This is a genomic window from Rathayibacter iranicus NCPPB 2253 = VKM Ac-1602 (assembly GCF_003149025.1).
GTDB classification, from domain to species: domain Bacteria; phylum Actinomycetota; class Actinomycetes; order Actinomycetales; family Microbacteriaceae; genus Rathayibacter; species Rathayibacter iranicus.
Window position 1 is genome coordinate 55,092 of sequence record NZ_QGDV01000002.1, and the last position, 113,159, is coordinate 168,250.

Here is a 113,159-nt window from a genome sequence, read left to right on the forward strand (position 1 = left end):
CGCCCAGGCGCGCACCGACGCGGACGGCCGGGTGAGCGCTTTCGGACCGGAGCGGCTGAGCGCCGGCGTCTACCGCGTCGTCTTCGACACGGCTGCCTGGTTCGCGGCGGCGGGAACGGAGTCGTTCTACCCCGAGGTCGTGGTGGTCTTCCGCGTCGACGGGGTGGCGGCGCACCTCCACGTCCCGCTCCTGCTCAGCCCGTTCGCCTACTCCACCTACCGCGGGAGCTGATCTGCAGATCGCACTCCACCTACTCCGGAGCCGTGATCGCCTGCCCCCGCACGTGCACCGCCGCAATCGCCGGCTCGCGCAGAGTCATCAGCAGCGCGAAGAGCACCTGCGCCGTCGCCTCCGTCTCGTCGTCCGCCCGAATGCCGTGCGCCAGGACATCGGCAAGCGGCTCCCACCGGTCCGGTTCAATGCGGAGGAAATCGGCGTCCTTTCCGACGTCGAAGTTGCCGAAGCGCTCCTCCTGATCGAGCGCTCGCGCCCCCGCGAGGGTCGCGGTGAAGAGCAGCTCGGCCGGGTGCAGCGCCGCCGCCGCCTCGCCCGGCTCCGACAGATGCACCTTGAACGCGTCGTTCGCCACACGCGAGAGCAGCCACTCGTCGCCCGCGCCGATGTCGCTGCCGAGCGCGATCGTCACACCGGACGCGGCAGTCCGTCGCCAGGGCATCGTGCCCGAGCCGAGGAATTGCTGCGAAGTGGGGCAGTGCGCGATCGACGTGCCGGTCTCGGCCATCCGGTGCAGCTCCGCGTCCTGGCAGTGCACGGCGTGGGCGAGGATCGTGCGTGGCCCGAGCAGCGATGACCCACCGGGCGCGGAGCCCGGGAGGAACAGGCCGTCGTAGGTGTCCAGGTAGCTGCGGGTGCCGTAGGAGCGGAGTACCGCCGCGATCTCGCCGTCGCCGGGGCGGTCGTTCTCGTTGAGGTGGCTGTGCACATAGACGCCGCTGGCGCGGACATCGTCGTAGAGGTCGCCGAGAGCGGCGAGGGTCGTCGGAGTCACGGACAGCGAGAACCGCGGGATGATCGCGACCTGGAGAAGCGGATCCCTGCCGTGCCAGCGCGCGATCTCGTCGGCGGTGAGCGTGAGTGCCTCCTGCTCCGACGTGATCAGCGGGGCTGCGGAGCCGGGTCCGACGGTTTGGATGCCGCGGCCCGAGACGATCCGCAGGCCTGCCTCGCGGGTGCGCTCGAAGAGAGCGTCCTGAGCGGCCGGGAACGCCGATCCGAACACCAGCGCGGCCGTCGTACCGGCCCGGACGCGCCGCCGGGTGAAAGCGCGCGCGACCATCTCGGCGAATTCCGGGTCGGCGAGGCGCGCCTCCGCGGGGAACACCGTCCGGTCGAGCCACTCGAGCAGCTGACCGCCACCGAAGCCGTCGGTCGAGAACGTCTGCGGGAAGTGCATGTGCGTGTCGACGAAACCGGGCAGGAGGAACGTGGAGGCGTCACCGGTCACCGGCCAGGCCGCGTAGTTGCGCGGCAGCTCGCGGTACGGGCCGACCCAGGCGACGGTGCCGGAGTCATCGACGACGAGCGCGCCGTCTGGGACCGAGACAAGCGAGGCTTCCGCCGTTGCCAGCACGGCCCGCCCCGCGATGTGCAGGACGTGACCGCGGTGGACGCCCCGCCTCACACCAGACCCGTGTAGGCGGACCAGGCCGAGCCGGCGGGCGGCGCGTCATCCCGGGTGATGCTCGCCTGGATCAGCCCGTAGGGACGGTCATCGGCGTGGAAGACCTCGTTGTCGTTCTCGACGCCGAACGGCGAGAGGTCGTAGAGGAAGTGGTGCTTGTTGGGAGCCGAGAGGCGGATCTCGACGATCTGCGGGAACTCCTCCAACACCGCCTTGCCCATCTCGAAGAGCGTCTGCTGCAACGCGAGCGAATGCACGGTCGCAAAGCGGCTCACCATCAGCGCCTTCACGCCCACGTAGACCACCTCCCAGTCCATTGCGTCGATCTCCTCCTCCGTCAGCGCGAAACGCCACTTCGCGACCAGGGAGGTGGCCATCACGCGATCATTCGTGGGCTGGAGGATCGTGTACGGGTCGGTGAGAAAACCGTGGAACTCGGAGCCGGTGGACTTGAGGATCGTGAGGTCCTTGAAGCCGCCGGTGATCCACACGTGCCGCTCGTCACCGCGCCCCTCGACGGTGACCGAAGCGATCCGCGTCTCCTGACCCGTGCGCACCCAGGTGTGGTCGTGCTCCTGCCCGCCGACCAGCACGCGCTCCCAGGCGAACTGCTCGATCTCGATCCGCGCGCCGTGGATAGGCTCGTAGCCGTCCACGAAGTGCCGAGCGAGATCCAGGCCGTACGGCTCGATCGAGCGCAGGTTTTTCTCCTTGGCGAAGGAGTACGCGGTCTGCTTCTGCGTGTCGGTCGGCAGCACCGCGGACTGATCGCCCTCGCGGTGCGCCGCCTCGAAGTCGCCGCGGAGCGCGGTCGACACGGTCACGTCGTGGATCTCGTGCCGCGGCGAGTCGCGGTAGATCCGCACGATGCGGTTCTCCGCTTTCCCGTACTGGTGGTCTCCGAGGATGATCGCCATGTCCGCTCCTATCGTGTGGTGGTCGCTGCCGATCTCCCGCCGTCTTTCCGGTTATGGGCGGGGGAGGAGGCGGGCTGGGGGTGAGGTCGGAGTGATGAGGGTGCCGCCGACCCAGGTGGCGGCGATGGCGCCGCGGAGGACGCGGCCCTCCCAGGCCGAGACGGGGGTTTTATGGGAGAGGGAGTCGGCGTCGACACGCCACTGCGCCTCCGGATCGAACGCCACGAGATCGGCGTCGGAGCCCGCGTGCAGCAAGCCCTTCTGCCCGAGCCCGGCGAACGCGGCGGTGGCCGTCGACATCCACGCCACCACCTGCTCAAGGGGGATGCCCCGCTCGCGCGCACCCGTCCACACCGCGCGCACGCTGACCTCGAGTCCCGAGATGCCGCCCCACGCCTCGCCGAAGTCGCCGGTCAGCTTGAGGTCGGCGGTCGCGGGGGAGTGGTCCGAGGCGATGATGTCGATCGTGCCGTCGAGCAAGCCCTTCCAGAGCAGCTCGCGGTTGCGCTCATCCCGGATCGGCGGGCAGCACTTGTACTGAGTCTCGCCATCGGGGATCGAACCCGCATCGAACGTCAGATAGTGCGGGCACGTCTCCGCAGTGATCGGTAGTCCCTCCGCCTTCGCCTCGCGCAGCAACGGCAGGGCCTCGGCGGAGGAGAGGTGCAGGATGTGCGCGCGGCAGCCGGTCTCGCGGACCGACTCGATCACGTGCAGGATCGCGAGGTTTTCGGAGGCAGGCGGCCGCGACTCCACGAAGGCACCGTAGGAGGCGCCCGGCTCGTTCGCACTGGCTTCCAGCTCGGCCGGGTCCTCCGCATGCACGATCAGCAGGCCGTCGAAGGCGGCGATCTCGCGCATCGCCTCGACCAGCTGCTCCCGGGTCAGGGGTGGGAACTCGTCCACTCCGCTCGGCGAGAGGAAGCACTTGAAGCCGAAGACGCCCGCGTCGTGCAGCTCGCGAAGGGTGCCGAGGTTGTCCGGGATCGCTCCGCCCCAAAAGCCCACGTTGACCCGTGCCTGCGGGGCTGCGGCCGCGCGCTTGGCATCAAGGCCCGCCACCGTCGTGGTCGGGGGGATCGAATTCAGCGGCATGTCGATGATCGTGGTGACGCCTCCGGCAGCAGCGGCCCGCGTGGCGGAGGCGAAGCCCTCCCACTGGGTACGGCCCGGCTCGTTGACGTGCACGTGCGTGTCGACGATGCCCGGTATCAGCACCTGACCCTCGGGAAGCACGATCTCCTCGGACGTGCGCCACGGAGCGTCGACCTCGCCGACCGCGACGATCAGGCCCTCGGCGATCGCCACGCTCGCCGGGCGCCGACCGTTCTCGGTGAGCACGTCGGAAGAGCGGATCACGAGGTCGAGGAAGGGAGCGTCGTCGGACATGGCTTGACCATATACTCGGGATGTTTCCTGCGTGTGTGCGCGTCGGCTGCGGGGCGCCGCCGGTTCTGAGGCCTGAAGCCTCCCCCGATTCGAGGAGGCCGTCGTGCTCGAACTCGCCGCCGCCCTGCTCGAGCGTGTCGAGGCGGGCGAGCGTGTTGCCGTGGTCACCGTGACCCACGTGCTCGGCTCGGCGCCGCGCGCACTCGGCTCCTCAATGGCGGTCGACTCGGAGGGTCGGGCGATCGGCTCGATCTCGGGCGGCTGCGTCGAGGCGGAGGCATACGCGCTGGCGCAGGCGGTCCTCGGCGGCTCGGGCAGCGCAGCCGAGCACTTCGGCTTCGACGACGAGGCCGCCTTCGCCGCCGGTCTCTCCTGCGGCGGACAGCTGCGCGTGTTCGGCCAGCTCGTCGACTCCGGGTCGACGGCCGTGCTGGCCGAGTTGCGTGCGGCGCGGGCCGGACGCGGCGCCGCTCTCGCACTGATCGTCGGCGGCCCCGAGGCGCTGGTGGGCCTCGTGCTGACGGGCGCGACCCGGGCGCAGGACGTCGGAGGACCGCAGCTCGACGACGACACGGTGCGGCGGATCCAGGCCGAGCGGGAGGCGAGGCTCGTCTCGGGCCGCTCGGCGACCGTTGGCATCGCCTGCCAGGGAGTGGAACTGGAGGTCGCCTTCGTCGTGCACGCCGAGAAGCCGAGGCTCCTGATCTTCGGCGCGGTCGACTTCTCCGCAGCGCTCTGCTCGGCCGGAGCGCTGCTTGGTTACCGGGTTACGGTCTGCGATGCGCGTCCGGTCTTTGCGACGGCCGAGCGCTTCCCTGGGGCAGACGAGGTCGTGGTGGAGTGGCCTGCCGACTACCTCGCCCAGACTCCGGTTGACACTCGGACAGTTATCGCGGTGCTCACCCACGACGAGAAGTTCGACGTGCCCCTGCTCGTGGCGGCGCTGTCCCTCCCGGTCGCCTATGTCGGCGCGATGGGCTCGCGGCGCACGCACGACCGGCGGTTGGGGCTGCTGCGTGAGGCGGGGGTGCCGGCGGAGGCACGCGCTCGCCTGCACTCGCCGATCGGCCTGGACATCGGGGCGTCAACGCCGGAGGAGACGGCGGTGTCAATCCTCGCGGAGGTGCTGGCGGCGCGGACGGGGGCGTCGGGCGAGCCGCTCGCGGGGCGCTCGGGTCCGATCCACGCGGCGCGCTGACCGCGTGCGATCTGCAGGCCCGCGTGCGATGTGCAGGATGCCTCGGTGCGATGTGCAGGACATCCCGCTCCTCCGCCGCAGGAATCAAGGGAAGACGGCCACCGCTGCATAAATCCCCTGCACATCGAACGCGGAGTCGATAGCACCTCCTGCACATCGAACGCCCCCCTGCTGGTAACAAGCGCGGACCTCGGGTCGCGGCTCTGAGGTGCACGGAACCGAGGTCGACAGCGGGTGTCGGGTCCGGGACGGGGCGATTCGGAGCATCTAACCTCGGTTGCGAACGCGGCGGCCTCGTCACAGAGCGACACCGCGGCCACGGCAGTGCATCCGCTTCTCACCTTGCAGGACTACGCGGTCAGCCCGGGGGAGCCTCGGCGGTGACCGTCGTGACCGGGGCGGCGCGGGGGTGCAGGAGCCGCCAGAGGCGATCGCGGGAGAGTGGCAGCTCGTACGGGCGTACACCGAGTGCGTCGCGCACCGCGTTGGCCAATGCCGGTGCCACGGGGTTGTAGGGGGCCTCGCTCATCGACTTCGCACCGAACGGGCCGAGGTCGTCCGAGGTGTCCGCGAAGTACACCTCGGTCTCGGGCACGTCCGCCATCTGCGGAATGTGGTAGTTCCGCAGGATCGCCGTGGTGACTGTCCCCTCGCCGTCGAGGATCACCTCCTCGTAGAGCGCCGTGCCGATCGCTTGTGCGACCCCGCCCTCGACCTGCCCGCGACACTGCGCCGGGTTGATCACGAACCCCGCATCGGCTGCCTGCACCGATTGCAGGATCCGCACCTCGCCAGTCGGTTCGTGGACCGCCACGCGGAACCCCTGCACGTTAAAGGCGAGCGAGCGCTGCGCACCGTCCTCGGTGCCGGTCGCCGTCACCGGTCCGCCCGCCGCCGTCACGAGATCGGCGAACGCGACCCGGGTGCCGTCCGCGGCGATCAGGCCGTCGTCATCCGGTTCGAAGTCGTCGTGTCCGGTGAGTCGCTTGGCGAGCGAGCGCAGATCGGCCAGCAGCCTGGTCGCCGCGGCGTAGACGGCCTTTCCCGCCACGACCGTGCCCGCACTGCCGAAGGCGCCGGTGTCGTAGCGAGCGGCGTCAGTGTCGGATTGGCGCAGGCGCACCCGGTCGGCGGAGGCTGCGAAGGCGCTTGCCACGAGCTGGGTGTGAACGGTCGTCGTACCGTTGCCGAACTCGGCCGTACCGACCCCGACGGTGAGGAGACCCTCTGCGTCGATGGTGACTGTCGCCTCCGAAAAGTGGCCTCGCGGCGGGATCGTCGCGATCATCGCCAGCGCCATGCCCTGCCCCGTCCGCCAACCCGGTCCGGTGGGGGAGGGAGAGCCGGAGCCGCTGTCGAGGGCCGCCTCGGTGAGGTCGAGGCACTGGTCGAGTCCGTAGGAGGCGAAGCCGATATCGTCGCCCTCGACGTGCGTCACGACGAGCGGCTCGCCGGGCCGCACCGCATTGATCCGCCGCAGCTCGAACGGATCGATGTCCAGCGTGCGCGCGAGGTCATCCATCGCCGACTCGATGCCGAAGATCACCTGGCCCAGCCCGTATCCGCGAAACGCACCCGAGGGCAGGTTGTTCGTGTACACCGCTTGCGCGTCGACGCGCTTGTTCGGCGCGGAGTAGACGGCCACCGACTCCGAAGTGCCGTGGAACAGGACGCCGGGCCCGTGATTGCCGTAGGCGCCCGTGTCCGAGAGCACGTCCACCGCCAGCGCGGTCAACCGTCCGTCGCTTCGAGCGCCAAGGGTGACGTCGACCTGCATCGGATGACGGCACGGCGCCATCGTGAACTCGTCGCTCCGGGTGAACTCGAACTGCACCGGCCGGCCGGTGGCGAGGACCGCGAGCGCGACCACGTCCTCGGTGAGGATCTCCTGCTTGCCGCCGAAGCCTCCGCCGACCCTCGCCGTGAAGACGCGGACGCTCGCGGGCTCGCGGTCGAAGATCCGCGCGATCTCGTCGCGCACCAGGAACGGCACCTGCGTCGAGGTCCGCAGTACCAGCTCGTCGCCCTCGAGCCAGCCAATCGTACCGTGCGTCTCGAGCGCGGCGTGGGCGACGCGGGATGTGCGGTAGCGGCCCTCGATGACCACATCGGCCTCGGCGAGCCCCGCGGCCACGTCGCCGTACTCGCCGTGCAACTCTGCCACCACGTTTGCGTCGGGCCTGGCGATCCGTGAGGCGATCGGGTCTTTCTCGGCGTGGAGGAGCGGAGCGCCGGGCGAGCGCGCCTCCTCGGGATCGAAAACCGCGGGCAGTACCTCGTAGTCCACCTCGATCAGGCGGCAGGCTGCCTCGGCCTGACCCACCGAGTCTGCGACCACGACGGCGACCCGCTGGCCGCGGAACCGCACCACGGTATCGAGCATGCGGGTGTCGTCGGGGTCGTCGAGTCGCGATTCGTGCCGCGCGGAGGAGTAGAGGACGTCGGGCACATCGGCGGCGGTGAGCACCGCGGTCACGCCGGGAAGCGAGCGGGCCGCGTCGGTGTCGATCGAGCGGATGCGCGCGTGCGCATGAGGACTCTGCAGCACCTTCAGGTGCAGCAGTCCGGGCACCGCGACATCGAGAGTGAACGGCTCGCGGCCCTGCACGATTCGGCGTCCGGCCGGTGCGCCGAGCGAGCGGCCCACCTGTGACTCCTCGGCGGAAGGGCGCCCGGTGCGCCGGACGGCGGTGAGCCGCGCCGCCGGAACTGTGCCGGAATCGCCGGACGCGCACGCCCCGGTCACCGCCTCCTGAATCGTTCGGTACCCCGTGCACCGGCACAGGTTGCCCTTCATCAGTCGCGGCACGTCCTCGACCGAGACGCCCTCGAGCGCGGTGGCGGTGACGACCATCCCGGCGGTGCAGAAGCCGCACTGGAACGCACCGGCGTCGACGAACGCCTCCTGCACCGCGGTCGGCTCCCCTCCCGTGCCCAGACCGGTGGCGGTGGTGACGTCGCGACCCTCGGCCCGGTACGCGGGGTAGAGGCACGAGTGGAACGGCGTGCCGTCGACCAGGACGGAGCAGGCACCGCAATCGCCGGCGTCGCAGCCCTTTTTGACCTCGAAGTGTTCGTGGTCGCGCAGCAGCGTGCGCAGGACCTGACCCGGCCGGGGCGAGGCGTTGACCTGCTCGCCGTTCACCGTGAACCTCATACGAGAGTTCCCGCCAGTTCGGTGCGAATCTCCTCGGCGAGCACCCGCACGACCGCGTGGCGCCAGTCGGCTGCGCCGTGTGGATCGGTGAACCAGGTCTCGATGCCGTCGACCGCGTCGCCGAGGTCGGCGGCGGTGGGGGCTTCACCGAAGCGGAGCACCTCCGGCCGTACCGTCGCCGCGGTCACCGTCAGGACGAACCCGCCGTCCGGGTCGAGGCGCCCAATCACCACGGCACCCGAGCGGCCCAGCGGCGAGAGCGCCGTCTTGCGAAACGCGGTGCGGGCCGCGAGGCAGGCCCGCGGGAATTCGATCGAGCGAATCACGTCACCGTGGTGGAGCGTGGTGCGCATGTTCCCGGTGACCAGGTCGGCGACCGGCACCAGCACGTCCGAACCGTCGGCGCGCCAGAGGAGAGCGGAAGCCTCGAGCGCGGCGGCAAGGCTGATCATCGGACCCGCGGGCAGGGCGTTGGCGATGTTGCCGCCGACCGTCGCGACGTTCCAGATCTTGAACGACCCGAGGAGGGCCGTGCAGCACTGAAAGAAGAGCGGATGCGCGGCGTGGCCCGCATCGGGCATCGCCGCCAGCTCGCTGAGTGTGCAGGTCGCCGCGATCGAAAGCCCCTGGCTCGTCTGACGGATCGGCTCCCAGCCCAAGCCGTGCAGGTCGAACAATTCATCGAGGTGGTCGTGGGGGAGCGAGAATACCCACGAGCCCCCGCCGATCACCGCGGAGCGTGGCCCCATCGCCGCCAGCTCGCCGCGCTCGCGCACTACCCGGACGCGCTGGATCGTCGTCAGATCCATGCCGCACCTCCCGTCCACCCTCGTCGTCGGCCTTCCTCCAGTGAACCCCACGCATGTGACACGAGTGTTTCCCCCGCGCTCACCCCAGCGAGGCGACCCACTCCGACGTGCCGTCGTGGAACGCCTGTTCCTTCCAGATCGGCACCGTCGCCTTAATGTCGTCCACCAGCGCTGCGCAGGCTTCGAACGCCTCCGCCCGGTGCGCCGACGCGACCGCGCACGCCAGCGCCAGTTCGCCAACGACCAGCGTGCCAACCCGGTGCATGGCGGCGATCCGCGCCTCGGGCCAACGCTGTGCGATGCGCCCGGCGGAGGCGAGCAGCGCGTCGCCGGCATCGGGATGCGCCTCGTAGGCAAGCCTCAGGACCCCGCGCCCCTCGTCGTGGTCGCGCACCACCCCCGCAAAGGTGACGACGGCGCCGTGTGCGGGGGAGTGGACCGCCTGCTCGCACTCGTCAAGCGTGATCGGCTCGGCCGAGAGCCGCGTGAGGGCGACGGGCTCAGCGGACATGATCGCCGCCGCCGAGCTGGTCGAGCAGATGCCCGATCACCGGGTCGAGCACGTCGATCCCGTCGCGCACCCCGCCTGGCGAGCCGGGCAGATTCACCACGACGGTGCGGCCGCTGACACCCGCCAGCCCGCGGCTCAGCACCGCGGTCGGCACCTGGCCCGATCCGCGCGCCCTGACCGCCTCGGCGAGTCCCGGCAGCGCCCGCTCCACAAGGGGCGCGGTCTGCTCGGGAGTGACGTCGCTCGGGGCGACGCCGGTCCCGCCTGTGGTCACCACCACGTCGATCCCGCTGCCGATCGCGTCGGCGATCGCCTCGCCAACTGCGTCACCATCCGCGACCACCACCACACGGGACTCCCAGCCCCGCCCCTCGAACCACGCTCGCAGCGCCGGCCCCGTTCGGTCCTCGTACACGCCGGACGCGGCCCGGGTGGAGGCGACGATCGCCACCGCCCGCCGCGTCTGTTCCCTGCTCACTTGCTCCTTGCTCACTCGCTCGTCCACGAGCCGCTCCTCCCGCCCGCCTTCGCGAGCACCCGGATGCCGGTAATGACCGCAGCGCGGTCGACGGCCTTGATCATGTCGTACACGGTCAGCGCGGCGACACTGACCGCGGTCAGCGCCTCCATCTCGACTCCCGTGCGTCCGCTGGTGCGCACCCGCGCCTCGATGCGGACCCGGCCGTCCTGCGGCTCCAGGTCGATGTCGACGCCGTCGAGCGCAAGCGGGTGGCAGAGCGGAATCAGCGTCGAGGTCGCCTTCGCGCCGAGAATTCCGGCGATCCGAGCCACACCGAGCGCCTCACCCTTGGGCAACTCGCCTTGCGCGAGCAGCCGCACCACCTCCGGCGTCGTCTCGACGTACCCCTCGGCGACCGCGGTGCGCGCGGTCACCTCCTTGGCGCTCACGTCGACCATGTGCACTGCTCCGTCGCCGCGAACATGCGTGAGCTCGTGGCCCTCAGTCATCGATCCTCCAGATCTCGACCGTGTCGCCGGTCGCCGCGTGGTCGATCCCGACCGGGATATGGATGAGCGCCGTCGAGCGCGCGTACGAGGCCAGCAGGTGCGAACTCGGCCCGCCGACGGGATGGACGAGGCCCTCGTCATCGAGGACCCCGCGACGGATCTGGTGCAGATGTGCGGGCGATTCCAGAGCAGCGCCGAGCCTGGCCCGGAGCCGAGGCCGCTCGGCCGGCACGCGACCCGCGAGCGAGCGCAGCACCGGACGCAGGAACACCTCGAACGACACCAGCGCGCTCACCGGATTGCCCGGGAGCGAGACGACCGGCAGGTGCACGCCCTCGGCCACCCGCACCAGGCCGAGCCCCTGCGGACCACCGGGCTGCATCTCGACGTGTCCGAATTCCGACCCTGCCGGGCCGAGCGCGTCGCGTACGACTTCGTAGGCGCCGGCGCTGACTCCGCCGACCGTGATCACGAGGTCGACCTCCGCCGCGTGAGCCTCAAGGAGCGCGAGCAGTTCGTCGGTCCGGTCGCTCGTGCACGCCGCGACGATCGGCCTCCCACCCGCCTCGCGCACCGCCTCGGCGAGCAAAGCGCCGTTCGCGTCGTAGATCTGCGCGTCCTCCAGTACCGCTCCGGCGGGTCGGATCTCGTTCCCGGTTGGCACGATCAGCACCCGCAGCCGCGGAAGTACCTCCACCTCGGTCAACCCGAGCGAGGCGAGCAGGCCGTAGTGCGCCGCGCGGAGGATCGTCCCGGCGGGCAGGGCCAGTTCGCCTGCGCGAGCGTCGCTGCCCCGGGCGCGCACGAAGGTCGCGGGGACCACCGGATGCGCGAAGGCGACGCTCCCCTCGGCCGGGAATCGCGGCGGATCGACGCGCTCGACCGGCACGACCGCGTCGGCCCCGGCGGGCAGCGGCGAGCCAGTCATGATCGGCGTCGCGGAGCCGTGCGCGTGCCGTGGCGCCCGGTCGCCGGCGGGGATCGGCGCTGCGACCGGCAACGACACGGGCTGCTCGGGTGTCGCGGCGGCAACGTCCATCGCGCGCACCGCGAAACCATCCATCTGCGAGTTGTCGAAGCTCGGCAGGTCAAGCGGAGAGGTGACCGAGCGGGCGAGCACCCGGCGGTCGTAGGCGCCCGGGTCGGCAGAGACGGCGGCCGGATCGAGCACAAGCGTCTCGTGGGCTCCCCGCGTCGCCAACGGAGCGAGCAGAGCCCGCACTCGGGCGCCATGCACGTCGATTGAGCTCATCGTGTCCTCTCGAGCGGGACGCCCGACCGGCGGACGGGCCGAGTCCATCTTGCCGGGTCGCGGCCACTTTCTGCGGCGTAGTGTGAACGGATGAGTACAGCACTGGGGATCCCCGGGATCCGGCCCCGACAGCGCGACGCCGTCCTCCCGGCCGAGCGTCCCGCGACGGGGCTCCTCCTGGACACCTATGGACGCGTCGCCGACGACCTGCGGATCTCGCTCACCGATAAGTGCAATTTGCGCTGCACATACTGCATGCCCGCCGAGGGACTCCCGTTCCTCCCGCCCGCGTCGCTGCTCACCCGCGACGAGATCGTGCGTCTGGCGCGGATCGCCGTCGAGCAGTTCGGTGTCCGCCAAATCCGCTTCACCGGCGGGGAGCCGCTGCTGCGAAAAGATCTGGTCGACATCATCCGCGACGTCGCTGCCCTCGACCCCCGCCCCGAGATCTCGCTCACGACGAACGCCATCGGACTTGCCGGACGGGCGGAGGCACTCGCCGGGGCGGGCCTGGACCGCGTCAATGTCTCGCTCGACTCCATCTGCGCCGAGACGTTCGCGAAGGTCACTCGGCGCCCGTTCCTTGATCGCGTTCTCGCTGGTATCGACGCGCTCGCTCCGGCGGGTCTGAAGCAGACCAAGATCAACGCGGTCCTCCTGCCCGGAATCAATGACCACGAGGCGCCGGAGTTGCTGGCCTGGGCTCTGGCCGGCGGCCACCAGCTGCGCTTCATCGAACAGATGGCGCTCGACGCCGACCACGGCTGGGACCGCTCGACCATGATCACGGCCGCCGGCATCCGCGCCCTCCTGTCCGAGCGCTTCGCGCTGAGCCCGCACTCCGCCCCGCGCGACGGGGCACCCGCCGAACTCTTCGACGTGCGGGAGGCGGGCGGCACCGAGGTTCTGGGTCACGTCGGGATCATCGCCTCGGTCACCGAGAACTTCTGCGCCGACTGCCGCCGCACCCGCCTCACTGCGGAGGGAGGAGTCCGCAGCTGCCTCTTCTCGAACGAGGAGACCGATCTCCTCGGCCCGATGCGCGCCGGCGTCGATGACCACGAGGTCGCGCAGCTCTGGCGCGGCGCGATGTGGGCCAAGCCCGCGGGCCACGAGATGAACCGGGCGGGTTTCGTCCAGCCCGAGCGCACGATGAGCGCGATCGGCGGATGAGCGTGCGGGTCCGCTACTTCGCCGCGGCGAAGGCCGCTCTCGGCCGTGCCGACGACGACTTCGACTCCCTCACGGACCTCGCTGCCCTGGAGGCGCACCTGGTCGCCTCCTCGCCTGCCGCGGCACCGATTCTTGCCCGCTGCACATTCCTGGTGAGCGGAGTCTCGACGACCGACCGTGCGACGCCACTGCCGGCGGGCGCCTCGGTCGACGTGTTGCCGCCATTCGCGGGCGGCTGACGCGGTCCTCAGGCGTCCCAGCCGGCGATGCCCTCCGCGAGCGAATCGGCCGCGATTCCCGCCTCCGCCGCACGCTCCGCGGCCAGTCGTGAGCGCACGCCCGACGCGCAATGCAGCACCAGCGGGCCGGTAGGCAGCGCCCGCGGGTCGAAGCGAGACATCGGCATCCGCACCGCGCCTGGGACCGTCACCGAGCGGTCCTCGTCGTCCTCCCGCAGGTCGACCACCGTCGGAGGCTGGGGTCCCGCCAGCCGCACCCGCAGTTGCGCCGCCGTGATCGAGCCAGCGGTCGCACGCACCGCAGCGACCGGAGGAACGCTCCGCGCCAACGCCAGCTCGCTCCACGACCCATCCAGCGCGTCGTGCAAAAGTATCCGGCCGAACAGGGGCGTCCCGACACCGGTCACCAGCTTCACCACCTCGGCCGCCATCGCCGAGCCGATCGTCGCGCACAGCGCCCCGAGCACCCCGACCGTCGCGCAGCTGTCCGCCGCGTCGTGGGCTTGGGGATGGAGGGCGCGCAGCGTGACTCCGCCGCCCGGCGCCTGCGCCCAGAACGTCGAGAGCTGCCCGTCGAAGCCGAGCGCCGATCCCCAGACGTGCGGCACTCCGGCCCGAGTGGTTGCATCGGAGGCGAGGTAGCGGGCGCCGAACGTGTCGAAACCGTCGACCACGACGTCCCAGCCGGCGACCAGCTCGTCCGCGCTGGCCGAGGTGAGCGCGACGGGGAATGCCCGCGCATCAATGCCGGGGGAGAGCCGCCGCGCGGTCGCCGCGGCCGACTCCGCTTTCGCCAGACCGATCGCGGAGTCGTCATGCGCCGTCTGCCGTGCCAAATTCGAGAGTTCGACCACGTCTGCATCGACGATGCCCAGCCGCCCTATGCCCGCCGCGGCGAGCGCCGTGATCACGGGCGAGCCGATCCCGCCCGCGCCCAGCACGAGCACGCGCGCGTTGCGCAGCCGCCGCTGTCCGAGCTCGCCGATCGGCGCGAGGCGGATCTGCCGCGCGAACCGCTCGCGCTCGGCGTCGGTCAGCGGGGGCCCGGGATCGACCGGCAGAGTCACGCCCAGCCGCTCGGGGAGACGTGGTTGCGGGTCTGAAGCCTGGCTCACCTCCCTAGTCTGCACGCCAGCCGTTCAGGTCAGACGCCGGGTTCGTCGCCCCCGGATCGAGGTCTGGGCCCGGCGTCGAGCGCTGCCCTGTTCGCAACCGAGGTGGAAAGTGCCAAAAGTGCCCGTTCGCGCCGTTATTCGCGTTCTCGACCTCGGTTGCGAACACATCGGCCCGGCGCCACCCCATCGACTACCGTAGGAGCGTTGTGGATGGGAGCGAGGCGACCGGGTGTACCTGAAGAGCCTGACCCTCAAGGGGTTCAAGTCCTTCGCTCAGCCGACCACGTTCGCTTTCGAGCCCGGTGTCACCTGTGTCGTGGGCCCCAACGGCTCGGGCAAGAGCAACGTGGTCGACGCGCTCGCGTGGGTGATGGGGGAGCAGGGCGCGAAAACCCTCCGCGGCGGCAAGATGGAAGACGTCATCTTCGCGGGCACCTCCACCCGCGGTCCTCTGGGTCGCGCCGAAGTGTCGCTGACGATCGACAACTCCGACGGCGCTTTGCCGATCGAGTACACCGAGGTAACGATTACCCGCACGCTCTTCCGCAACGGTGGGAGTGAGTACGCGATCAATGGGCGCGGCTGCCGACTGCTCGATGTGCAGGAGCTGTTGAGCGATTCGGGTCTCGGCCGCGAAATGCACGTGATCGTCGGGCAGGGGCAGCTCGATGCGGTACTCCACGCGACCCCGGAGGAGCGGCGCGGCTTCATCGAGGAGGCCGCTGGCATCCTCAAGCACCGCCGCCGCAAGGAGAAGACCCTCCGCAAGCTCGACGCCATGCAGGCGAACCTGACCCGCCTCTCCGACCTCGCCGGCGAGATCCGGCGCCAGTTGAAGCCGCTCGGACGCCAGGCGGAGGTGGCCCGGCACGCGCAGACCATCGCGGCCGTTGTCCGCGATGCCCGGGCGCGGCTTCTCGCCGACGACGTGGTCGGACTACGCGCGGCGCTCGACGGCTTCGCGCGTTCCGAGAGCGAGCGGCACAGCGAGCGCGTCGTCCTGCAGGAGAAGCTGGAGCAGGCGACGCTGCGAATGGCGCGGATCGAGGCGGAGATGATCGGCGACGCTGTAGACGACGCGCGGCGCACAACCTTCGAGCTGGAGTCGGTGCAGGAGCGGCTGCGCAATCTGTCGGCGCTCGCCGGGCAGCGGCTCGCACTGCTCGAACTCGAGTCCGAGCAGCCGCAGACCGCACCGCGGGTCACCGTGCAGCAGCTCGAGGAGGTCAGGGTTGAGGTGGAGCGCCTGCGACAGGGCGTGCTCGACGCCAACGCGGCCTGGATCGCGGCCCAGCGTGGCACGGTTGCCGCCCGGTCCGCTCTCGACGCGGTTGACGAAGAGATCGCCGTGCAGTCCGCCCTCGTCTCCCGCTACGACCTCGAACTCTCCACGCTGACCGGTCAGGCCGACATTGCCGCCTCCCGTCTGGCGTCGGTGCGGGGGGAAGTCCTGCGCGCTCAGAACACACTCGACTCCGCGGCGCAGCGAAGGGGCGCTGCCCGGCGCACCCTGGAGGCACTCGAGGACGAGATCGGCGAGACCGGCCGCGGCCCGGACGGCGCCCTCGACGAGGGCTACGAGCGCGCCCAGGTGGCCGTGTCCGAGGCGGAGCGCGAGATCGAGCGGCTCCGTGACGAGCTGCACGCGCTGGAGCGCGAGCGCGAGGCCCTCGCCGGCCGCACGAGTGCCCTCTCCCTTGCCCTCGACGTCTCCGACGGGTCGGCCGAGCTGATCGCCGCCCGGCTTGACGGCGTCAGCGGCAGGGTGGCCGAGCGAATCCAGGTGCGTCGCGGCTACGAGGCTGCCATCGCCGCCGCGCTCGGCGCGATCGCCGACGCCGTGCTCGTTGATTCGACCGTGCAGGCCGACGCCGCGCTCGACGCCGCCCTCGACCGCGAACTCGGCCGCGTCGAGCTGCTGGTCGCCGACTCCGCCCGCCCAACGTTCGACCTTGACGTCCCCGACGGCGCGATCCGTGCCGGCGAACTCGTTACCGCTCCACCCGGGGTCCTGTCCCTCCTGGAGCGCGTGCTCGTGGTGGACGATATCGCCACTGCGCGCCGCCTCCGCGCAGTCCTCGGCGGATCCGATCTCCTCCTCGTCACCCGCGAGGGTGCGGTGGTCTCGGATGTCGTGCTCAGCGCCGGGTCCGGCGGAGAGGGCAGTCGCATCGAACTCGTCTCGGAGCGCGACTTCGCCGCGAGCCGACTGGAGGAGGTGGAGACAAGCATCGGCCGCCTCCGCTTCGAGCTGGGCGAGCAGACCGGCGTGCTGCGGTCCGCGAAGGAGCAGTCGACGCTCGCCCTCGCCGCTCTCCGCGAGCACGACGCCGCGCGGGCGGCCCACACGGAGCGCCTCGGGCGGGTACGCGCTCAACTGGAGGCGGCGACTGCCGAGCACGGCCGCGGCGAGAAGGCGTTGGCCACCGCCTTGGAGCGGGTCGGCGACTCCGAAACCGCCGCGCAGAACGCGAGGAGCGCGCTCGACACCGCCCGCGCGTGCCCGAGGCCGGTCCTCGACGCCAGCGCCCGCGACGGCCTCCAGCGCGAGGTGGACGCCGCGCGCGAGCGCGAGATCGAGGCGCGCCTCGCCGTCGAGACGGCACAGGAGCGCGTGCGCGCGGAGCAGTCCCGCGGCGAGGCTCTGGCCGGGCAACTCGCCGCCGATCGCGCCGCCGCCGACGAGGCCGCCCGCCGCGCCGTGATCCGCCGCCGCCAGCAAGACGCCGCCGCCGAGGTGACTGCCGCGCTCCCGGCCGTCCTCGCCGCCGTCGACCGCTCCGTGCAGGAGGCGCGCGCCCAGCTCGTCGCCGCCGAAGCAGCCCGCTCGCAGCACAACGCCGAGCTGCACACGCTCCGTCGCGAGGAAGCCGCCCTGCGCGACCGGCTCCAGTCCGTCACTGAGAGCGTGCACGGGCTCGAGCTGCAGATCTACGAGAAGCGGCTCCAGCTCACCGGACTCCTGGAACGCGCCGGCTCCGAGCTAGGACTGGGCGAGGACGTGCTCGTGGCCGAGTACGGGCCGGACGTCGGCGTCCCGGACGAGACGGGCGAGCACGAGGAGCCGCGGGCCTACGTCCGCGAGGAGCAGCGGCGGCGCCTCGAAAAGGCCCAGAAACAGCTCGGCCAACTGGGACGCGTGAATCCGCTTGCCCTCGAAGAATTCGCGGCGCTGGAGCAGCGGCACGTGTTTCTCACGGAACAGCTCGCCGATCTCACCAGCACTCGCCGCGACCTGCTCACCATCATCGGCGAACTCGACGAGACCATGCAGACGGTCTTCGCCTCCGCCTTCGACGACACGCAGGCTGCGTTCGCCGAGGTGTTCCCCGTCCTCTTCCCCGGGGGCACGGGCAGCATCCGCCTGACCGACCCGGAGAACCTGCTCACGACAGGGATCGAGGTCGCGGTCCGCCCCGCAGGCAAGAAGATCGAACGGTTGTCGCTGCTCTCGGGAGGGGAGCGCTCGCTCGCGGCGGTGGCGTTCATGGTGGCGATCTTCACGTCGCGGCCGAGCCCCTTCTACATCATGGACGAGGTGGAGGCGGCGCTGGACGACGCAAACCTCGGCCGATTGCTGAGCATCTTCCAGACCCTGCGGATCTCGAGCCAGCTCATCGTCATCACCCACCAGAAGCGGACGATGGAGATCGCGGACGCGCTCTACGGCGTATCAATGCGCCAAGACGGCGTGTCGGCGGTGGTCGGCCAGCGCGTGGCGGCGCCGCATTCGTGAGTGCGCCGCCCGTCACGCCACCGGTCGGCCGCAGCGACCCATTCGACTACCGTGACGTCGTGCCGCCCCTGGATCACGTCATCCTGACCCGCTTTAGTGTCGTCTTCGTGCCCGAGCAGCCGCCGGCCTCCGACGACTGGCTGCGCTACCGGTGGGCGTTCTTCGAGGAGGCGACGATCGCCTCCCTCGAGTCGCAATCCGTCCAGTCGTTCCGCTGGCTCGTCTTCCTCGATGACCGCGCTCCCACCTGGCTGCGCGAGCGGATGTCCGCAGCCGCCGGCCCGTTCGAGCCGGTCTACCTCTCCGGCCCCTTCACCGTGGACGCCGTCCGGCGTGCCATCGGGAGCGATTCCGCCTCGCCCCTCCTCACCACCCGGCTCGACAGCGACGACGCGCTGGGGATCCGCTTCGTCGAGACCGTTCAGCGCGAGGCGACGACGGCAATCGCCGCCGGTCTCGACGCCGATGGTCTCTACCTCAACGCCACCCGCGGCCTCCAGCTCGAGCGCTCCGGTCGCATCTATCGGTACGACTACGCGTCGAACCCTTTTCTCAGCTTCGTCGAGACCCGCACCCCCTCGGCCTGGCCTCGCACGGTGTTTCAGGACGGCCGGCACGGCGGTGCGCGCGAGCACGCTCCCGTCCGCTCCATCCGCGCCGAACCTTTGTGGTTGCAGGTCGTCCACGGCAGCAACCTCATGAATGACATCCGCGGCGTGCGGGTGCACCCGAGGGCGGCGGAGCGATCCTTCGACGTGGCGCTCGGCTTCCGGCGAGATGTGCCTCCGCTTCGCCTTGTCACAGAGCGCCTCGTGTCGATGGCCGCTTTGGTGCTCCTGTGGCTCCGCCACCCGGGTCTGGGCCGCCAGGCGGTCGTGGGACGGGTCGAGTACCTTCTCGGCACGCGGACTCGGCCGCGGCGACGCCGGTAGCCTGGACGCATGGCAGAACGCACTTCCTGGTCACTCGGTCGCGCACTGCGCGGACTGTTCGAGAAGCGCACGATCGACGACCAGACCTGGGACGACCTCGAGACGGCCCTCATTACGGCGGACTTCGGTCCCGACATCACCGAGGAAATGGTGGACGACCTCCGGTCGAAGGTCGCCCGCTACTCCACGACCGATCCCCGCGACCTCCAGCGAATGCTCCGCGAGTCCCTCGAGGAGCGCCTGTCCAAGTACGACACGACGCTGAAGCTCAGCGAGCGCCCCGCCGTGATCCTCGTGGTCGGAGTGAACGGCGTCGGCAAGACGACCACCATCGGCAAGTTCGCCAAGTTCCTCCGCAACTACGGCCGCAGCGTCGTCGTCGGAGCCGCCGATACCTTCCGCGCGGCCGCCGTCGATCAGCTCGCCACCTGGGCGCAGCGCGCCGACGCGCAGATCGTCCGCCCGCAGCAGGAGCGTCAAGATCCGGCCTCCGTCGCCTTCCAAACCGTGCAGTTCGCGAAGGACAACGGCATCGAGATGGTGATCATCGACACAGCCGGGCGCCTGCACACCAAGGGCGGCCTCATGGACGAACTCACCAAGATCAAGCGCGTCATCGAGAAGCAGGCCCCGATCTCCGAGATCCTGCTGGTGCTCGACGCGACCACCGGTCAGAACGGCCTCAGTCAGGCGGAGGCGTTCATCGAGCACGCGGGCGTCACCGGCCTGGTCATCACCAAGCTCGACGGCTCCGCGAAGGGCGGCTTCGTCCTCGCCGTGCAGGAGCGCACCGGCATCCCCATCAAGCTCGTCGGTCAGGGCGAGGGCATCGGCGACCTCACCGGCTTCACCCCCCACGTGTTCGCCCAGCAGCTCGTCGCCTGACCCGCTCGCCCTCCTGCCGCGAGATGCCACTTCGGTACGCGACACGCCGAGCGGAGCGTACTCACGAGGCATCCCGCGGAGGCCTTAGACCGCCTGCGAGAAGCCGAGCGCCGCGTCGGCCAGATGGCGCAAATGCTCCGGTACCGGCAGGCCCTTTGACTCCATCGAGCGCGCCCAGAGGCGCCCCGCCCGGTAGGAGGAGCGCACCAGCGGCCCCGCGAGCACGCCGAGAAAGCCGATGTCCTCCGCCTCTTCCTTGATCGCGACGAACTCCTCCGGGTGCACCCAGCGATCCACCGGCAGGTGCCGCGGAGTCGGGCGGAGGTACTGCGTGATCGTCACGATGTCCGTTCCGGCGTCGTAGAGGTCCTGCAACGCCTGCGAAATTTCCTCGCGCTCCTCGCCCATTCCGAGAATGAGGTTCGACTTCGTGATCAACCCCGCCTCCCGGCCCTGGGTCAGCACGTCGAGCGAGCGCTCGTAACGGAACGCCGGACGAATGCGCTTAAAGATCCGCGGCACCGTCTCGACGTTGTGCGCGAACACTTCCGGCTTCGCCTCGAAGACCCGCTGGAGGTGCTCGGCGCGCCCCGTGAAATCGGGCACGAGGATCTCGACGCCCGTCCCCGGCGCCTGGGAATGGATCTGCCGAATCGTCTCCGCGTAGAGCCAGGAGCCCTCGTCGGGCAGGTCGTCACGCGCGACTCCGGTGACGGTCGCGTAGCGGAGGTTCATCCGCGCCACCGACTCGCCGACCCGTCGCGGTTCGTCGGCGTCGTAATCTGCCGGCCTGCCGGTGTCGATCTGGCAGAAGTCGCAGCGCCGCGTGCACTGCGCACCGCCGATCAGGAATGTCGCCTCCCGGTCCTCCCAGCACTCGAAAATGTTGGGACAGCCGGCCTCCTGGCACACCGTGTGCAGCTCCTCGCTCTTCACGAGCGACTGCAACTGCCGGTACTCCGGTCCCATCGTGGCCTTCGTGCGGATCCACTCTGGCTTGCGCTCGATGGGCGTCTCGGCATTGCGGACCTCGAGTCGCAGCAGCTTGCGGCCGCCCACCTCGGCGCTCACGCGGCGACTCCGGAGGCGTTCCGGCGCACCTCGGCAGTGTTTTCCGCCGACGCCGCAAAGGCCGGCGCCGCCTGGGCGAATCTCGCCAGCACCCGCGCCCGCACCACGTCCATCGCCGGCGCTTCGCCGCGCTCCCGCGCCACCGTGGTCACGCCCGCGTCTGCGATGCCGCAGGCGACGATCCGGGAGTAGGGCTCGAGGCTGTTCGAGACGTTGAGTGCGAAGCCGTGCATTGTGACGCCGCCAGCTACGCGGATCCCGATCGCAGCGATCTTGTTGGCGCCGTCCGGCCGCACGACCCAGACGCCCGAGCGCCCATCGACGCGGCTGCCGTGCACGCCCAGGTCCTCGAGTACGTCGATCAGCATCCCCTCCAGCGAGCGGACGTAAGCGAGTACGTCGACCGGTTCGCGCAGCCGCACAATCGGATAGCCGACAAGTTGGCCAGGGCCATGCCACGTGATCCTGCCACCGCGGTCAACGTCGACCACGGGGGAGCCGTCATCCGGGCGTTCGTGCGGCTCTGTGCGCTTGCCTGCCGTGTAGACGGAGGCATGCTCGCAGAGAACGAGAGTGTCGGGTCGCTCTCCGGCGGCGATCTCGGCATGGAGGCGGCGCTGCAGATCCCAGCCGTCGCGGTAGTCCAGGGGGTCAGCGGAGTCGCCCGCAACGAGAGTCTCGATCATCGGGCCACCATAACGCGCTTGCTGGACGGAATCCAGATAACGCCTCTCGCTCCTGCGGCAAGCTCCGGCATGGCTCCGGTAGAATTCCCGGCATCATGGCTACTTTCGGCACCCTCTCCGATCGACTCGTCGAGACCTTCAAGAACCTCCGCACCAAGGGCAAGCTCTCGGCCTCAGACGTCGACGGCACCGTCCGCGAGATCCGACGCGCCCTGCTCGACGCCGACGTCGCGCTCGAGGTCGTGAAGGAGTTCACCGGCAAAGTCCGCGAACGTGCGCTCGGCGACGAGGTCAGTAAGGCGCTCAACCCGGCGCAGCAGGTCGTCCAGATCGTCAACGAAGAGCTGGTGGGCATCCTCGGTGGTCAGTCGCGCCGCCTGGAGTTCGCCAAGCGGCCGCCGACCGTCATCATGCTCGCCGGTCTCCAGGGCGCGGGAAAGACGACGCTCGCCGGCAAGCTTGGCAAGTACCTCGGTAAGGACGGGCATACGCCGCTTCTCGTCGCGGCCGACCTCCAGCGCCCCAATGCGGTGCAGCAGCTTCAGGTCGTCGGCGAGCAGGCCGGAGTCGCGGTGTATGCGCCCGAGCTGGGCAACGGAGTCGGCAACCCGGTCACGGTTGCGAAGAACGCGATCCGCTTCGCCACCGAGAAGCAGTACGACACCGTGATCATCGACACCGCGGGGCGGCTCGGAGTCGACGCCGACATGATGAAGCAGGCCGCGGATATCCGCCGGGTCACGAACCCCGACGAGGTGCTCTTCGTCATCGACGCGATGATCGGCCAGGACGCGGTCGCGACCGCCAGGGCCTTCCAGGAGGGCGTCGACTTCACCGGCGTCGTGCTCTCCAAGCTCGACGGCGACGCTCGCGGAGGCGCGGCGCTCTCGGTCGCGTCGCTGACCGGCCGTCCGATCCTGTTCGCCTCCACCGGCGAGGCGCTCGATGACTTCGAGCAGTTTCACCCGGATCGGATGGCGAGTCGCATCCTCGACCTCGGCGACGTACTGACACTTATCGAGCAGGCGCAGGCCGCGTTCGATGAGGACGAGGCGCGCAAGGTCGCCGAGAAGATCATGAGCGACTCGTTCACGCTCGACGACTTCCTCGGCCAGATGCAGCAGCTGCGCAACATGGGCTCGATCAAGAAGATGATCGGCATGCTGCCCGGGGCGAAGGGTATGCGTGAGCAGCTCGACCAGTTCGACGAGCGCGAGATCGTGCGCACCGAGGCGATCATCCAATCGATGACCACGGCGGAGCGGCAAAATCCGAAGCTCCTCAACGGCTCGCGGCGGCTGCGGATCGCCCGCGGCTCGGGAATGACCGTGACCGACGTCAATCAGCTCGTGCAGCGCTTCGAGCAGGCCGCCAAAATGATGAAGACCGTGGCCAAGGGCGGAATGCCCAACGTGCCCGGCATGGGCTCCGTGCCCGGCGCTGGCTACCAGGGTCGCCCGAAGCCGCAGAAAAAGAAGGGCAGCAAGTCGGGCAACCCGGCCAAGCGTGCGGCCGAGAACGCGGCCCTCACGTCCGCACCGCGTTCCGGCGACGCAGGCGGCTCCGGCTTCGGCCTGGGCGGCGGTGCACAGGGCGCGCAGCCCACGCCCGAGGAGCTGGAGCAGTTGCAGAAGCTCCTCGGCCGATGAGATCGCGCACGGCCGGGGCAGCCGGGGTCTTCGCCGTGGTCGCGCTCGCGCTCACGGGGTGCGCGGGCGAATCGGGCACAGAAGCGAGATCGGTGCCCGCGCCCGCGGATCTCGCAGGGCGCTGGGTGACCGGAGTTGCCTACAGCGCGCCCGACGTCCCGTTCCTCCTCCTCGCAGAGGACGGCACCTGGACGGGCTCGGACGGCTGCAACGGCGCCAAGGGCGAGTGGTCGATCGACGGTGAGGGCAACCTGTCGGTGACCGCGGGCCCGAGCACGTTCATCGGCTGCGACGGAGCCGCGCTGCCGCGCATCTTCTCGGAGTCGGCGACGGCGTCGCTCGACGGAGGACGCCTGCGCCTGTTCGATGACGAGGGAGCGACCATCCTCAAGCTGGCTCGCTCGACCAGCGAGGAGGCGCCGACCGCATCCGCGGACCCTGCGGGGGAGTAGGCGGGCCGACAGGCGTCGGGGTCCCCGCGGGCGCTCTCGCTCGCTAGCGTGAAGACATGACAACAGCACCCGCGCGTCCCGTCCGTATTGGCGTCCAGATCGCTCCGCAGCACGTCCCCTACGAGGTCATCCGCGACACCCTCGCCGAACTCGAGGACCTCGGCGTCGATATCGCGTTCAACTGGGACCACTTCTTCCCTCTCTCCGGCGAGCCTGACGGGCTCCATTTCGAGGGCTGGAGCATGCTTGCCGCCTGGGCCGAGCAGACCAACCGAATCGAGTTCGGCCCGCTCGTGACCTGCAACAGCTATCGCAACCCCGATCTGCTCGCCGATATGGCACGCACTGTCGACCACATCAGCGCCAAGGGTGCTGAAGGGCGTCTGATCTTCGGCATCGGGTCTGGCTGGTTCGAGCGCGACTACGAGGAGTACGGCTACGAGTTCGGGACCGCCGGCTCGCGCCTCAACGAACTTTCCGAGTCGATGCCGCGCATCCGCAGCCGCTGGTCGATGCTGAACCCGGCCCCGACCCGCGACATCCCCGTGATGATCGGAGGTGGTGGCGAGAAGAAGACCCTGCGGATCGTCGCCGAGCACGCCGACATCTGGCACAGCTTCTCCGACGTCCCCACCCTCGAGCGCAAGCTCGGCGTCCTCGCCGAGTGGTGCGGCCGTGTCGAGCGCGATCCCGCGGCGATCGAGATCTCCACCGGCGCGAGCGTTCGTGGCGGTGTCGGCGACGCCTCCTTCGATGTCCTCGATCAGCAGTTCGATCTCGGTGCGCGCCTCTTCACGCTTGGCATCTCCGGCCCCGACATCGACCTCGCGCCCGTGCGCGACCTGCTCGCCTGGCGCGACGCCAAGACGACACGCTAAGCCAGACGCTAAGCCAGACCAGACGCCACGACGCCGCTTCCTCGTCGACGTGGGGGTTAGGGATCGGGAGCGTCCGTCGCGCGCTGGTCCCTCGGCACCGCGTGCGCCAGTCCTGCCTTCTCTGCCGCGCGCACGAAGGTGTCCGCCAGCACCTTCTGGCCCTCCACGGTCGGATGGACGTTGTCCTCAGCGAGCAGACCGACCTCGCGTAGCGGGTCCGGGTACTCCAGCACCTCGCCACCGGCGGCCGTGACCGACTCGACGAGTGCAGCGTCGTACTCGTCGAGATCGGTCGGCCGCGGATCGGGCCCCCACACGGAGTCGACCGCGATCAAGCGTGCATGAGGAGAGGCGGCGGTAATAGCGTCCACGGCGATCGGAATCGACGACGCGACCTCTTCCGGGACCCAACCCAGGTCGTTGCTGCTCGCAATCAGGATGATGACGTCGGGTTCCGTCTCCGCAATTTCCTCAGCTCGATCGCCGATCGCCGCGCCACAATCGCCGGGCTCGATGAATCCGCCGCCATCGCAGCCGAGATCTGTCACGCTCCAGCCCAGGTCGTCGCCGATCAGCGCCGGCCACGCTTGCTCGGGCTCCACGCCAAGCCCGCGGACGATGCTGTCGCCCACGACCGTGACGCGGGAGCCCGCGGGGATCGCACCGCCGAGAGCCAGAGGCTCCGGATTCGCCGTCTTCTCGGGCGGTGTGCTCTCCTCAGGTGAGTCCGTCTCCGGCGGGTCTGTCTCCGCGGACGGGTCGTTCTCCGTGGGCGTCTGCGTCCCCGTGAGCGGGTCCCCGGGCGAGGCGCTGCTCGCGATCGTGATGCCGGAGGGGGGCGAGCAGGCGGCGAGGCCGAGCGCGAGCACGACAAGCATCGACGCCGCGGCTGGGAGGCGGCGCCTCATGATCGCGGGTCCCGGAGTCCGTCGCGCAGCTCGCCGGCGAGCGCCCGCACCACCGCCGGCAAGTTGCCGTCGTTCGCGGCGGCCGTACGCCGCTGGCGCTGGTAACTTGCGCCAGCGACGAGGATGAGTTCGACATCGCCCAGTTCCTGCACGCAGCCAAGACGCTCGGCCACTGGTGCGAGGGTGACGAGCAGATCGCGGATGTCGTCGGTGACGAGCCGCTCCGCTCCCGCCGCGTTGAGGATGATGTCGGCGTCCAGGCCATAGCGGGCCGCGCGCCACTTGTTCTCGCGGACGTACCAGGGTTGCATTGTCGGCAAGCCCTCACCGGCGTCCAGGCGTGAAGAGAGGTGCTCGACGAGGCACTGGATGAGCGCGGCGACCGCTGCGATCTCCTGGGCGGAGGAGAGACCGTCGCAGGCGCGCATCTCGATGGTGCCCCACTGCGGCGAGGGGCGGATGTCCCAGCGCACCTCGGTGTGGTCGTCGATGACGCCGGTGCGCATCATGTCATCGACGTACTCCTCGTAGTTCGCCCAGGCGCCAAGCTGTGGCGGTAGTCCTGCCGTGGGCAGCTGCTGAAACATCAGCGCGCGGTTGGAGGCGTACCCCGTATCGACTCCGCCCCAGAAGGGGCTGGAAGCCGAAAGCGCCTGCAGGTGCGGGTAGTAGCCGAGCAGCGAGTTCAGGATGGGCAGCACCTTGTCGCGGCGCTCGATCCCGACGTGCACGTGAATGCCCCAGATCATCATGTTCCGGCCCCACCACTGCGTGCGGTCGATGAGCCGGTGGTACCGCTCCTTGTCGGTGATGCTCTGGTCGAACCACTGGGCAAACGGATGCGTCCCCGCGCAGACGAGGTCCAGCCCCATCGGATCGGTGATCTCGCGCACCTGTCGCAACTGATCCTGAAGATCGGCGACGGCGTCGCTGACCGTCGTATGCACGCCGGAGACGAGTTCGACGGTGTTGCGCAGAAGTTCGCCGGTGATGTGCGGGTGCGGGGCGCCATCGTCGTCGCGCAGCGCCTCCAGCACCACGTCGGCCACGTTGGCAAGGTCGCCCGTCTGCCGGTCGACGATCGCGACCTCCCACTCGATTCCGAGCGTGGAGCGGTCGGACGCGGCGAAGCTAATCTCCATAGCGTGGTCCTCATCGGATCCGGGCGCCCACCGATTTGGGACGCGCCCAGACATCCTCGCATCTAAGAACAGGGCGAACGCCGAAGGTCGACGCCGACGCACTTGGCGTCGGCCCCGGGCCACGAGAGGACCCGCGTGCGGGAGCAGTGTTCGGCGGCGGCGTGCCGGGCCCGCGCTGCCGTGCTTTTTCTGGCAGAATGATCCGTCGGGTCCGAGGCGGTCGACCCTCTACTCACCGCCAACGAAACCCCCTCGAGCTTCCGCCGGGTGTGCCCCCACGCTCACGGCTCAGTTCATCCATCATCGACCGGACACCGGTCAACGACCACACAGGAGAATTGTGGCTGTCAAGATTCGTCTGAAGCGCCTCGGCAAGATCCGGGCGCCCTACTACCGCATCGTCGTCGCCGACTCGCGCACCAAGCGCGACGGTCGCGTGATCGAGGAGATCGGCAAGTACCACCCCACCGAGCAGCCCTCGTTCATCCAGGTCGACTCGGAGCGCGCGCAGTACTGGCTCGGAGTCGGCGCGCAGCCGACCGAGCAGGTCGCCGCCATCCTCAAGCTGACCGGTGACTGGGGCCGCTTCCAGGGCGACGCCGACGCCGTGAGCACCGTCCAGGTGAAGGAGCCCAAGGCTCCGTTCGTCATCGACGCGAAGAAGAAGCCCGTTCTCAAGCCGAAGTCCGAGGCGCCCGCCAAGGTCGCCGCCCCGGAGGCTGCCGCCGACGAGACCTCCACCGAGGCGTAGTCCATGCTCGCTCCTGCCGTCGAACACCTCGTCAAGGGGATCGTTGAGAATCCCGCCGAGGTCCGCGTCGTGGCGACGAGCTCCCCTCGCGGAGAGGTCCTCGAGGTGCGTGTGCACCCTGAGGACCTCGGCCGCGTGATCGGACGTTCCGGTCGCACCGCCAAGGCTGTCCGCACCCTCGTCGCTGCCCTGGCCGACGGCCGTCGTGTGCGCGTCGACGTCGTCGACACCGACAAGTAGAGGTGACGGTCCCCGAACCGGGCACGACGCAGCTCCGCGTCGCCCGACTCACCAAGGCCCACGGGCTCAAGGGCGCCATCAAGCTCGAGCTCTACACCGACGAACCCGACAAGCGATTCACCCCCGGAGCCACCTTCACGTTGCAGGTGCCCCGCACCTCCGAATGGCACGGGAAGACGCTCGAACTTGTCGAGCTGCGCTGGTACAACACCCACGCGGTCGCATTTTTTCACGGCATTGAGGATCGCAATGCCGCCGAGTCCCTCCTCAAGGCGATCCTCTGGATCGACGAAGAGGTGCGGACGCAGCCGGGCGAGGACGACTCCTGGTACGACTATCAGCTGGTCGGGATGAAGGTCCTCCGCGAGGGCGTCGAGGTGGGCACCGTGCGCCGGGTCGACCACTTCCCGGCGCAGGACTTGCTCATCGTCGGCACTCCCGCGGGCGAAGTGATGGTGCCGTTCGTGAACGCGATCGTGCCCTCCGTCGATCCCGTCGCGGGCGTCGTCACGGTGACCCCTCCGATCGGCCTCTTCGAGGAGGCGCCGGAGGAGGAGCCCGCAGCTGTCGACCTCAGCGGGATCGACCTGGCGGATCCGACGCTCAGCGCTGCGGCGCCCCTCGATGACCCCGCATCCTTCGAGGAGGAGCCCCGGTCGTGAGGATCGACATCGTCACGATCTTTCCGGAGTTCTTCGGCGTACTCGACATCAGCCTTCTCGGCCGCGCACGTCAGAGTGGGCTCATCGAACTCGGCATTCACGACCTGCGTGACTTCACCCACGACCGGCACCGCACCGTCGATGACACGCCCTACGGCGGAGGCGCCGGAATGGTGATGCGGCCAGAGCCGTGGGGCGAGGCCTTCGATGCGATCCTGGCGCCCGCCGTGGATCCGCTCGTGATTTTCCCCTCGCCTGCCGGAGAGGTCTTCACTCAGGCCACCGCACGCGAGCTAGCCGAGGAATCATCGCTCGTTTTCGGCTGCGGCCGCTACGAGGGCATCGACCAGCGCGTGATCGAGCACACCGCCGAGCGCGCCCGTGTCCGGATGATCAGCCTCGGCGACTACGTGCTCAACGGGGGAGAGGTCGCCGTCATGGCGATGATCGAGGCAGTCGGCCGCCTCGTCCCCGGCGTGGTCGGCAACCCGGCGAGCCTCGTTGAGGAGAGCCACTCCGACGGGCTGCTCGAATACCCGAGCTACACCAAGCCCGCGTCGTGGCGCGGACTCGACGTCCCTCCGGTGCTGCTCAGCGGCAACCATGGAGCGATCGCCGCCTGGCGCCACGAGCAGAGCGTCGAGCGCACCCGCCGCATCCGCCCCGAACTCCTGTCCTGATCCCCTCCGCCCCTCTGCGAGATGCCTCTCCAGGTTCACCGGTGTGCCGCGTACCGAAGTGGCCTCTCGCGGGGAGCCCATTGTCGACGCGAGGCTGCGGCCTTAGTCGCGGGCTGAGAGGACGATATTCCCGGTCTCGGTGATCGCGATGGTGTGCTCCATGTGCGCGCCGCGCGAGCCGTCGCGGCTGCGCAGTGTCCAACCGTCCTTGTCGGTAAAGATCTCGTCGGTGCTCTGGAGGAACCACGGCTCGATCGCGACCACGAGGCCCGGGCGGAGGGGATAGCCGCGTCCCGCGCGCCCATCGTTCGCGATGTGGGGATCGCCGTGCATTGTCCGGCCGACGCCGTGGCCGCCGAAGTCGGTGTTGATGCTGAGGCCGTCGGCGCGCGCGACCGCGGCGATTGCCGCCGAGATATCCCCGATCCGCTTGCCGGGCTGCGCCGCCGCAATGCCCGCCTCCAGCGCGCGCGTGGTGGTGTCGATCAGAGCCAGGTCTTCCTTGCGCGGCGTCCCGACGACCACGCTGATCGCGGAGTCGGCGACCCAGCCGTTCACGGAGGCGGCGAAGTCGAGGGTGAGCAGGTCGCCGTCGCGCAGGCGGTAGTCAAAGGGAAGGCCGTGCAGCACGGCGTCGTTCACCGACGTGCAGATGACCTTGCCGAACGGGCTGGCGCCGAACGAGGGATGGTAATCGATGTAGCAGGATTCGGCTCCGGCTTCGCGGATCATGTCATGCGCCAGCCGGTCGAGTTCCAGGAGGTTGACGCCCACAGCAGCCGCGGTAGCAGTGGCCTTCAGGACCTCGCCGACAAAGCGGCCAGCAGGACGCATCTCCTCGATTTCGGCGGGCGTTCGTAGCTCGATCATCCTGATCCTCTCGGGGTCCGCTGAGCCGATGCTCAGCGGTGGTGGGTACGGTCGGTGCATGCGCACGCGACGGGCCTTCGGTTCTTGGCAGTTTCCGGCTGCGATCGTGCTGCCACTCTGGATACTCGTCGGATACGGGCTCTTCGGAGGATCGAGCGGCTGGACCGTTCTCGGTCTCGTGATCGCCCTCCCCATTCTGTCGGTCGCCCTGGCCGTCGTAGCGAGTATTGTCGCTTTCCGGGTGACGGTGCGGCCGACCCGCATCCCCGCGTGGGGCGATGTCGCGGCCGTCGGCGCCTGGCACCTGTCTCTGGTTGCCCTCGGCTTCTTCCCTCCGGGTGCCTGGGCTCTCGGAGTGCTCTCGGTGGCACTCGGAGTCGCGGCTTTCTGGCATTCAACGTGGCGCTTTGTCAGCGACGCCCGGGCCACCCTGCTCGCGTTCGCCGCAGCATCGACCGAACACTCGGAGGCCGCCACCCTTCGGGTCGACGGTTTCGACCCGGAGCGCCCGCAGGACGGCCAGACGATCGTCCTCTGACGACAACCGTTCCTCAGTAGGGAGTGGCGTTAGGTTTTGACGCCAGTCGGTGCCGGGTGGCATAATGAGCGATTGTGCCCGCGCAGGTTCTGCCACAGGGGAACCGCGACGACGCAGGCACGTACCCAACTTCCATCACTACAACGGTGTTCGACCTGTGGCGGGCACGGAGAGCGATACAGAATGCACATCCTCGATTCCGTCGATGCGGCGTCACTCCGCACCGACGTCCCACAGTTCCGCGCTGGCGATACCGTCAAGGTCCACGTCAACATCGTCGAGGGTACCCGCTCGCGCATCCAGGTCTTCCAGGGCGTCGTCATCAGCCGCTCCGGCGAGGGTGTTCGCGAGACCTTCACGGTTCGCAAGGTGAGCTTCCAGGTCGGCGTCGAGCGCACATTCCCCGTGCACTCCCCGGTCATTGACCACATCGAACTCGTCACCCGCGGTGACGTGCGTCGCGCGAAGCTCTACTACCTCCGCAATCTGCGCGGCAAGAAGGCCAAGATCAAGGAGAAGCGCGACGCCTGAGCGGCCTCCGCACAACTTCTCGGAACCCCGGTCCACCTATGATGGACCGGGGTTCCCCTGTTTCCACCGGGGTCCCGTCCGGGGAGTCCACCCGGCGATACACAGTAGGGGCAACGGCGAGCAATGACAGAGAGTACGGCCCCGGTCCGCCTCCCCGGAGACGAGGAGCACGCGCGACATGCGGAGGCGCACTCCGGTCGTCGTCCGCGTCGACGCCGCAGCGTCCTGCTGTTCTTGCGCGACGTGCTCATCATCGTGGTCGTTGCCGTCCTGGTCTCCTTCCTGGTGAAGACCTTTCTCATCCGCTCGTTCTACATCCCCTCTTCTTCGATGGAGCAGACACTCGTCGAGAACGACCGCATTCTCGTGAATGAGTTGGTGCCCGGAGTCGTGCCGATCTCGCGCGGGGACGTCGTCGTCTTCCGAGACCCGGGCGGATGGCTTTCTCCGAGCATCGAGCCCTCAGTTCCCCCCCTCCAGGCCGCGATCGACTCGGCCCTCTCGCTCATTGGCCTCACCGCACCCGATAGCAACGACCATTTGATCAAGCGTGTGATCGGCCTGCCGGGCGACCACGTCACGTGCTGTACTCCGCTCGGCCAGGCCGAGATCAATGGGAATCCGATCGACGAACCCTATGTGAAGCTGCCCGAGGGCGTGCAGGCCGTCTCGGCCACGCCGTTTGACGTCGTCGTCCCTCAGGGCTCGCTCTGGGTCATGGGCGACAACCGCTACAACTCGGCCGACTCCCGCTACAACACCGACAAGCCCGGTGGGGGTTTCGTGCCGATTGGCAACGTCGTCGGCCGTGCGGTGCTGGTCACCTGGCCCGTGCAGCAGTGGGCGTGGCTCGACGACTACCCGTCGGTGTTCCGCGGAGTTGAGACTGCATCCGCCCAGGAGAGACCGGACGACACGCACAGCGGGCAGGGCTAGGTGGCCGTCGCGGAGCCGACCCTCACCCAGGAGCGGCGGTTGTTCCGTCAGGGCTACGAGACGGTCATCGGCTGCGACGAGGTCGGCCGCGGCGCGATCGCCGGGCCTGTGTCGGTGGGAGTCGTCTCGATCCGACCCCGCTGTCGGGCGTTCCCGATGGGGCTCCGCGACTCCAAGATGCTGGCGCCCGCGCGGCGCGAAGCCCTCTTTCCGAGCGTGGTGAAGTGGGTCTCCGACTGGGCGATCGGTGAGTCCTCGTCCGACGAGATCGACGAGACGGGAATCATCGCTGGCCTCGGTCGCGCCGCCTCCCGGGGCATCGAGCGCCTGACCGACCAGGGCGTCGACCTCGGCACCGCGGTCGTCCTGCTCGATGGGGCCCACGACTGGCTGTCGCCGGCCCTCGGCGCCTGGGCAGCGGAGTTGACCATCGTCACCCGCGTGAAGGCCGACCGTGACTGCGCGGCCGTGTCCGCCGCCTCCGTGCTCGCGAAGGTCAGCCGCGACACTCAGATGGTGCGCCACCACGACGACTTCGCCGACTACGCGTGGGACAGCAACAAGGGCTATGGCAGCGCCGCGCACTGGGCGGGGATCGAGCGGGTCGGCCCGTCGCCACTGCACCGGGTGACCTGGCTGTCGAAGTCGCGCAAGGCGGTCCGGCCTGTCGCGAGCGGCGAGCGGGGTCTCAGCACCGGCGTAGGATTGTCCAACGATGGATGAGGACGAATTCGAGGACTACGACCGCGAGGTCGAGCTGGCACTGTACCGGGAGTATCGCGACGTCGTCTCGCAGTTCTCGTACGTCGTAGAGACCGAGCGGCGCTTCTACCTCGCGAACGAGGTCGAGCTGGTCCGCCGCGACACCGAACACGACTTCTACTTCGAGTTGACCATGCGCGACGTGTGGGTCTGGGACGTCTACCGGTCCGACCGCTTCGTGAAGTCGGTGCGCGTGTTGACGTTCAAGGACGTCAATGTGGAGGAGCTATCTCGCAAAGAGTTCGAGCTGCCGAAGGAACTCGCGCTCGACGAGTAGGGCTTGTGCTGGCGCAGATCTGCGGCGGGGCCGTCGGGCGGGTCTCGGCATTCGCACCGCCCAGAGGCACCTTTGCGCGGTCAACGGCGGGTGCAACGAGGTCCTCCTGCATGGCTTTCAACTCGGACGCTCGCTGCTCAGGACGACTGTCGTCGCCTGAGCGGAAGTGCGACGCCCGTCGTCACGCGCAAAGGTCAACTCGCCGCAGACGTTTACCTGCCCAGGACGTCGATCAGATTGACGGCGACAAGCTGCTTCCTCTTTTGCGGATGACGCGAAGGCACCTCAGCCTACCCAGACATTGCGTTCGCAAGGAGAATGCCGAGGACGGTTAATATTACCGTTATATTGATGGCAATCAGGATGGCCGATAGAGAGGTAGGGGTCGAACTAGATGCCATGTCTCGAACGAGTCGTACAAAGTTTATTGCGGCGATGAGGGCGGCAAAAGCGAACCAAAGCGGCGAGAGCGCGATAGCTAGAAAGGCCAGTCCGAGGACTAATATCACACCCGCGACGGATGAGCCACATGATCTTTTTTCGCTTTGGCGGGGCAGTGTCGATAGCGTTTGGCAACGATCGAATCGATAAAAGCGTCGAAATTTCATCCGATGCCGCAAACCGAGTCGCCGTGCGACGCAGCAAGCGTGAATATTGAGCGCGCACAGTAAGAGGGCTGTTGTATGTCGATCCCGCCAATATTGAGCTTGAAGTGGTAGCTTCCGTACACGAATCCTGCACCATCAGAAACACCGTGTCCGGTATCGCTTCCGACATAACTCCACCCGAATGCGGAGGTCTGGCCACCTCCGTCAACATAATCTGCCGTAACGATCGAGGAGTTGTCTGCGCAAGCTCGGCCCGTCGTCCAAAATTTTCCAAGTATAGCGCCGACTTGGTTCGAGAAGCTGCCGCGAGTCGTATACGTTCGACAATTGTCTAGAGCGGACATTGCTGAAGCGTTGCTTTCCGTAGTTGTCATCTGGGTAGACGTCGGCTTAATCCAGATTTCGAAAAGCGATTTTTCTTGCGGGGTAAGAGACTGGAGTTTTACTTCTGGATCAGGAGAAGCGACTACCGAATCGTAAACAATTTTTGCGTCGGTGGCCACGGTTTTCTCACTGGCGGTCGTTGCCGGCGAAACCGCAACGCTTGCCATAGTTGCGGCGGCAGCAATTGCAAACGCCTGCTTGATTATTTTCCCCATTGTAAAATTTCCCCTTCGGCGACAGCGAGGTGTATTCAGGGCACATTATCGCGGGCGTCGAAAGCGCTGCTCGTCACGTAAGTGCGACTCCGGCAAGGCATTGAATACACTTTTCATCATCGAGGACGTCGACGAGGGTGTCAAGGATGTGACGACACGCTGACAGGAAGGCGTATTCGTTCCGTGCGATCCGAGGCTCTGAAAGCGGCGCTGATCAGCGTGTTCTTTGTGGCCCGTTAGACTGCTGAACAGGCCTTCATGATTCGGCCGCGGAAGCATCGAAATGAAAGGTTGTGTCGGGATGTGAAGCTGACACTTCGAGCAAGATTCGGTTGATGCGGTTTGTGAAGGCACGGAGGCAGACGCGATGCCGTGAAGGTGTTCGAGGCGAGAAGTTGCGCCCGTTGTACTTGCGCACCGCAGCGACGGCCTTCTGCTGCCGGGCCGGAGTCTGCTTCCTGGGAAGGTACTCGTTTGGAGGTACTCGCCACGCGGCTCCCGCAGATGTTCCGTAGCGAGTTCGGCGAGATACGTCCGAGCCGCATTGCCCGGACCGCCATTGCCCCCGGTGTCACGTTCAACACGTCGGCGTGTCTCTTCACGTCTTCGACTGAGCCGAGCGCACGCCCCTCCCTACCCGGCAATGGCTCACTGGCATCGACTAGTCCGTCCTTCCAGACTGCGGCGCAAAAAGCGGTCGCGGTCCCCACTTTGCCTACCCTGGGAGATGCTGTGTCGTTTAACATCTTTGCTGAGGACAAATATCCTGCTCGTGAGCAGCGCGACCGTCGGCCATCTCCAAAGGAAGACAAGGCTTCTATTGTGCTCCTTCTCTTCCTGCTCGCTGCTGGAGCAGCTCTTTCTTTCATTGTGTTGATAGAACAGATGGGGATCGCAGCCTGCAGCGGAGCGCCGGGCGTGTGTGACTTCGCGCTCTTGGGTGTCACTACTTCGATCACTCCCACGGCGACGGTCCTTTCCGCCGCATTATCGATCGTCGCCCTCTTTGGCCGTTCTCGCTACCCGCGACGCACGCGGCGGGTCCCGATAATCGGAGTGATAGTCACGTTCTTTTCTTTTGCGATCGCGTCGTGGCTCATCTCTTTCGCACTTCATAGAGCGACCGGGTGACTTCGGATCGAATGATTGTTTTGCCCGCGAGCGAAAGGACAGCTCGCGGGCGGTGTGTGGCACGCCATTCGGTGTCCGTCCGGCGAGGCTTAGTGGCGATAAGATATTTGCGTCCCAATGAAGAGCGGATGGTGGTGTGATTCCCTCCGCTTGAGGTGCAGTGGGTGTCGCCCGATGTCGAACGAAGTGTTTTGATCGATGCCTGGTCCTGCGCCTTCTGTTGTCATGTGTCACGACAGCAATGGGTCGCTCCTCCACAGCCTCGGGTTGCCCAATTCCTCCCCAGATCCGCACCTTCGCTCTCCTGCTCCGCGCAGCATCCGCGACGCTTCTCGCAGGAGGTCGCATGGACAAGGACGAACTGGGGCGCCGCGGCGAGGAGATCGCGGCGGCGCACCTGGAAGCACACGGATTCGAGATTCTTGATCGCAATTGGCGGGTGCGCGAGGGCGAGCTTGACATCATCGCTCGGGAGGGCGCCGCGCTGGTCGTGATCGAGGTCAAGACGCGCTCGTCGACGCGCTTCGGGCTGCCGGTCGAGGCGATCACGCGCGCCAAGGCGCAGCGCTTGCGCAGGCTCGCTTATGCCTGGGCGAACGAGCATGGTGAGCGCTCGCGGCACCTGCGGATCGACGCGGTCGGCATCATCGCACCCGGGGGAGTCCCGACTCAGGTGCGCCACCTCCGGGCGGTGGCGTGATGGGGCTCGGCAGGACATCCGCCGTCGGCTTGGTCGGCTTCGCGGGTGCCGTGGTCGGAGTCGAGGCGCACTCCGCTGACGGCACGCCCGGCATGGTGATCATCGGCCTACCCGACGCCGCGCTCTCGCAGGCGAAGGAGCGGGTTCGTTCCGCCGCTATCAATTCAGGAAGTGCGATCGCGGAGTACAAGATCACCGTCAATCTCTCGCCCGCCGCGATGCCCAAACACGGCTCCGCGTTCGATCTTGCGATCGGGCTCGCCGCCCTGGCCGCTTTGCACGAGGTGAACGCGGAGTCGGTGGCATCCGTCGTGCATGTCGGCGAACTCGGCCTCGACGGCCGTCTGCGCTCGGTGCCCGGGGTGCTGCCCGCGGTTCTCGCGGCGGCTCGCGAGGGTTGCCGCAGGGTGATGGTTCCGGCTGAGGACCGTGCGGAGGCCGAGTTGGTCGACGGAGTGGAGGTGATCGCTGTGTCCTCGCTCGCCGCTGCCGCCGTCTGGCATGGCTCGGACTGGGAGGTGCCGGTGCTGCCGGAGAGCGCGCCTGCGCCTGTCGCAGCCGTCGAGTCGCGGGCGTGCCTGGATCTGTCCGATGTCGTGGGCAACGAGGAGGCAGCGGAGGCGATGATCGTCGCCGCTGCCGGTGGCCACCACGTGTTCCTCCTCGGACCTCCCGGCGCGGGCAAGACGATGCTCGCCTCCCGTCTACCCGGCATCCTTCCCGATCTCGACGATGACGCCGCCCTGGAGGCGACGTGTATGCGCTCCCTGATCGGCGCCTCGACCGGTGGGTCGCTGGTGCGGCGGCCGCCCTTCGAGGATCCGCACCATTCCGCCTCGCCGGCGGCGATCGTGGGCGGGGGCAGCGGACGCATTCGGCCTGGGGCTGTCGCCCGCGCGACCCGCGGGGTGCTCTTTCTCGATGAGGCGCCCGAGTTTTCGGCCGTCGCACTCGATGCACTGCGCCAGCCGCTCGAATCCGGAGTGATCCGCATCCACCGGGCGAACGCCGTGGCCGAGTTTCCGGCACGGGTTCAGCTCGTCCTCGCCGCCAATCCCTGCCCATGCGGCCGGTTCGGCATTCCGGGCGAGACCTGTACCTGCGCACCGGCGCTTCGTCGCCGCTACCTCGCTCGGCTCAGCGGGCCCCTCCTTGATCGAGTCGACATCCGGCTCACTGTGCGCAGGGTCGGGGCCGCCCAGCTCGCGGCGCGTCGAGATTCTCCCGGCCTGACCAGTGCGCAGGCGCGCGCCAGGGTGGTCGAGGCTCGCGCTCGGGCGGCGACTCGACTCGCGGGGACGACGTGGACGGTGAACGCGGAGGTTGCGGGCTCCTGGCTCCGCTCGGATGCGCTCCGTCCGACGATCGCCGAGTCCCGCGCGCTCGACCGAGCGCTCGAGCGCGGGCTCGTGACCATGCGCGGATACGACCGCGTCCTGCGCCTCGGTTGGACCCTCGCTGATCTTGACGGGGTGGAGCGTCCGACCGCCGCGCATCTCGCCCGAGCCCTTGTTCTTCGTGGAGGTGCCGCATGATTCCCCTTGACCGGCTATTCGACCGTGCCGAGTTGCGAGCCGTGCACATGCTTCTGTCGGCAAATTCCGAGACGCCGGCTGGTGATGCCCGCGATGCCGCCGCCCGGTGCGCTTGGAGCTCGCTGACCGAGCCGGGTGACTCCGTGGCCGCTCTGCTGATCGAGCGTCTCGGCGCTACTGAGGCATTCGCGCAGGTCGTGTCGTCGTCGTCCGCTGCACAGATACTTGCGGCATCGGGGCCCGGCGAGAGCGGACCCGAGGAGGAGCAGTCGAACCGGATTCCGGCCGTTGTGAACTCGGAGGTGGAGACGGTCACCTCCTCGGCTATCGCCGCGCTCGCGTCTGGGCTCGCGCGCTGGCGACCTCGCCTCGATCGCGCGCTGCTGCTGCGTCGACTCGAGATCGCTCGGCGTCTGGACGTGCGCCTACTCCTTCCCGGCTCCGCGGGCTGGCCGGACTCCATGAACGACCTCGGATTGCACGCTCCGCTCCTGCTCTGGCTGCGCGGCGACCCCGCCGCCTTCGACGCTGAGCACCGCCTTGCTCTCGTCGGCGCCCGTGCCGCCACCGGCTACGGGGAGCACGTCGCCGCCGAGCTCGCGGCAGGTGCTGCCGCTCGCGGCGTCACGGTGGTCTCGGGCGGTGCCTTCGGAATCGACGCGGTCGCTCACCGCGCCGCGCTCGGCTCCGGCGGGCGTACCGTCGCCTTCCTCGCGGGTGGCGCGGACCGCCTCTACCCGACCGCCCACTCCGAGCTGCTCCACCGCATCATCGCCACTCCTGGCTGCGCCGTCGCGACAGAGGTACCTCCGGGCACGACTCCGACGCGATGGCGCTTCTTGCAGCGCAACAGACTCATCGCGGCGTCGACAGGCGCGACGGTGGTCGTGGAGGCGGGTGCCCGCTCCGGCTCTCTGAACACCGCGGGCCATGCGGCCGCCCTCGGTCGCCCGCTCGGAGCAGTGCCCGGACCGGTGACCAGCGCCTCCTCGGCCGGCTGCCACCGACTCCTCCGCGAATACGCGGCGACCTGCGTCACCTCGCCTCCGGACGTCCTCGAACTGCTCGGAGTCGGCGCGGGTGACGAGTCGACGCGTGCGCTGACGAGCACCGAAATTCGCATCGTCGAGGTGCTGCGAGGTCGGGTGGCACAAGACGCCGTCGATGTCGCGCGTGACTCCGGCGAAACCCTCGGTAACACCCTCGCGGTGCTGGGAGCGTTGCTCGGAGAGGGGATGGTCACGCGGTCCGAAGACGGAGGCTGGTCGATGGCCCCCGACTGACCCCTCGTGCCGTCGAGTCCGTGTCGGTGGTGCCGCCTACGCTGGGGGACGACCGGCGAGGGGAGCGGCATGGACGAGTCAGCGGCACGGAGCAGCGGAGTGACGCCTCCGCAGCTGGGGCACTTCGCTGCCGCCGAGCGGGTGATCGCGCACCTCAGCGACACGCACATCCTCGCGGAGGGTGCTCCTCTCTATGGGAGGGTCGACACCGCCGCGCGGCTCGCGCAAGCGATCGAGCGGCTCCTTGAGCGGGGCGGGCACCTTGACGCGATCGTAGTCACAGGAGACGTGGCGGATCGCGGCGAGGAGGACGCGTACCGACGGGTACGCGCGCAGCTCGACCCGCTGGGTCAGCGGTTCAGCTGTCCGATCGTCTGGGTGATGGGTAATCACGACGAGCGCGGGGCGTTCCGGCGGGTACTGCTTGCTCTCGATGGGGCGGGCCCGATCGACCAGGTCGTCGATCTCGATGGACTCCGGCTGATCGCTCTCGACAGCGCGGTTCCGGGCTTTCACCACGGCGCCTTCACCACTGAGCAGATGGAGTGGCTCGCCGGCCAACTTGCGACACCCGCGCCGCTCGGGACAGTCCTTGCGCTGCACCACCCGCCGCTGCCGACACCACTCGGCGCAATGACAGTGCTCGAGTTGCGGGGCATGGACCAGTTCGAGGAGGCGGTGCGCGGCACAGACGTCCGCGCGATCCTCGGCGGTCATCTGCACTACCCGACCGCGGCGACTTTCGCGGAAGTCCCCGTCTTCGTCGCCGGCGCCACCGCCTACACGATGGACCTCGGTGCGCCCGAGCGGGAGCTAGCCGGGATCGACGGAGCGCAAAGCTTCTCCCTCGTCCATGTTCATCCCGAGACCGTCACGACCTCATTCGTGCCGACCGCTCGGGCGCCCCTCGCGACGCGGTTCGGCACCGATCTGCTCGACAGGCTCGAAGCGCTCGATGAGCAGGGGCGGATCGACCTCTGGTCGCGGATGCCGGACGGCTCATGACCGACGAGACGCTTGCGATGTCGGTCGAGCGGTTCCTCCGTTTTGTGCTCGACGAGCGCTCCCTTTCGCCCGCCACGGCGAAGGCCTACCGCTCCGACCTCGCGCGCCTCGTCGCCCACGCCGAAAGCCGCGGACAACACGGCACGGCCGAGCTCGACCTCGAGCTGCTGCGAGATTGGCTCTGGCGAGAGTCGGAGTCGGGGGTCGCCCGCGCGACGCTCGCCCGGCGCACCGCCTCCGTCCGCTCCTTCTCCTCCTGGGCACAGCGGACGGAGCGACTCCCGATCGACGTCGCCGCTCGGCTCAAGACGCCAAAGGCCGGCCGCACCCTTCCGCGCGTGCTCACCCAGCCGCAGACGCAGCAGGTGCTCGACGTGGTCGCTGCCCGCGGGGCGACGGACGAGCCGGTCGCGGTGCGCGACCTGGCGATCATCGAACTCTTGTACGCCTCGGGTATCCGTGTCTCAGAACTCGTTGCCATCGACACGACCGACCTCGATCTCGGCCGCCTCACTGTGCTGGTCACGGGCAAGGGCGGGAAGCAGCGGGTCGTCCCCTTCGGCGTCCCTGCGAAGGAGGCGCTCATCGCCTACCTCGACTCGGCCCGCCCCGTGCTTCACACCGGCGACGGCGCCCGCGCCCTTTTCCTCGGCCGTCGCGGGGCTCGGCTCACCCCGCGCACGGTATACGGAGTCGTCGCCCGTCTTCTCGATGGTGGTCAGGGCTCCGGACCCTCCGGCCCACACACCCTGCGCCACACTGCGGCCACGCACCTGCTCGACGGGGGAGCGGATCTGCGCGCGGTCCAGGAGTTGCTTGGTCACGCGAGCCTCGGCACCACGCAGATCTATACGCACGTGTCGACCGAGCGCATCCGCGACGCCTACCGGCTCGCGCACCCCCGGGCGTAACGTCGGGCGGGCCACGATGTCGTCCATCGGCAGCAACACCGCACGGGGGATGCCGCCGAAGAACCGCATCGGCGACACGTATTCCCCGCCTTTCCGCACGCCGAGATGCACGCACCGGCCGTCGCAGTGCCCGCCGGCACCGACAAGTCCGATCGGTGCTCCCGGAGCGACGGACTGGCCGATCACCACCGAGGCGTCGACCGGCTCGACGGTCGAGACCAGCCCGTCGGCGTGCGCGATGCTGACGACCGCGCGATCGACCACGTGGCCGACGAACGACACCGTTCCCGCGGCGACCGCGTTGACCTGCTGACCCGGAGTCGCAGCGAGGTCGACGCCGCGGTGCCCGGCGGCGTAGTGGTGCGCTGGCGCGCCCCACGGCGTGACGACCTGGAAGCCGGGAACCGGAGAGGTCCACAGGGGCGAGAGCAGCGTGATCAGGAGGACAACACCAGGATTCAGGAGAGGGGAGCGGAGCATGTCCCCACCCTCGCGAGTTGAGGGTCGTCGTGGACCCGTTCGGCGGAAAGCAGTGGAGAAAACGCTCAACAATCCGCCTGTAGAGGGACGTCACTCCTCCATCTTGGAGCGCAAGCTGTCACGGCGCGCTCCGGGGCTGGGGTAACGTGCCCGTGGTCGGGATCGGGAGGAGCACCAGCGCACCCACCGGCGGCGAGAATCGGAGACGACCATGACCAGCGGACGATCTGACACCACTAGCGGGAGGGCGGACATCCCCAATCCCTCGGCGGCGAAGCTGAAGAGGAAGGTGATCGGCCTCGCCATCGCGGCGGCTGTCGGTGGTTTCCTCTTTGGCTTCGACTCCTCCGTGGTCAACGGCGCCGTCGAGGCGGTGCAGGGCGAGTTCCGACTCTCGGCAGCCCTGATCGGCTTCGCCGTCGCCTCCGCCTTGCTCGGCTGCGCGCTCGGTGCCTACCTTGCGGGCCGTCTGGCCGATCGCTGGGGCCGCATCAAGGTCATGCTGCTCGGTGCGGCGCTGTTCTTCGTGTCGTCGATCGGCGCAGGCGCCGCCTTCGCGGTCTGGGACCTCGTGCTCTGGCGCGTCGTCGGCGGCCTCGGTATCGGCATCGCCTCTGTCATCGCACCGACCTATATCTCGGAAATCGCACCGAAGGCGATCCGCGGAGCTCTGGCCTCGCTCCAGCAGCTCGCGATTACGCTCGGCATTTTCGCAGCCCTGCTCTCGGACACCCTGATCGCGACCGGCGCGAACGGTGCCTCGGAGCCCTTCTGGCTCGGCGTTGCAGCCTGGCGCTGGATGTTCATCGCGTGCGCCGTGCCCGCCGTCATTTACGGTCTCCTGGCACTGACCCTCCCAGAGTCGCCGCGCTACTTGGCTACCCAGGGCCGCTCTGAGGACGCCCGCGCGGTCCTCGCGACGGTGACACCCCGTGACGAGGTCGATGGGGCTCTTGCAGACATTCAAAAGCGGATCGACGAGGATGCCGAGAATGCCAAGCGTTCCAGCCTGCGCGGACCGGCTCTGGGCCTGCTCCCGGTGGTCTGGGTCGGCATCCTGCTCTCGGTATTCCAGCAGTTCGTCGGCATCAATGTGATCTTCTATTACTCCACGTCGCTCTGGAGCGCAGTCGGGTTCGATGAATCGAACTCGTTCGCGATCTCGGTCTTCACCTCGGTAGTGAACGTCGTCGTGACTTTCGTCGCGATCTTCCTGGTGGACAAGGTCGGCCGAAAGCCTCTGCTACTGGTCGGCTCGGCCGGCATGGCGATCTCGCTCGCACTGATGGCCATTGCTTTCAGCCAGTCGACGATCAGCGGCGAGGCCGTCTCGCTGCCCGGTGCATGGGGCCCGATCGCGCTGGTCTCGGCAAATGCTTTCGTCGTCTTTTTCGGCGCCACCTGGGGCCCGCTGGTCTGGGTGCTGCTCGGCGAAATGTTCCCGAACCGGATTCGCGCCGCGGCGCTCGGCCTCGCCGCGTCCGCTCAGTGGATCGCGAACTTCGTCATCACGGTGACCTTCCCGGTTCTCTCGCAGGACGTGTCGCTCACCCTCGCCTACGGCCTCTATGCGGCGTTCGCGGCGATCTCGTTCGTCTTCGTCTTCATGTTCGTGCCCGAGACCAAGGGTCGCTCGCTAGAGGAGATGGACACGCTGCATATCCGCACTGTGATGAAGTCGGCACGTAAGTAGCACCTCTGTCCAGCAGCGGCAAGGGCGGCGGAAACGTTGGTGCTACACTCCTCGGAGCACCTCGCTTATCGGGGTGACTACGCGCGCCCACCGGGCCTCCGCTCCCCACGGTCCCACTCCGCTCACGCGGACGGGCGGGAGTGCGCCGGGCGCCAGGGTGACGAGCCAGCCGGCCGTCGCAGACAACCGAACGGGAGTTTGGCGCCGTCGTGCGCCTAAGCCCCGAGACAAGGAGAACGACTCATGGCAGTCGTCACCATGCGCCAGCTGCTCGACAGCGGTGTCCACTTCGGGCACCAGAAGCGTCGCTGGAATCCGAAGATGAAGCGCTTCATCCTGACCGAGCGCTCGGGCAGCTACATCATCGATCTCCAGCAGTCGCTGGCCTACATCGACAAGACCTACGACTTCGTCAAGGAGACGGTTGCCCACGGCGGCACCATCCTCTTCGTCGGAACCAAGAAGCAGGCACAAAACGCGATTTCGGAGCAGGCGACGCGCGTCGGCCAGCCCTACGTGAACCAGCGCTGGCTCGGCGGCCTCTTGACCAACTTCCAGACGGTCTCGAAGCGCCTCGCTCGCATGAAGGAACTCGAGGAGCTCGACTTCGACGACACGTCGAAGAGCGGCTTCACCAAGAAGGAACTCCTGATCAAGAAGCGTGAGCTCGACAAGCTGCACAAGTCGCTTGGCGGAATCCGCAACCTCTCGAAGACGCCGTCGGCCCTCTGGGTCGTCGACACCAAGAAGGAGCACCTCGCGATCGACGAGGCCAAAAAGCTGGGCATCCCGGTCATCGGCATCCTCGACACGAACTGCGACCCGGACGAGGTCCAGTACCCCATTCCGGGTAACGACGACGCGATCCGCTCGGTGAGCCTGCTCACCCGCATCGTCGCCGACGCCGCCGCGGAGGGTCTCATCCAGCGCCACCAGAAGCCCGAGGCCGAGGGCAACGTCTCGGCCGTCGAGCCGCTGGCCGAGTGGGAGCAGGAGCTGCTGTCCACCGGCGCCCCTGCCACCGACGCTGAGCAGCCCGTCATCGCGGAGTCGAACGAGCAGGCCGGCGCCGAGACCGAGAAGGTCGCCGACGCTGAGGCTGCGACCGCTGATGAGGCTGTCGCCGACGCCCTGGCCGTCGCTGACGCTCCGGTTGCCGCGGAGACGCCCGCCGTCGACGCCTCGACCGAGGACACCGCTACCGCCTGACACCCCGTTCCGTGACGGGGGTCGGACGGGCCGCGAGAGCGGACGTCCGGCCCCCGCTTGGTAGGTGCACGTCATCACGAAAAAGAACCGCCGACACCTCGGTGCGCTCGGCTCCCTCGAGGAGGGAGCTACCACTCCAGGTGCTCGAATCGCACAATTTCAGACTGCAGAGTTTGAGAACAACAGAGTCTCAGAACAACAGAGGAGTTCGCAGAACCATGGCAAATTTCAGCCTCGCTGACGTCAAGACGCTGCGCGAGCAGCTCGGTACCGGCATGGTCGACACGAAGAACGCGCTCGTCGAGGCCGACGGCGACCTGGACAAGGCGGTCGAAATTCTCCGCCTCAAGGGGGCCAAGGGCAACGCGAAGCGCGCCGATCGCTCGACGAGCGAGGGCCTCGTCGCCGCTGCCGAGAACGGCGGCGTCGCCACGATGATCGAACTCGCTTGCGAGACCGACTTCGTCGCCAAAGGCACAAAGTTCATCGCGCTCGCGGACGCGGTGCTCGCGGCGGTCGTCGCAGCCGGTGCCAGCACGGTCGAGGAAGCCCTTGCGGCTCCCGCCGGTGGCACGACCGTCGCCGACCTCATCAACGACGAGGCGGCGATCCTCGGCGAGAAGGTCGAGCTGCGCCGCGTCGCCGCCGTCTCGGGCGAGCACTTCGCGATCTACCTGCACAAGACCAACAAGGACCTGCCCCCGCAGGTCGGCGTGGTCGTTGGCTACTCCGGTGAGGACGCCGAGACGGCGCGCTCTGTCGCCCAACATATCTCGTTCGCGAACCCGTCCTACCTCTCGCGCGAAGACGTTCCGCAGCCCGAGGTCGACAACGAGCGCCGCATCGTCGAGGAGATTTCGCGGGGCGAGGGGAAGCCTGAGGCTTCTCTGCCGAAGATCATCGAGGGACGCGTCAACGCGTACTTCAAGCAGGTCGCGCTGCTCGACCAGGACTACGCGAAGGACAACAAGTTGTCCGTCAGCAAGGTCATCGGCGACGCAGGGCTGACCGTTTCGGGCTTTGCCCGTTTCAAGGTTGGCGCCTAACTAGCAGGCAGGGGGAGTCCGGGTCGTTCAGTCGATCCGGACTCCCTTCGCTCTGCCCGGGGCGGCCTGGGCGTGGTCGCGGGCATGCTCCGCGCGGGATAGGTTTGTACGGGTCTACGGGAGGAAACGTCCATGACGCAGACGGCTGCAATGACGACGGGCAAGCGCCGCAGGGTGCTGTTGAAGCTGTCGGGGGAGGCATTCGGAGCCGGCACTCTCGGCGTGAATCCGGACGTGATCAGCGCCCTCGCCCGTGAGATCGCCGACGCCGCGACAGAGGTGGAGATTTCGGTGGTCGTGGGCGGTGGCAACTTCTTCCGCGGGGCCGAGCTCTCACAGCGCGGCATGGACCGCGGCCGGGCTGACTACATGGGCATGCTGGGCACGGTGATGAACGCTCTCGCCCTTCAGGACTTCCTCGAGCAAGCCGGTGCCGAGACCCGTGTGCAGTCCGCGATCGCGATGACGCAGGTCGCAGAGCCGTACATCCCGCGTCGGGCTATCCGGCACATGGAGAAGGGCCGCGTCGTGATCTTCGGCGCCGGCGCCGGACTCCCATACTTCTCCACCGACACCGTCGCTGCACAGCGCGCGCTCGAGACGCACGCAGACGTGGTGCTCGTCGCCAAGAACGGCGTGGACGGTGTCTACGACGCCGACCCGCGAACCAAGCCCGACGCCAAGAAGCTCGACACCCTCACTTACCAGGAGGCGCTCCAGCGTGGGCTCAAGGTCGTTGACTCGACCGCGTTCAGTCTCTGCATGGATAACGGCATGCCGATGCAGGTGTTCGGAATGGAGCCCTCTGGCAACGTCGCGAAAGCCATCCGCGGCTCCGAACTCGGCACCCTCGTCTCGAACTAGACTGACCACTTCCCTCTCTTAAGGAGCCCCTGTGATCTCGGATATATTGGCCGACGCGAAGACCAAGATGGGCAAGGCCGTCGAGGTTGCCAAAGAGGACTTCTCCACGGTTCGCACCGGACGGGCGAATCCCGGCATGTTCCAGAAGGTGCTCGTGAGCTATTACGGCACACCGACTCCGCTCTCGCAGCTCGCGTCTCTGCAGAACCAGGAGGCGCGCACCCTCCTCGTCACGCCGTACGACAAGGGCTCGCTGCGCGACATCGAGCAGGCCATCCGGGACATGCCCAACCTGGGTGCGAGCCCGACCAATGACGGAACGCTGATCCGCGTCACTCTCCCCGAGCTCACCGCCGAGCGTCGCAAGGAGTTCGTGAAGATCGTGCGCACGAAGGCCGAGGACGCGAAGATCGCCGTGCGCAACATCCGCCGCAAGGGCAAGGACGATCTCGACGCTCTCAAGGGCGACATCGGTGACGACGAGCTCTCCCGCGGCGAGAAGGAACTCGAGGCGCTGACAAAGCAGCACGTTGACGCGATCGACGAGGCGCTCAAGCGCAAGGAATCCGAACTCCTCGAGGTGTAGAGCGTGCCCGAGATCACCGAAGGACCCGAGGACGGCGTGAGCAGACCGTCTCCGCGGGTCCCCGGTGCCCGGGGATCTCGGATGGTCACCCGCGATGCGCTGAGGGCGCGTGCCCAGCAGGGGCGGGCCGACGTGGAGCGGCAGCTGGAGGCGACCCGCGCGCAGCTCGAGGCGACGAACGAACGCCTGACCGCCCGCTCCGGCCGCAATCTGGTCTCGGCAACGCTGATCGGCGTGGTCGGTGCCGGAGCAATGGTCGTCAGCCTGCTCGTTGTCAAAGAGATCTTCATGGTGCTCGCGGGGGGCATGATCCTGCTCGCGGCTCTCGAACTCTCGAATGCACTGCGCCACGCGGGCCGGGATATCCCGCGCATCCCCACCGGGATCGTCGCCGTCGTCGCGGTGCCCGCCGCGTATTACGGGGGCCTCGGGGTCGCGTGGGCGACGGTACTTGGCGGCTCCGTCGCCATCGCACTGTGGCGGCTCGGTGAGCAGCTCTTTCGTCGGACCTCGTCGACGCCGCGGGATCTGGCGCTCGACATCGGCCTCGGTGCCTTTGTGCAGGGGTACGTCACGTTCCTCGGTGCCTTCGCGATCCGCCTCGTGGCCGAGGACGGCGGCCAACTGTGGGCGTTCGCGTTCCTGGCGCTCGTGATCGTCGTCGACACGGGTGCCTATGCGAGCGGATTGACGTGGGGCAAGCACCCGATGGCGCCCCGCATTAGCCCGAAGAAAACCTGGGAGGGCTTTGCCGGTGCGGCGGTCGCGGGAGTCGTCGTCGGCGTCCTCCTCGCGGTGCTCCTGCTGGGGGAGCCGTGGTGGGTCGGAGCCGTGCTCGGCGCAGTCGTCTTGCTGACGGCGACGTTGGGCGATCTGGCGGAGTCGCTGATCAAGCGCGATATCGGCATCAAGGACATGAGTTCCTGGTTGCCCGGTCACGGGGGAGTGCTCGACCGGCTCGATTCGATCCTGCCGTCGGCCGCCGCCGCATATGTGCTGTACTTTCTCTTCGTGCGCTGATCCCTGGCGAAGCACCCGCCGACACTCTTCGCGGGCCTGCAGACGCGCCGATACCGCTCTGCGCAGGCGATCTTGACAGAATGACGACATGACCGCACCCTTCCCCCGAGCCCGCGAGTCCCGTCCTGGTTACGACATGGCCGAGGTCGACTCGTTCCTCGCCTCCGCTCGTGAGGCCTACGCGCAGCTGTCGGGAGGAGTCGCCGAGCTGCGAGCGGCGGACCTGCGCCACATGGCGTTCACTCTGCGTAAAGGCGGCTACTCCGCTCCACACGTCGATGCGGCTCTCGAGCGGTTGGAGGACGCGTTCGCTCTGCGGGAGCGGCAGTACGCCATCGCTCAACAGGGCGAGGAGGCCTGGCTGGCCGAGGCTCGAGCGACGGCCCAGGACCTCGTCAACCGCCTTGCCCGAGCGCCGCGCGAACGCTTCACCCGCGCGGGCCTCCTGACGACGGGATACAACCTCCGGCAAGTGGACGCCTTCGCCGACCGAATCTCGGGCTACTTCCGCGACGGCTCCGTCCTCACGGTCGACGACGTGCGCACCGTCTCCTTCGCACCGCAGCGCGGCGGTTACCTGGAGCCGCAAGTCGACCTACTGCTCGACACGGTGGTCGACGTCATGCTGGCGGTCCGCTGACCAAGTTCGGATCTGCTGGCCGATCAGGACATCGTCCGTTATGCTTCCGTAATCGTGGCTCAGCATCCTCACTCCTCCGTCGCCCCTTCGCCCGCGTACCGCAACAGCGGTCGCCCGGCGGTTCCGCACCAGACCCCGGTCCGGCGCTCCTGGGCCCGGATCCCCGTGACGGTGCTCGCCTTCGCCGCCTCCTTCGCGTTCGTGATGGTCAACGTCGTCGACCCGTCGAGCGGAGCGGTCGCCTCGCCGTACTACCAGGCTCCGGCGCGTTTCAACGGTGATGCGGCGCAGCGTCTCGTCGTTGCAGGCGGCGTCGAACGAACCGTCGAGCGCGACTCGTTCGCGGCGCAGGAGAAGCCCAAGCCCACCCCTACACCGACTCCCACTCCGACGCCCGTCGCACCGCAGGCGCAGGCCACGACCAGCGAGAGCGAGCAGGATGCACCGGCCGCCGCCGCTCCCGTCGTGCGGGCCGCCACTCCGGACCCGGGATCGGCGAAGGCAATCGCGTACGACATGATCGTGCAGCGCGGCTGGGCCGACAGCGAATACAACTGCCTCGTGTCGCTCTGGACCCGCGAGTCCGGCTGGAACGTGTACGCCGAGAACAAGTCGAGCGGCGCCTACGGCATCCCGCAGGCCCTGCCTGGAAGCAAGATGGCCGCGGCCGGGAGCGATTGGGCGTCGAATCCGAGCACGCAGATCACCTGGGGCCTCGGCTATATCTCTGGCCGCTACGGCTCGCCCTGTGGCGCGTGGGCCCACTCCGAATCCGTCGGCTGGTACTGAGTCCGTCGGCTGGTACTGAGCGAACCGTTGCTTGCCGGCACCGTCGCCACAGCTGAGCGTCTCGCTACCCTGGAGCCGTGGATTACGCGCTGCTCGGAGTCGTCGGAATTATCACGGTCGTCACCGTTGCACGCTTCTCGTACCGTCTCGGAATCGCGGCTCCGTTGGTACTCGTGGTCGTCGGAATCGGCGCGTCGTACGTGCCGGGCGTCCCCGACATCGAGGTCGAGCCCGAGCTGATCCTGGCGGGCGTTTTGCCTCCGCTGCTCTATTCGGCGGCGATCCAGGTACCGCTGACGGATTTCCGACGGAATGTGCGCTCGATCTTCGGCCTTTCGGTGCTGCTGGTGGTCGTCACCGCGCTGGCGGTCGGCGGATTTCTCTACGCCGTCTTCCCCGACCTGAGCCTGCCCGCTGCGATCGCCCTCGGCGCTGTTGTCAGCCCGACCGATGCTGTCGCGGCGACCTCGATCGGCAAGAAGCTCGGTCTTCCGCCGCGACTCGTGACGGTGCTCGAGGGCGAGAGCCTCGTCAATGACGCCTCCGCGCTGGTCCTGCTGCGTGCAGCGACGGCCGCCGCGGCCGTGGTGGGTACCTCTGTCACCTCCGATGCGATCGACGCGGGCGAGGTGAGCGTCCTCTTTGCCTACTCGGTCGTGATGGCAATCGCGCTTGGACTCCTGATCGGCGTCTTCACTGTCTTCGTGCGATCGAAGCTGCGGGACCCCGTGCTCGACACCGCTGTCTCGTTCGCCGTGCCGTTCCTGGCCTACATCCCCGCGGAGGAGCTGGGGGCCTCTGGCGTGCTCGCGGTCGTCGTCACCGGCATCTATACAGGGCATAACAGTGCACGCTTCCTCAGCCCCCAGTCGCGGATCAGCGAGCGGGTAAACTGGCGCACAGCGCAGTTCCTGCTCGAAAACGGGGTCTTTTTGCTGATGGGCGCCGAGATCAAGGCGATTGTCAGCGAGGTCGGTCCGGGCGAGTTCGGGGCGGGCAGGGCGGTCCTGCTGGGGCTCGTCACGGTCGTGATCCTGATCGTCCTGCGCACTCTTTTTATCTGGCCGCTGCTCCTCTGGCTGCGCAACTCCGGCAGACGCGCCGAGCGAATCAATCGCCGACTCGCCGTCGGACTGATGCGGCTGCGCAACAGCGCATCGAGCGACGAGCGCTTGCGTCGCAGGCAGGTCCGGGCCGAGCGGCTCTACCAACGCCGTGAGACGGACCTCGCCGCGACGACCAGCGAGGCGTTCGGTTGGCGCGGCGGCGTGATCCTCTCCTGGTCCGGGATGCGTGGCGTGGTGACGCTCGCCGCGGCGCAGTCCCTGCCGCAAGACACTCCGTATCGGTCGCAGCTGATCCTGATCGCTTTTACTGTGGCCGTCGTGACACTGCTGGTGCAGGGGGCAACGCTTCCCGCGCTGATTCGGCTGACGGGCATCCAGGGCACCGACGGCGAGGCGGACCGCCGCGAGCTGGCGACGCTGCTCGACGAGGTCGCGGCGACGGGCATCCAGGCACTTCCGGAGGCTGTGGCCGAGTTGCCGGACGGGGAGGTCGGCGAGCGTGTGATCGAGCGAGTGCGGCGCGACACGCTCACTCGCTCACAGGTGGCGTGGGAGCTGGTGGAGCGCGATGACGACGCTCCGCTCGGCCCCCACGCGCAGTACCTGCGGCTTCGAATCGCCGTGCTGCTTGCTGAGCGGGAGGCTCTTCTGGAAGCGCGCGGACGCGGGGTTTACTCCTCCCGAACGTTGCGGCGGGCGCAGCGGATGCTCGATGCGGAGGAGACCCGGCTCGAGATGGACGAGCCGTCGCACTGACCGCCGCACGCGACGACTGCCTCCTAGACTGGGGGGATGCCGCGCAGCAATCGACCCCGGGGGAGTCGCCGGAGCGCTGACGACGAACAGCGGGACCTGTCCCAGATGCTCGCCGGACGGCGGCATACCGAGGTTCAGGCGGGCCGCGAGTGGACGGTCCAGCCCGTCTCCTCGGCCCGCGCGGTGAAGAACTACCTGTGCCCGGGCTGCGCGATGACGATCGACGTCGGGCAGGCCCACGTTGTTGCCTGGCGGGCGGATGGTGCTCTCGGCGACGCGGCATCTCTGGCCGGCCGCCGCCACTGGCATACCCGCTGCTGGAGAATTCGAGGAGCACGATGACCCACGAGATCCGCGGAGGCGTGGTCCTCCCCGCGCGCCGCGAAAACATTGAGCTGCACACGTCCGATGGGCTGACGCTGGTCGGTGAACTCGCCCTGCCGCTGGAGCGTGAGCCGGTGGCGACGCTGGTCACCCTGCATCCGCTACCCACCCACGGCGGTTTCATGGACTCGCACATCCTGCGCAAGGCGGCCGCCCGCCTGCCCGCCCTCGCGAACCTCGCGGTGCTGCGCTTCAATACCCGCGGCACGAGGTCGCCTCGCGGCACGAGCGACGGAGCCTTTGGGCACGGGACCGACGAACGAGCCGACGTGGCGGCGGCGATGGCGCTGGTCGCCGAGCGGGGGTTGGTGCACCCGTGGCTGGTCGGCTGGTCCTTTGGGACCGAGCTGGTACTGAAGTGGGGGAGGGAGCAGCCGGTGGACGGTGCGATCCTCCTGTCGCCGCCGCTGCATCGCGCGAGCGCCCAGGAGGTCGCCGCCTGGGGGGAAGATGGTCGGCCGCTCGTGGTGCTGGTCCCCGAATTCGATGACTACCTGCGCCCCGCCGAGGCCGCCGAGCGCTTCGCGAGTGTGTCGCAGCTCGAGCTGGTCGCGGTCGAGGGTGGCAAGCACCTGTGGGTGGGCGAGGCTCAGACGCGGCGCGTGCTCGACGAGATCGTCCGCGTGGTCGCGCCGGCCGCGTCTCCGCTCCCGACCCAGTGGGAGGGCGAGCTCGCCTGAGCCCGCCCGCTAGTCATCCGCGGCCTTTCCGTCCCCGTCTTCGGTGAGTTCGTCGATGTGTCCGATAAGGCCGCGCAGACCGGCCACGTAACCTGCGATGGCGTCGCGCTCGGTGCGGATCTCATCGAGCCGCCGCTCGGCAGTCTCCATCAGGTCGCGACTGCGGCGCTCGGCGTCGGCAAGGAGCCGCTGCGCCCGCTCGCGCGCTGCGTCCAGGAGGGCATCGGACTCGTCCTGTGCGGCGCGGCGCAGACGGGTCGTCTCGTCCAGCGCGTCGCTGCGCAGCGTGTCCGCCTCGAGGCGCTTGTCGTTGGCCCGCCTGATCGCGTCGGCGAGCTGGAGGTTCGACTCGTCGAGGTAGCGCTGAGTCTGCGCGACCGCCTCCTGGTGACGGAGGAGGTCGTCGTTGTCCGCCTCCTCGCGACGGGCCGCCAGCTCGACCACGAGGTCGATCCGCGCCTGTTCCACGTCGCGGGCGAGCGCGGCAGCTTCCTCGGCGGACGCGGCGCGGATCCCTGCGAGTTCGGCGTCGAGCACGGCCACGGCCTCCGCGCGCTCCTGAGCGAGTCGGGTGCGCTGGTCCGCGACCTCGCGGGTGCCTTCGGCTCGGATCGCCACGACCTCGGCATCGAGTGCAGCCCGCGTTGACAGCACCTCGGACTCAACGGCGGAGCGAGCCTCTGCGACCTCGGCCTCCGCGGCCGCGCGAAGGCGGTCGACCTCGGAGGCGACCTCGGCACGCAGCAGCTCGTTGGCCTGGGCGAGGCGTGCGGCTTCGGCGCGCGCGACCTCCATTTCGCGCGCGGCGACCGCTCGCAGTTCGGCGGCCTCCCGCTCTGCCTCCGAGCGGATGGCGGCGGCTTCGCGCTTGGCGGTGGCGCGCGTCTCGGCGGCCTCGGTCGCGACGGATCCGCGGATCGCTGCGGCCTCACGCACCGCGTCCTGAGTCAGGACATCGCGGTCGTCGGCCGCCTTGCCGAGGGTGGCGGCAGCCTGGGCCTCGGACTCAGCACGGGTACGGTCGGCCCGGCGACGCGCCTCGGTGACCAGGCGCTCGGCCTCGTCGCGCGCCTCTTGCAGGAGGCGGTCGCCCTCGTCGCGGGTGCTTCGGCGCACGGCCGAGGCATCGTTCTCGGCCTGGGCGATGATCCGCTCCGACTGCTCCTCCGCGACGCGCAGCGTGTGTTCGAGCTTCGCACCCAGGCCCGCGTAGGTGGGCGCGCCGACCTGTTGCAGCTCTTTTTCGAGACCCTCGACGCGGGAGGAGAGGCGCTTCACCTCGCGGCCGCTCTCGGCCGCCTGCGTGTTCGAGTTGATGAGTTCGCGGCGCAGGCCCTGGATGGCTTTATCCACCTCGTCTCGGTCGTAGCCACGGAACACCTGAGTGAATTCGGCCTCGTCGTTCGCCACGTCGTCTCCTTCAGAGCAGGGCCGCGGAGGGGCTCGCGGCACTCGGAAAGTGTATTCAGCGAGGGCCCGCCAGCCGGGGCGACACCCGCACCGCGCGCCGTCTCGGCCGTACTCTCGGCTGTTGCCGGGTCTTGAGTGGGAGGCATCGGCTATCGTGGACTGTCTTTGTCTGTTGCCGTCGCGCCCCGGTCCGGCTGCGTCCCCAAAGCCGGACTCGGCCGTTTCCCGATCCGGCAACGCAGGAGGAGTTCTTTCGTGCGGTTCGTTTTCGCCATCATCGCCACCGTCATCGCTGCCGCGCTGATCGTGCTCGGCATCGGTCAGCGAACGGTTTGGGCGCCTCCGGAGTCCCTGACCGCGCAGGCCACGCTCGACGCGTCGGCCCCCTACGCCGTGATCGACGGGAACGCACTCGATGCGAACCCGGGTCGCCAGACCATCACGGTCGAGGGCAACGGCAGCCTCGTGCTCGCCTACGCCCGTACGACCGATGTGCTCGGCTGGGTGGGAGGCTCCGCCTACAGCGCGGTCGGGCGTGGCACAGTGCGCGACGCGCTGACCGCCGAGCGGGAGACGGGCAAGGCCGTCGAGCTCTCGTCCGATGTTGCAACCGCCAACGCGGCCGTCGTCGACCCGCGCGGGTCCGACCTGTGGCTCGAGCAGTTCGAGGGGACCGGCAGCATGACGGTCGCGCTCGACGTGCCGGCCGACGTGTCCGTCCTGATCGCGAGCGACGGCACCGCGCCCGCGGCCGACTCCGTGCGGGTGAGCTGGCCGGTCGACACCGCGACTCCGCTCGCCGGACCACTGCTGCTGGGCGGTGCGGTGTTCCTGCTCATCGGACTCGTTCTGTACATCTGGGCGTTCGTGCACCTGCGCCGACAGCACGGTCCCCGTCGCAAGGGCCCGCAGGGCCGCATCCCGCGGGGAGCGCGCCGACCCCGGCCTCGCGCCGGCATTGAGGCCTCGATTGCCTCGCCATCCGTCACGCGCCGCCGCGGCGCCCTGGTGCTCCCTGTCCTGCTCGGCACCGCCGTGCTGCTCTCCGGTTGCAGCTCCGACTACTGGCCCAATTTGGCTGCCGGCGCGAGCACAGCGCCCACCGCGTCAGTGACGCCCACCCCGGGAGCCAAACCGGTTGCGGCCGATCCCACGCCCGTCGTTACGACGCAGCAGGCGGAGGCGATCGTCGCCGAGGTCGCCGATGTCGCGTCCCGAGCAGACGCAGCGCACGACGCGTCGATCCTCGCCTCCCGTTTCCAGGGCGAGGCGCTGACCGAGCGGACCACCAACTACGACGTCGTCGCCAAGGGCGGCACCATCGTCCCGCCGCAGACCATCCCGGCGTCGCCGGTGAGCCTCGTACTTCCGCAGGACACCATGACGTGGCCGCGCCTCGTGACGGCGGTCGTGCAGAATTCGGCCGACAGCACGCAGGCGCCGATTGCGCTGATGATGAGCCAGGCGAGTCCACGCGTCGACTACAAGGTCGACTACGCCATCTCGCTCGAGGCCAACGCCCGCATCCCAGATGTTGCCCCGGTTACGGTGGGAACGTCGATCGTCGCTCCCGACTCGCGTCTGATGAAGCTCGCGCCCCAAACGGTGGGCTCCGCGTACGCCGATCTGCTCGCGAACGGTGACACGAGCCAGTACGCCGCGCTCTTCTCGGCCGACGGGGACACGCTCCGAGGGCAGGTTGGCATCGACAAGAAGAACGCCGATCGCGCGGCGCTTCCGAGTACCGCGTCTCTCGAGTTCTCGAACACGGCCGGCACGTCGCCCACCATCGCCCTCGCGACGAACAACTCGGGCGCGCTGGTCGCGGCCAGTATCGCCGAGACGTCGACCGTACGTCCGACAGCCGAGGGCTCCACGGTCTCAACCTCGGGCGCCTCACAGACGTTGCTGGGCACCGACAAGTCGACCACCGGGATCGCGACCACCTACGGTTATCAGTTGTTGTTCTATGTACCGCCCGTCGGATCGGAGGAGAAAATCGTCATGCTCGGATGGAGCCAGGGACTTGTCTCGGTGGTGCAGCTGCCGTGAGTACCGTCCCGCCCCTGCCAGGAAACCTCCGCGGCGCCGTCGACCTGTCGTCGCTGGTCAACCGCCGCACCCCACCCGCTGGTGCCACTGCAGCTCCCGCCGCCTCCGATGCACCGGCCGCGAACCCGCTGCTCCTGACCGCCGGTGACGCCGAGTTCGACCAGGTGGTCCAGCTCTCGTCGCGCGTCCCGGTGATCGTGGATCTGCGGGCCCCCTGGGACGAGCAAAGTACGAGCATGACCGCGCTGCTCGAGAAAGTCGTCGTCTCGTATGCCGGGGCTTTCGTGCTCGTCGGAGTCGACGTCGAGTCCGCTCCGCAGCTCGCGCAGGCCTTCCAGGTGCAGGCCGTGCCGACCGTCGCCGCCATCATCGGCGGGCGCCCAGTGCCGCTGTTCAGCGGGCTTCTCGCCGAGGATCAGCTGCGCGACCTGCTGGAGCAGGTTCTGCAGCTGGCAGCGCAGAACGGCGTAACGGGGACGATCCCGGTCAATGCCGATGCTGATCCCGCAGACAAGGCCGAGCCTGAGCCGGAACCGCTGCCGCCGCATCATCAGGAGGCGTACGACGCGATCGACCGCGGCGACTATTCCGCAGCGATCAGTGAGTACGAAACCGCGATCGCGCAGAACCCGCGCGATGACCTCGCCGTCGCTGGTCTTGCCCAGGTGAAGTTGCTCCACCGGCTGCAGGGTCGCACTCTGGAGGACATCCGCTCGACCGCCGCGGCCGAGCCATCGAACCTCGATGCTCAGCTCGCTGTCGCCGACCTGGACGTCTCGGGTGGTCACATCGAGGACGCGTTCGACCGACTCCTGGCGATGTTCCCGCGGCTCGACGCCGAGGGAAAGGCGGCGACCCGCGCCCGCCTCCTTGACTTCTTCGAGATCGTCGGCCGAACGGACCCTCGAGTGACCAAGGCTCGCGCCCGCCTCACCACACTCCTGTACTGACCCACTCCCCACCTCGCGAGATGCCTCTGAGGTAGGCGACACGCCGAAGAACGTGTACCCAGGAGGCATTTCGCGAGGGGTTAGGGAGTCGGGCGGAGGTAGAGGACCGCCAGGGGCGGGAGGACGAGTTCAGCGGAGGCGGGGCGACCGGCCCACGGTTCTTCGCGAGCCTCGACTGCGCCGAAGTTGCCGACGCCACTGCCGCCGTACATCTGGGCGTCGGTGTTGATGAGTTCCTCCCAGCGGCCCGCCGTGGGCAGGCTCACCCGGTAGCCGTGGACGGCCGTGCCCGAGAAGTTGGCGATGACGGCGACGGGACGCCCCGCGCGGTCCTTGCGGAGGAACGAGACGACGTTCGCAGCCGCGGCACCGCCGTCGATCCACTCGAAGCCGGCCTGGTCGCTGTCGAGTTCCCACAGCGAGGGGGAGTCACGGTAGACGCGGTTGAGCTGGCCGACAAGGCTCCACAGCCCTCGGTGGCTGGGCTGGTCGAGAATCCACCAGTCGAGGCCGCGCTCTTCGCTCCACTCCGAATACTGCGCGAACTCCTGCCCCATGAAAAGCAGTTGCTTGCCGGGGTGTGCCCACATGAAGGCCAGGTAGGCGCGGACGTTGGCGAGTTGTTGCCAGTGGTCGCCCGGCATCTTGTTGACCAGTGAACCCTTGCCGTGCACGACCTCGTCGTGGCTGATCGGCAGGACGAAGTGCTCGCTGAAGGCGTAGACGAACGAGAACGTGATCTCACCGAGGTGGTACTGGCGCCACAGCGGATCGTTCGCCATGTAGTTCAGCGAGTCGTGCATCCAGCCCATGTTCCACTTCAGACCGAAGCCGAGACCGCCGGAATTGGTGGGCTGCGTGACGCCAGGCCAGCTGGTCGACTCCTCCGCGATCATCATGATGCCCGGGTGCAGCTTGTACGCCGTCGCGTTGACCTCCTGGAGGAAGCTGATCGCTTCGAGGTTCTCACGCCCGCCGTGCTCGTTCGTTAGCCACTCGCCCTCTTTGCGGGAGTAGTCGAGGTAGAGCATCGAGGCGACCGCGTCAACGCGCAGCGCGTCGACGTGGAATTCCTCGAGCCAGAACAGGGCGTTCGCGACGAGGAAGTTGCGCACCTGGGTGTGCCCGAAGTCGAAGACGTACGTGCCCCAGTCCATTTGCTCGCCGCGGCGCCAGTCCGGGTGCTCATAGAGGGCCTCACCGTCGAAGCGGGCGAGGGCGAAGTCGTCCTTCGGGAAGTGCCCGGGCACCCAGTCGACGATGACGCCGATGCCGGCCTGGTGGAGGCGGTCGATCAGATACTTGAGGTCGTCGGCGGTGCCGAACCGGCTCGAGGCGGCGTAGTAGCCCGTGACTTGATAGCCCCAGGAGCCACCGAAAGGGTGCTCAGCGAGCGGCATGAATTCGACGTGCGTGAACCCCAGCTCGGTCACGTACTCGATGAGCGGATCCGCGAGGTCGCGGTACCCGAGCCCGGGGCGCCAGGAGCCGAGGTGTATCTCGTAGATGCTGAGCGGCTGGGTATGCGGATCGACGGACGCCCGCTTTTGTAGCCATGCGGAGTCCTCCCACCGGTGGTGCGAGACGGGGACAGTGGAGGCCGTCGCGGGCGGGACCTCCGTCGCTCGCGCCATCGGATCAGCCTTCTGCACCCAGCGGCCGTCGCGCGAGAGCAGCTCGAACTTGTAAGAAGCGCCGGGCTCGACGCCGGGCACAAAGATCTCCCAGACGCCGGTCACGCCAAGGTTGCGGAGCGAGTGACCCTCGCCGTCCCAGCCGTTGAAGTCGCCGATCACGCGGGCGGCCTGAGCATGCGGCGCCCAGACGGCGAAAGAGGTGCCCCACACTCCTTCGTGTTCGCGGTGGCGGGCGCCGAGCGCCTCCCAGAGTCGCTCGTGCCGTCCCTCGCCAATGAGGTAGAGATCGAGGTCGCCGACGGTCTTCGAGAAGCGATACGGATCTTCCGCCGTCCACTCGCCGCCGCCGTCGTAGCGCGCCTCGATGGTGTATGCCTGCGGCCCGAGAACATGGAAGCCCTGCCAGACGCCGTGGCCGAGGTGGCTGAGTTCGACGCGGGCGCCGCTCGAAAGCACGATCGCAACCTTCTCGGCGAGGGGCCGGCGTACTCGCACGACAGTGACCGGGTCCCCGACGCCGGACGCTCGGACGACGTGCTGGCCGAGGACGTTGTGAGGGAGTGCGTTGCTGCCGGTGGCGATCTGCTGCAACACCCACTCGGGGAGGTCAGGGACAGAAATTGCGGACGTGCCGTCGATCTGTCCCGCGGCGGGTTCCGCGGCGACCGGCAGCGGCGCTTCCGGAACCGGCTCGACGGCGTAACGGCGTGCGTTCTCGCCGTCCGCTCCGGGGGGCTGGGGAGCATCGTCTGCAGTGCCGTAGCTCGTGGTCGTCGCCGAGCTGGTGCCTGCGGTCGCCACGGTCTCGGCGTGCGGCGCGAGGCCCGCGGCCTCGGCCGGGCTCTCGCCCTCGGGAACAGTTCCGCTCATCGCTCGTCCGCCTTCACGCTCAGGATGTGCACGGGCTCGACGAACGCGTCGAGCCGCACGTAGTTGTCGCTGCCCCAGGTCCAGACGGCGCCGGTCATCAGGTCCTCGACCTCGAATCGAGCTCCCCAGTCGAGCCCGATCGCGGGCAGGTCGAGATGCACGGTGGTCTCGCGGGCTGAGTGGGGATCGGTGTTCACGACCACGAGAATCGTGTCTGCCGCTCCCGTACCCGTGAACGCCTGCTGTAGGTGCTTGGAATAGACAAGGATCGCGTCGTCGTCGCTGCCATGCACCAGGAGGTTGCGGAGCTGCCCCAGGGCGGGGTGCGCCCGCCGGATCTCGTTGAGACGCGTCAGATACGGTGCCAGCGAGCGGCCGGACTCCTCCGCAGCCGCCCAGTCACGAGTCTTGTACTCGTACTTTTCGTTATCGATGTTCTCCTCGGCGCCCGGGCGTGCGACGTTCTCGACCAGCTCATATCCGGCATAGACGCCCCAGAGCGGCGATGCGGTCGCAGCGAGCGCGGCGCGCACCTTATAGGCAGACCGGCCACCGTACTGAAGATATTCGGTCAGAATGTCCGGCGTATTCACGAACAGGTTTGGCCGCATGTAGTCGGCTGTTTCGTGCGCGATGCTGGTGAAGAATTCGGCCAGCTCCTCCTTGGTGTTGCGCCAAGTGAAGTACGAATACGACTGCTGGAAGCCGACTTTGCCGAGCGCCCGCATGATCGCCGGGCGGGTGAACGCCTCAGCGAGAAACAGCACCTCGGGGTGCTCCGCGGTGATCTCGTGGATGACGAACTCCCAAAAGTCGAGCGGTTTCGTGTGGGGATTGTCGACGCGGAAGATGCGCACCCCGAGCGCGATCCAGTGGCGCAGAATTCGCAGCGCCTCCTGACGGATGCCCTCGGGATCGTTGTCGAAGTTGACCGGATAAATGTCCTGGTATTTCTTCGGCGGGTTCTCGGCATAGGCGATCGTTCCGTCGGGGAGCGTGGTGAACCACTCCGGATGGCTGGTCACCCACGGGTGGTCCGGTGAGGCCTGCAACGCAAAGTCCAGGGCAAGTTCGAGACCGGCGTCCGTGACCGCGGAGTGGAACGCACGGAAGTCGTCGAGCGTGCCGAGGTCGGGATGAATCGCGTCGTGGCCTCCCTCCGCTGAGCCGATCGCCCAGGGGGACCCTGGGTCACTCGGACCGGCGTCGAGAGTGTTGTTCGGGCCCTTGCGGAAAGCGCGGCCGATGGGGTGGATCGGCGGCAGATACAGCACGTCGAAGCCCATCGCAGCGACGGCGGGCACGCGGTCGATCGCGGTGCGGAACGTTCCGCTGCTGACGGTGCCGTCGTCGTGGCGCACGGCGCCTTCGGAGCGGGGGAAGAACTCGTACCAGGCGCCCACACCGGCGCGGGTGCGCTCGACGTGCACGGTCCGCGGCTCCGACACGCTGACAAGGCTCATCACCGGGCGAGCCTCGAGCGCTTCGTGCACGGCCGAGTCGGTCGCCGCGGCCAGGCGCTCGTCGGCCGGCAGATCGGAGTCCGCCAGGCGGGAGGCGATGCCGGCGAATAGGCCGCGCTCGGCTCGGGGCCGGGCCTCGTCGTCCGCTCCGGTTCGCAGGAGACCGGCGCCGATTGCGAAGGTGACTTCGATGTCAAGGCCTGCCGGGATCTTGACCTCGGCTGTGTGCAGCCAGGTGGCCCAGTCGTCAGCGAAAGCGCGGATGCGATACGTCCAGTCTCCTTCGGTGTCGAGCAGGACTAGGCGTCCGTATCGGTCTGTTCCCGTCGCAAGAAGCGACATGCGGTGCTCCGACTCCGCGCCAGTGGGGGAGGTGAGCAGGAGGTCGACGCCGATGAGGTCGTGACCCTCGCGGAACGCGGTGGCGGCGAAGGGGACGACCTCGCCGACGAAGGCTTTCGCGGGCCAGCGGTCGTCCTCGAGCCGTGGTTGCGGATCGAGGATCGGGATGCGCTCGGCTCGCACGCGGTAGCCGCTGCGGGTGGTGGCCGGCGCTTCGGCGACTGCCGGCGCCTCGGAGGCCGCAGGAGCCGACGCGGCCGCCGGGGCGGAGGCGGCGGCCGGAACGGTGGGTGCCGAGTCTCCCACCACCGCTTCGGGTGCGCGTTCGCGACCCGCTGGTCGTGCGTCGTCGCCGAGCGGAGCCGTGCCGAAAGGTATCTGAGCCACGTCATGACAGTAGCGATCGACGACCGCGCGCACACGGCGCTTGCGCCCGCCCGCGGAGCTGTGCGAGCAGTCCGCGCCGGAACGGATTCGGGCCGCGACGCTGGGCTAGGGTGACCGAGCGCGACCCGCGACCGTCTCTCCTGAGTCCGCAGAGAGTCGAGGGATGCTGTGAAGGCGATCCGCCGCTTCATCGTCCGCTCCGTCCTTCCGCCCGAGCTCTCGGCTCTGGGCGAGCTGGCCGGAAATCTGCGCTGGGCGTGGCACGAGCCCACCCGGCGCCTGTTCGAGCGGGTCGACCCCGAGCTCTGGCGCCGCGGGGGAGCCGACCCGACGTCACTGCTCGGAGCGGTGAGCCCCGAGCGGCTTGCCGAACTCGCCAGGGACCAGGGCTTCGTTGACGAGGCGTGGCGCCTGCGCGACGAACTCGAGCGCTACCGTTCCGAGCCGCGCTGGTACCAGTCGCTGGCGGAGGAAGTACCGCGCTCAATCGCCTACTTCTCGCCGGAGTTCGGCATCGCCGCGGCGCTTCCGCAGTACTCCGGCGGGCTCGGTATCCTCGCGGGCGACCACCTCAAAGCCTCCTCCGACCTGGGCGTACCGCTGATCGGCGTCGGCCTGTTCTACCGCTCCGGCTACTTCTCTCAGGGCCTCTCGGCCGACGGCTGGCAGTTGGAGTCCTACCCCTCGCTCGACCCGGACGGCCTGCCGCTGCGCGTCGTGCGCCGCGCCGACGGGTCGCCCGCCAGGATCGTGCTCGCGCTGCCCGAGGGCCGAGCGCTGTACGCCAGGGTCTGGCGCGCTGACGTCGGCCGGGTGACGCTGCTCCTCCTCGACACCGACATCCCCGAGAACGAGGACGCGCTGCGCTCGGTGACCGATCGTCTCTACGGCGGAGAGAGCGAGCACCGTCTCCTGCAGGAGCTGCTGCTCGGGATCGGCGGCGTGCGTGCGCTCGCACTGTGGGCCGAAGTTTCGGGCACCGCGGTTCCGGAGGTGTTCCACACCAATGAGGGCCACGCCGGCTTTCAGGGGCTCGAGCGCATCTCGAGCCTGATCGGCGCGGGCCTCGACTTCGACCAGGCGCTGCAGGTGGTGCGAGCGAGCACGGTGTTCACCACACACACGCCGGTGCCCGCCGGCATCGACCGCTTCGACCGCGCGCTGATCGGCCGATATTTCTCCACTGAGCTACTGCCCGGGGTGCAGGTCGAGGACGTCCTGGAGCTGGGAGCCGAACCGGGGGACTCCGGGAGCACCGCGTTCAACATGGCGTATATGGGTCTGCGCCTGGCGCAGCGCTCGAACGGCGTCTCGACCCTGCACGGGGAGGTGAGCCGGTCGATGTTCTCGAGTCTGTGGCCCGGCTTCGAGACGGCGGAGATTCCCATCGGTTCGATCACGAACGGGGTGCACGCGGCGACCTGGACCGACCCGATCCTCCGGACGTTGGCACGGGATCGGCTCGGCACCGACGACACGACCCGCGCCGACTGGGCCTCGGGCGACCTGAGCGACGAGGCGCTCTGGCGGGCCCGCCGAGCGATGCGGGAACAGCTTGTGCACGACGCGCGTCGACGCGCTGTTCGCTCCTGGCAGGAGCAGAATCCGGGCGGGTCACCGCCAACATGGCTCGACGAGATCCTCGATCCGGATGTGCTCACAGTCGGCTTCGCGCGGCGCGTGCCGACCTACAAACGCCTGACCCTGATGCTGCACGACCCTGATCGCCTGCGGGCGCTCCTCACTCATCCGGAGCACCCGATTCAGATCGTCATTGCGGGCAAGTCCCATCCGGCGGACGAGGAGGGGAAACGGCTGATCCAGAAGCTGGTCCGCTTCGCGCAGGAACCGGATATCCGGCGGCGCATGGTCTTCCTCCCCGACTACGACATTGCGATGGCCCAGCTGCTCTACCCGGGCACCGATGTCTGGCTGAACAATCCGCTGCGCCCGCTCGAGGCGTGTGGCACCTCCGGGATGAAGGCGGCTGTGAACGGCTCGCTGAACCTTTCGATCCTGGACGGCTGGTGGAACGAGTACTTCGACGGCGAGAACGGCTGGGCGATCCCCTCCTCCGACCGCGCCCTCGACCCAGAGGCCCGCGACATGCTCGAGGCCGATGCGCTCTACGAACTACTCGAGTCCGAGGTCGTGCCGCGCTTTTCCGAGCGCGACCAGGACGGCGTCCCGCACCGCTGGGTGCGCTCGATCCGCCACACTCTGGCGACACTCTCGCCCGAGCTGTCGGCCGAGCGGATGGTGCGCGAATATGTCGCAGCCCTCTACCACCCGGCGGCGGAGGCAGCGCGAGCGGTGTCGGCCGATCACTTCGAGCCCGCAAAGGAGCTTGCGTCGTGGAAGCGCCGGATACGCGCGGGCTGGCCGAGCCTCGTCGTGGCCTCGGTCGAATCAGGCGGAATCGATGCCGTGCCTCAACGCGGTGACCGGCTCGCGGTGCGTGCCGGGGTGCGCCTGGGCGAACTCTCCCCGGCAGACGTCACGGTGGAGGTGGTCTACGGCACCTCGACCGCCGACGGCTCGCTCACCTCGCTGCGCCGGCACGAACTCGAGGTGGTCGAAGAGGCCGGTGCCGTCGTCCCCGCCGACGCGGTCGGACGCGTCCCCTACGCGGGCGTGCTGACCCTCGACCGCAGCGGCTCCTTCGGCTATACCGTCCGCGTGGTCCCCCGTCACGCGCTCCTCGCCCACCCCGCCGAGCTCGGCCTCGCAGCCACCGCCACCTAACCCATGCCCGTCCCCCACCCTGCGAGATGCCTCTTGGATACGCGACACGCCGATGAACGCGTACCCAAGAGGCATCTCGCGGAGGGGCGGTGAGGCGTGGGTCAGCGGGCGAGGGGCGCAAGCTGGGCGCCCGTGACGGCGACGAGGTCGGCGGGGGCGAGTTCGATGTCGAAGCCTCGGCGACCGCCCGAGACGAGCACCGTCTCGAAGAACTCGGCCGACTCGTCGAGCACCGTGCGGTGCCGCGTCCGCTGACCAATCGGTGAGATGCCACCCAGGACATAACCCGTGCGGCGCTGCACGAGGGAGGGATCGGCCATCTCGGCGTGCTTGCCTCCGACCGCCGCCGCAAGCCCCTTGAGATCGAGCGAGCCGGTCACGGGCACGATGCCGACCACGAGTTGGCCGTCCACATCGACCAGAAGAGTCTTGAAGACCCGCTCCGGCTCCACGCCGAGTGCCTGGGCGGCCTCGATCCCGTAGCTCGTCATCGACCGGTCGTGGCGGTACTCCCGCGGGACGAAAGGGATCCCCGCTGCCGTCAACGCGACCGTGGCGGGAGTCCCCGGTCCGCTCCGCGTCATCAGGTCTCCTGCTCCACGGCCGACTCCTGCTCTGGAGCCGATCCGTGCGCCACGAAGAGCTGCATCGATGTCGCAGTCACGCGGATGACCTGCCCCGCCGCGAAGGTCTCGCCATGTTCCAGCGGCTCCGGCTCCGCGCTGTTCCACAGCCGCGTGTAGCCGGTCACGCCCTTGTCCTGCGCGAGCGCGACCGTCGTTTCCTGTTCCACACCGTGTATGACGAGGAGCACCCGGTCGAGATCGCCGTCGACCGACGTCGAGGCCGCGAGGTACTGCAGTGTTCGGTGCGCGGCCGAGGTCCAGTCCTCGCCGGACATCCCGCGGCCGTGCGCGTCGAACCAGCGCATGCTGCTCGCTCCCGGCGTGGCCTCCTCGCCTCGGCTGTACCGGGAGGGTCGCAACGCCGGGTGCTCGCGGCGAAGGCGGAGGAGGGTCCGGGTGTGTGCCCGTAACGCGAGCTGCCAGCTGGCGAGGTCCGCCCAGCGCAGCCAAGTGAGGTCCGAATCCTGGCAGTACGCGTTGTTGTTCCCGCGCTGACTGCGCCCGGTCTCGTCGCCCGCTGTGAGCATCGGGACGCCGGCCGAGAGCAGCAGGGTGCCGAGCAAATTGCGCATCGCTTTGCGCCGGTCGAGGGTGATCCGCTCGTCGGTCGTGGGACCCTCGAAGCCGTGGTTGAAGGAGCGGTTCGTCTCGGCTCCGTCGCGGTTGGACTCGCCGTTGCCGATGTTGTGCTTGACGTTGTACGAGACCAGATCGGCGAGCGTGAAGCCGTCATGCGCCGTCACGAAGTTCACGGACGCGAGCGGGCCGCGCTCGGCCGAGAAGGTGTTCGAGGAGCCGGCGAGCCGCGTCGCGAATCCACCGACGCCGACGGGGGCCGTCCCTGCGCGCCGGGCGTAGTCAATGTCCGAGAGCCAAAAGTTGCGCGCGCGATCCCGGTAACGGTCGTTCCACTCCGACCAGCCGACGGGAAAGTTCCCCGTCTGCCACCCGCCCGTGCCCACATCCCACGGCTCAGCGATCATCTTCACGCCGGCCAGCGCAGGATCCTCGACCGCGGCCCGAAGCAGCGGATGGTCGCTCTGAAAGTGGGCGATCTCGTCGCGGCCGAGAGTGGCCGCGAGGTCAAGGCGAAAGCCGTCGATCCCCAGCTCGCCCGACCAGTAGCGGAGTGAATCGAGGACGAGCCGCTGCGCGGCGGGCCTGCCGAAGTCGATTGTGTTGCCACAGCCCGTGACGTCTACGTAATGCCCCTGCGCCGTCTGCCGGTACCAGCCCGCGTCATCTATTCCGCGCAGGCTCGACGTCGGCCCGTCAGGTCCCTCCTCCGCCGTGTGGTTGTAGACGACGTCGAGGATCACCTCGAGACCGGCCTCGTGCAGCAGCTTCACCATCCCCTTGAACTCGCGCAGCACCGCGCTCGGTCCGCCACGCTGGGCGCTGGGGGAGGCGTACGCGGCGTGCGGACTGAAAAAATTCAGCGTGTTATAGCCCCAGTAATTGGTGAGGCCCTGCCGCAACAGCCGCTGCTCCGAGACGAACGCGTGCACGGGCAGCAGCTCGACCGCCGTGACCCCGAGATCGAGCAAGGCCGCGACCGTCGACTCGTGTGCGAGGCCCGCGTAGGTGCCGCGCAGCTCCACGGGGAGTGCGGAGTTGAGCTTTGTCAGGCCCTTGATGTGCGCCTCGTAGATCACGGTGCTCGCCAGCGGCGTGCCGGGCCGGGAGGAGGCGCCCCAGTCAAACGCGTCGTCGACGACGACCGAGCGCCACTCGTTCTCCGCCACCCGGTGCAGACCCCTCGAGTAGGGCTCGAGCAGGGCGCGCCGGGGGTCGAATCGGTGGCGCGGTCCGCTCGGGCCGTCCACGCGCAGGGCGTAGCGGCGGCCGGGCACCAGCAGCTCGGAGCAGACCGACCACACCGCGTCCTCATCGCGGGCGAGCGGGACGGTCCGCGTGATCCACGCCGGATCCTTCTCGTCGTACACCAGCAGGTCGACCGCGCTTGCACTGTCTGACCAGACCCGCAACTCGCCGCCCTGGTCGCCGACGCTCACGCCGAGCCGGGCGAGGGGATCGTGACAGGTCATGCGACTTACAGTAGTGACGGGCACCGGCCTCCCCCGTGCCCCTGACGCGGGAGGAATGGCTGCATGATCTACCTCGATCACGGCGCGACCACACCGCTGCGCGCCACCGCCCTCGCTGCATTCGCTGAGGCCTCGGCACGGCCGGGCAACCCCTCCTCTGTGCACGCCTCGGGGCAGGAGGCACGACGGCGACTCGAAGATGCGCGCTCGGCGCTCGCCGGCGTGCTCGGCTGCGAGCCGATCGAAGTCGTGCTGACTGCGGGAGGGACGGAGGCGATCAATCTCGCGATCAAGGGCCTCTTCTGGCAGCGGCGCGCGGAGGACGCTGCCCTCGTCCGCCTGCTCGTCGCGGAGGGAGAGCACCACGCCACGCTCGATAGTGTCGCCTGGCTGGCCGAGCACGAGGGCGCCCGGATCGAATGGCTGCCGCTCGACGCCGAGGGGACCCTGCAACCAGAGACGCTCGCCGCGGCGCTCGAGCGCGATCCCGGCTCCGTTGCCCTGGTGACCGCGCTGTGGGTGAACAACGAGATCGGCACGATCAACCCCGTGGTGGCCCTCGCCGAGGTCTGCGCGCGCGCCGGCGTGCCGCTGCACCTCGACGCGGTCGCCGCGTTGGGCCACCTGCCGCTGCGGATCGACGAGGTGCGCCGCGAGTCCGGTTCGCGCGGCGGCGCGGGGCTCGTCGCCGTCAGTGTGTCGGGGCATAAGGTCGGCGGACCAATCGCCACCGGCGCCCTCATGCTCGCCCGCGACGCGCGGGTCGTTCCGGTGCTGCACGGAGGTGGCCAGCAGCGCGGCGTGCGCTCGGGCACCCAGGACGTTCCGGGTGCCGCCGCCTTTGCGGCCGCCGCGGTCGAGGCGGAGGCGGAACTGCCCACCGAGACCCGTCGCCTCACCCTCCTGCGCGACCGGCTGGTCACCGGCGCCCTCGTGGCGGTCCCCGGAGCGACGCTGACCGGTCCGCCGCTTGACTCCGGCCGCCGCATCTCGAACAACGCGCACCTCGCGTTCCCCCGCGCGCAGGGCGACTCCCTGCTCTTCCTGCTGGATGGCGCGGGCGTCTCTGTCTCGACCGGCTCCGCGTGCACGGCGGGCATCCCCGAGCCCTCCCATGTGGTCCTCGCGCTCGGTCGCAGCGAGGATGAGGCGCGCGGGGTCCTGCGGATGACGTTCGGGCACACGTCGGTCGACGCCGACGTCGACGCGCTGCTCGCCGCGCTGCCTGCCGCCTACGCGCGGGCCGCGCGGGCCGGACTGTCCAACCGCGTGGTGCTTCCCGCCGGTTGATGCTCGACGCCGTTCGCCGCTCGTGCCTGGCGTGTGCGAAACGTAGACTCGCACGGTGAAGATTTTGGCGGCGATGAGCGGTGGAGTGGACTCGGCGGTCGCCGCGGCGCGCGCGGTGGAGGCAGGACACGAGGTGGTCGGCGTGCACCTCGCGCTGAGCAGGATGCCCGGGACCCTACGTACAGGGAGCCGCGGCTGCTGCACGATCGAGGACTCCATGGACGCCCAGCGGGCCGCGAACGTCCTCGGCATCCCCTACTACGTCTGGGACTTCTCCGAGCGCTTCAAGCTCGACGTGGTCGATGACTTTATCGCCGAGTATTCGGCCGGACGTACGCCCAATCCGTGCATGCGCTGCAACGAGCGGATCAAGTTCGCCGCACTCCTCGAGAAGGCGCTCGACCTCGGTTTTGACGCTGTTTGCACGGGCCACTACGCGTCGCTCCGCACCGCCGCTGACGGCTCGCCCGAGTTGCATCGCGCGAGCGACGAGGCGAAGGACCAGTCCTACGTGCTCGGAGTGCTCACCACGCAGCAGCTCGAGCACTCGATGTTTCCGCTCGGCTCCACCCCCTCCAAAGCCGTCGTGCGGGCGGAGGCGGCCCGCCGTGGTCTGAGCGTCGCGAGCAAGCCGGACAGCTACGACATCTGCTTCATCCCCGATGGCGACACCCGTGGCTGGCTCGCGGAGCGGGTCGCACCGCAGACCGGGGCGATCGTGGACCGTGAGGGCGCGATCGTCGGCGCGCACGAGGGCGCGCACGGTTACACGGTCGGACAACGGCGTGGGCTGCACCTGGGCGTTCCGGCCCCCGATGGCCGACCGCGCTTCGTGCTCGAGGTGCGTCCTGTTTCCAACGAGGTCGTCGTGGGTCCACGGGAGGCGCTGCGTATCGGACAGATCGCCGGCGCGCACTTCAGCTGGGCCGGAGCAGCACCGGAGGACGCGACGACGCCGTTCCGCTGCGACGTGCAGATCCGGGCGCACGCCGATCCGGTCCCGGCCTCGGCCGTGGTGTCGGTGGTCGATGGCAGTGTGGAATTTGTGATCACTCCTGACTCGCCGCTTGACGGCGTCGCCCCCGGACAGACTGCCGTCGTCTACCTGGGCACGCGTGTGCTCGGCCAGTGCACGATCGACCGCACGGTGGCTGCCGATACCGCTGCGGTGCTCGGATGAGCGATCCGATCGTCGATCCTGCTCGCCGGGTCGAGGAGCTGCGGGCGCGTATCCGTGCGGCGAGCGACGCGTACTACGCGGCCGACTCCTCCCCGCTCGCCGACGCCGAGTACGACGCTCTCGTGCGCGAACTCGCCGCCCTCGAAGCCGAGCATCCCGACCTTGTCGCAGACGACTCGCCCACGCAGACGGTCGGTGGCATCGTCGGCGCAGGGCTCGCTCCCATCGATCACGCCGAGCGGATGCTGTCGCTCGACAACGTGTTCTCGCCCGACGAGCTGCGCGAGTGGTGTGACAAGACGGTCGCGTCGGCTGACCGCCCCATCTCTTGGCTGACCGAACTCAAGATCGACGGCCTGGCCATCTCGCTGCACTACGAGCACGGTCGCCTCGTGACCGCCGCGACCCGCGGCGATGGCCGGATCGGCGAGGACGTCACGGTGAACGCGCTCCGGATTTCGGGCATCCCCGAGCGTTTGGCGGGCGAGGGGCATCCCGCGCTCGTCGAGGTCCGTGGCGAGGTGTTCATCCCGGTCGCCGCCTTCACCGAACTCAACGCCCTGCAAGAGCGGCTGCGCGACGAGGCGGTCGAGGAGGCGCGGGCGCGTTGGTCTGCCCGCCCCGCCGCCACTCGCGGCGTCTTCGAGGAGGAGAAAGCCCGCACGAGCGCGCTGCGCCGCTTTCCGACTTTCGCCAATCCGCGTAACGCGGCGAGCGGCGGGCTCCGGCAGCAGCTCGACAAGAAGGCCGGCCTCGATCTGCGCGCCGGCGAGGCCCGAGTCTCCTCGCTCGCGCTCTACGTCCACGGCATCGGCGCCTGGCCCGACCCGCCCGTGGGCACGCAGTCCGCGGTGTACGGCCTGCTCTCCGCCTGGGGCTTGCCGGTCAGCGCCCACAACCGCGTCTCGGAGTCGGTCGAGGAGGTGCTCGCGTTCGTCGAGCAGTACGGGCGTGACCGCCACGGTGTCGAGCACGAGATCGACGGAGTCGTCGTCAAGGTGGACGAGCTCGAGCTGCACGGCGAGCTCGGTGCCACCAGTCGGGCCCCGCGCTGGGCGATTGCCTACAAGTACCCGCCCGAGGAGGTGCACACGAAGCTCCTCGACATCGTCGTGAGCGTGGGGCGCACGGGCCGAGCCACTCCGTTCGCGCAGATGACGAAGGTCAGGGTCGCCGGGTCGGAGGTGCGCCAGGCGACGCTGCACAATGCTGACGTGGTCAAAGCCAAGGGCGTGCTGATCGGCGACACGGTCGTGCTGCGCAAGGCGGGTGACGTGATCCCCGAGGTGCTTGGCCCCGTGGTGGAGCTGCGAGACGGCAGCGAGCGGGAGTTCGTGATGCCGACCCAATGCCCCGAGTGCGGCACCACCCTCGCGCCCGCGAAGGCGGGCGATGTCGATCTTCGCTGCCCTAACGCGGAGTCGTGCCCGGCCCAGGTGCGCGGGCGCGTCGAGCACATCGGCAGCCGTGGTGCTCTCGACATCGAGGCGCTCGGCGAGGTGAGCGCGGCGGCGCTCACGCAGCCGCTCGTCCCGGCAGATCCGCCGTTACGCACCGAGGCTGGCCTCTTCGAGCTCACGGTGGCCGATGTCTTCCCGATCGAGGTCGTCGTCCGCGACTCCGAGACTGGGCTGCAGAAGCTCGACGCGAACGGCGAGCCGAAGGTCGTCACCCCGTTCAAGCGCAAGCGCCAGCCGGCGAAGGACGGCGCGTTCGATCCGGCGGCTGGCGCCTTCGCGGGAGATGCCGTCTCGGTGCCCTCCACCAACGCCCTGCGGCTGATCGAGAACATCGAGCGCGCGAAGACCAAAGAGCTGTGGCGCCTGCTGGTCTCGCTCAGCATCCGGCACGTCGGTCCGGTCGCGGGCCGAGCGCTGGCGGGCTACTTCGGTTCGCTCGACGCGATCCGCTCGGCGAGCCGCGACGAGCTCGCCGCGGTCGACGGCGTGGGCGGGATCATCGCGGACGCGGTGATCGCGTGGGTCGAGGTCGACTGGCACGTCGAGATCGTCGAGCGTTGGGCTGCGGCCGGCGTGCGATTCGCCACGCCGGGGCACCCTGGTCCCGGGGCCGCGGACGCCGCGGGCGGAGTGCTCGCCGGGCTCACGGTCGTCGCGACGGGCAGCCTCGAGGGCTACTCCCGCGAGGAGGCCCAGGAGGCGATCCTCGCCGCCGGCGGCAAGGCTGGTTCGAGCGTCTCGAAGAAGACCGACTACGTCGCCGCCGGTCCCGGCGCGGGCAGCAAGCTCGGCAAGGCCGAGGCGCTGGGGCTACGGATCATCACCGCGGCCGAGTTCCACCTGCTGGTGACCGAGGGGCCCGCGGCAATCGCGCTTCCCTCCGACGAATGACGTCCCACTTGCGACGCGCGTCAGGCCCCCACAGCTGGTTACCGGCGGTGTCTCGCGGCTCGGACCGACCAACGATATTCGCGGGGAGGCGGTCGGCACGCCGAGTAGACTGGGCGCCGGAAATCCACCGAACCACCAGACGGAGATGCATGTCCGAGATCACGGCCGACACGGTCGCCCATCTGGCCCAGCTGGCCAGGATCGACCTCACGTCCGACGAGATCCAGGACCTCACGCGCGAACTCGACCAGATCGTCGACTCCGTGCGCGCGGTCCAGGCCGTCGCCACTCCCGAGGTGCCGGCCACCAGCCACCCGATCCCGCTTGAGAACGTGTTCCGCCCCGACGTCGTCGGCGAGACGCTCACACGCGAGCAGGCACTCTCGGGGGCACCCGAGCATGACGGCAGCCGCTTTCAGGTCTCCGCGATCCTGGGGGAGGAGCAGTGAGCGGGCACGGCGACGAGCTCGTCCGCCTGAGCGCCTTTGCGCTCTCCGAGAAGCTGGCCGATGGTTCCGTTTCCGCTGTGGAGGCGACTCGCGCCCACCTCGACCGGATCGCTGCGGTCGACGGGGCGGTCCACGCGTTCCTGCACATCGCCCACGAGGGTGCTGTCTTGGCGGCCAAGACGATCGACCGCCGCCGCGCCGACGGCGAGTCGCTACACCCGCTCGCCGGAGTGCCGCTCGCAGTCAAGGACGTCATCGTGACGAACGACATGCCGACCACCAGCGGTTCCCGAATCCTCGAGGGCTGGCGCCCGCCATACGACGCAACGGTGATGCGGAAGGTCCGCGAGGCCGGACTCGTGCCGATCGGCAAGACCAACATGGACGAGTTCGCGATGGGGTCGACGACCGAGCGCTCCGCCTACGGCCCCACCCACAACCCGTGGGACCTCGACCGCATCCCCGGCGGCTCCGGTGGCGGCTCCGCCGCGGCCGTCGCGAGCTATGAGGCACCACTGGCCCTCGGCTCCGACACTGGCGGCTCGATCCGTCAGCCGGCCCACGTCACGGGCACGGTGGGCGTGAAGCCGACCTACGGCGGCGTCTCGCGCTACGGAGCGATCGCGCTCGCTTCGAGCCTCGACCAGATCGGCCCCGTGTCGCGAACCGTCCTCGACTCCGCCCTGCTGCACGACGTGATCGCCGGGCACGATCCGCGCGACTCCACCTCGCTCCGCGACGCCTGGCCCTCCTTCGCCGACGCGGTCCACCGCGCCGATGTGACAGGCCTGCGGATTGGCGTGGTGAAGGAGCTCGACGGTGGCGAGGGCTTCCAGCCCGGTGTGCTGGCTCGCTTCCACGAGGCGCTCGAGATGCTTCAAGGTGCCGGAGCCGAGGTCGTCGAGGTCAGCCTCCCGAGCATCGAGCACGCGGTGGCCGCGTACTACCTGATCCTTCCCGCCGAGGCCTCCAGCAACCTCGCCAAGTTCGACTCGGTGCGCTTTGGCCTCCGCGTGACGCCCCCGGGTGGTGGCACTGTCGAGCAGGTGATGGCCGCGACCCGCGAGCAGGGCTTTGGCCCCGAGGTCAAGCGCCGGATCATCCTGGGCACCTACGCGCTCTCGGCCGGCTACTACGACGCCTATTACGGCAGCGCGCAGAAGGTACGGACTCTGGTGCAGCGCGACTTCGACGCGGCCTTCTCCAGCGTCGACGTCATCGCGTCGCCGACCGCGCCGACCACCGCCTACCGCCTTGGCGAAAAGCTCGACGACCCGCTGGCGATGTACCGCGGTGATATCGCGACCATCCCGGCGAACCTGGCCGGCATCCCCGGCATCTCCGTCCCCGCCGGCCTCGCCGACGAAGATGGCCTGCCGGTCGGCGTGCAATTCCTGGCTCCCGCCCGTGAAGACGTACGCCTGTACACAGTCGGCGCCGCGCTTGAAGCGCTGCTGGAGCAGAAGTGGGGCCACCCGCTGCTCGCTGAGGCTCCCGACCTGACCCGCTCCGTACTCTCCGCGACCGAGGAAGGTGCCGTCTGATGGCGCTCACGCCCGCCCCTGAGCTGATGGACTACGACGAGGTCTTCGAGCGCTTCGAGCCGGTGCTCGGCTTCGAGGTGCATGTCGAGCTCAACACAAAGACCAAGATGTTCTCCGATGCGCCGAACGAGTTCGGCTCTGAGCCGAACACCAACGTCACCCCGGTCGATCTCGGACTTCCGGGCTCGCTCCCGGTCGTCAATGAGCAGGCGGTGCGCTACTCGATCAGCCTCGGCCTTGCACTCGGCTGCTCAATCGCGCCGTCCAGCCGGTTCGCGCGGAAGAACTACTTCTACCCGGACCTGGCGAAGAATTACCAGATCTCGCAGTTCGATGAGCCGATCGCTTTCGAGGGCACGGTCGAGATCGAACTCGGCGATGGATCACTCGTGCAGATCCCGATCGAGCGTGCGCACATGGAGGAGGACGCGGGCAAGCTCACGCACGTTGGCGGCTCCACCGGCCGCATTCAGGGCGCCGAGTATTCCCTCGTCGACTACAACCGCGCAGGTGTTCCGCTCGTCGAGATCGTTACGAAGCCGATCTACGGAGCCGGGAAGAGTGCCCCGGAGTATGCAAAGACGTACGTCGCAACCATCCGCGATATCGTGCTCGCGCTCGGCATCTCGGACGCAAAGATGGAGCGAGGCAACCTCCGCTGCGACGCCAACGTCTCGCTTCGACCGATCGGCCAGGAGAAGCTTGGCACTCGCACCGAGACGAAGAACGTGAACTCGCTGCGCTCGGTCGAGCGCGCCGTGCGTTACGAGATTCAGCGCCAGGCGGCGATCCTCGCCTCCGGCGGCACCATCACGCAGGAGACGCGGCACTGGCACGAAGACACCGGCCGCACCTCGGCGGGCCGCCCCAAGAGCGATGCGGATGACTACCGTTATTTCCCCGAACCCGATCTACTGCCGGTCGTGCCAAGCCCTGAACTCATCGAGGAACTGCGTGCCGCGCTTCCCGAGAAGCCGGCTGATCGTCGCCGCCGGCTCAAGGCCGAGTGGGGCTTCACAGACCTCGAGTTTCAGGACGTCGCTAACAGTGGCCTGCTGGTCGAGATCGCCGAGACCGTCGCCGCCGGCGCTTCGCCGCAGGCCGCCCGAAAATGGTGGACGGGCGAGGTTGCTCGTCTCGCGAACGCTGTGGGCGAGGATCCGGCCGCACTCGTCACGCCCGCTCAGGTGGCTGAGCTTGCTGGTCTGATCACGAATGGAACGCTCACCGACCGGCTCGCCCGCGAGGTGCTTCAGGGCGTCATCGCTGGCGAGGGGTCGCCGAAGCAGGTGGTCGACGTACGCGGGCTTGCGGTCGTCTCGGACGACGGGGCACTCATCGAGGCGATCGACGCGGCGCTGGCCTCTCAGCCCGACGTGCTCGCGAAGATCCGCGACGGCAAGGTCCAGGCAGCGGGAGCCGTCATCGGAGCAGTGATGAAGGCGATGAAGGGCCAGGCCGACGCATCCCGTGTGCGTGAGCTTGTACTGGAGCGCTCGGCCGGGTGAGCCGCACACGGTGAGCGGAATCGGCGGCACTCGGCGCGGCACTGGATCGTCTGCGCCGGGTCGGGACCGCGCGCCTCGTGCTAGTCACCGAGCACGGATCGGCGGCTCCCGACCCGCCTCATCCGAGGGTTTGCCCGTCCACGGCTAGGGGGTTTCCCGGATGCCGCGTCCAGGTGGCGTACGACAGGGTGGAGTCATGGCTACTCTCGTGCGCCCCCGTCGGGGCAGGATCATCGCTGGCGTCTGTGCCGGTCTCGCCCGTCGTTTCGGCTGGAGCCCCTTCGTGGTGCGGCTCCTTTTCGTGCTCTCGTGCCTGCTTCCCGGGCCGCAGATCATCGCCTACCTCGTGATGTGGGTGGTCATCCCGAAGCAGCGGTGACGCGGTCGCCGAGCGTGCATTGTCGGCGTGCACAATCGCCCGCGGCACGGCGGATTACACGCGTTCTCCGAGTTGACCGTGATTCTGCGCGCCGAAGAGACTGATAGGGGCCTACGGTGGCCTGTGCGCCGACGACGTGGCGCCGAGGAGGAAATCATGGGATTCCTGGACCGATTGTTGGGCCGCGACGAGCAGCCCGAGAACGCCCGCCGGGCCGACTACGCGCCGCCCCAAACCGGTGACCGCCGGCCCGAGTACGGCACTCCGCCCGCCACCTCGCCGCGCAGCGACGACGAGCGGGCCATCGAGCGTTACCGCTACCTTCTTCGCACCGCGCCCCCCGAGGCAATCGAGCAGGTCCACCGTGAGGCCTTTGAGCAGCTCACTCCCGAACAGCGGCAGCAGGTTTTCCGCGAACTGAGCGAGGGCGCACCCGCTGGCGACGCGCCCAAGGACGACGATCCGCGCACACTCGCGCAGTCAGCCACCCGCAGCGAGTTGCGCCAGCCCGGATTCATGGAGCGGCGCTTTGCAGGCGGGGGCGGGATGGGTTTCGGCGGTGTGCTCGCTTCCTCGATGCTCGGCACCATCGCCGGCTTCGCGATCGGCTCGGCGATCGCGGGTGCCTTCCTCCCCGACGCAGGCGGCGATGTCGCGGCCGGCGAGAGCGGCGATGTCGCGGCCGACGGCGGCGAGGCGGGCGGTGCGGAGGGAGGTGACTCCGGCGGCTGGGGTGATTCCGGAGGTGGTGACTTCGGTGCTGGCGGTGACTTCGGTGGCGGTGGCGACTTCGGGGGTGGCGACTTCGGCTTCTGACCCCTTATCCATGAGAGCACGGGTCGTGGGCCCTCTTCGTCGGATCACTCTCCCTCGGCCAGCATCGCTCTGACCTCGCGGCGCAGGACCTTACCGATCATGCTCCGCGGCAGTTCGTCCACGATGGTGATGTGCTTAGGCACCTTGTAGGGCGTAAGTGCCTCGCGCACCGCGGCGCGAGCCGCCTCGACGTCCAGGTGCGCTCCGGGCTCGAGCACGATGGCGGCTGCCACAGTCTCGCCGCTTCGGGCGCCCGGCAGCCCTACTACCGCTGCTTCGCGAACCGCGGGTAGGCGTAGCAGCACCTCCTCCACCTCGGAGGGAGACACGTTGAAGCCGCCCGTGATGATGAGTTCCTTGATCCTGTCGACGATGCACACGAAGCCGTCATCGTCGAGTGTCGCGATATCGCCCGTGCGGAACCATCCGTCGCTCGTGAAGGCGGATGCCGTTTCCTCCGGCTTGCGGTGGTAGCCGCGGAACACCTGTGGACCGCGCACCACAAGCTCGCCCTGTTCGCCCGTAGGCATCTCCGTGGAGGGGTCCTCCGGATCGACAATCCGCACGTCCGTTCCGGGCAGCGGCAGGCCGACCGTGCCCGCGCGGCGCGTCGGCCCGACTGGATTCGCCATCAGAACCGGCGAGGTCTCGGAGAGTCCGTAGCCCTCGACCAGCGTGCCGCCCGTCAACGCCTCGAACGACTCCACCAGCGTGGGATCGAGCGGCATCGCCCCCGAGATTGCGATCTCGATGCCGTCCAGCGAGATGCCACGCTCCTCGGCCCGCCGGGCCAGCCGCTCGGCGATCGGGGGGACGGCGGGCAGGAACGTCGCCGGATGCTTCTTTACGACCTTGAGCACGAGATCCGGGTCGAACTTCGGGAACAGCACGAGCCGTGCGCCCATGCTCATCGCGAATGTGAGGCAGAGCGTCAGCCCGTAGGCATGGAACATGGGCAGGACGGCGTAGACGATGCAGTCGCCGCGCCGCACCTGCGGTACCCAGGCGCGCGACTGGGCCGCGTTCGCGGTCAGGTTCGCGTGAGTCAGCTCGGCCCCCTTCGGGGTGCCGGTCGTCCCACTGGTGTACTGGATGACCGCGAGGTCGTCCGCCGTCGGTCGTGGGTGCGCGGCGTCGATCCGGCGGCGCAGCAGCGACTCCCAGTCGATGGCGCCCCGAACAGGAGCGGTCAGGGCGGAGCGCGACTCCCGCGCCTTCTTCAGCGGTAGGCGCAGGGCAGCGCGGGTCGGCGCGGGCATCGCACGAGTCAGATCGACGGCGATCACGGTCTCGACACCCAGATCGGCCGGCAGGTCCTGCACCACGGGGACGACGCGGTTCCAGGCAATAGCGACGCGGGCGCCGTGGTCCTCGAACTGGTGGCGAAGCTCCCGTGGGGTATAGAGCGGATTGTGCTCGACCACGACGGCGCCCAGGCGCAGCACGGCATAGAAGGCCACGACGTGCTGCGGGCAATTCGGCAGCACGAGAGCGACGGGATCGCCCGCGCGCACGCCGAGGCCGCGAAGCCCCTCCGCCGCCCGCTCGACCTCATCGGCGAGCTGCGAGTAGCTGGTCGAGCGGCCAAAGAATTCCAGGGCGACACGGTCTGGGTAACGCTCGGCCGAATCGGTGACGATATCGAGCAGCGAGCCGGTGGGGGGTTCGAACTCCGTCGGCACGCCGGGCGCGTAGCTGCGGATCCAGGGGCGGGGCGGGTGACTGCTCACCCGCCCTACTCTAGAAGGCGGAGCCCAGCTCAGGCGCCGTGAGCGACGGCCTCGTCGATCGGGCTCGTACCAGAGACGATCTCCCAGGTCTTCCCGATTGATGTCGGCTGCGCCAGCACCGCGATCACGGTCGCCGCGACGTCGGCGCGGGGGATGCTGCCCTTCTCGACGGAGGTGCCGAGGGTGATCTTGCCAGTGCCCTCGTCAGTGGTCAGTCCTCCGGGGCGGAGGATCGTCCAGTCCACTCCGGAGTCGCGCAGCGCCGCATCGGCATCGCGCTTTGCCTCGACATAGGCTTTCCAGCCCGCGTCCGTCTCCTCGGGAAGTGGCTCATCGACGCCCATCGCGCTGATCTGCACGAAGTGCTGCACGCCGATGATCGCGGCTGCCTTCTGGCTGAGCACTGAGGCGCCCAGGTCGACGGTCCTCTTGCGGTCCGGTCCTGAGTCGGGGCCGGCACCGGCCGTGAAGACCATCCCGTCGACGTGCCCGAGCGCCTCCGCAAACGCCTCAGGCGTGCTGTCCTCAAGGTCGTGCACGAGAGGCTCGCTACCCAATCGGAGGATGTCCTCGGCATGGTCGGGGTTGCGGACCACTCCAACAGACTCATGACCGGCGTCGTAGAGCAGGTGCAGGATCTGCTGCCCGACCTTGCCGTGGGCTCCGATGACGGCGATTCGTGTCATGGATGTTCCTCTCCTCGTCGGGGCACATCGCCCCGTGTCCGTAATGCCTTCCATCCTGCCGTCGGCTCGGAGCCGTCCCCCAGGCCTTGACGCGCTCAGGCGGCGAGGCGGTCGTCACGACCCGTGATTGCCAAGAGGCGACTCTGTAACGGCGCCGTCTCGTCGACCAAAACGGGTGCGGCGTAGAGTCCGCTGGCCCGCAACGTCTCCTCCTGCGGAGCGAAGAGTTCCCACACGGCCGCCACCAGTTCGTCCTCAAGACGCTCGTCGCTGCCGGTCGCTCGGGCGAGGTCCCAGGTGTGCACGGTGACGTCGGCCACTTGCTCCTGCACCATCTCGAGCGCGCTCACCGCGTCTCGGCCGAGCTGGAGCACCGCGGCGGGATCGACGGCCCGGGCCGCGTCACGGACCTGATCGGTCACGCGCCGCCACTCACTGCGTAGGTCGGAGGCCACGGGCTCGAGGCGGATTGGCGAGTCGTCACCGCCGGCGAGGAGGATGTGGGCGCGCTGCTGCTCGCGGATGACATGCAGGACGAGGGCTCGGGTGTCCCACTCGGTGTCAGGAGTAGGGGCCGACCAGTCTTCGACGGCTGCGAGGCGCACTTCGAAGGCTCGGTGCGCGTGATCCTGCAGGTCGAGCCAGCGGCTCATCTCGGTGGCGGTGGGGGAGTCGGGCTGCTCGTGCGTCATATGTCTCTCCGGAGCGTCGTGGTGGTCGGGTCAACCGCAGCGAAGCGGCGGCCATTCCCTCCACCGGTGTCGGAGGTGCGTGCGAGCATAGCGGGAGAGTGGGCGGCACGCGGCGGAGCGGGACACATCGGTGATCAGGACATGAGCGAGCAGGACGCATGAGCAAGCAGGACGGCCAGGACGCATGAGCAAGCAGGACGGCAGTGGGCGGCAAATCACGGCCGACCCGCTCGACGACCCCCGCGCCAGCATCCTGCACATCGACATGGATGCGTTTTTCGCCTCGGTCGAACTCCTTGAGCGCCCCGACCTCCGGGGGCGGCCGGTCATCGTCGGGCACCTCGGTGCCCGCTCCGTCGTGACCGCCGCAACCTACGAGGCGCGCCGGTTCGGCGTCAACTCGGCGATGCCGATGGCGGTGGCACTGCGCCGCTGTCCTCATGCTGTCGTACTCGAGCCGCACATGGAGCGCTACCGTGACGCCTCCCGCCGGGTGATGGCGATCTTCGACTCCTTTACCCCCTTGGTCGAGCGTCTGAGTATCGACGAGGCATTTCTCGATGTCGCCGGTGCGCGACGGATCTCCGGCTCGCCGTTCACGATCGGCACCGAGATCCGTCGCCGTGTCTACGCCGAACTGGGGCTCACCTGCTCCGTCGGCATCGCTAGTACCAAATTCGTCGCGAAGCTTGCCTCCGGTCGATCCAAACCCGACGGCCTGCTCGTCGTCCCGGCCGACGGCGTCCGCGCGTTCCTCGATCCGTTACCGGTCAGCGCCCTCTGGGGGGTCGGCGGGAGCACCGAGGAGTCGCTGGTGCGGCGCGGCCTGCGAACCGTCGCCGACGTCGCGACGACCCCGCTTTCGTCGCTCGTGTCGGCGCTCGGCGAAGCCACCGGTCGCCGCCTGCACGCGCTCGCGAACGGAGTCGACCCGCGAGCAGTCGACACCCGACAGATCGAGAAGAGCGCAGGACACGAGATCACCTTCGCCGAAGACGTCGCCGAGCCCGAACTCGTGCGCCGCGAACTGCTGCGTCTCTGCGACAAGGTCGCCGTGAGGTTGCGCCGCTCCGGCGTGCGCTGCCGGACGGTCGCCGTGAAGGTTCGCTTCGGCGATTTCACCACTCTCACGCGCTCGCGGACGCTCGTCGAGGCGACGGACGTGGCGCGGGTCCTCTTCGAGGCGTCGTCGGCGCTGCTCGAGTCGGCAAATCCGCTCCGTCGCCCGGTTCGCCTGATCGGCGTGCGCGGCGAACAGCTGGTGGAGGCCGACGAGGTCGCTTTCTCGCTCTGGAGCGACTCCGACGACTGGCGCGACGCCGAGCTCGCCGTGGACGATGTGGCCGCCCGCTTCGGTTCCGGAGCTGTGCGACCCGCCTCGCTCCTCTCGCGCTCTGCACCCGAGTCGGCGAAAGGCATCGACATCAGCGACACGGTCGCTACGCGGAGCCGATCGTCAGACTGATCGGCCTGTGGTCGGAGCCATTCGGCGGCAAAACGTCGAGGGTCGCCGACGGCACATGCTCAGCGAGGGCGTGGTCGAGGGCGACAAGCGGAAGGAGTGACGGCCACGTCGCCGGAAAGCCGATGCCGCCCGTGCGGACGAGTCCCGCCTCCGCCAGTACCGGGGCCAGCAGGTGATCATCGGTCGGAGTGTTGAAGTCGCCGATCACAAGGGTCCTCGTGGACGTGTCATCTCTCAACGCCGAAGCGAGAGCCGACAGCATGGTGTCCCGCTCCTCGTGATTGCCCGGACGGAACGAAGCGAGATGCACGACAAACAGACGCGTGCTGCCGACCGGCGTGTCGACATTGACGGCGAGAGCCCGCTCCCAGCCGAGGCCGAGATCGAGCGGCTCCTCCTCCGAGAGCGCCGTTCTGCTCCACACACCGACGGTGCTGGAGACGAACGAGTAGGGGTACTCGTCGGAGAGTTCGGCGTCGACGGCCCTCCGCGCTGCGCCGTCGAGCTCCTGCAGCGCGATGATGTCCGGTTCCCGCGAGGCAAGGGCAGCGGCGACGCTGGCCGCATCGTCGCTCGTCTCGATGTTCTGGCTGACCACGGTAAATGATCCCGAACGGACCGCGGGTGCGGGGAGCGCGACCGGGAGTACGAGGACCCCGTAGACCATCGCCAGCACGGTCACCGCCGCTGCGGTACCTCGCGAGCGCAGGCTCACCGCCGCGGCGATCAGCAGGAGCACGGCGAGCCCAGTCCAGGGGATGCCGATCTCGAACACCGACAGCCAGCCAACCGGATCGGGGAGCACCCGGTGAAACGCCAGGAAGACGGTGAGGAGGAGGGCGACGATCGCCGTCACCGTCGAGCGCACGGGTCGGCGACGGCGGGGGCGGGAGGACATCCGTTGATTATCGCCGCCCGCTCCGGCGAAGACATGGGCGAGTCCTGTGCGCCCCGGCCTGCCGCTTGTCGACGTCGAGAGTCGCGGAGTACCGTCACAACATGCCCAACATCGCAGTTTCCCTGGCCGACACCGTCACCACCGCGGGCACCGCGACGATTTACGGCGAGCCCGTCACCGTTGATGGTGTCTCGCTCGTCCCGGTTGCCCTTCGCTGGTTTGGCTTCGGCGGCGGCAGCGGCTCTGAGGATGGCCAGGAGGGCGGCGGAGGCGGCGGCGCCACGATCATCCCGATCGGCGCCTATATCAAGGACGATCTCGGTCTGCGCTTTCAGCCGAATGTCATCTCCGTGCTCGCCGTCGGTATCCCGTTCGTGTGGGTGACCGGCAAGGCGCTTGCGCGAATCATTCGTGCCCTCAAAAAATAGCTCCTTTGAGAAGGCGGGCGGGCCCTCCTGCGAGGAGGCCCTGTGCCGGATCAGCTGGCGCGTTGCTGGCGCGCGGTGAACCACTTCTTCTTTGTCCGGCCGAAGCCGACGATCAGGCGCTCGGCGTCATTCGGCCGCCGCGGGTCGTAGATCACCGCCGCCGGCTCGCCTGCCATCCACGCATCGCCTCGTCTTTGCGGCGTCTTCACCGCACGCTTCTCCTCACCCTCAGCCGTACGGTAAATGACCAGGAGACGGCCAAGATCCCGCGCGGAATCGCGGTCACCGCGGGCAGGATCGTGCGCAACGACCCTCGCGGCCACACGCGTCCCGTACGTCAGCAGCTCACGGCGAATGCGCCAACGGCGCTGCCAGAGCAAGACCTGGAGGAGCACCAGCAGGAGCACGGCCAGGACGACGACCACCGACCACGACATGACGTCTATGATTACCGACAAACACGGGAGTCCGGTGCACCGGACTGAGAGGAAGGCAGCAGCCTTCGACCGTCGAACCTGATCTGGGTCATGCCAGCGAAGGAACGTTTCGATCTCCTCTTCCAAACCCGTGCCCTCCATTCGCTTCCACGAAAGGGCACGACAGTGCAGAACACGAATGCGCAGAACACGAATGCGCAGAAATTAGGCGTGGGGAATTCGAGCGCGACATCCCTTCCTACGCCATCCAGGCGCAACCTCCGCTGGCGGGTCGTTGACATCGTGGTCGCGAGCGTCGTCGCCGTCGCGAGCGGCATCGTGTTCTGGGCGTGGGGTCTCGCCACGAATGTCCTTGGCGTGACTTTCGCGTTCCTTCCCGGCCTCGGTGGTCTCCTCGGCGGCGGCTGGCTCTTCGCCGGTGTCCTCGGTGGATTGATTATCCGCAAGCCCGGCGCCGCGCTCTACACCGAGCTCGTCGCCGCGGCCGTCTCGGCACTGATCGGTACTCAGTGGGGTTTCACCGTGCTGATCTCCGGCCTCGTGCAGGGGCTCGGCGCCGAGATCGTCCTCGCACTCTTCCTTTACCGCAGCGGACGCCCGCTCGTTGCGATGCTCGCCGGTGCCGGCGCGGGACTCGCTCTCGCGATCAACGACCTTCTGTCCTTCTATGCCGCAAATGACTCGCTGTTCAAGGCGGTCTACGTCGTCTCGTCGATCGTCTCCGGCGTCTTACTGGCCGGCCTACTCTCCTGGTTCGCGGTCCGCGGGCTGGCCGCGTCGGGCGCACTCGACCGCTTCGCCTCGGGTCGCGAGGGCCGGACGGTCGAGGGAGTCGGTGCGAGCGTTCGATGAGCGGCGCCTCGGTTCGCGCGCGGGGGTGGAGCTGGCAGCACGCGGGACGCTCACAGGCCGCGGTGATCGGAGTCGACCTCGCGATCGAGCCAAGGGAGCGAGTCCTCCTGCTCGGCCCGTCCGGAGCAGGCAAGAGCACACTTCTGCACGCCCTGGCCGGGGTACTCGGCGGCGAGGAGGACGGCGCCGCGTCAGGCGACCTCGAGATTGACGGCGCGGCGCCCCTCGCCCGTCGCGGCGTAGCGGGCCTCGTGCTACAGGATCCGGACACGCAGGCCGTCCTGGCACGGGTCGGCGACGACGTAGCCTTTGCCTGCGAGAACCTTGGCGTGCCGCGCTCCGAGATTTCGGCCCGTGTGCGTGAGGCGCTCGACGATGTCGGGCTCGCCGTGCCCCTCGACCGATCGACCTCGGCGCTCTCCGGCGGCCAGAAGCAGAGGCTCGCGTTGGCGGGCGTTCTCGCCATGCGGCCGAGGCTGCTCCTCCTCGATGAGCCAACCGCCAACCTCGATCCACAGGGTGTGAGCGAGGTGCGTGAGGCGGTCGAGCGCACCTGTCAGCGCACCGGAGCGACGCTCATCGTCGTCGAGCACCGGGTCGGTGTCTGGATCGACATGGTCGACCGGGTTATCGTCCTCGGTCGCAACGGCGCTGTGGTCGCCAACGGCGCTGGGTCGCTGGTCCTCGAGGAAGCGCGAGAGGTGCTGCGTGCCTCCGGCGTCTGGTTGCCGGGGGAATTCCCTGAGCGCCGCGCGGCGAGTGCTCAGCCCGCATCCGCTGTGCTGAGCGCGCGCGACCTGTCGATCGGCAGGCCGGTGCTCGGTCGGCGGCAATCGGCCGTCGTCGCCTCTGGGCTCGGCCTCACCGTCGATTCGGCTCGGGTGACCGCGGTGCTCGGGCCCAATGGCGCGGGCAAGTCGACCCTCGCACTGACCCTGGCCGGCCTTCTCCCGCCGTCCGCGGGTCAGATCTTCGCCTCCGACCTCCTGCGCTCCGGCGCCGCCCCGGAGCCGATTCGCTGGACCTCGGCGCAGCTCGCCGAGCGCATCGCGATGGTGTTCCAGGAGCCGGAGCATCAGTTCCTCAGGGCTCGTGTCCGAGCAGAGCTTGCGCTTGGCGCCCGCGACACGGCCGAGCGACGCCGGGCGGATGAACTGCTCGAGCGCTTGGGCCTTGCGCACCTAGCCGAGGCACATCCCTTTACGCTCTCCGGCGGCGAGAAGCGGCGCCTCGCTGTCGCCTCCGCCCTCACGCGAGCCCCGTCCGTCCTCGTGCTCGACGAGCCGACTTTCGGACAGGACCGATTGACCTGGGGGGTACTTGTCGATCTCCTCGCCGAGCAGCGCGACGAGGGCACCGCGATCGTCGCTGTCACCCACGATGAGGCGCTGGTGGCCGCTCTCGCCGACACCGTCGTGACCCTGGGCGCACGTGAGGCGGTGGCTGGATGACGCTCCTCGAGTCCGTCCCCGCGCGCAGTCCGCTCGCGCGAGCCAATCCTGTGGCGAAGCTCTTCGCGAGTCTCGTGATCGCGCTGGCGCTGATCCTCACCGTGGATGCGGTGTCGGCCGCCACGGCACTCCTCCTGGAGCTGCTCGTCCTGCCATTCGCCGGGCTTCGTGCGAGGGAACTCGTGCGGCGCACGGCCCCCGTCTGGGTCGCCGCGCCCCTGGCGGGACTTTCTACTGTCCTCTACGGGCGCGACAGCGGAGCCGTCTACGCCGAGTTCCTGATCGTTTCCGTGACCGAGGGCTCAGTCGCCCTCGGCCTCGCTATCGCGCTGCGTGTGCTGGCGATCGGGCTGCCGAGCGTGGTGCTCATCGCGACGACCGACCCGACCGATCTCGCGGACGGTCTCGCCCAGATCCTTCGCTTGCCGTCACGCTTCGTCCTTGGCGCCCTTGCTGGCATGCGGCTTGTCGGCCTCCTCGTCGAGGACTGGCGGACGCTGTCGATGGCGCGTCGAGCCCGCGGGGTCGCGGACGGCCGCGGTCCGGTGCAGGCCGTGCGAAGTCTCGCCTCGCGCACCTTCTCGCTGCTCGTTCTCGCCATTCGCCGCGGCAGTCGCCTCGCGACAGCGATGGAGGCGAAGGGTTTCGGTTCCGGCATCCCGCGCACCTGGGCTCGGGAGTCGCGACTCGGCGCAGGCGACGTCCTGCTGATCGCCGGAGGTACCGCTCTCGCGGCCATGTCGGTCGCTGCGGCCGTTCTGTCGGGCTCATGGAGCTTCGTCCTGCATGGCTAGGGCTTTCGCGAGCATGCCGCCGGCGCAGGACCTCACCGCCGACACGGCCCGGCGGCTCGCTCGGCGCATCGTCGCCGAGCGGAGACGGACGATCCTGCTCGACGGGCCGAGCGGCTCGGGCAAGTCGACATTCGCGCGTTCTCTCCTCGCAGAGCTGCTCGCCGTTTCGGGCGCACCCTCGGTCGAACTCGTGCGGATGGACGACCTCTTCCCCGGCTGGTCTGGACTCGACAGCGCTGCGCGAGCGACCGCACAGGACCTTGTCCGCGCGCACGCCCTCGGCCTCTCAGCTCGCTGGCGGCCCTGGAACTGGGCAACCGGGACGACCGCCGGCCGTCGTCGGGTCAGCGCGTCGCTTCTCCTTCTCGAGGGCTGCGGTGCCGCGAACGCCGCGGCGCGAAGGTACGCCGGTCTGGTTATCTGGCTGGAGGCGGGCGACGCGCAACGGCGGAAGCGGGCACTCACTCGCGACGGCGAACTCTTCGCCCCGCACTGGGAGGAGTGGGACCGCGATTTCCGCGCCTACTGCGCGCGGGAACGCCCCCGGGAAGGTGCGGACGTCGTGCTCGACACCAGCGGCGTGGACGACTGAGTCTCAGGCCCAACCGAGTTCGTGCAGGCGCTCGTCGTCGATGCCATAAAAGTGGGCGATCTCGTGCACGAGCGTGACGTGAACCTCGTCGCGGAGTTCGTCGAGGTTGTCGCAGACGGCGAGATGCGGCTCGCGGAAGAGCACAATCCGGTCGGGCATCTCGCCGAAGCCGTAGCGCTCACGCTCCGTCAGCGCGATGCCGTCGTAGATGCCGAGGAGGTCGAGCGAGCCGTCCTCCGGCCGGTCCTCGACGACGAACACGACGTTCTCGAGGCCATCGACCATGTCGTCCGGGAGCTGGTCGAGTTCGGCGACGACCAGCGCCTCGAAGGCTGCCCCGTCGAGTTCGAGCATCCGGTCGCCTCTCTGCACGAAGCCCGCACACGAAAAGGCCCGGAGTCGTGGACTCCGGGCCTCTTGAGCTGCATCCACAGCCACTGGGGTGAGTAACGGGGCTCGAACCCGCGGCCTCCTAGACCACAACCAGGCGCTCTGCCAACTGAGCTATACCCACCAGGAGTGTGTTTCTCGGGGCAGACCCCGCGAAGCAACTGTACGAGAGTACTACATCCTGGGAGTGAACTCGTCCACGACGCTGGCCGAAACGGCCTGCACCTCGGCGGTCGTCGGCCCCGGCTCCGCCACGAAGATGGCGCGCCGGTAGTAGCGCAGCTCCCGGATGCTTTCGAGGATGTCCGCGAGCGCGCGGTGCCCGCCGTTCTTAGCCGGAGCGTTGAAGTAGATGCGCGGGAACCAGCGGCGCGCCAGCTCCTTGATGGTGCTGACATCGACATTGCGATAGTGCAGGTGGGAGTCGAGGCGCGGCATGAACGCGGCGAGGAATGCCCGGTCGGTACCAATCGAGTTGCCGGCGAGCGGAGCCTGCTGCTCGGCAGGCACATGCTTCAGCACGTACTCAAGCACCTCGTACTCCGCCTCCGCGACGCTCATGCCGGAAGGGATTTCGGTGAGCAGGCCGGACGTCTCGTGCATCGTGCGCACAAAGTCGCCCATGTTCGCCAGCGCGCTGTCGTCGGGGCGGATAACGATCGAGAGTCCCTCGTCGAGGGGCTCGAGATCGAAGTCGGTGACGACGACGGCGATCTCGACAAGCTCATCGACGGAGAGGTCGAGCCCCGTCATCTCGCAGTCGATCCAGACAAGACGATCGGGGGCGCTACTCATGCGCAGAGTCTATCCGCGGCCACCGACAGCCCGATTCGGCCGCGGGGAGTGGCCTCTACACTTAATTCTCGTGATGACGCTCGTCTGCTGGGTTCTGATTGCCAACGCCGTCTGGAACGCCATCGTGTGGCCGCCCTTCCTCCGTCGCGTCCGCAAAGATCCTCGCGCGCGCGACACCGAGGGCCGTGCGACGACCTTCCTCCGCGTGCACACGGTGTTGATCGGCACCTCCCTCGTCCTGGCCGCCGTCTCGCTCGTGGTCGGCGTGCTCGGCCTCGTCCACGGAGCCTGAGAGCCGCCCAGTCGTTCGTCTTCTCCAGCCGGCAGGCGCCGCTCTTAGCGGCTGCTCGGACGGGGGCGCTGTCGACGGTGAGAAAAGAGCGGCTCGACCGGGGCCGCGCATCGTCGGAAAAGGCCGAGAGCCTACCGAGTCATCGGGCAGACCTCAGTGTCTCGCCGACATTTTTGGGCCTGCGCGTCGTCATTCGCGCCAACTCGTCGCTCTTACGCGAATACCGGCGGACGGCGTTCGACCGCGGTGTTAGCATTCCCCGCCAGGCGACCCAGACTGTGCCAGACGAGGAGAAGAATGAGTAGCACTACTGCCCCGCGATCACGCCGTGCGTCGACCAAACCATCCCGTGCGGGTTTTCGGCCGGATATCCAGGGGCTTCGCGCGTTCGCGGTGTTAGCGGTCATCGCCGACCACCTCTTCGCATGGCCGACGGGAGGCTTCGTCGGCGTCGACATCTTCTTCGTTATCTCCGGCTTTCTCATCACGGGTATCTTGCTCAAGGAGTTTCAAAAAACGGGGCATATCTCGTTCACTGGCTTTTACGCGCGCAGGATTCGACGGATCGTGCCGGCCACCATCCTCGTTATCGGCGCTACTCTCGCCGCAGCTCGAGCACTCTTCCTGGGAAACAAGTTCGACGCGACCGTCTGGGACTCAATCGCGTCCTTTTTCTTCTTCGCGAACTGGCGGTTTGCTAGCACCGGTACCGATTATTTTGCGCAGGGTGGCGCGCCGTCACCCCTTCAACACTTTTGGTCGCTGTCCGTTGAGGAGCAGTTCTACTTCGTGTGGCCCTGGCTCATGCTCGGGATTCTTGTGCTGGCCACGAAGGCTCTCAAGGCAACACCGGCGAAAGCAATTAGTTTCGCCGGTACCGCGATGGGCGTGATCATCGTCGGCTCCCTCGCCTGGGCGTTCTATGAGTCCGCCGCGTCATCGACGGTCGCATATTTCTCGCTGTTCTCCCGCACGTGGGAGCTTGGGATCGGAGCGATCCTGGCGATCTTCGCCAGTCGCTTCGCGAGCATCCCCACCGCGCTACGACCGGTCTTGGCGTGGATCGGTATCGGCGGTATGTTCGCCGCCCTGTTCATCATCGATTCGGGAACCGTCTTCCCGGCGCCAGGCGCCCTTCTTCCCGTTCTGTCCGCGGGACTCGTTATCGTCTCTTCTGCCGGTGGCACTGCCCGTTGGAACTTCCTGCTCGTGAATCCCGCCGCGAAGTACATCGGAGATATCTCTTACAGTCTCTACCTTTGGCACTTTCCGGTAATCGTGTTCACGGCGATCCTGATTCCAGATCTCGGCTTGCCTTACTTCATGACCGTGCTCGCCGTGACGGCAGTGCTCTCCATCACCTCCTACCATGTCGTCGAAAAGCCCATGAACCTCTCTCCGCTCTTCAAAGGTGGATCGTGGCACACGCAGCTTGAGGCATGGAAGAAATGGCGTAAGGAGAATGCTAACGTCAAGTACTACGGTCTTGGCTTCCTCGCCGCGGCGACAGTCGCGGTCGTGGGAGTGACCAGCGCGCCGCCACCGGCAGAGGAATACGTGCGGCCAGTCGCGGGGCCGAGCATGACGGCCACCTCGAGCGGCGCACCGGTGGTTGACACTCCTGGCGCAAGAGCTGAGGCTGCGCTGAAGGCGGCACTCAAGTCGACATCCTGGCCTGCCACGACGAGCCCATCGGTCGACAATGTCATTGATGAGGGTACACCTGACGAGGTGGCATTAGGCTGCGGCCGGACAAATTTTGATGACCCGTCATCATGCTCATTCGGCAACACGTCGAATCCGGAGATCGTCGTGTACGGCGATTCGCTCGGCATGACGCTGATGCCGACCGTCCGAGCGGCCTTCGAGGATCGTTACCACGTGCGCGGTGCTACCGCGACGGGCTGTGCTGTCATCGACCTTGATGTTGTCTTTACTCCGGCCGACCGGAAAGCTGGTTGCCTCAGCCACAGAGACAACTCACTTGCCTACATCAATAAGGTCAAGCCCGTGGCAGTCTTTGTGATCGAGAACTATAACTGGTCCCTTCCGAACAAACTAACGTCCGGTGCAACCGGTGCAGCAGCGCAGGCGGAGTGGAAAGCGGCGGCAGAATCCTTCGTGCAAAAAGCTTCGCCGTCGGGCGCAAAAATCATTTTCGTCTCTCCCCCGCCTGAGGGAAAGCAGATCGCGGATTGCTATACTCCGGTAGGAAAGCCGTCATCGTGCGAATCCCGTGTTCAGGATACCTGGACTCAAATTCATCAAGTAGAGCCCACTGTCCCCGGCACTTCCTACATTGACACGATGAACTGGTTCTGCACGGATGGCAAGTGCCCGATCCTCTCCGGCGACTACATTATTAAACGAGACTTCGTACACCCGACTCAGCAGTATGCGCGCAACGAGAACCTCGTCGCTGACTTCCGGGAGAAGGCCGAGGCGTTTCTTCAGGCCTCCGGCTGATTCACGTTTGCTCTGGCTGCCGTTCACTTCACGTGAGCGGCGCCGGCGCTGTGAATGCGAGCTACGCCTTTGGTTGAGCCGGATGAACGTGTCCCCTCGGCTACATGTAAGGAGAAAGTGGCACGCTGCTCTGTCAGACGTCGCCGATCGAACCGGACCTCTTCCCTTCGACATGAGGATGGGAAGGGAGAGTGGTGACACCAGCGATCAAAGATTCGCAGTACATCACGAAGGGTGAGCGCGGAGGAACGCCAGGCCGGATTCTTGTGCTTCGTCCGGCTGGCTGGCGGTTGTCTCGACGTCTAAACTCAATTTGGAGAACCGCACTTTTCTGAGTTCTCATCGTCCAATTGGCCTGTCCTCTGATGGTCACATTTAAATGCAAGACCGATGCCCTATTTGCTACTCGTTCCGGCCGTCATGTTCCCGAGCAGCTGGTTGGCGAGTGCTAATAGCTTGGGCGCGGGTCGTGAGCGCTTCCGACGAATTCGAGGAACCGGAGTCGGAATGATTGCTTGCGCTTGCCGTTAAGGCGTTCGGGCACGTCGATGGCGTTATTGTGCATCACGCCCGCGGCATCACTGCTCGTCTTGAGGACCTTACGGCTCAGGGGATCGATCGGTCCTTCGCGGTGAACGCTCGATCAGCGGTGCTGTTGGGTCAGCGAGCGCGTCTGGCGGAGGGGCGTTGGGGGCAGTGAGAGACAACCCGCTCCTCGTGACCCGGCTTCTCTCGGACGATGGTCGTTGGGCCTACGATCGACTCCGGGGAGGGATCCAGACTCCGGGGAGGGATCCAGACGGTGGCGGGTCCCGTCGTGCCTGCTCGCGGTTCTTGTACGCACCAAAGCGTACTGCCCCGGGAGGTCCCTCCGGGCCGAAACGTGTGGAGAGGCGACCGGTGTCCGTCTCGACGGAGGAGAGTGAAACGGGTTGGTGCCCTCGGCAGGACTCGAACCTGCGACCGTCAGATTAGAAGGCTGCTGCTCTATCCGCTGAGCTACGAGGGCGTCCGGCCAGGCTACTACGCCGGTTCCGCAAGTTCGGCTGCAGACGTCCCGTGCCGCGGGGTTCACATGGTCGGAGCGGTCACCGTTCTTCAGAGTTGACCGAGATCGGACGTCAGGGTCGAAACGTGGCGCGCGGATGCTTTCTTCCGGTGGCCTGACCCTCATATGAGGACAAGCATGACTTGCTCTTGTAACACACTGGCAAATCGGAGGCAACATCGGCGTGTTTCTCACTCTCCGACACTTGAGTGGGGGTGAGGCACCTAGTCTGAAGGTGTTCGGAATTACAACGACGTAACGAACGGAGGTACGACCATGCTGATACTCGCCATCCTCGGTGGAATCGCCGTCGCGTGGACGATCGTCGCGGCACCCCTTGCCGTGCTGGTCGGCCGAGTCGCCCGTGCACGCGATGCACACAGCTAGTACGGATGACAAGCACCACCCGCACTACAGAGAAGGCCCCGACCGCAGCTGCGGTCGGGGCCTTCTCTGCTCTTCTCGAAGTCCATGAAGACTTCACTCACATCGAATCAGTCGGACGGACGCTCGGAGGAAGCCGGGCGGTCACTCGCGGGTGCTGTCGGCTGGAAACGCGCTTCATCGGTTTGGACTGTTGCCGCATCAATCTCCTCGATCGGCTCGGCGTCCGGTCCATCGGTGTCCGGCGCGTCGCCATCCCGGGTCGGCTCCGGCGCATCTTTGGCAGGTGCGTGACGGTGTGACTCGATCGGCGGTAGCTCTTCAACAAATCGCTCTCGTGACGGAACGTCGAGGCGGTCGACATCGGCGAGAAGACGACTCGTCTCATCCTCAGACATGTCGCCCGCGGCCGGGGGAAGCACGATCGTCGGAGCCGAGGAGCGCGCAGAGTCACTACCGGGATCAGAGGAACCTGCTCCGACGTCCACGGGAAGCCCGGACGACGAGGGCCGAGACGTCGGCTCGTCCGACTGCGCAGTTGCAACGGGACGCTCCTCCTCCACCCCGCTCCAGTCGATGTCTTCTGTACGCTCGCGCCCAGTCTCCGAGAAACGCCAGCGTTCGAGATCTGCCAGGAAGGCCTTGCGTGCGCGGCCAGGTCTGTCGCGCCACTGCACGAGACGATCGCGGAACTCGCCCACGCTCGCCTGGGTCTGGTAACCGCCGGTGGTTGACGTGTGCTTCAGTTCGGCAAGTTCGTGAGCTGCCCAGTTGGCGGCCACCCCGGAGCCCTTGACGGGAAGGAGCCTGAGATGGGTCTCGGCCTGCGCCGATGCGCGATCACTCAAAACCCGCTCGGGACCGCTCAACACATTCCAGGCGGAGGCGTCGACTGCCGCATCGACGAGCGTCGCGATGATCGCGTTCTTCCTCTCGTGCTCCTGCTGCCGAATGAGGCGCGCGATCGACGCGCGGAACACGGACGCGACGATGACCACTCCGATCACCACGGCTACCAAGACCACCACGGCTGTGACGATCGCCTGGTACCCCTCGCCCGTGCGGATCCAGGACATGAACTCGTTCCACCACTGCATGACGCGAACGCTAGCCCGGGTGGTATCCGCGGTCTGGTCGGCACGCCGCCGTGGGCGGGTATCGGCGCGGCGGAGGCGCGAAGGGACTAGGCGACACGAAAAACCTCGACGGCATCATCGACGCTCCAGAACTCTCCGAGCTGTGCGCCGGCCGGCATGCCCGCGCGTAGCAGGCGGGCGCGGTACCGCTCGCCCTGCGGATCGTCGACCAGCTCGATGTGGCCGATGACGGCCCCGGAGCCGGTGTTGACCCGCCAGAGGCGCGGATTCACCCGCGTGAGCGTCGGCGGAGTGCGAATGGCGTGCAGCGTGGACAGGGACATCGGGTTCCTCCTGCTCGGTACGTACAGCACCCGCTTGCCGAGTGCTCCCGTAGGTTACGGCCGACCACCGACATACACACGCGGTGCTCAGCGCACGGTTGTCCCGTGGACGGCGAACTCGTCAATCGCGGCCATCTCGTCCGCCGACAGGGACCCGAACTCGAGTGCAGCGACGTTGTGCTCCAGCTGGGCGACGCTCGATGCTCCGATGATCGCGCTGGTCACCGTCGGGATCCGCAGCACCCAGGTCAACGCGAGCTGGGCCAGTGACTGACCGCGCCGTTGAGCGAGAGCGTTCAGGCCGCGAGCGCGGGTCAGGTAGTCCTCGTCGATCCGTTCCGAAGAAAGAAAGCGCGAGGTGGCTGCGCGCGAGCCGTGCGGGACGGTGCCGTCGAGGTAGCGGTCGGTCAGCAGTCCCTGCGCGAGCGGAGAGAAGACGATGCAGCCGGCGCCGAGCTCGTCGAGAACGGGGAAGAGCCCGCGCTCGGGTCCGCGGTCGAAGAGGGAGTAGCGCGGCTGATGCAGGACGAGGGGAACGCCGTGCGCCGCCAGCGCCTTCTGGGCGGCGCGGGTCTGCTCGGGGGAGTAGTTCGAGATGCCCACGTAGAGCGCTTTGCCCTGCTGCACCGCCGAGGCAAGCGCGCCCATCGTCTCCTCGATCGGCGTCTCGGGATCGGGGCGGTGGGAGTAGAAGACGTCGACGTAGTCGACACCGAGGCGATTCAGGCTCTGGTCGAGCGAGGAGAGGAGGTACTTGCGCGAGCCGCCGTCGCCGTATGGTCCTGGCCACATGTCGTAGCCCGCCTTTGAGGAGAGGACAATTTCGTCACGGTAGGGCCGAAAATCCTCCGCGAAGATCCGTCCGAAGGCGGTCTCGGCGGCACCGTAGGGCGGGCCGTAGTTGTTGGCCAGGTCGAAGTGGGTGATCCCGAGGTCCAGGGCACGGCGCAGGATCGAGCGCTGCGTATCGAGTGCACGGTCTGAGCCGAAATTGTGCCAAAGGCCGAGGGAGAGGGCGGGGAGCTTCAGGCCGCTCCGTCCACTGCGTCGGTATTCCATGCGGTCATAGCGGGCTGGGGCGGCGTCGTAACTCACGTGGGGACTCTATTCCAGGGACCATCTCCATTCCAGGGTCTCCCTCGACGGAATGCAGAGGTTCACGAGGGTGTTGGATGAAGAGACGTGCCCGATGCCTCGGATGCGTCGATGCGACAGGAAGTGAGTCACACGCAATGCGCACATTCGTACTCGCCGGAGGATGCTTTTGGTGTCTGGACGCCGTTTATCGCGTCCTCGACGGCGTGACCGACGTTGTCTCCGGTTATACCGGCGGCCGAACGACCGAGCCCGACTACGAGGACGTCTGCTCGGGTCGCACCGGGCATGCCGAGGCCGTGGCCGTCACCTTCGACCCGGACGTCATTCCTGAGCAGGTCATCCTCGACGTCTTCTTCACCCTGCACGACCCGCGTCAGCTGAACCGCCAGGGCAACGACATCGGCACGCAGTACCGGTCGGCGATGTTCTACTCCTCCGACGAGGAGAAGGAACTCTTCGAATCCGCCCGCGAGCGCGCGGCTGACTGGTGGGACGGACCGATCGTCACCGAGATCGCTCCGCTCGGCGTCTACTACGCGGCAGAGGACTACCACCAGGATTTCTTCGCAAAGAATCCAGGCCAGGGTTACTGCCTTGCGGTCGCCCAGCCGAAGGTCAACAAGATCCGAGCGTCGTATTCGAAGTACATCACCGCCGCATAGGCCTCCTCCACAGGGGCCTCTTTCGCGGATCTCTCCCCAGAAGGGCCTGCTTCCACCTCGGAGGCAGGCCCTTTGTCGCGACACTGATCCTGCGGCGCCCGAGTGGTACCAGCCCCCTCCACTCGGGCGCCGTCCCTGTCGCGGTCGCGACGGGTGCGACCAACGAGAGGACACCACCATGACCGACACGCTCACCGTTATCGGAGTCATTGGGACCGAGCCGCGGAGCATCGACACCTCCAACGGCACCTCGATGACCACGTTCCGCTTAGCCTCCGCCCAGCGGCGTTACGACCGCGCAGAACAGCGCTGGGTCGACGGCTCCACCAACTGGTACACGGTCACCGCGTTCAACGGACTGGCCGGCAATGCACTCGCGTCGCTGGCGCGCGGTGATCGCATCGTCGTCACGGGACGCCTCGGGGTTCGCGCGTGGGAGGCTGGCGGAAAGTCGGGGACAGACGTCGTGCTCACCGCCGAGGGGATCGGGCACGATCTGGCCTGGGGTACGACCCGGTACACGAAGACGGTCAACCGAACGGCTGCTCCGTCGGCACCGGTTGCCGAACCGGGATGGAGCGACCAGACGTCGGACGGCGGCGATGCCCCCAAGGACTGGGCCGCAACCCCCGAGGCCCAGCCGGTGGTGGCGGCCGGAGCGGCCGGAGCGGGCGGAGTGGATCCCTCGACTTCGATAGAGTCCGTGGGTACGCCGTTTTGAGCGGGGGCCCGGAAGGAGATCCGCTGCCCGGAAAAGGAGCCTCGTGACGACACGGAACGCTCGGTCGCGGCTCCTCGGAGCACTCGGCGCTTGTGCACTCGCTGCTGTTCTCAGCGGTTGCACCGAGCCCGGTCCTGCAGCACCGATCGCTACCCACACCGCCTCCGAGGATGGTTCTTCCACCCCTGCCGCATACGTTCCCGGCGGCACAGCCGAGCAGAACCTGCCGGCCTTCGATCAGGTTCTGCGCGCCGTAGCCGAGGCCGATCCGCAGGTACCCGGCGTCTCCGTGGTCCAGGCGCTGACATCGGCAGGCTTCCCTCGCGAAGCGATGCAGTTGACGGCGGACGAGACGTCCGTGGGACTGGATGCCGACTCGGTTCAGGTGTCGGTCAGGCTCGGCGACTCGTGCCTGCTGGGTCAGTACGGACCCAAGAGCGGCGGCGTGCATGCCGTCGTTGCCGCTCCGATTGCGACCGGCGCGTGCCTCGTCGGACGTACGGTGCCTCTCGACGGTTGATGCGTCGGCCTTACTAGCGTCGTCTGCTGCCTGACCAGGCTCCGCGGTCCTCCGGGTGGGGCGTTGTCTCATCTTCGGAATGCCTCACGATCGTTCTCGACCCTGAACGCGAAAGATTCGGTCTCGCGGTGCGTGGCAGGGCGACCGATGCTGCGTGCCGCAGCCTTTTTGTCAGGCTCTGCAGCACATCCATAGCACATCTGTTCAGTCGAGAGGTCGAAGGACGGGCAGGAGGGAGTCCCCCAGTTAGAGCGGAGAGAAAGCCGGAATGCACGTGCGGGAAAGCAGTGGGGCTTGACACTCGAAGGGCGTGTTCCTCTTCTTTGCAGAGAATAGTGGCGCCGGATATGCTTCGACGGCTGATCATTGGGGAGTGCTTCTCCTGCGCTTCGAGAACAACTGGTCGACGAGTGAGATCGGCACGACAACCACGACGATGGGGGACCACCGAATGATTGCTGACCGAGCGCACCAGACAATGCGAGCGAGGTGGCTGCGTTCCGCAATCGCCGTTGCCAGCGCCGCCGCTGTCGTCGTCGGAGTGATGAGCGGCACTGGATCGGCGTCGGCCGAGACCCGGAGGATTCATGTGTCGACGTCGCCCTACAACTGGTCCGTCTCAGAGCAGTACGGGGCATCCCAGGTCGCGCCGGTCGCCGGTGACGCCACGGAACTGGACGTCACGTTGTCGCCCTCGGCACGCCCAAACTCGCCGTACCCGAATTTCTCGACCGTGAACTGGACCCTAGGCGACAACGAATTGACCGGCAGCAGCACGCTGACTTCGGGGAGCCGCACATTCCGTATCCCGATGAAGCGAGCTCTGTCGACGTTTGGTGGCGGAAGCGTCGCTCTCCAGGTCTCGGCGCAAAAGGAGCCGATCGCCGCGGCTTCGATCCCGTCGGGTCAGCCCTTTGATGTCGGATACGAGCTGTTCACCACCGCCACCCTCGCCCTCGGCTCGCCTGCCGGCGGCAGCGTCGGCCGCGTCGACCTGTCTGCCGACGCCGCCTCCTTGCAGCGTGGGGGCTCGTTTTGGGGTCTCAACGCGACCGCGACTGCGGTCGCCGGCAGCGACGTCGTCGTCCTGGAGTCGAACAAGGCCGGCTTCTTCGATCTGCAGGGCATCGGTGCAAGCGTCGGGCCAAGCCGCTCCGAGCGCGTCTCTGCCCAAACCTCTGTCGACAGCGACAAGTCCGCGATCTCCGTCACTATCCCCGCCGCCGCCTACGACGCCTACAAGGACCGCGTCGGCAGCGTCATCCAGGTCTCCGGGATCAGCCGGGGCACAGCGCAGCCAGCGGGCGCGACGGTAGACGTCGACGCGTCCGTCCGCTTCACGAGCGCAGGACCGACTGCGCCGACCCCGACAGCCACGCCCACTCCGACAGCGACCCCTACCGCGACTCCGACGACCCCGCCGGTCAAGAGCCCCACCGTCAGCCGGATCGCGGGCACCGACCGCCAGGGCACGGCGGTCGCGGTCTCCAAGCGCACCTTCCCGGCGAACGTCCCAGTCGTCTACGTCGCGACGGGCCAGAATTTCCCCGACGCACTGAGCGCCGGACCCGCCGCGGCAAAGCAGGGCGGACCGCTTCTGCTCGTCGATCGCGACTCGATGAGCCAGGTCGTCCGCGACGAGCTGACCCGTCTGAAGCCGGCAAAGATCGTCGTCGTCGGCTCCGATCTCAGCGTTGGCAGCCAGGTCTACTCCGACCTTGCGGCTTACGCAAAGAATCGCGACATCCGCCGTCTGGGCGGAGTCGACCGCTACGACACGTCGAAGCTGATCATGCAGTACGCCTTCTCGGGTGGCTCCTCGACGGCATGGCTCGCGACAGGCGAAAAATTCCCCGACGCTCTCAGCGCGAGCGCAGCGGCAGGAACCGCTGATGCTCCGGTCGTCCTTGTCAACGGCACCGCTCATTCGGCGGACGCCGTCACCCGCGGGATTATCAGTGGACTGGGCGTGAAGAGGCTCACGATCGCGGGCTCCGAACTCTCGGTGAGCGCGGGGATCGAGCGCTCGCTGCGTGGACCAGTCATCACCCGGATCGGCGGGACCGACCGCTACGACACCTCCGAGAAGCTGAACAAGGCCGCTTTCACCAGCGCGAGGACCGTCTACCTCGCCACGGGAGAAAACTTCCCGGACGCGCTCGCGGGCGCCACCGCCGCCGGCTTCACCGGCAGCCCGCTGTTCGCTGTGCAGCCGACCTGCGTGCCAAGGGCCGTCCTCGCTGACATCACAGCATCGGGTGCGAGCGAGGTCATTCTGCTGGGCAGTGCGAAGACGCTGTCTGACTCGGTCGCCAAGCTGACGCCCTGCGGCTAGTCCGTGCGTTCTTCCACTGGCACGCCCTCCCCGTCGATGCTCCCGTCGGCGGGAAGGGCGTGTCAGTGGAATGCAGGGCCCCCTGCTGCCGACGCAGCAAGCAGACTTCCCGTTATCCTCGAACATGCGGACGGTCCCGCGCTTCGCGCTCCGCGTGCGGGCGAGGCCCGGCGTTCCGCCCCCAGCCCGGACCTTCGCTTGAGCGCGGAGAACAGGCCGAGCGGGCAACGCGACTCCGCGTAGACCTTCGGAACTTGAGGACTTGGTGTGGCTGAATACATTTACTCGATGGTGCGCGCTCGCAAGGCGGTCGGCGACAAGCTGATCCTGGACGACGTCACCATGTCGTTCCTGCCCGGCGCGAAGATCGGTGTGGTCGGCCCGAACGGCGCCGGCAAGTCAACGATCCTGAAAATCATGGCGGGCTTGGACACCCCCAGTAACGGTGAGGCGCGGCTCAGCCCGGGCTACTCCGTCGGCATCCTGATGCAGGAACCGGAACTCGACGAAACCAAGACAGTGCTCGAGAACGTTCAGGAGGGCGTCGGCGAGATCAAGGGAAAAGTCGACCGCTTCAACGAGATCTCGCTCGCGATGGCCGACCCAGACGCCGACTTCGACAGCCTCCTCGCCGAAATGGGCACCCTGCAGGAGGCGATCGACGCCGCTGACGCCTGGGATCTCGACTCGCAGCTGGAACAGGCGATGGACGCGCTCCGTACCCCGCCGGGCGACTCGCTCGTGACCAACCTCTCCGGTGGCGAGAAGCGCCGGGTTGCGCTCACCAAGCTCCTCCTGCAGAAGCCAGACCTGCTGCTTCTCGACGAGCCCACCAACCACCTCGACGCCGAGAGCGTGCTCTGGCTCGAGCAATTCCTCTCGAAATATCCGGGTGCCGTGCTTGCCGTGACCCACGACCGGTACTTCCTCGACAACGTCGCGGAGTGGATCGCCGAGGTCGACCGAGGCCACCTCTATCCCTACGAGGGTAATTACTCGACCTATCTCGAAAAGAAGCGTGCGCGCCTCGAGGTGCAGGGCAAAAAGGACGCCAAGCTCGCCAAGCGCCTCACCACCGAGCTCGACTGGGTACGCAGCAACGCGAAGGGCCGCCAGGCCAAATCCAAGGCGCGCTTGGCGCGCTACGAGGAGATGGCGTCCGAGGCCGAGAAGACGCGGGTGCTCGACTTTGACGAAATCGTAATCCCGGTCGGTCCGCGTCTAGGGGCTCAGGTGATCGACGCGAAGAAGCTGCACAAGCAGTTCGGCGAGCGCGTCCTCATCGACGACCTCAGTTTCACCCTGCCCCGCAACGGCATCGTTGGGGTGATCGGGCCAAATGGCGTCGGCAAGACCACGCTCTTCAAGACGATCGTCGGCTTCGAGCCGCTCGACTCGGGCGACCTGAAGATCGGCGAGACGGTCGACATCTCCTACGTCGACCAGAGCCGCGGCGGGATCGACCCGCAGAAGAACCTCTGGGAGGTCGTCTCGGACGGCCACGACTACATCACGGTCGGCAAGACCGAGATCCCCTCGCGGGCCTACGTCTCGCAGTTCGGCTTCAAGGGCCCGGACCAGCAGAAGAAAGCCGGCGTGCTTTCTGGCGGCGAGCGCAACCGCCTCAATCTTGCGCTGACGCTCAAGCAGGGCGGCAATCTCCTCCTGCTCGACGAGCCCACCAACGACCTCGACGTCGAGACCCTCGGCAGCCTCGAGAACGCGCTGCTCGAATTCCCGGGTTGCGCCGTCGTGATTACTCACGACCGGTGGTTCCTCGACCGGATCGCGACCCACATCCTCGCCTACGAGGGTACTGAGGAGGATCCGGCGAACTGGTACTGGTTCGAGGGCAACTTCGAGGCGTATGAGGAGAACAAGATTGAGCGGCTTGGCCCCGACGCCGCTAAGCCGCATCGCTCGGCCTATCGCAAGCTCACCCGCGACTAATGCGCATACACGTCGCCATCCCGCTGCGCTGGTCGGACTTCGACGCTTACGCGCATGTCAATAACGCCGAAATGTTGCGCTTGCTCGAGGAGGCGCGCATCCAAGCTTTCTGGAGGCCCGACTCTCCTCAACCGGGCGGGAGAGCGACGGCGGTGCTCGACGCCCGTCCGGGCGCGCCGTCGATCACCCTGATCGCGCGGCAGGAAGTCGAGTACCTCGCGCCCATCCCCTACATGCGGGCGCCCATCGACATCGAGCTATGGATCGGGCGGATCGGGGGCGCGAGCCTCGAGGTCTGCTATGAGCTGTACTCACCAGAGGGAGTCGTCCCGCGAATGCTCTACACCAGGGCGGCGACGACCCTCGTCCTCGTCACCGCCGCCACCGGACGTCCGGAGCGGATCCCGGAGGCGCTACGACACGCTTGGGCTCCCTATGTTGAGGAGCCGGTCGCGTTCTCGAAGCGCGGTTAAGCGCTCATTCGAGCGGGACCCGTACCATACCCTCCTGCGCCACGCTCGCGATCAGCGTGCCCTCTCGCGTATAGATCCGCCCGAGCGAGAGGCCGCGCCCGCCCGAGGCACTCGGCGCCTCCTGCACGTAGAGCAGCCATTGGTCGACGCGGGCAGGACGGTGCCACCACATCGCATGGTCCAGACTCGCAATCCGCAGCCCCGGCGTGGTCCACGAGGCTCCATGCTTGCGAAGAGTTGACTCGAGGATCGTGTAGTCGCTCGCGTAGGCCAGGGCGGCGCGGTGCAGCATCGGATTGTCGGGAAGTTGCCCGAGCGAGCGCATCCAGACGCTCTGATGAGCACTGCGGTCGGGGTCGGCGCGGAGATAGACGGGCTGCTCGACGTGTCGGACGTCGAAGGGCCGCTGCGTGGCCCAAAAACTGCCCACGGGATGCTCCACTTTGCCGAGTGCCTCGGCGGTGCTCGGCAGCGATTCCGGGTCGGGAACGCCCTCGGGCATCGGCGCCTGATGGTCCAGTCCCGAGTCCTCACTCTGGAACGAGGCGATCATCGAGAGGATTGGCCGGCCGTTTTGGTAGGCCTGCGTCCGCCGAGTGCAAAAGGAGCGACCGTCGTGGATCCGGTCGACCGAGAACGTGAGGGGGAGGGTGACGTCGCCCGGGCGGAGGAAATAGCCGTGCATCGAGTGCACAGCGCGGTCTTCCACCGTGCGTCCGGCTGCGATCAGTGACTGCGCGAGTACCTGACCGCCGAAGACCCGCCCCTCGGGCATCCACTGAGAGGGGCCCGTCGAGATGTCTTCGCTAGTGCGGGCGCCGGTGTCGACGAGGTCGAGCGCGGTGAGGAACGAGGACAGTGGATCGGGCACGGGACCTCCGGGGTGTCGGGCAGCGGGGCGCGCGGCCTCGGGTAAGTTTATGGGCGCGATGAGTTCGTCCTTCTCCCTGGCGGATCCGCCGAGCCTCTCGGATCTGCGCGTCTTCCTCGGTCGCTCGGCCCGCGTCGAGGATGGCGCTGTCCGTCTTCTCGCCGACGACCATGTACTGGCCGCCTACACGCCGATTCTGCAGCCCCGCGGTTTGCTCGACCGCTCGGCCACCGTTCTCGGGCTCCGGGTGTTCGCGCTCGACGAGTCCGCCGGATTCGACCGGGTCGTCCCGATCCGCGCTCTGTCCGACCGTCTGGCGCACTTGCAGTGGGAGCCGGGCGGAGCCGAGGGGAAACCGGTGGTGCTGCCCGACGGCGACGACGCCACTGCTGGTTCGTGGGCGGGCGTGTCGCCGCCTCGGGGCGGCTGGGTGCGGCGGGAGCCGGTGGATCCGCTTGTTCTCGATCGTGTCGCCCGCGAGGGCATCAATGAGATCGCGGCGGCCGTGGGTTCGGAAACCGGCGAGCACATCGTCGGTCGCGTGCGGTCCTCAGTGTGGGGACGTCCGCTGAATGGGTTCGAGGACGTCCCTGCTGGGGCGGCGTTCGCGCTCTTCGCGCTCGGTTTCCTCGATGCCGATGATCCGGTGACACTGCTCGAAAGCGGAGCGTGGCGGCGGCTCACCTCGCGGCGCGGACATGTCCTCGTCCGGACTCCGGGCTGAGACGGCGCGGCTGGTCCTCGACGCGCGAGCCCCGCGGGGCCTACTCCTCGACGGTGTTCACCATCGCGTGGGCGGCGCGCTCCAAATAGTCCCAGAGCAGAGCGTCGTCTGCCGGTGCCAGTTCGAGTTCGTCGACCGCGATGCGCATGTGCTGCAGCCAGTGGTCGCGCGCTTCGGGGTTCACCCGGAACGGCTGGTGCCGCATCCGCAGGCGTGGGTGCCCGCGCTCCGCGCTATATGTACCCGGGCCGCCCCAATACTGCTCCAGGAATCCCGTCAGGCGGTGGATCGCACCCTCGAGATCGTGCTCGGGATACATCGGCCAGAGGACCTCGTCCTCACGAACGCCTTCGTAGAAGCGGCGGACCAGGCGCTCGAACGTCGGCCGGCCGCCGATGGTCTCCCAGAAGCTTCGGAGCCCAGGCGTCCCGCCGATCTGCATGCCACTCATGAGCGCGCTCCCTGCTCGGGGGGAGTCGTGCCGCCGTCGTCACGGCGCTGCGGATTCGTGGAGCGCCGGAGGGCGCGGGGGAGGCGGACCGGTTTGCCGGGCTCCGTCGTGACCGCCGGCGAGGGCGTCGTCCGAGGCGGTTTCGCGCCTCCGACGCTCGTCGCTCCCTCGAATCCTTCGAGAACCACGGTCGAGAGCGAAGGCAGCTTGACGTCGAGCGCGTCGAGCGCCTTCTTCAGGCGTAGGCGCAGCTCGCGGGCGACGTCGTCCTTGGCAGTTGTGCGGGTCTTCATCACGACGCGGATGACGAGGGCGTCGTCAGCGATCGACTCCAGGCCCCACAGCTCCGGCTTGTCGATGACGCGCGTGCGCCACCGGCTGCTGGCTGCCAGCTCGTTCGCGGTGGCAAGGACGCTGGACTGCACTTGCTCGAGGTCGCTCTCGTAGGGGATCGCGAGATCGACGATGACCCGCGACCAGCCCTGCGACATATTGCCCACGCGGACGATCTCGCCGTTCCGGACGAACCAGAGGGTCCCATTGACGTCCCGAATCTGTGTGACGCGCACCCCGACAGATTCCACGACGCCGGTCGCCTGACCGGTGTCAACGACGTCGCCGACGCCCAGCTGGTCTTCGGCGACCATGAAGAGTCCGTTCAGCACGTCCTTGACGATGTTCTGGGCGCCGAAGCCCAAGCCTGCGCCGAGTGCGGCGGTGAGCAGGGCGAAAGAGCCGATCAAGTCTTTGTCGATGGTGCTGACGATCATGACCAGGGCGATTACGACGATGAGGATCGAGCTGATGTTGTTGAGGATCGAGCCCAGGGTGCGGGTGCGCTGCACGACTCGCACGGCGGCGAGCGGTGAGGAGGCGATTGCCTGGGTGTCGTCGGTCTGCTGACGGCGCTTGACGCCCGAGACGATCTGGTCGACGACGCGCCCGATGACGAAGTGCGCGACCACACGCACGAGCAGCGCGCCAAGCACGATGGCGAGGATCGCGACGATCTTCCAGAAGGCGGGCGAGTCAAAAAACGACACGGTTGCGGCGACGGGATCCGGGGTGGAGGTCTCAAGAAACAGCATGACCCGACCAGGCTACGGGACGCCCTTGCCGCTCATCCGGTGGACCGCTGACGCGACCGAGAACCGATCGGTCTGCGGCCCCTGTGGAGGCGAATGTGTCGTTGTGAGCCACCGGCCCGGTCACGCGTATAGATTCGATGCGGGCCTGCACAGGCCTCCGATCTCGCCCCCAGGGGAAGGACGCCCGATGCTCCACTCCACCCGGACTCCTACTGAGAAGCGGCGCCTGTTCCGCGAGCGCCTCGCCTCCGGGGAACTCGTGCAGTTACCCGGAGCATTCACTCCGCTCTCGGCGCGACTGATCGAGGCCAAAGGCTTCGACGGGATTTATGTGTCCGGAGCCGTCCTCTCGGCCGAGCTGGGCTTGCCGGACATCGGGCTGACCACGCTCACGGAGGTGGCCGGCCGTTCGCAGCAGATCGCGCGGATGACCGATCTGCCGGTCTTGGTCGACGCCGACACCGGGTTCGGTGAGCCGCTGAACGTGGCCCGGACAGTGCAGATGCTCGAGGACGTGGGAGTGGCGGGGCTGCATATCGAGGACCAGGTCAATCCCAAGCGCTGCGGGCACCTCGACGGCAAGGCGGTGGTCGATGAGGCCACCTCGGTGCGCAGGATCGCCGCCGCGGTCGACGCACGGCGCGACCCGGACCTCGTCGTCATGGCCCGCACGGACATCCGCGCTCTCGATGGCCTGCCCGCCGCGATCGACCGGGCGAAGCGCCTCGTCGAGGCCGGTGCCGACGCGATCTTCCCGGAGGCGATGCGCGATCTTGGTGAGTTCGAGGCCGTTCGCGCCGCAATTGACGTGCCGATCTTGGCCAATATGACTGAGTTCGGCAAGAGCGAACTGTTTACCGCGCAGCAACTGGCCGACGTCGGCGTGAATGTGGTGATCCATCCGGTCTCTCTGCTGCGGATCGCGATGGGGGCCGCGATGCGCGCTCTGGATACCTTGAAGGCTGAGGGCTCGCTCCGCTCCGAGGTGCCAGGCATGCAGACCCGCGCCGAGCTGTACGAGCTGCTCGACTACGCGTCCTACAGCCGCTTCGACGAGGGCGTCTTCGACTTCTCCCTCGCCGACCACTACGGCGCCTGATCCGGCGGCGCTACTTCGCGCCGGCGCTCTTCCGCGCCGTCGCCGACACTCTCGAAGGAGCGAAGGATGAGCACCACCGATCCGAACATCCGCATGGGACTCGTGGGGGTCGTCGTGGATACGACGGCGATCTCAAAGGTCGATCCGGAGTCGAATTCGCTGCTCTATCGGGGCTACCCCGTGCACGAGCTGGCGACGCAGCGATCGTTCGAGGACGTGGCCTGGCTGCTCTGGCACGGTGAGCTGCCGACGGCGGCGGAGTCGGCCGGGCTCGCCGTCGTGGAGCGCGAGCATCGCGCGCTGCTCCCCGAGGTGCAGGCGGTGATCGACCTGCTCCCCACGTCCGCGCACCCGATGGACGTCGTGCGCACGGCGGTCAGCGTGCTTGGCGCTCTCGATCCCCACGCTGATGCTGATGCCCCAGACGCCGTCCTCGAGCGCTCCGTACGACTCTGGGCGGCGCTGCCCGGGATCGTCGCCTACGCTCAACGCCGCAGGCACGGCCTCGAGCCGATCGCGCCGCGCGACGACCTCGACTACTCCGAGAACTTCCTCTGGACGACGTTCGGCGCGGTGCCCGAGCCGGTCGTGGTCGACGCCTTCCGGGTCTCGCTGGTGCTGTACGCCGAGCACTCCTTCAACGCGTCAACCTTCACGGCGCGCGTGGTCACCTCGACCCTCTCAGACGTCTACTCAGCTGTGACCGCGGCGGTCGGCGCGCTGAAGGGTCCGCTGCACGGCGGCGCGAATGAGGCGGTCCTGCACGTGCTCGACGACATCGGCACGGGTCCGCGGGCGCAGGAACGGTCGGAGGAGTGGCTCGCGGTAGCCCTGAGCGAGCGACGCAAAGTCATGGGCTTCGGACATCGGGTGTACAAGTCGGGTGATTCGCGCGTGCCGACGATGGAGGCCGCGCTGCGCCGGTTGGCGAAGTACGAGGGCGCGAGCGCACTGATCGAGCTCTACGATGCGCTGGCGACGGCGATGGCCGAGCGGACGGGCATCCTGCCCAACCTCGACTACCCGTCAGGACCCGCGTACCGATTGATGGGCTTCGACACCGAGATCTTCACACCGCTGTTCGTCGCGGCGCGCGTGGTGGGCTGGACGGCTCACGTCATCGAGCAGCGCGCGTCGAACGCGCTGATCCGGCCGCTGTCTGCATACGACGGACCGGCCCCCCGCCCGGTGCCGGAGCCCGAGGCGGGGGGACGTGATGCGACAGCTGCACAGCCTCCGCGACCAGCAGGGGCCACGCGCGGCAGAGATCAGGCGCGAGCGTCGCGCGCCTGAGCACGCAGCGCGCGTTCGACCGCAGCCAGGTTCTCGATCACGAGACGGCGCAGAGCCGGCACGTCGGGGTTCGCATCGAGCCACTCGTTCGTGGCATCGACAAGTGCCGACGTGGGCGTCGCCGCCGGGTAGAACCCGACCACCAGATACTCCGCGATCTTGTAACTCTTCGATTCCCAGAGCGAGCGCAGGGCGCCGAAGTAGACCGGAACCATCGCGTTGAGCAGATGCGGATCGGACACGCGTTGAAAGCCGAGGCCGGTCGAGCGGACGATCGTGTTCGGTGCAGAGTCGTCGGCGGTGACGGAGTCCCACGCCGCGCGCTTCGCTTCCACGGTCGGTAGCGCGGCGCGTGCCTGCGCGGCCGACTGCTGCCCGGTCGCGGTGTTGTCGGAGGCGAGGGCGGCGTCGATCTCGTCGGTGCCGACTCGTCCTCCCGCGACGAGCGCGATGAGCAGCTCCCAGCCGAGGTCCGTATCGATGTCCAGTCCCTCGAGGGCGGTGCTGCCGTCGAGAAGGGCCTGCACGGCGTCGAGGTGCGCGGGCGTCGACGCGAGTGCTGCGAAAAACTTCACGAACTGGAACTGCGCATCGCTGCCGACCGCGGAGGTCTGGGCGAGGGTCCACAGCGTGTCGCCCGCCTCCTGCACGACCTTGGCCCGGTGCTCGGGCCCGACGTACTGGGTGGCGGTGATCACCAGCTGGTTGAGCACGGTGCGGAGCGTCGTCGACTCGGTCTCGGTGGCGATGTTGCTCAGTACGAGGCGAACGAAGTCGCGCGGGGGCGTTTCGGCGTCGCGGGTTGCGTCCCAGGCCGAGCCCCAGACCAGCGAGCGGGCGAGCGGGCTCTCGATGCTCGCGAGATGCTCGATAGCGATGGCGAGCGAGGCCTCGTCGAGCCGGATTTTCGCGTAGGCGAGGTCGTCGTCGTTGAGCAGGACGAGGGCTGGGCGAGTGCGTCCGATCAGCTCGGGGACTTCGGTCCGCCCTCCGTCGATGTCGAGCTCGAGTCGGTCGACGCGCACGAGGCGCTCGCCCTCGAAATCGTAGAGGCCGATCGCCAGGCGGTGCGGGCGGATGGTCGGATACTCCTCGACCGCGCTCTGCAGGATCGCGAACGAAGCGATCACCCCGTTTTCATCCACGACAATGTCGGGGCGCAGCGTGTTCACTCCTGCGGTCTCGAGCCACTGGGCCGACCATTCGGTGAGATCCCGGCCGCTGGTGGCCTCGAGTTCGACCAGGAGATCGCGCAGTTCGGTGTTCGAGAACGCGTGCTTCACGAAGTACGCGTGAACGCCCGCGAGGAATTCCTTTTCACCGACCCACGCGACGAGCTGCTTGAGCACGGAGGCGCCCTTCGCGTAGGTGATCCCGTCGAAGTTGACCTGCACGTCCTCCAGGTCGTTGATCGTCGCGACGATCGGGTGCGTCGATGGCAGCTGGTCCTGGCGGTAGGCCCAGCTCTTCTCCATCGCGGCGAAGGTGGTCCACGCCTCGGTCCACTCCGTCGCCTGGGCGGTGGCGAGCGTGGAGGCGTACTCGGCGAACGATTCGTTCAGCCAGAGGTCGTTCCACCACTTCATCGTGACGAGGTCGCCGAACCACATGTGCGCGAGCTCGTGCAGAATCGTGACGACCCGGCGCTCCTTGATCGCGTCGGTGACCTTCGAGCGGAACACGTAGGTCTCGGTGAAGGTGACCGCTCCTGCGTTCTCCATCGCGCCCGCGTTGAACTCCGGGACAAAGAGCTGGTCGTATTTGGCAAACGGATACGGAACTCCGAACTTCTCTTCGTAGAAGGCGAAGCCCTGCTTGGTCTTCTCGAACACGTAGTCCGCGTCGAGGAAGGGCGCGAGGGAGGCACGGGCGAAGACGCCGAGGGGGATGGTACGGCCGTCAGAGGAAACCAGCGAGTCGGTCACCGCGACGTACGGACCGGCGATGAGGGCCGTGATGTAGGACGAGATCCGCGGAGTGGGATCGAAGTTCCACGTCGCGGCGCCGTCGCCTGCGGGCACCGACTCCGGCGTCGGCTGGTTCGAGACGACCTGCCAGGCGGCGGGAGCGGTGACGCTGAAGCGGAAGGTCGCTTTGAGATCCGGCTGCTCGAACACCGCGAACACGCGGCGGGAGTCGGGAACCTCGAACTGCGAGTACAGGTAGACCTCGCCGTCGACCGGATCGACGAAGCGATGCAGACCTTCGCCGGTGTTGGTGTACATCGCGTCGGCGATGACCGTCAGCTCATTCTCGTCCGCGAGCGAGTCAAGGCGAATCCGTACTCCATCGGCGACGTCGGCCGGGTCGAGTTCGACACCGTTGAGAGTGACGGAGTGGACCGTCCGCGTGATCGCGTCGAGGAAGGTCGCGGCGCCTTCGGTGGCGGAGAAGCGCACCGTGGTCGTGCTCAGAAAGGTCTCGGCGCCCCGGGTCAGGTCGAGAGCAATGTCGTAGTCGTGAACCTGGATCAGCGAAGCGCGCTGCTGCGCCTCGCTCTGGGTGAGATTGTCTCCTGGCACAGGTGTGCTCCATCCGTTCGTTCCGGGCGCTGCCGCCGGGCGCCTGGGGACCGGCGCCGCCGATCCAGCCTAGAGCCGCCGATGGTGCGGGGATGAGTCCGCTCGGCCACCTCAGCGGCTCCTTGCGGGCCGTGATCGAGGGAAGTCACCAGGAGCGGCAGCGCCGGTGCGGCGTAGCGTTATCTCATGACCTTCGTGGATTTTTGGTTCGACCCCTCCTGCCCCTGGGCCTGGATGACCTCGCGCTTCGTGGACGAGGTGGCCCCCGCCCGCGACCTCGACGTGACGTGGCACATCATGAGCCTCGCCGTCCTCAATGAAGACAAAGACGTCGATGAGGCGTACCGCGCTTTCTTCCCACGCGCACTCCGGTACACACGCCTGGTCGCCGCCGTCGCCGAGCGCGAGGGTCGAGAGCACGTCAAGGCGCTGTACGACGCGCTCGGCACGCGGATCCACGTGGGCGGTCGCTTCGATGCGGACGCGATCATCGCGGAGTCCCTCGCCGAGCTCGGCCTGCCTGCCAGCCTCGCGGCGTTCGCCGACTCGGACGAGTACGACGAACCGATGCGCGCCTCCCACTTCGACGGCATCGAACGCGTCGGTCAGGACGTCGGCACGCCCGTCATCGCACTCGGTGATGTGGCGTTCTTCGGTCCCGTGATCTCGCCCACCCCGCGCGGCGAGCAGGCGCTGACCCTCTGGGACGGCATCGTCGCAGCCGCGTCGTACGACGGCTTCTTCGAGCTCAAGCGCTCGCGCACGCGCGACCCGCAATTCGACTGACCGCGCCCGCGGTACTCTGGCTCCCGGCCCCGGCTCCACGGGCCCCCAGACGGCTTTCCCGGAGGACGAGCGCGTGCGCATCCACATTGCAACGGACCACGCAGGGCTGGAATTCAGCCGGCACCTGATCGAGCACCTCGGTTCCGCCGGTCACGACGTGATCGACCACGGACCGACGTCCTACGACCCGCTCGATGACTACCCCTCCTTCTGCATCAACGCCGCGGCTGCTGTCGTGCGCGACCAGGAGGCGGGCGTCGAAGCACTCGGCATCGTCTTCGGCGGCTCCGGCAACGGCGAGCAGATCGCCGCGAACAAGGTGGCGGGAGTGCGGGCCGCGCTGGTCTGGAACCTCAGTACCGCGGTCCTGGCTCGCGCGCACAATGACGCGAACGTGATCTCGATCGGCGCCCGACAGCACTCGGTTGCAGAGGCGACGAGCTTCATTGATGCGTTCGTCGCCGAGCCGTTCAGCTTCGAGGAGCGGCACGTGCGCCGGATCGCGCAGTTGGCCGAGTACGAGGCGACCGGCGACATTGCCGGCCGGGTCGTCGACTCCGCTGCGAAGGAGCGTTGAGTGCCCGAGGGCCATTCCGTCCACCGGATCGCTCTGCAATTCGAGCGCGACGTCGTCGGCCACCGAGTCGCGATGAGCAGTCCGCAGGGTCGCTTCGCTGAGGGAGCTGCGCTCCTCGACGGCCGTGAGGTGCAGACGTCGACCGCGGTCGGCAAGCACCTGCTGCTGCGCTTCGAGGGCGAACTCACTCTGCACGTCCATCTCGGTCTCTACGGGGCCTGGGACTTTCTCGGCCGTGTCTCGCCGCTGTTCCCGGACAGCACGGCGGGGAGCAGCATCGGGGCGCCGCGCCGGCGCCGCGCCGTGCGCCTGTCCGAGACGGAGCACGAGACTGACGAAGACCTGGAGGAATTCCCGCCTGCACCTGTGGGCGCCGTGCGCGTGCGGATTCAGACGGAGGAGACCGTCGCCGATCTGCGCGGCCCCACTGCCTGCGAGGTGATGGTCCCCGCTCAGGTGGACGCCCTGCTCGCCCGGCTCGGCCCCGATCCCGCCACCGACGACTCCGACGAGGCCCGTGACCGTTTCGTGAACCGGCTCCGCGCGACCGCGACTCCGGTCGGCCTGGTGCTGATGGACCAGTCGGTGGTGAGCGGCATTGGCAACATTTACCGCGCCGAATTGCTCTACCGCGCCGGGCTCGACCCGCACGTGCCGGGCAAGCAGGTGCCGCTCGAGGTCGCTCGCGAACTGTGGGCCGACTGGGCGCACCTTTTGGAGGATGGCATCCGCACCGGGATGATGATCACCCGGCGCGGCCTGACCTCCTCCGAGCGCTCCACGGCCGTGCGCAGTCGGGCCGAGCGCAACTACGTCTACAAGCGTGAAGGGCTGCCGTGCCGCGTCTGCGGGACGAACGTCCTGCTGGAGGAGATCGGCGGGCGCAAGCTGTACTGGTGCCCGGTGTGCCAGTCGTGAGCGGAGCGAGCGAGCGGATCACTGCCGAGGAGCGTCGCGGGCTCGTGCTGCGCGACGCGCGCCTGCTCGGGGCGGCCGAGCCAGTCTCGGTGCTGCTGCGCGGCGGGCGGATCGAGGCGATCGGAGCGGCAGCCATGGCCGGTCCCGGCGACGACGTCCGTGAACTTGACGGTCGCTGGCTGCTGCCGGGCCTCTGGGATGAGCACGTGCACTTCTCACAGTGGGCGATGACCGCGCCGCGACTCGACGTCTCGGCGACCGACTCCGCACGCGAGGTCGCTGAGTCGGTGCGCGCAAAGCTGATGACCGCTCCCGGACCGGGGACTCTGGTGGGATTCGGCTTCCGTGACGGGCTCTGGGCCGAGCCGCCGACGACAGCACTGCTCGACGAGGTCGCAGCGGAGCGACCCGTCGTCCTCATCAGCGGCGATCTGCATTGCGCCTGGCTCAATACCGCCGCCTACCGGCGATACGGATTCCCGGTGCAAAATGACCTTCTTCGCGAGGACCGGTGCTTCGCGCTGGTCACCGCGCTCGGGGCGCTCAGCGACGAGGACCTTGACGTTCTCGTCGAGACGGCGGCGCAGCGGGCGGCGGCGCGCGGTGTCGTCGGAGTGGTCGATCTCGAGATGCGCTGGAACGCGGGGGACTGGACCCGGCGAGTCGGCCGTGGCATCCGCTCGCTCCGCGTCGAGACGGGCGTCTACCGCGACCACCTCGACCGCGCCCTCGCCGAGAAGTTCCGCTCGGGCGACGAGATCCCCGGCGCCGCCGGCCTCGTGCGGATGGGTCGGCTCAAAGTCCTGATTGACGGCTCGCTGAACACCCGGACGGCGTACTGCGTCGACCCCTACATCGGGCACGGCGGGCGTGGCGCGCTCACGGTCGACCTGCACGAACTCGACGCACTGCTTGCCCGAGCGGCGGCGGGCGGCATCCGTTCGAGCGTGCACGCGATCGGCGATGCCGCGGCGACCGTCGCTCTCGACGCGCTCGGCCGGATCGGCGGAGGCCGGATCGAGCACGCGCAACTGCTCTCCGACTCAGACCTGCCGCGCTTCGCGGCGCTCGGAGTGGAGGCGGGTGTTCAGCCGGCTCATGCGCTCGATGACCACGACGTGGCGGACCGCTACTGGGCGGGTCGTACAGGCCGCGCTTTCGCGCTCCGCTCTCTCTTCGACTCCGGAGCGACGGTCGTGCTCGGCTCGGACGCGCCGGTGGCTCCGCTGGACCCGTGGGTCGCGATCTCGGCGGCCGTTTCCCGCGCGTTGCCCGGCAACGAGCCGTGGCATCCGGAGCAGCGGGTCAGCGTCGAGGAGGCGATCATCGCCTCCACACGCGTCCGCCGCCTGTGCCCGCAGCCGGGTGACGTGGCGGACCTCGTGATCGTCGACCGAAACCCACTTACAGCTGACGCAGGAGCCCTGCGCTCGATGCCGGTCGCCGCGACTCTCTTAGCTGGGCGCGTCACTCACGAACTCTGACGCACCCGGTCCTCCCTCCCGCGAAGGACGTCGAGAGCGGCCTAGCTCTCGCTGACGTGAGCGAAGAGGAACCAGCGGTCCTTCTCGAGACCGCGGCCGATCTCGATCGCGACGTCCTGGCTGCTCGCGTCGATGTCGGCGAGTTCGGCGATGGCCGTGTTCACGGTCGCGATCGCGACGTCCATCTGCCGGATGATCTCGACAATCGCGTTCTCGGAGCGCTGGAAGCCGGGGGTGAGCGGCTCGGACTGCGTCGCCGAAGCGACCGTTTGGATACGCGCGTCGACGGGAAGGCCCAGAGCGACGACACGCTCGGCGGCGAGGTCGGCCCACTCGATCGCACGGCCCACGATCGCGTCAAGCAGTTCGTGCACGCCAATGAAGTTCGCGCCGCGGACGTGCCAGTGCGCCTGCTTGCCGTTGACGGCGAGGGCGGTCATCTCGACGACGACCGGGCTGAGGAACTGCGCGACTCCGGATGCGACATCCGGGTTCGACGAGGTGAGCGACGGGACGGATGTGGTGGACATCGTCTTCCTTCCGAGAGGGGGTGATGAACTGTCGACACTACGCAGATCGTGAGCCGGCGCAAGCAAGCGCAGGCTCGGCTCAGTCGGGCACAGGGTAGGCTCACCCGCCCGCGATCCGGGGGTTCGCCTCCGGGTCCGCTGGTGTGCGCGCCGGTACGCTCGACCGGGTTGCCGCGCCTGGCAGAACCAGATGGGAGGAGCGGATGAGCGACGCGACATCGGCTCTTGGCGAGGCCACCCGTGCCT

105 protein-coding genes, 2 tRNA genes, 1 pseudogene and 1 riboswitch (2 of these 109 cut by a window edge) are annotated in these 113,159 nt (G+C 68.1%); of the genes and pseudogenes, 69 read left to right on the plus strand and 39 right to left on the minus strand.

Annotation, left to right across the window (positions count from 1 at the left end):
- A protein-coding gene (uraH, locus tag B0H03_RS02790; RefSeq protein ID WP_104264615.1) for a hydroxyisourate hydrolase crosses the window boundary here: on the plus strand, positions 1-232 show its 3' portion. Its footprint begins 116 nt before the window's first position; only the last 232 of its 348 coding nucleotides appear in the window; its start codon lies off the left edge, out of view; the stop codon is at positions 230-232.
- 19 nt (positions 233-251) lie between these two features.
- On the opposite strand, the gene B0H03_RS02795 is transcribed toward uraH, so the two are convergent.
- The 3 genes from B0H03_RS02795 to allB are packed head-to-tail and all read right to left on the minus strand — an operon-like array spanning position 252 to position 3,949.
- Complete coding sequence (locus B0H03_RS02795; protein WP_104264616.1) at positions 252-1,643, minus strand: amidohydrolase family protein; 1,392 nt, start codon at positions 1,641-1,643, stop codon at positions 252-254.
- Complete coding sequence (gene pucL, locus B0H03_RS02800) at positions 1,640-2,560, minus strand: factor-independent urate hydroxylase (RefSeq protein WP_104354274.1); 921 nt, start codon at positions 2,558-2,560, stop codon at positions 1,640-1,642. The genes B0H03_RS02795 and pucL overlap by 4 nt, the downstream gene beginning before the upstream one ends.
- A gap of 51 nt (positions 2,561-2,611) precedes the next feature.
- Positions 2,612-3,949, minus strand: coding sequence for an allantoinase AllB (gene allB, locus B0H03_RS02805; RefSeq protein WP_104264618.1), 1,338 nt, complete (start codon positions 3,947-3,949; stop codon positions 2,612-2,614).
- A gap of 103 nt (positions 3,950-4,052) precedes the next feature.
- Between allB and B0H03_RS02810 the strand changes: the two genes are divergently transcribed.
- Positions 4,053-5,147: an XdhC family protein gene (locus tag B0H03_RS02810; RefSeq protein ID WP_104264619.1), complete on the plus strand. Its 1,095-nt coding sequence runs from the start codon at positions 4,053-4,055 to the stop codon at positions 5,145-5,147.
- 358 nt (positions 5,148-5,505) lie between these two features.
- Here B0H03_RS02810 and B0H03_RS02815 read toward each other — a convergent pair whose 3' ends face one another.
- The 6 genes from B0H03_RS02815 to B0H03_RS02840 form a co-directional block, all read right to left on the minus strand.
- Complete coding sequence (locus B0H03_RS02815) at positions 5,506-8,304, minus strand: molybdopterin-dependent oxidoreductase (RefSeq protein ID WP_104354273.1); 2,799 nt, start codon at positions 8,302-8,304, stop codon at positions 5,506-5,508.
- Positions 8,301-9,113 (minus strand): FAD binding domain-containing protein, encoded by an 813-nt coding sequence (locus tag B0H03_RS02820; protein WP_104264621.1) that lies wholly within the window; start codon positions 9,111-9,113, stop codon positions 8,301-8,303. The genes B0H03_RS02815 and B0H03_RS02820 overlap by 4 nt, the downstream gene beginning before the upstream one ends.
- A 79-nt stretch (positions 9,114-9,192) precedes the next feature.
- On the minus strand, positions 9,193-9,624 hold the full coding sequence (locus B0H03_RS02825; RefSeq protein WP_104354272.1) for a molybdenum cofactor biosynthesis protein MoaE: 432 nt from the start codon (positions 9,622-9,624) through the stop codon (positions 9,193-9,195).
- A complete protein-coding gene (locus B0H03_RS02830; protein WP_104264738.1) occupies positions 9,614-10,102 on the minus strand; it encodes a molybdenum cofactor synthesis domain-containing protein in 489 nt (162 codons plus the stop codon). The genes B0H03_RS02825 and B0H03_RS02830 overlap by 11 nt, the downstream gene beginning before the upstream one ends.
- Before the next feature lie 11 nt (positions 10,103-10,113).
- Positions 10,114-10,593, minus strand: coding sequence for a cyclic pyranopterin monophosphate synthase MoaC (moaC, locus tag B0H03_RS02835; protein ID WP_104264623.1), 480 nt, complete (start codon positions 10,591-10,593; stop codon positions 10,114-10,116).
- Entirely contained in the window at positions 10,586-11,845 is a 1,260-nt protein-coding gene (locus B0H03_RS02840) for a molybdopterin molybdotransferase MoeA (protein WP_104264624.1), read from the minus strand. The genes moaC and B0H03_RS02840 overlap by 8 nt, the downstream gene beginning before the upstream one ends.
- 90 nt (positions 11,846-11,935) lie before the next feature.
- Here B0H03_RS02840 and moaA point away from each other — a divergent pair, with 90 nt between their 5' ends.
- Both moaA and B0H03_RS02850 read left to right on the plus strand, forming a co-directional pair.
- Positions 11,936-13,018, plus strand: a complete 1,083-nt coding sequence (moaA, locus tag B0H03_RS02845; protein WP_104264625.1) for a GTP 3',8-cyclase MoaA — start codon at positions 11,936-11,938, stop codon at positions 13,016-13,018.
- Positions 13,015-13,257, plus strand: coding sequence for a MoaD/ThiS family protein (locus B0H03_RS02850; RefSeq protein WP_104264626.1), 243 nt, complete (start codon positions 13,015-13,017; stop codon positions 13,255-13,257). The genes moaA and B0H03_RS02850 overlap by 4 nt, the downstream gene beginning before the upstream one ends.
- Positions 13,258-13,265: 8 nt before the next feature.
- Here the strand turns inward: B0H03_RS02850 and B0H03_RS02855 are convergent, their stop codons facing one another.
- Positions 13,266-14,372 (minus strand): ThiF family adenylyltransferase, encoded by a 1,107-nt coding sequence (locus B0H03_RS02855; RefSeq protein ID WP_241560391.1) that lies wholly within the window; start codon positions 14,370-14,372, stop codon positions 13,266-13,268.
- 229 nt (positions 14,373-14,601) lie between these two features.
- On the opposite strand from B0H03_RS02855, the gene smc reads away from it, so the two are divergent.
- The 3 genes from smc to ftsY are packed head-to-tail and all read left to right on the plus strand — an operon-like array spanning position 14,602 to position 19,925.
- Positions 14,602-18,108: a chromosome segregation protein SMC gene (smc, locus tag B0H03_RS02860; protein WP_104264627.1), complete on the plus strand. Its 3,507-nt coding sequence runs from the start codon at positions 14,602-14,604 to the stop codon at positions 18,106-18,108.
- Positions 18,105-19,040, plus strand: a complete 936-nt coding sequence (locus B0H03_RS02865) for a glycosyltransferase (protein ID WP_164860184.1) — start codon at positions 18,105-18,107, stop codon at positions 19,038-19,040. Before smc ends, B0H03_RS02865 begins: the two co-directional genes overlap by 4 nt.
- Positions 19,041-19,049: 9 nt before the next feature.
- A complete protein-coding gene (gene ftsY, locus B0H03_RS02870; RefSeq protein WP_104264629.1) occupies positions 19,050-19,925 on the plus strand; it encodes a signal recognition particle-docking protein FtsY in 876 nt (291 codons plus the stop codon).
- An 84-nt stretch (positions 19,926-20,009) separates the two neighbouring features.
- Here ftsY and lipA read toward each other — a convergent pair whose 3' ends face one another.
- Positions 20,010-20,996 carry a lipoyl synthase gene (gene lipA / locus B0H03_RS02875; protein ID WP_181075027.1) on the minus strand — a complete coding sequence of 329 codons (987 nt, stop codon included), beginning with the start codon at positions 20,994-20,996 and terminating at the stop codon, positions 20,010-20,012.
- The gene (gene lipB, locus B0H03_RS02880) at positions 20,993-21,682 is read right to left on the minus strand and encodes a lipoyl(octanoyl) transferase LipB (protein ID WP_104354270.1); all 690 of its coding nucleotides are present in this window, start codon (positions 21,680-21,682) and stop codon (positions 20,993-20,995) included. Before lipB ends, lipA begins: the two co-directional genes overlap by 4 nt.
- 95 nt (positions 21,683-21,777) lie before the next feature.
- Between lipB and ffh the strand changes: the two genes are divergently transcribed.
- From ffh to B0H03_RS02895, 3 genes are read left to right on the plus strand one after another with little or no spacing between them, the layout of a single operon-like run.
- Positions 21,778-23,331 carry a signal recognition particle protein gene (ffh, locus tag B0H03_RS02885; RefSeq protein ID WP_104354269.1) on the plus strand — a complete coding sequence of 518 codons (1,554 nt, stop codon included), beginning with the start codon at positions 21,778-21,780 and terminating at the stop codon, positions 23,329-23,331.
- Positions 23,328-23,783, plus strand: a complete 456-nt coding sequence (locus tag B0H03_RS02890) for an META domain-containing protein (RefSeq protein WP_104354268.1) — start codon at positions 23,328-23,330, stop codon at positions 23,781-23,783. The genes ffh and B0H03_RS02890 overlap by 4 nt, the downstream gene beginning before the upstream one ends.
- Positions 23,784-23,839: 56 nt before the next feature.
- Positions 23,840-24,661 (plus strand): LLM class F420-dependent oxidoreductase, encoded by an 822-nt coding sequence (locus tag B0H03_RS02895; RefSeq protein ID WP_104354267.1) that lies wholly within the window; start codon positions 23,840-23,842, stop codon positions 24,659-24,661.
- A gap of 56 nt (positions 24,662-24,717) precedes the next feature.
- On the opposite strand, the gene B0H03_RS02900 is transcribed toward B0H03_RS02895, so the two are convergent.
- The gene (locus B0H03_RS02900) at positions 24,718-25,569 is read right to left on the minus strand and encodes an SGNH/GDSL hydrolase family protein (RefSeq protein ID WP_127843911.1); all 852 of its coding nucleotides are present in this window, start codon (positions 25,567-25,569) and stop codon (positions 24,718-24,720) included.
- Entirely contained in the window at positions 25,566-26,711 is a 1,146-nt protein-coding gene (locus B0H03_RS02905) for a glutamate--cysteine ligase (RefSeq protein ID WP_104353975.1), read from the minus strand. Before B0H03_RS02905 ends, B0H03_RS02900 begins: the two co-directional genes overlap by 4 nt.
- A 340-nt stretch (positions 26,712-27,051) precedes the next feature.
- Between B0H03_RS02905 and rpsP the strand changes: the two genes are divergently transcribed.
- Genes rpsP through trmD form a run of 4 tightly spaced genes read left to right on the plus strand, consistent with a single transcriptional unit; the run spans position 27,052 to position 29,044 of the window.
- On the plus strand, positions 27,052-27,462 hold the full coding sequence (gene rpsP / locus B0H03_RS02910) for a 30S ribosomal protein S16 (RefSeq protein ID WP_104264636.1): 411 nt from the start codon (positions 27,052-27,054) through the stop codon (positions 27,460-27,462).
- A 3-nt stretch (positions 27,463-27,465) separates the two neighbouring features.
- Positions 27,466-27,702 (plus strand): RNA-binding protein, encoded by a 237-nt coding sequence (locus tag B0H03_RS02915; RefSeq protein ID WP_104264637.1) that lies wholly within the window; start codon positions 27,466-27,468, stop codon positions 27,700-27,702.
- 2 nt (positions 27,703-27,704) lie between these two features.
- Positions 27,705-28,364, plus strand: a complete 660-nt coding sequence (gene rimM, locus B0H03_RS02920; RefSeq protein ID WP_104264638.1) for a ribosome maturation factor RimM — start codon at positions 27,705-27,707, stop codon at positions 28,362-28,364.
- On the plus strand, positions 28,361-29,044 hold the full coding sequence (gene trmD, locus B0H03_RS02925; RefSeq protein ID WP_104264639.1) for a tRNA (guanosine(37)-N1)-methyltransferase TrmD: 684 nt from the start codon (positions 28,361-28,363) through the stop codon (positions 29,042-29,044). The genes rimM and trmD overlap by 4 nt, the downstream gene beginning before the upstream one ends.
- A gap of 102 nt (positions 29,045-29,146) precedes the next feature.
- On the opposite strand, the gene map is transcribed toward trmD, so the two are convergent.
- On the minus strand, positions 29,147-29,914 hold the full coding sequence (gene map, locus B0H03_RS02930) for a type I methionyl aminopeptidase (RefSeq protein ID WP_104264640.1): 768 nt from the start codon (positions 29,912-29,914) through the stop codon (positions 29,147-29,149).
- 58 nt (positions 29,915-29,972) lie between these two features.
- On the opposite strand from map, the gene B0H03_RS02935 reads away from it, so the two are divergent.
- The 5 genes from B0H03_RS02935 (at position 29,973) to B0H03_RS02955 (ending at position 32,958) form a co-directional block, all read left to right on the plus strand.
- A complete protein-coding gene (locus B0H03_RS02935; RefSeq protein WP_104354265.1) occupies positions 29,973-30,452 on the plus strand; it encodes a hypothetical protein in 480 nt (159 codons plus the stop codon).
- A gap of 183 nt (positions 30,453-30,635) precedes the next feature.
- Positions 30,636-30,983 (plus strand): 50S ribosomal protein L19, encoded by a 348-nt coding sequence (gene rplS, locus B0H03_RS02940; RefSeq protein ID WP_104264642.1) that lies wholly within the window; start codon positions 30,636-30,638, stop codon positions 30,981-30,983.
- A gap of 123 nt (positions 30,984-31,106) precedes the next feature.
- Positions 31,107-31,919, plus strand: a complete 813-nt coding sequence (lepB, locus tag B0H03_RS02945) for a signal peptidase I (RefSeq protein ID WP_104354264.1) — start codon at positions 31,107-31,109, stop codon at positions 31,917-31,919.
- Complete coding sequence (locus B0H03_RS02950) at positions 31,920-32,642, plus strand: ribonuclease HII (RefSeq protein WP_104264644.1); 723 nt, start codon at positions 31,920-31,922, stop codon at positions 32,640-32,642. It abuts the gene before it with no gap.
- The gene (locus B0H03_RS02955; RefSeq protein WP_056044100.1) at positions 32,635-32,958 is read left to right on the plus strand and encodes a DUF2469 family protein; all 324 of its coding nucleotides are present in this window, start codon (positions 32,635-32,637) and stop codon (positions 32,956-32,958) included. Before B0H03_RS02950 ends, B0H03_RS02955 begins: the two co-directional genes overlap by 8 nt.
- A gap of 604 nt (positions 32,959-33,562) precedes the next feature.
- Here B0H03_RS02955 and B0H03_RS16115 read toward each other — a convergent pair.
- Positions 33,563-34,165, minus strand: a complete 603-nt coding sequence (locus tag B0H03_RS16115) for a hypothetical protein (protein WP_127843910.1) — start codon at positions 34,163-34,165, stop codon at positions 33,563-33,565.
- 732 nt (positions 34,166-34,897) lie between these two features.
- Here B0H03_RS16115 and B0H03_RS02960 point away from each other — a divergent pair.
- From B0H03_RS02960 to B0H03_RS02985, 6 genes are all read left to right on the plus strand, one after another.
- Positions 34,898-35,296 (plus strand): hypothetical protein, encoded by a 399-nt coding sequence (locus B0H03_RS02960; protein WP_127843909.1) that lies wholly within the window; start codon positions 34,898-34,900, stop codon positions 35,294-35,296.
- 346 nt (positions 35,297-35,642) lie between these two features.
- Positions 35,643-35,996 (plus strand): YraN family protein, encoded by a 354-nt coding sequence (locus B0H03_RS02965; RefSeq protein WP_104264646.1) that lies wholly within the window; start codon positions 35,643-35,645, stop codon positions 35,994-35,996.
- Complete coding sequence (locus B0H03_RS02970) at positions 35,996-37,531, plus strand: YifB family Mg chelatase-like AAA ATPase (RefSeq protein WP_104264647.1); 1,536 nt, start codon at positions 35,996-35,998, stop codon at positions 37,529-37,531. Before B0H03_RS02965 ends, B0H03_RS02970 begins: the two co-directional genes overlap by 1 nt.
- Complete coding sequence (gene dprA, locus B0H03_RS02975) at positions 37,528-38,814, plus strand: DNA-processing protein DprA (RefSeq protein ID WP_237399416.1); 1,287 nt, start codon at positions 37,528-37,530, stop codon at positions 38,812-38,814. The genes B0H03_RS02970 and dprA overlap by 4 nt, the downstream gene beginning before the upstream one ends.
- 69 nt (positions 38,815-38,883) lie before the next feature.
- Complete coding sequence (locus tag B0H03_RS02980; RefSeq protein WP_104264648.1) at positions 38,884-39,819, plus strand: phosphodiesterase; 936 nt, start codon at positions 38,884-38,886, stop codon at positions 39,817-39,819.
- Positions 39,816-40,730 carry a tyrosine recombinase XerC gene (locus B0H03_RS02985; RefSeq protein ID WP_119854493.1) on the plus strand — a complete coding sequence of 305 codons (915 nt, stop codon included), beginning with the start codon at positions 39,816-39,818 and terminating at the stop codon, positions 40,728-40,730. Before B0H03_RS02980 ends, B0H03_RS02985 begins: the two co-directional genes overlap by 4 nt.
- A 129-nt stretch (positions 40,731-40,859) precedes the next feature.
- On the opposite strand, the pseudogene B0H03_RS02990 reads toward B0H03_RS02985, so the two are convergent.
- Positions 40,860-41,210: pseudogene (locus tag B0H03_RS02990) on the minus strand (peptidoglycan DD-metalloendopeptidase family protein); the annotation flags it as partial.
- Positions 41,211-41,421: 211 nt separating this feature from the next.
- On the opposite strand from B0H03_RS02990, the gene B0H03_RS02995 reads away from it, so the two are divergent.
- From B0H03_RS02995 to B0H03_RS03045, 11 genes are all read left to right on the plus strand, one after another.
- Entirely contained in the window at positions 41,422-42,903 is a 1,482-nt protein-coding gene (locus B0H03_RS02995; RefSeq protein WP_104264649.1) for a sugar porter family MFS transporter, read from the plus strand.
- 243 nt (positions 42,904-43,146) lie between these two features.
- Positions 43,147-44,112, plus strand: coding sequence for a 30S ribosomal protein S2 (rpsB, locus tag B0H03_RS03000; protein WP_104264650.1), 966 nt, complete (start codon positions 43,147-43,149; stop codon positions 44,110-44,112).
- A 218-nt stretch (positions 44,113-44,330) separates the two neighbouring features.
- On the plus strand, positions 44,331-45,158 hold the full coding sequence (gene tsf, locus B0H03_RS03005) for a translation elongation factor Ts (protein ID WP_104264651.1): 828 nt from the start codon (positions 44,331-44,333) through the stop codon (positions 45,156-45,158).
- 150 nt (positions 45,159-45,308) lie between these two features.
- The gene (gene pyrH / locus B0H03_RS03010; RefSeq protein ID WP_219814968.1) at positions 45,309-46,022 is read left to right on the plus strand and encodes a UMP kinase; all 714 of its coding nucleotides are present in this window, start codon (positions 45,309-45,311) and stop codon (positions 46,020-46,022) included.
- A gap of 31 nt (positions 46,023-46,053) precedes the next feature.
- The gene (gene frr, locus B0H03_RS03015; protein WP_104264653.1) at positions 46,054-46,608 is read left to right on the plus strand and encodes a ribosome recycling factor; all 555 of its coding nucleotides are present in this window, start codon (positions 46,054-46,056) and stop codon (positions 46,606-46,608) included.
- A gap of 81 nt (positions 46,609-46,689) precedes the next feature.
- Positions 46,690-47,628: a phosphatidate cytidylyltransferase gene (locus B0H03_RS03020; protein WP_104264654.1), complete on the plus strand. Its 939-nt coding sequence runs from the start codon at positions 46,690-46,692 to the stop codon at positions 47,626-47,628.
- An 88-nt stretch (positions 47,629-47,716) separates the two neighbouring features.
- Positions 47,717-48,268 (plus strand): DivIVA domain-containing protein, encoded by a 552-nt coding sequence (locus B0H03_RS03025; protein ID WP_104264655.1) that lies wholly within the window; start codon positions 47,717-47,719, stop codon positions 48,266-48,268.
- A gap of 54 nt (positions 48,269-48,322) precedes the next feature.
- Positions 48,323-49,057: an aggregation-promoting factor C-terminal-like domain-containing protein gene (locus B0H03_RS03030; RefSeq protein WP_241560390.1), complete on the plus strand. Its 735-nt coding sequence runs from the start codon at positions 48,323-48,325 to the stop codon at positions 49,055-49,057.
- Positions 49,058-49,134: 77 nt separating this feature from the next.
- Positions 49,135-50,880: a cation:proton antiporter gene (locus B0H03_RS03035; RefSeq protein WP_104264657.1), complete on the plus strand. Its 1,746-nt coding sequence runs from the start codon at positions 49,135-49,137 to the stop codon at positions 50,878-50,880.
- A 36-nt stretch (positions 50,881-50,916) separates the two neighbouring features.
- A complete protein-coding gene (locus B0H03_RS03040; protein ID WP_104264658.1) occupies positions 50,917-51,222 on the plus strand; it encodes a hypothetical protein in 306 nt (101 codons plus the stop codon).
- The gene (locus B0H03_RS03045) at positions 51,219-51,944 is read left to right on the plus strand and encodes an alpha/beta hydrolase (RefSeq protein WP_104264659.1); all 726 of its coding nucleotides are present in this window, start codon (positions 51,219-51,221) and stop codon (positions 51,942-51,944) included. Before B0H03_RS03040 ends, B0H03_RS03045 begins: the two co-directional genes overlap by 4 nt.
- Positions 51,945-51,953: 9 nt before the next feature.
- Here the strand turns inward: B0H03_RS03045 and B0H03_RS03050 are convergent, their stop codons facing one another.
- Positions 51,954-53,354 (minus strand): DivIVA domain-containing protein, encoded by a 1,401-nt coding sequence (locus B0H03_RS03050; protein ID WP_104264660.1) that lies wholly within the window; start codon positions 53,352-53,354, stop codon positions 51,954-51,956.
- Positions 53,355-53,609: 255 nt separating this feature from the next.
- Here B0H03_RS03050 and B0H03_RS03055 point away from each other — a divergent pair, with 255 nt between their 5' ends.
- A complete protein-coding gene (locus B0H03_RS03055) occupies positions 53,610-55,406 on the plus strand; it encodes a DUF8094 domain-containing protein (RefSeq protein ID WP_104264661.1) in 1,797 nt (598 codons plus the stop codon).
- Positions 55,403-56,356, plus strand: a complete 954-nt coding sequence (locus B0H03_RS03060) for a tetratricopeptide repeat protein (protein WP_104264662.1) — start codon at positions 55,403-55,405, stop codon at positions 56,354-56,356. The genes B0H03_RS03055 and B0H03_RS03060 overlap by 4 nt, the downstream gene beginning before the upstream one ends.
- 80 nt (positions 56,357-56,436) lie before the next feature.
- On the opposite strand, the gene glgB is transcribed toward B0H03_RS03060, so the two are convergent.
- On the minus strand, positions 56,437-58,863 hold the full coding sequence (gene glgB, locus B0H03_RS03065; RefSeq protein WP_104264663.1) for a 1,4-alpha-glucan branching protein GlgB: 2,427 nt from the start codon (positions 58,861-58,863) through the stop codon (positions 56,437-56,439).
- Entirely contained in the window at positions 58,860-60,851 is a 1,992-nt protein-coding gene (locus B0H03_RS03070; protein WP_419956901.1) for an alpha-1,4-glucan--maltose-1-phosphate maltosyltransferase, read from the minus strand. Before B0H03_RS03070 ends, glgB begins: the two co-directional genes overlap by 4 nt.
- Before the next feature lie 372 nt (positions 60,852-61,223).
- Here B0H03_RS03070 and glgP point away from each other — a divergent pair, with 372 nt between their 5' ends.
- Complete coding sequence (gene glgP, locus B0H03_RS03075) at positions 61,224-63,800, plus strand: alpha-glucan family phosphorylase (protein ID WP_104264664.1); 2,577 nt, start codon at positions 61,224-61,226, stop codon at positions 63,798-63,800.
- A 101-nt stretch (positions 63,801-63,901) separates the two neighbouring features.
- Here the strand turns inward: glgP and ybaK are convergent, their stop codons facing one another.
- Positions 63,902-64,384 (minus strand): Cys-tRNA(Pro) deacylase, encoded by a 483-nt coding sequence (gene ybaK / locus B0H03_RS03080; RefSeq protein ID WP_104264665.1) that lies wholly within the window; start codon positions 64,382-64,384, stop codon positions 63,902-63,904.
- Positions 64,384-66,474 carry a glycogen debranching protein GlgX gene (glgX, locus tag B0H03_RS03085; RefSeq protein WP_104264666.1) on the minus strand — a complete coding sequence of 697 codons (2,091 nt, stop codon included), beginning with the start codon at positions 66,472-66,474 and terminating at the stop codon, positions 64,384-64,386. Before glgX ends, ybaK begins: the two co-directional genes overlap by 1 nt.
- A gap of 63 nt (positions 66,475-66,537) precedes the next feature.
- On the opposite strand from glgX, the gene B0H03_RS03090 reads away from it, so the two are divergent.
- The 8 genes from B0H03_RS03090 to B0H03_RS03125 all read left to right on the plus strand — a co-directional run bounded on the left by B0H03_RS03090 (position 66,538) and on the right by B0H03_RS03125 (position 75,991).
- The gene (locus B0H03_RS03090) at positions 66,538-67,764 is read left to right on the plus strand and encodes a cysteine desulfurase family protein (RefSeq protein WP_104264667.1); all 1,227 of its coding nucleotides are present in this window, start codon (positions 66,538-66,540) and stop codon (positions 67,762-67,764) included.
- 55 nt (positions 67,765-67,819) lie between these two features.
- A complete protein-coding gene (mnmA, locus tag B0H03_RS03095) occupies positions 67,820-68,944 on the plus strand; it encodes a tRNA 2-thiouridine(34) synthase MnmA (RefSeq protein WP_181075026.1) in 1,125 nt (374 codons plus the stop codon).
- Positions 68,941-71,295 (plus strand): NAD-dependent DNA ligase LigA, encoded by a 2,355-nt coding sequence (gene ligA, locus B0H03_RS03100; RefSeq protein ID WP_104264669.1) that lies wholly within the window; start codon positions 68,941-68,943, stop codon positions 71,293-71,295. Before mnmA ends, ligA begins: the two co-directional genes overlap by 4 nt.
- 149 nt (positions 71,296-71,444) lie before the next feature.
- Entirely contained in the window at positions 71,445-71,744 is a 300-nt protein-coding gene (gatC, locus tag B0H03_RS03105; RefSeq protein WP_104264670.1) for an Asp-tRNA(Asn)/Glu-tRNA(Gln) amidotransferase subunit GatC, read from the plus strand.
- A complete protein-coding gene (gene gatA, locus B0H03_RS03110; protein WP_104264671.1) occupies positions 71,741-73,288 on the plus strand; it encodes an Asp-tRNA(Asn)/Glu-tRNA(Gln) amidotransferase subunit GatA in 1,548 nt (515 codons plus the stop codon). The genes gatC and gatA overlap by 4 nt, the downstream gene beginning before the upstream one ends.
- Positions 73,288-74,796, plus strand: a complete 1,509-nt coding sequence (gatB, locus tag B0H03_RS03115; RefSeq protein WP_104264672.1) for an Asp-tRNA(Asn)/Glu-tRNA(Gln) amidotransferase subunit GatB — start codon at positions 73,288-73,290, stop codon at positions 74,794-74,796. Before gatA ends, gatB begins: the two co-directional genes overlap by 1 nt.
- 196 nt (positions 74,797-74,992) lie before the next feature.
- Entirely contained in the window at positions 74,993-75,175 is a 183-nt protein-coding gene (locus tag B0H03_RS03120; RefSeq protein WP_104264673.1) for a PspC domain-containing protein, read from the plus strand.
- Positions 75,176-75,331: 156 nt separating this feature from the next.
- Entirely contained in the window at positions 75,332-75,991 is a 660-nt protein-coding gene (locus B0H03_RS03125) for a hypothetical protein (protein WP_104264674.1), read from the plus strand.
- Between the two features lie 44 nt (positions 75,992-76,035).
- On the opposite strand, the gene B0H03_RS03130 is transcribed toward B0H03_RS03125, so the two are convergent.
- From B0H03_RS03130 to B0H03_RS03140, 3 genes are all read right to left on the minus strand, one after another.
- Entirely contained in the window at positions 76,036-77,721 is a 1,686-nt protein-coding gene (locus B0H03_RS03130; RefSeq protein ID WP_104353973.1) for a long-chain-fatty-acid--CoA ligase, read from the minus strand.
- Between the two features lie 29 nt (positions 77,722-77,750).
- Positions 77,751-78,407: an SDR family oxidoreductase gene (locus B0H03_RS03135; protein WP_104264676.1), complete on the minus strand. Its 657-nt coding sequence runs from the start codon at positions 78,405-78,407 to the stop codon at positions 77,751-77,753.
- Positions 78,408-78,502: 95 nt separating this feature from the next.
- The gene (locus tag B0H03_RS03140; RefSeq protein ID WP_237399417.1) at positions 78,503-79,099 is read right to left on the minus strand and encodes a TIGR03086 family metal-binding protein; all 597 of its coding nucleotides are present in this window, start codon (positions 79,097-79,099) and stop codon (positions 78,503-78,505) included.
- A gap of 184 nt (positions 79,100-79,283) precedes the next feature.
- Between B0H03_RS03140 and dinB the strand changes: the two genes are divergently transcribed.
- Positions 79,284-80,564, plus strand: a complete 1,281-nt coding sequence (gene dinB / locus B0H03_RS03145; RefSeq protein ID WP_104264677.1) for a DNA polymerase IV — start codon at positions 79,284-79,286, stop codon at positions 80,562-80,564.
- Here dinB and B0H03_RS03150 read toward each other — a convergent pair.
- Positions 80,539-81,462, minus strand: a complete 924-nt coding sequence (locus tag B0H03_RS03150; RefSeq protein WP_104264678.1) for an endonuclease/exonuclease/phosphatase family protein — start codon at positions 81,460-81,462, stop codon at positions 80,539-80,541. The two genes, dinB and B0H03_RS03150, sit on opposite strands and share 26 nt — an antisense overlap.
- 101 nt (positions 81,463-81,563) lie before the next feature.
- Between B0H03_RS03150 and B0H03_RS03155 the strand changes: the two genes are divergently transcribed.
- Complete coding sequence (locus B0H03_RS03155; protein WP_104264679.1) at positions 81,564-81,890, plus strand: hypothetical protein; 327 nt, start codon at positions 81,564-81,566, stop codon at positions 81,888-81,890.
- Positions 81,891-81,940: 50 nt separating this feature from the next.
- Here the strand turns inward: B0H03_RS03155 and B0H03_RS03160 are convergent, their stop codons facing one another.
- Positions 81,941-82,327, minus strand: coding sequence for a DUF3592 domain-containing protein (locus B0H03_RS03160; RefSeq protein ID WP_104264680.1), 387 nt, complete (start codon positions 82,325-82,327; stop codon positions 81,941-81,943).
- Positions 82,328-82,341: 14 nt separating this feature from the next.
- A riboswitch (TPP riboswitch) is annotated at positions 82,342-82,449 on the plus strand.
- A 43-nt stretch (positions 82,450-82,492) separates the two neighbouring features.
- On the opposite strand from B0H03_RS03160, the gene B0H03_RS03165 reads away from it, so the two are divergent.
- The 4 genes from B0H03_RS03165 to B0H03_RS03180 are packed head-to-tail and all read left to right on the plus strand — an operon-like array spanning position 82,493 to position 86,016.
- Positions 82,493-83,179 (plus strand): ECF transporter S component, encoded by a 687-nt coding sequence (locus tag B0H03_RS03165; protein WP_337189963.1) that lies wholly within the window; start codon positions 82,493-82,495, stop codon positions 83,177-83,179.
- Positions 83,176-84,630, plus strand: coding sequence for an ABC transporter ATP-binding protein (locus tag B0H03_RS03170; RefSeq protein ID WP_104264681.1), 1,455 nt, complete (start codon positions 83,176-83,178; stop codon positions 84,628-84,630). Before B0H03_RS03165 ends, B0H03_RS03170 begins: the two co-directional genes overlap by 4 nt.
- A complete protein-coding gene (locus B0H03_RS03175) occupies positions 84,627-85,424 on the plus strand; it encodes an energy-coupling factor transporter transmembrane component T family protein (RefSeq protein WP_104264682.1) in 798 nt (265 codons plus the stop codon). The genes B0H03_RS03170 and B0H03_RS03175 overlap by 4 nt, the downstream gene beginning before the upstream one ends.
- Complete coding sequence (locus B0H03_RS03180; protein WP_127843908.1) at positions 85,417-86,016, plus strand: AAA family ATPase; 600 nt, start codon at positions 85,417-85,419, stop codon at positions 86,014-86,016. Before B0H03_RS03175 ends, B0H03_RS03180 begins: the two co-directional genes overlap by 8 nt.
- A gap of 3 nt (positions 86,017-86,019) precedes the next feature.
- On the opposite strand, the gene B0H03_RS03185 is transcribed toward B0H03_RS03180, so the two are convergent.
- The 3 genes from B0H03_RS03185 to orn all read right to left on the minus strand — a co-directional run bounded on the left by B0H03_RS03185 (position 86,020) and on the right by orn (position 87,201).
- Positions 86,020-86,370, minus strand: coding sequence for a metallopeptidase family protein (locus B0H03_RS03185; protein ID WP_104264684.1), 351 nt, complete (start codon positions 86,368-86,370; stop codon positions 86,020-86,022).
- A gap of 84 nt (positions 86,371-86,454) precedes the next feature.
- A tRNA-His gene (locus tag B0H03_RS03190) sits at positions 86,455-86,530 on the minus strand.
- Between the two features lie 50 nt (positions 86,531-86,580).
- The gene (gene orn / locus B0H03_RS03195; RefSeq protein ID WP_104264685.1) at positions 86,581-87,201 is read right to left on the minus strand and encodes an oligoribonuclease; all 621 of its coding nucleotides are present in this window, start codon (positions 87,199-87,201) and stop codon (positions 86,581-86,583) included.
- A gap of 73 nt (positions 87,202-87,274) precedes the next feature.
- Between orn and B0H03_RS03200 the strand changes: the two genes are divergently transcribed.
- Both B0H03_RS03200 and B0H03_RS03205 read left to right on the plus strand, forming a co-directional pair.
- A complete protein-coding gene (locus tag B0H03_RS03200; RefSeq protein ID WP_104264686.1) occupies positions 87,275-87,493 on the plus strand; it encodes an SCO4848 family membrane protein in 219 nt (72 codons plus the stop codon).
- A gap of 297 nt (positions 87,494-87,790) precedes the next feature.
- Positions 87,791-89,959 carry an acyltransferase family protein gene (locus B0H03_RS03205; protein WP_104264687.1) on the plus strand — a complete coding sequence of 723 codons (2,169 nt, stop codon included), beginning with the start codon at positions 87,791-87,793 and terminating at the stop codon, positions 89,957-89,959.
- A gap of 933 nt (positions 89,960-90,892) precedes the next feature.
- Here the strand turns inward: B0H03_RS03205 and B0H03_RS03210 are convergent.
- From B0H03_RS03210 to B0H03_RS03225, 4 genes are all read right to left on the minus strand, one after another.
- Positions 90,893-90,968, minus strand: a tRNA-Arg gene (locus tag B0H03_RS03210).
- A gap of 533 nt (positions 90,969-91,501) precedes the next feature.
- Complete coding sequence (locus B0H03_RS03215; protein WP_104264688.1) at positions 91,502-92,488, minus strand: prolipoprotein diacylglyceryl transferase; 987 nt, start codon at positions 92,486-92,488, stop codon at positions 91,502-91,504.
- An 86-nt stretch (positions 92,489-92,574) separates the two neighbouring features.
- The gene (locus B0H03_RS03220; protein WP_104264689.1) at positions 92,575-92,811 is read right to left on the minus strand and encodes a hypothetical protein; all 237 of its coding nucleotides are present in this window, start codon (positions 92,809-92,811) and stop codon (positions 92,575-92,577) included.
- 87 nt (positions 92,812-92,898) lie between these two features.
- Complete coding sequence (locus B0H03_RS03225) at positions 92,899-93,906, minus strand: aldo/keto reductase (protein WP_104264690.1); 1,008 nt, start codon at positions 93,904-93,906, stop codon at positions 92,899-92,901.
- A gap of 137 nt (positions 93,907-94,043) precedes the next feature.
- Between B0H03_RS03225 and msrA the strand changes: the two genes are divergently transcribed.
- The 6 genes from msrA to B0H03_RS03255 all read left to right on the plus strand — a co-directional run bounded on the left by msrA (position 94,044) and on the right by B0H03_RS03255 (position 100,570).
- Positions 94,044-94,571, plus strand: a complete 528-nt coding sequence (gene msrA / locus B0H03_RS03230; RefSeq protein WP_104264691.1) for a peptide-methionine (S)-S-oxide reductase MsrA — start codon at positions 94,044-94,046, stop codon at positions 94,569-94,571.
- A gap of 178 nt (positions 94,572-94,749) precedes the next feature.
- Complete coding sequence (locus B0H03_RS03235) at positions 94,750-95,292, plus strand: single-stranded DNA-binding protein (RefSeq protein WP_104264692.1); 543 nt, start codon at positions 94,750-94,752, stop codon at positions 95,290-95,292.
- A gap of 43 nt (positions 95,293-95,335) precedes the next feature.
- The gene (locus tag B0H03_RS03240; RefSeq protein WP_104264693.1) at positions 95,336-95,812 is read left to right on the plus strand and encodes a DUF6993 domain-containing protein; all 477 of its coding nucleotides are present in this window, start codon (positions 95,336-95,338) and stop codon (positions 95,810-95,812) included.
- Between the two features lie 373 nt (positions 95,813-96,185).
- Entirely contained in the window at positions 96,186-98,147 is a 1,962-nt protein-coding gene (locus tag B0H03_RS03245) for a cell wall-binding repeat-containing protein (protein WP_104264694.1), read from the plus strand.
- A gap of 267 nt (positions 98,148-98,414) precedes the next feature.
- Complete coding sequence (ettA, locus tag B0H03_RS03250) at positions 98,415-100,097, plus strand: energy-dependent translational throttle protein EttA (protein ID WP_104264695.1); 1,683 nt, start codon at positions 98,415-98,417, stop codon at positions 100,095-100,097.
- Positions 100,097-100,570 (plus strand): acyl-CoA thioesterase, encoded by a 474-nt coding sequence (locus B0H03_RS03255; RefSeq protein WP_104264696.1) that lies wholly within the window; start codon positions 100,097-100,099, stop codon positions 100,568-100,570. The genes ettA and B0H03_RS03255 overlap by 1 nt, the downstream gene beginning before the upstream one ends.
- Before the next feature lie 4 nt (positions 100,571-100,574).
- On the opposite strand, the gene B0H03_RS03260 is transcribed toward B0H03_RS03255, so the two are convergent.
- The gene (locus B0H03_RS03260) at positions 100,575-101,441 is read right to left on the minus strand and encodes an acyl-CoA thioesterase (protein ID WP_241560389.1); all 867 of its coding nucleotides are present in this window, start codon (positions 101,439-101,441) and stop codon (positions 100,575-100,577) included.
- 58 nt (positions 101,442-101,499) lie between these two features.
- Between B0H03_RS03260 and B0H03_RS03265 the strand changes: the two genes are divergently transcribed.
- Entirely contained in the window at positions 101,500-102,165 is a 666-nt protein-coding gene (locus B0H03_RS03265) for a DUF8185 domain-containing protein (protein ID WP_104264747.1), read from the plus strand.
- Between the two features lie 40 nt (positions 102,166-102,205).
- Here B0H03_RS03265 and B0H03_RS03270 read toward each other — a convergent pair whose 3' ends face one another.
- On the minus strand, positions 102,206-102,616 hold the full coding sequence (locus B0H03_RS03270; protein ID WP_202129983.1) for a globin: 411 nt from the start codon (positions 102,614-102,616) through the stop codon (positions 102,206-102,208).
- A complete protein-coding gene (locus B0H03_RS03275; RefSeq protein ID WP_104264697.1) occupies positions 102,613-103,704 on the minus strand; it encodes a mechanosensitive ion channel family protein in 1,092 nt (363 codons plus the stop codon). Before B0H03_RS03275 ends, B0H03_RS03270 begins: the two co-directional genes overlap by 4 nt.
- 187 nt (positions 103,705-103,891) lie before the next feature.
- Here B0H03_RS03275 and prpB point away from each other — a divergent pair, with 187 nt between their 5' ends.
- Positions 103,892-104,803, plus strand: coding sequence for a methylisocitrate lyase (prpB, locus tag B0H03_RS03280; RefSeq protein WP_104264698.1), 912 nt, complete (start codon positions 103,892-103,894; stop codon positions 104,801-104,803).
- A 66-nt stretch (positions 104,804-104,869) separates the two neighbouring features.
- Entirely contained in the window at positions 104,870-106,096 is a 1,227-nt protein-coding gene (locus B0H03_RS03285) for a bifunctional 2-methylcitrate synthase/citrate synthase (RefSeq protein WP_104264699.1), read from the plus strand.
- Here B0H03_RS03285 and pepN read toward each other — a convergent pair.
- Positions 106,072-108,618, minus strand: coding sequence for an aminopeptidase N (gene pepN / locus B0H03_RS03290; RefSeq protein WP_104264700.1), 2,547 nt, complete (start codon positions 108,616-108,618; stop codon positions 106,072-106,074). The genes B0H03_RS03285 and pepN overlap by 25 nt on opposite strands.
- 186 nt (positions 108,619-108,804) lie before the next feature.
- On the opposite strand from pepN, the gene B0H03_RS03295 reads away from it, so the two are divergent.
- The 4 genes from B0H03_RS03295 to B0H03_RS03310 all read left to right on the plus strand — a co-directional run bounded on the left by B0H03_RS03295 (position 108,805) and on the right by B0H03_RS03310 (position 112,383).
- Positions 108,805-109,404 (plus strand): mycothiol-dependent nitroreductase Rv2466c family protein, encoded by a 600-nt coding sequence (locus B0H03_RS03295; protein ID WP_104264701.1) that lies wholly within the window; start codon positions 108,805-108,807, stop codon positions 109,402-109,404.
- Between the two features lie 73 nt (positions 109,405-109,477).
- Positions 109,478-109,981 carry a ribose-5-phosphate isomerase gene (locus B0H03_RS03300; RefSeq protein WP_104264702.1) on the plus strand — a complete coding sequence of 168 codons (504 nt, stop codon included), beginning with the start codon at positions 109,478-109,480 and terminating at the stop codon, positions 109,979-109,981.
- Positions 109,982-110,899, plus strand: coding sequence for an Fpg/Nei family DNA glycosylase (locus B0H03_RS03305; RefSeq protein WP_104264703.1), 918 nt, complete (start codon positions 109,982-109,984; stop codon positions 110,897-110,899).
- Positions 110,878-112,383, plus strand: a complete 1,506-nt coding sequence (locus tag B0H03_RS03310; protein WP_241560388.1) for an amidohydrolase — start codon at positions 110,878-110,880, stop codon at positions 112,381-112,383. The genes B0H03_RS03305 and B0H03_RS03310 overlap by 22 nt, the downstream gene beginning before the upstream one ends.
- Positions 112,384-112,424: 41 nt before the next feature.
- Here the strand turns inward: B0H03_RS03310 and B0H03_RS03315 are convergent, their stop codons facing one another.
- The gene (locus B0H03_RS03315) at positions 112,425-112,913 is read right to left on the minus strand and encodes a Dps family protein (protein WP_104264704.1); all 489 of its coding nucleotides are present in this window, start codon (positions 112,911-112,913) and stop codon (positions 112,425-112,427) included.
- 203 nt (positions 112,914-113,116) lie between these two features.
- On the opposite strand from B0H03_RS03315, the gene B0H03_RS03320 reads away from it, so the two are divergent.
- On the plus strand, positions 113,117-113,159 hold the 5' end (the start) of the coding sequence (locus tag B0H03_RS03320) for a sensor histidine kinase (protein ID WP_104264705.1). The gene runs 1,301 nt beyond the window's last position; 43 of the gene's 1,344 nt are visible here — the first part of the coding sequence; the start codon lies at positions 113,117-113,119; the stop codon falls past the right edge of the window.

Excerpts from the sequence above, each read along its gene's own strand:
- gatB (WP_104264672.1), top strand. The coding sequence starts at position 73,288 with ATGGCGCTCACGCCCGCCCCTGAGCTGATGGACTACGACGAGGTCTTC.
- orn (WP_104264685.1), bottom strand. The coding sequence starts at position 87,201 with ATGAGTAGCGCCCCCGATCGTCTTGTCTGGATCGACTGCGAGATGACG.
- tsf (WP_104264651.1), top strand. The coding sequence starts at position 44,331 with ATGGCAAATTTCAGCCTCGCTGACGTCAAGACGCTGCGCGAGCAGCTC.
- B0H03_RS03185 (WP_104264684.1), bottom strand. The coding sequence starts at position 86,370 with ATGCTCGAACTCGACGGGGCAGCCTTCGAGGCGCTGGTCGTCGCCGAA.
- B0H03_RS02955 (WP_056044100.1), top strand. The coding sequence starts at position 32,635 with ATGGATGAGGACGAATTCGAGGACTACGACCGCGAGGTCGAGCTGGCA.
- B0H03_RS03090 (WP_104264667.1), top strand. The coding sequence starts at position 66,538 with ATGATCTACCTCGATCACGGCGCGACCACACCGCTGCGCGCCACCGCC.
- moaC (WP_104264623.1), bottom strand. The coding sequence starts at position 10,593 with ATGACTGAGGGCCACGAGCTCACGCATGTTCGCGGCGACGGAGCAGTG.
- lipB (WP_104354270.1), bottom strand. The coding sequence starts at position 21,682 with ATGATCGAGACTCTCGTTGCGGGCGACTCCGCTGACCCCCTGGACTAC.
- msrA (WP_104264691.1), top strand. The coding sequence starts at position 94,044 with ATGCGCACATTCGTACTCGCCGGAGGATGCTTTTGGTGTCTGGACGCC.
- B0H03_RS02820 (WP_104264621.1), bottom strand. The coding sequence starts at position 9,113 with ATGGATCTGACGACGATCCAGCGCGTCCGGGTAGTGCGCGAGCGCGGC.
- dinB (WP_104264677.1), top strand. The coding sequence starts at position 79,284 with ATGAGCAAGCAGGACGGCAGTGGGCGGCAAATCACGGCCGACCCGCTC.
- B0H03_RS02915 (WP_104264637.1), top strand. The coding sequence starts at position 27,466 with ATGCTCGCTCCTGCCGTCGAACACCTCGTCAAGGGGATCGTTGAGAAT.
- B0H03_RS03315 (WP_104264704.1), bottom strand. The coding sequence starts at position 112,913 with ATGTCCACCACATCCGTCCCGTCGCTCACCTCGTCGAACCCGGATGTC.
- prpB (WP_104264698.1), top strand. The coding sequence starts at position 103,892 with ATGCTCCACTCCACCCGGACTCCTACTGAGAAGCGGCGCCTGTTCCGC.
- B0H03_RS03150 (WP_104264678.1), bottom strand. The coding sequence starts at position 81,462 with ATGTCCTCCCGCCCCCGCCGTCGCCGACCCGTGCGCTCGACGGTGACG.
- B0H03_RS02995 (WP_104264649.1), top strand. The coding sequence starts at position 41,422 with ATGACCAGCGGACGATCTGACACCACTAGCGGGAGGGCGGACATCCCC.
- dprA (WP_237399416.1), top strand. The coding sequence starts at position 37,528 with ATGATTCCCCTTGACCGGCTATTCGACCGTGCCGAGTTGCGAGCCGTG.
- B0H03_RS03285 (WP_104264699.1), top strand. The coding sequence starts at position 104,870 with ATGAGCACCACCGATCCGAACATCCGCATGGGACTCGTGGGGGTCGTC.
- B0H03_RS03200 (WP_104264686.1), top strand. The coding sequence starts at position 87,275 with ATGACGCTCGTCTGCTGGGTTCTGATTGCCAACGCCGTCTGGAACGCC.
- B0H03_RS03205 (WP_104264687.1), top strand. The coding sequence starts at position 87,791 with ATGAGTAGCACTACTGCCCCGCGATCACGCCGTGCGTCGACCAAACCA.
- B0H03_RS02905 (WP_104353975.1), bottom strand. The coding sequence starts at position 26,711 with ATGGAGATTAGCTTCGCCGCGTCCGACCGCTCCACGCTCGGAATCGAG.
- B0H03_RS02935 (WP_104354265.1), top strand. The coding sequence starts at position 29,973 with ATGCGCACGCGACGGGCCTTCGGTTCTTGGCAGTTTCCGGCTGCGATC.
- B0H03_RS02895 (WP_104354267.1), top strand. The coding sequence starts at position 23,840 with ATGACAACAGCACCCGCGCGTCCCGTCCGTATTGGCGTCCAGATCGCT.
- B0H03_RS02850 (WP_104264626.1), top strand. The coding sequence starts at position 13,015 with ATGAGCGTGCGGGTCCGCTACTTCGCCGCGGCGAAGGCCGCTCTCGGC.
- B0H03_RS03170 (WP_104264681.1), top strand. The coding sequence starts at position 83,176 with ATGAGCGGCGCCTCGGTTCGCGCGCGGGGGTGGAGCTGGCAGCACGCG.
- B0H03_RS02825 (WP_104354272.1), bottom strand. The coding sequence starts at position 9,624 with ATGTCCGCTGAGCCCGTCGCCCTCACGCGGCTCTCGGCCGAGCCGATC.
- glgX (WP_104264666.1), bottom strand. The coding sequence starts at position 66,474 with ATGACCTGTCACGATCCCCTCGCCCGGCTCGGCGTGAGCGTCGGCGAC.
- B0H03_RS03215 (WP_104264688.1), bottom strand. The coding sequence starts at position 92,488 with ATGCAGTGGTGGAACGAGTTCATGTCCTGGATCCGCACGGGCGAGGGG.
- B0H03_RS03125 (WP_104264674.1), top strand. The coding sequence starts at position 75,332 with ATGGGATTCCTGGACCGATTGTTGGGCCGCGACGAGCAGCCCGAGAAC.
- rplS (WP_104264642.1), top strand. The coding sequence starts at position 30,636 with ATGCACATCCTCGATTCCGTCGATGCGGCGTCACTCCGCACCGACGTC.
- B0H03_RS03155 (WP_104264679.1), top strand. The coding sequence starts at position 81,564 with ATGCCCAACATCGCAGTTTCCCTGGCCGACACCGTCACCACCGCGGGC.
- B0H03_RS02980 (WP_104264648.1), top strand. The coding sequence starts at position 38,884 with ATGGACGAGTCAGCGGCACGGAGCAGCGGAGTGACGCCTCCGCAGCTG.
- pucL (WP_104354274.1), bottom strand. The coding sequence starts at position 2,560 with ATGGCGATCATCCTCGGAGACCACCAGTACGGGAAAGCGGAGAACCGC.
- ybaK (WP_104264665.1), bottom strand. The coding sequence starts at position 64,384 with ATGACGCGGAGCGGACCGGGGACTCCCGCCACGGTCGCGTTGACGGCA.
- B0H03_RS02890 (WP_104354268.1), top strand. The coding sequence starts at position 23,328 with ATGAGATCGCGCACGGCCGGGGCAGCCGGGGTCTTCGCCGTGGTCGCG.
- B0H03_RS03045 (WP_104264659.1), top strand. The coding sequence starts at position 51,219 with ATGACCCACGAGATCCGCGGAGGCGTGGTCCTCCCCGCGCGCCGCGAA.
- ffh (WP_104354269.1), top strand. The coding sequence starts at position 21,778 with ATGGCTACTTTCGGCACCCTCTCCGATCGACTCGTCGAGACCTTCAAG.
- pyrH (WP_219814968.1), top strand. The coding sequence starts at position 45,309 with ATGACGACGGGCAAGCGCCGCAGGGTGCTGTTGAAGCTGTCGGGGGAG.
- B0H03_RS03160 (WP_104264680.1), bottom strand. The coding sequence starts at position 82,327 with ATGTCGTGGTCGGTGGTCGTCGTCCTGGCCGTGCTCCTGCTGGTGCTC.
- B0H03_RS03135 (WP_104264676.1), bottom strand. The coding sequence starts at position 78,407 with ATGACACGAATCGCCGTCATCGGAGCCCACGGCAAGGTCGGGCAGCAG.
- B0H03_RS02840 (WP_104264624.1), bottom strand. The coding sequence starts at position 11,845 with ATGAGCTCAATCGACGTGCATGGCGCCCGAGTGCGGGCTCTGCTCGCT.
- gatC (WP_104264670.1), top strand. The coding sequence starts at position 71,445 with ATGTCCGAGATCACGGCCGACACGGTCGCCCATCTGGCCCAGCTGGCC.
- B0H03_RS02970 (WP_104264647.1), top strand. The coding sequence starts at position 35,996 with ATGGGGCTCGGCAGGACATCCGCCGTCGGCTTGGTCGGCTTCGCGGGT.
- glgB (WP_104264663.1), bottom strand. The coding sequence starts at position 58,863 with ATGAGCGGAACTGTTCCCGAGGGCGAGAGCCCGGCCGAGGCCGCGGGC.
- B0H03_RS03180 (WP_127843908.1), top strand. The coding sequence starts at position 85,417 with ATGGCTAGGGCTTTCGCGAGCATGCCGCCGGCGCAGGACCTCACCGCC.
- B0H03_RS02900 (WP_127843911.1), bottom strand. The coding sequence starts at position 25,569 with ATGAGGCGCCGCCTCCCAGCCGCGGCGTCGATGCTTGTCGTGCTCGCG.
- B0H03_RS02815 (WP_104354273.1), bottom strand. The coding sequence starts at position 8,304 with ATGAGGTTCACGGTGAACGGCGAGCAGGTCAACGCCTCGCCCCGGCCG.
- B0H03_RS03265 (WP_104264747.1), top strand. The coding sequence starts at position 101,500 with ATGAGTTCGTCCTTCTCCCTGGCGGATCCGCCGAGCCTCTCGGATCTG.
- B0H03_RS03020 (WP_104264654.1), top strand. The coding sequence starts at position 46,690 with ATGGTCACCCGCGATGCGCTGAGGGCGCGTGCCCAGCAGGGGCGGGCC.
- B0H03_RS03270 (WP_202129983.1), bottom strand. The coding sequence starts at position 102,616 with ATGAGTGGCATGCAGATCGGCGGGACGCCTGGGCTCCGAAGCTTCTGG.
- moaA (WP_104264625.1), top strand. The coding sequence starts at position 11,936 with ATGAGTACAGCACTGGGGATCCCCGGGATCCGGCCCCGACAGCGCGAC.
- B0H03_RS03175 (WP_104264682.1), top strand. The coding sequence starts at position 84,627 with ATGACGCTCCTCGAGTCCGTCCCCGCGCGCAGTCCGCTCGCGCGAGCC.
- B0H03_RS03040 (WP_104264658.1), top strand. The coding sequence starts at position 50,917 with ATGCCGCGCAGCAATCGACCCCGGGGGAGTCGCCGGAGCGCTGACGAC.
- B0H03_RS03220 (WP_104264689.1), bottom strand. The coding sequence starts at position 92,811 with ATGTCCCTGTCCACGCTGCACGCCATTCGCACTCCGCCGACGCTCACG.
- rpsB (WP_104264650.1), top strand. The coding sequence starts at position 43,147 with ATGGCAGTCGTCACCATGCGCCAGCTGCTCGACAGCGGTGTCCACTTC.
- map (WP_104264640.1), bottom strand. The coding sequence starts at position 29,914 with ATGATCGAGCTACGAACGCCCGCCGAAATCGAGGAGATGCGTCCTGCT.
- B0H03_RS03295 (WP_104264701.1), top strand. The coding sequence starts at position 108,805 with ATGACCTTCGTGGATTTTTGGTTCGACCCCTCCTGCCCCTGGGCCTGG.
- B0H03_RS03255 (WP_104264696.1), top strand. The coding sequence starts at position 100,097 with ATGCGCATACACGTCGCCATCCCGCTGCGCTGGTCGGACTTCGACGCT.
- B0H03_RS03235 (WP_104264692.1), top strand. The coding sequence starts at position 94,750 with ATGACCGACACGCTCACCGTTATCGGAGTCATTGGGACCGAGCCGCGG.
- allB (WP_104264618.1), bottom strand. The coding sequence starts at position 3,949 with ATGTCCGACGACGCTCCCTTCCTCGACCTCGTGATCCGCTCTTCCGAC.
- ftsY (WP_104264629.1), top strand. The coding sequence starts at position 19,050 with ATGGCAGAACGCACTTCCTGGTCACTCGGTCGCGCACTGCGCGGACTG.
- B0H03_RS03025 (WP_104264655.1), top strand. The coding sequence starts at position 47,717 with ATGACCGCACCCTTCCCCCGAGCCCGCGAGTCCCGTCCTGGTTACGAC.
- lepB (WP_104354264.1), top strand. The coding sequence starts at position 31,107 with ATGACAGAGAGTACGGCCCCGGTCCGCCTCCCCGGAGACGAGGAGCAC.
- B0H03_RS03120 (WP_104264673.1), top strand. The coding sequence starts at position 74,993 with ATGGCTACTCTCGTGCGCCCCCGTCGGGGCAGGATCATCGCTGGCGTC.
- B0H03_RS03140 (WP_237399417.1), bottom strand. The coding sequence starts at position 79,099 with ATGACGCACGAGCAGCCCGACTCCCCCACCGCCACCGAGATGAGCCGC.
- B0H03_RS03275 (WP_104264697.1), bottom strand. The coding sequence starts at position 103,704 with ATGCTGTTTCTTGAGACCTCCACCCCGGATCCCGTCGCCGCAACCGTG.
- B0H03_RS16115 (WP_127843910.1), bottom strand. The coding sequence starts at position 34,165 with ATGGGGAAAATAATCAAGCAGGCGTTTGCAATTGCTGCCGCCGCAACT.
- B0H03_RS02985 (WP_119854493.1), top strand. The coding sequence starts at position 39,816 with ATGACCGACGAGACGCTTGCGATGTCGGTCGAGCGGTTCCTCCGTTTT.
- B0H03_RS02965 (WP_104264646.1), top strand. The coding sequence starts at position 35,643 with ATGGACAAGGACGAACTGGGGCGCCGCGGCGAGGAGATCGCGGCGGCG.
- ligA (WP_104264669.1), top strand. The coding sequence starts at position 68,941 with ATGAGCGATCCGATCGTCGATCCTGCTCGCCGGGTCGAGGAGCTGCGG.